Source organism: Variovorax sp. GW823-FHT02B07, from assembly GCF_058797695.1.
Genome location: NZ_JBXAJX010000010.1, coordinates 54,091 through 146,308 on the forward strand (window position 1 = coordinate 54,091; position 92,218 = coordinate 146,308).

Annotated in this window: 90 protein-coding genes and 1 tRNA gene (1 of these 91 cut by a window edge); 32 read left to right on the forward strand and 59 right to left on the reverse strand. The window is 68.7% G+C overall.

Annotation, left to right across the window (positions count from 1 at the left end):
• Positions 1–586: the start of an NAD(P)-binding domain-containing protein gene (locus AC1RGU_RS29310; RefSeq protein ID WP_492699753.1), read on the reverse strand. The gene continues 1,229 nt to the left of window position 1, outside the view; 586 of the gene's 1,815 nt are visible here — the first part of the coding sequence; its start codon is at positions 584–586; its stop codon lies off the left edge, out of view.
• Positions 587–812: 226 nt separating this feature from the next.
• Here AC1RGU_RS29310 and AC1RGU_RS29315 point away from each other — a divergent pair, with 226 nt between their 5' ends.
• Both AC1RGU_RS29315 and AC1RGU_RS29320 read left to right on the forward strand, forming a co-directional pair.
• Positions 813–1,457 carry a TetR/AcrR family transcriptional regulator gene (locus tag AC1RGU_RS29315; RefSeq protein WP_492699755.1) on the forward strand — a complete coding sequence of 215 codons (645 nt, stop codon included), beginning with the start codon at positions 813–815 and terminating at the stop codon, positions 1,455–1,457.
• Positions 1,454–2,668, forward strand: a complete 1,215-nt coding sequence (locus AC1RGU_RS29320) for a glycosyltransferase (protein ID WP_492699757.1) — start codon at positions 1,454–1,456, stop codon at positions 2,666–2,668. Before AC1RGU_RS29315 ends, AC1RGU_RS29320 begins: the two co-directional genes overlap by 4 nt.
• Here the strand turns inward: AC1RGU_RS29320 and AC1RGU_RS29325 are convergent.
• A complete protein-coding gene (locus AC1RGU_RS29325) occupies positions 2,665–4,617 on the reverse strand; it encodes a sigma-54-dependent Fis family transcriptional regulator (RefSeq protein ID WP_492699759.1) in 1,953 nt (650 codons plus the stop codon). The genes AC1RGU_RS29320 and AC1RGU_RS29325 overlap by 4 nt on opposite strands.
• 231 nt (positions 4,618–4,848) lie before the next feature.
• Here AC1RGU_RS29325 and AC1RGU_RS29330 point away from each other — a divergent pair, with 231 nt between their 5' ends.
• The gene (locus AC1RGU_RS29330) at positions 4,849–5,934 is read left to right on the forward strand and encodes a Shedu immune nuclease family protein (protein ID WP_492699761.1); all 1,086 of its coding nucleotides are present in this window, start codon (positions 4,849–4,851) and stop codon (positions 5,932–5,934) included.
• 86 nt (positions 5,935–6,020) lie between these two features.
• Here the strand turns inward: AC1RGU_RS29330 and AC1RGU_RS29335 are convergent, their stop codons facing one another.
• The 9 genes from AC1RGU_RS29335 to AC1RGU_RS29375 all read right to left on the reverse strand — a co-directional run bounded on the left by AC1RGU_RS29335 (position 6,021) and on the right by AC1RGU_RS29375 (position 15,047).
• The gene (locus tag AC1RGU_RS29335) at positions 6,021–6,722 is read right to left on the reverse strand and encodes an ABC transporter ATP-binding protein (RefSeq protein ID WP_492699763.1); all 702 of its coding nucleotides are present in this window, start codon (positions 6,720–6,722) and stop codon (positions 6,021–6,023) included.
• Positions 6,722–7,474: an ABC transporter ATP-binding protein gene (locus AC1RGU_RS29340; protein ID WP_095948469.1), complete on the reverse strand. Its 753-nt coding sequence runs from the start codon at positions 7,472–7,474 to the stop codon at positions 6,722–6,724. The genes AC1RGU_RS29335 and AC1RGU_RS29340 overlap by 1 nt, the downstream gene beginning before the upstream one ends.
• Entirely contained in the window at positions 7,471–8,454 is a 984-nt protein-coding gene (locus AC1RGU_RS29345; RefSeq protein ID WP_159274281.1) for a branched-chain amino acid ABC transporter permease, read from the reverse strand. Before AC1RGU_RS29345 ends, AC1RGU_RS29340 begins: the two co-directional genes overlap by 4 nt.
• On the reverse strand, positions 8,451–9,323 hold the full coding sequence (locus AC1RGU_RS29350) for a branched-chain amino acid ABC transporter permease (RefSeq protein WP_062470301.1): 873 nt from the start codon (positions 9,321–9,323) through the stop codon (positions 8,451–8,453). The genes AC1RGU_RS29345 and AC1RGU_RS29350 overlap by 4 nt, the downstream gene beginning before the upstream one ends.
• 105 nt (positions 9,324–9,428) lie before the next feature.
• On the reverse strand, positions 9,429–10,604 hold the full coding sequence (locus AC1RGU_RS29355; protein WP_062470303.1) for an ABC transporter substrate-binding protein: 1,176 nt from the start codon (positions 10,602–10,604) through the stop codon (positions 9,429–9,431).
• The gene (locus tag AC1RGU_RS29360; protein ID WP_492699766.1) at positions 10,601–11,425 is read right to left on the reverse strand and encodes an alpha/beta fold hydrolase; all 825 of its coding nucleotides are present in this window, start codon (positions 11,423–11,425) and stop codon (positions 10,601–10,603) included. The genes AC1RGU_RS29355 and AC1RGU_RS29360 overlap by 4 nt, the downstream gene beginning before the upstream one ends.
• Complete coding sequence (locus tag AC1RGU_RS29365; protein WP_492699768.1) at positions 11,422–12,975, reverse strand: benzoate-CoA ligase family protein; 1,554 nt, start codon at positions 12,973–12,975, stop codon at positions 11,422–11,424. The genes AC1RGU_RS29360 and AC1RGU_RS29365 overlap by 4 nt, the downstream gene beginning before the upstream one ends.
• 30 nt (positions 12,976–13,005) lie before the next feature.
• Positions 13,006–14,556: a 3,4-dehydroadipyl-CoA semialdehyde dehydrogenase gene (locus tag AC1RGU_RS29370; RefSeq protein ID WP_492699770.1), complete on the reverse strand. Its 1,551-nt coding sequence runs from the start codon at positions 14,554–14,556 to the stop codon at positions 13,006–13,008.
• Positions 14,553–15,047: a 4-hydroxylaminobenzoate lyase gene (locus tag AC1RGU_RS29375; RefSeq protein WP_062470313.1), complete on the reverse strand. Its 495-nt coding sequence runs from the start codon at positions 15,045–15,047 to the stop codon at positions 14,553–14,555. The genes AC1RGU_RS29370 and AC1RGU_RS29375 overlap by 4 nt, the downstream gene beginning before the upstream one ends.
• A gap of 168 nt (positions 15,048–15,215) precedes the next feature.
• Between AC1RGU_RS29375 and AC1RGU_RS29380 the strand changes: the two genes are divergently transcribed.
• From AC1RGU_RS29380 to AC1RGU_RS29400, 5 genes are all read left to right on the forward strand, one after another.
• A complete protein-coding gene (locus AC1RGU_RS29380; protein WP_492699772.1) occupies positions 15,216–16,160 on the forward strand; it encodes a helix-turn-helix transcriptional regulator in 945 nt (314 codons plus the stop codon).
• 337 nt (positions 16,161–16,497) lie between these two features.
• Positions 16,498–18,171, forward strand: coding sequence for a 2,3-epoxybenzoyl-CoA dihydrolase (gene boxC, locus AC1RGU_RS29385; RefSeq protein ID WP_492699774.1), 1,674 nt, complete (start codon positions 16,498–16,500; stop codon positions 18,169–18,171).
• 34 nt (positions 18,172–18,205) lie between these two features.
• The gene (boxB, locus tag AC1RGU_RS29390) at positions 18,206–19,633 is read left to right on the forward strand and encodes a benzoyl-CoA 2,3-epoxidase subunit BoxB (protein WP_062470322.1); all 1,428 of its coding nucleotides are present in this window, start codon (positions 18,206–18,208) and stop codon (positions 19,631–19,633) included.
• A 50-nt stretch (positions 19,634–19,683) separates the two neighbouring features.
• Complete coding sequence (gene boxA, locus AC1RGU_RS29395) at positions 19,684–20,964, forward strand: benzoyl-CoA 2,3-epoxidase subunit BoxA (protein ID WP_492699776.1); 1,281 nt, start codon at positions 19,684–19,686, stop codon at positions 20,962–20,964.
• Positions 20,965–20,974: 10 nt separating this feature from the next.
• Positions 20,975–21,421, forward strand: coding sequence for a MaoC family dehydratase (locus tag AC1RGU_RS29400; RefSeq protein WP_062470325.1), 447 nt, complete (start codon positions 20,975–20,977; stop codon positions 21,419–21,421).
• 105 nt (positions 21,422–21,526) lie between these two features.
• Here AC1RGU_RS29400 and AC1RGU_RS29405 read toward each other — a convergent pair whose 3' ends face one another.
• Together AC1RGU_RS29405 and AC1RGU_RS29410 are read right to left on the reverse strand one after the other, a co-directional pair.
• Complete coding sequence (locus tag AC1RGU_RS29405; RefSeq protein ID WP_095743081.1) at positions 21,527–22,003, reverse strand: adhesin; 477 nt, start codon at positions 22,001–22,003, stop codon at positions 21,527–21,529.
• Positions 22,004–22,211: 208 nt separating this feature from the next.
• A complete protein-coding gene (locus AC1RGU_RS29410) occupies positions 22,212–23,180 on the reverse strand; it encodes a reverse transcriptase family protein (protein WP_492699778.1) in 969 nt (322 codons plus the stop codon).
• A 677-nt stretch (positions 23,181–23,857) separates the two neighbouring features.
• Between AC1RGU_RS29410 and AC1RGU_RS29415 the strand changes: the two genes are divergently transcribed.
• The 3 genes from AC1RGU_RS29415 (at position 23,858) to AC1RGU_RS29425 (ending at position 25,350) form a co-directional block, all read left to right on the forward strand.
• Positions 23,858–24,319: an Rrf2 family transcriptional regulator gene (locus AC1RGU_RS29415; protein WP_492699780.1), complete on the forward strand. Its 462-nt coding sequence runs from the start codon at positions 23,858–23,860 to the stop codon at positions 24,317–24,319.
• Positions 24,309–25,211, forward strand: a complete 903-nt coding sequence (locus tag AC1RGU_RS29420; protein WP_492699782.1) for an NAD(P)/FAD-dependent oxidoreductase — start codon at positions 24,309–24,311, stop codon at positions 25,209–25,211. The genes AC1RGU_RS29415 and AC1RGU_RS29420 overlap by 11 nt, the downstream gene beginning before the upstream one ends.
• 63 nt (positions 25,212–25,274) lie before the next feature.
• A tRNA-Gly gene (locus AC1RGU_RS29425) sits at positions 25,275–25,350 on the forward strand.
• Positions 25,351–25,404: 54 nt separating this feature from the next.
• Here the strand turns inward: AC1RGU_RS29425 and fahA are convergent.
• Genes fahA through AC1RGU_RS29460 form a run of 7 tightly spaced genes read right to left on the reverse strand, consistent with a single transcriptional unit; the run spans position 25,405 to position 31,636 of the window.
• Positions 25,405–26,727, reverse strand: coding sequence for a fumarylacetoacetase (gene fahA / locus AC1RGU_RS29430; protein ID WP_492699784.1), 1,323 nt, complete (start codon positions 26,725–26,727; stop codon positions 25,405–25,407).
• Positions 26,728–26,729: 2 nt separating this feature from the next.
• Complete coding sequence (locus AC1RGU_RS29435) at positions 26,730–27,536, reverse strand: cyclase family protein (protein WP_492699786.1); 807 nt, start codon at positions 27,534–27,536, stop codon at positions 26,730–26,732.
• 49 nt (positions 27,537–27,585) lie between these two features.
• Positions 27,586–28,380 (reverse strand): ABC transporter permease, encoded by a 795-nt coding sequence (locus AC1RGU_RS29440; protein ID WP_492699788.1) that lies wholly within the window; start codon positions 28,378–28,380, stop codon positions 27,586–27,588.
• Positions 28,377–29,147: an ABC transporter permease gene (locus tag AC1RGU_RS29445; RefSeq protein ID WP_070061386.1), complete on the reverse strand. Its 771-nt coding sequence runs from the start codon at positions 29,145–29,147 to the stop codon at positions 28,377–28,379. The genes AC1RGU_RS29440 and AC1RGU_RS29445 overlap by 4 nt, the downstream gene beginning before the upstream one ends.
• On the reverse strand, positions 29,140–29,925 hold the full coding sequence (locus tag AC1RGU_RS29450) for an ABC transporter ATP-binding protein (RefSeq protein WP_139703481.1): 786 nt from the start codon (positions 29,923–29,925) through the stop codon (positions 29,140–29,142). The genes AC1RGU_RS29445 and AC1RGU_RS29450 overlap by 8 nt, the downstream gene beginning before the upstream one ends.
• Entirely contained in the window at positions 29,922–30,869 is a 948-nt protein-coding gene (locus AC1RGU_RS29455; RefSeq protein WP_070061384.1) for an ABC transporter substrate-binding protein, read from the reverse strand. Before AC1RGU_RS29455 ends, AC1RGU_RS29450 begins: the two co-directional genes overlap by 4 nt.
• A complete protein-coding gene (locus AC1RGU_RS29460) occupies positions 30,866–31,636 on the reverse strand; it encodes a TetR/AcrR family transcriptional regulator (protein WP_492699791.1) in 771 nt (256 codons plus the stop codon). Before AC1RGU_RS29460 ends, AC1RGU_RS29455 begins: the two co-directional genes overlap by 4 nt.
• Before the next feature lie 100 nt (positions 31,637–31,736).
• On the opposite strand from AC1RGU_RS29460, the gene AC1RGU_RS29465 reads away from it, so the two are divergent.
• Together AC1RGU_RS29465 and AC1RGU_RS29470 are read left to right on the forward strand one after the other, a co-directional pair.
• The gene (locus AC1RGU_RS29465; RefSeq protein ID WP_492699793.1) at positions 31,737–33,731 is read left to right on the forward strand and encodes an acetoacetate--CoA ligase; all 1,995 of its coding nucleotides are present in this window, start codon (positions 31,737–31,739) and stop codon (positions 33,729–33,731) included.
• A 31-nt stretch (positions 33,732–33,762) separates the two neighbouring features.
• Positions 33,763–34,206, forward strand: coding sequence for a YbaY family lipoprotein (locus AC1RGU_RS29470; RefSeq protein WP_159279012.1), 444 nt, complete (start codon positions 33,763–33,765; stop codon positions 34,204–34,206).
• A gap of 43 nt (positions 34,207–34,249) precedes the next feature.
• On the opposite strand, the gene AC1RGU_RS29475 is transcribed toward AC1RGU_RS29470, so the two are convergent.
• Positions 34,250–36,214, reverse strand: a complete 1,965-nt coding sequence (locus AC1RGU_RS29475; RefSeq protein WP_492699795.1) for an adenylate/guanylate cyclase domain-containing protein — start codon at positions 36,212–36,214, stop codon at positions 34,250–34,252.
• Positions 36,215–36,440: 226 nt separating this feature from the next.
• Positions 36,441–37,154 carry a 2OG-Fe(II) oxygenase gene (locus AC1RGU_RS29480; protein ID WP_492699797.1) on the reverse strand — a complete coding sequence of 238 codons (714 nt, stop codon included), beginning with the start codon at positions 37,152–37,154 and terminating at the stop codon, positions 36,441–36,443.
• A 114-nt stretch (positions 37,155–37,268) separates the two neighbouring features.
• Here AC1RGU_RS29480 and AC1RGU_RS29485 point away from each other — a divergent pair, with 114 nt between their 5' ends.
• Positions 37,269–37,775 carry a GFA family protein gene (locus AC1RGU_RS29485; protein WP_492699799.1) on the forward strand — a complete coding sequence of 169 codons (507 nt, stop codon included), beginning with the start codon at positions 37,269–37,271 and terminating at the stop codon, positions 37,773–37,775.
• A gap of 35 nt (positions 37,776–37,810) precedes the next feature.
• Here the strand turns inward: AC1RGU_RS29485 and AC1RGU_RS29490 are convergent, their stop codons facing one another.
• The 4 genes from AC1RGU_RS29490 to AC1RGU_RS29505 form a co-directional block, all read right to left on the reverse strand.
• Positions 37,811–38,743 (reverse strand): AraC family transcriptional regulator, encoded by a 933-nt coding sequence (locus tag AC1RGU_RS29490; RefSeq protein ID WP_095747386.1) that lies wholly within the window; start codon positions 38,741–38,743, stop codon positions 37,811–37,813.
• A 95-nt stretch (positions 38,744–38,838) separates the two neighbouring features.
• Positions 38,839–39,567 (reverse strand): nucleotidyl transferase AbiEii/AbiGii toxin family protein, encoded by a 729-nt coding sequence (locus AC1RGU_RS29495; RefSeq protein WP_492699801.1) that lies wholly within the window; start codon positions 39,565–39,567, stop codon positions 38,839–38,841.
• Positions 39,560–40,054, reverse strand: a complete 495-nt coding sequence (locus AC1RGU_RS29500) for a helix-turn-helix domain-containing protein (protein WP_492699803.1) — start codon at positions 40,052–40,054, stop codon at positions 39,560–39,562. Before AC1RGU_RS29500 ends, AC1RGU_RS29495 begins: the two co-directional genes overlap by 8 nt.
• Before the next feature lie 63 nt (positions 40,055–40,117).
• The gene (locus AC1RGU_RS29505; protein ID WP_492699805.1) at positions 40,118–41,020 is read right to left on the reverse strand and encodes a LysR substrate-binding domain-containing protein; all 903 of its coding nucleotides are present in this window, start codon (positions 41,018–41,020) and stop codon (positions 40,118–40,120) included.
• Positions 41,021–41,204: 184 nt separating this feature from the next.
• Here AC1RGU_RS29505 and AC1RGU_RS29510 point away from each other — a divergent pair, with 184 nt between their 5' ends.
• From AC1RGU_RS29510 to AC1RGU_RS29520, 3 genes are read left to right on the forward strand one after another with little or no spacing between them, the layout of a single operon-like run.
• Entirely contained in the window at positions 41,205–42,404 is a 1,200-nt protein-coding gene (locus tag AC1RGU_RS29510; RefSeq protein WP_062470370.1) for an acyl-CoA dehydrogenase, read from the forward strand.
• Positions 42,405–42,412: 8 nt separating this feature from the next.
• Positions 42,413–43,651, forward strand: coding sequence for a CaiB/BaiF CoA transferase family protein (locus AC1RGU_RS29515; RefSeq protein WP_492699807.1), 1,239 nt, complete (start codon positions 42,413–42,415; stop codon positions 43,649–43,651).
• 13 nt (positions 43,652–43,664) lie between these two features.
• Entirely contained in the window at positions 43,665–44,120 is a 456-nt protein-coding gene (locus AC1RGU_RS29520) for a VOC family protein (RefSeq protein WP_492699809.1), read from the forward strand.
• Here the strand turns inward: AC1RGU_RS29520 and AC1RGU_RS29525 are convergent.
• Together AC1RGU_RS29525 and AC1RGU_RS29530 are read right to left on the reverse strand one after the other, a co-directional pair.
• Positions 44,117–44,575: a CopD family protein gene (locus AC1RGU_RS29525; RefSeq protein WP_369645803.1), complete on the reverse strand. Its 459-nt coding sequence runs from the start codon at positions 44,573–44,575 to the stop codon at positions 44,117–44,119. The two genes, AC1RGU_RS29520 and AC1RGU_RS29525, sit on opposite strands and share 4 nt — an antisense overlap.
• Positions 44,576–44,631: 56 nt before the next feature.
• On the reverse strand, positions 44,632–45,609 hold the full coding sequence (locus AC1RGU_RS29530; RefSeq protein ID WP_492699811.1) for a LysR family transcriptional regulator: 978 nt from the start codon (positions 45,607–45,609) through the stop codon (positions 44,632–44,634).
• 123 nt (positions 45,610–45,732) lie between these two features.
• Between AC1RGU_RS29530 and AC1RGU_RS29535 the strand changes: the two genes are divergently transcribed.
• The 6 genes from AC1RGU_RS29535 (at position 45,733) to AC1RGU_RS29560 (ending at position 52,343) form a co-directional block, all read left to right on the forward strand.
• Positions 45,733–47,082, forward strand: coding sequence for a DUF3100 domain-containing protein (locus AC1RGU_RS29535; protein ID WP_492699813.1), 1,350 nt, complete (start codon positions 45,733–45,735; stop codon positions 47,080–47,082).
• 25 nt (positions 47,083–47,107) lie between these two features.
• Positions 47,108–48,277, forward strand: a complete 1,170-nt coding sequence (locus tag AC1RGU_RS29540; protein WP_492699815.1) for a M20 aminoacylase family protein — start codon at positions 47,108–47,110, stop codon at positions 48,275–48,277.
• Between the two features lie 4 nt (positions 48,278–48,281).
• Entirely contained in the window at positions 48,282–49,667 is a 1,386-nt protein-coding gene (locus AC1RGU_RS29545; protein WP_492699871.1) for an L-serine ammonia-lyase, read from the forward strand.
• A gap of 115 nt (positions 49,668–49,782) precedes the next feature.
• Positions 49,783–50,892 carry a serine hydrolase domain-containing protein gene (locus AC1RGU_RS29550; RefSeq protein ID WP_492699817.1) on the forward strand — a complete coding sequence of 370 codons (1,110 nt, stop codon included), beginning with the start codon at positions 49,783–49,785 and terminating at the stop codon, positions 50,890–50,892.
• Between the two features lie 25 nt (positions 50,893–50,917).
• The gene (locus AC1RGU_RS29555) at positions 50,918–51,748 is read left to right on the forward strand and encodes an isocitrate lyase/PEP mutase family protein (protein ID WP_369645807.1); all 831 of its coding nucleotides are present in this window, start codon (positions 50,918–50,920) and stop codon (positions 51,746–51,748) included.
• A 10-nt stretch (positions 51,749–51,758) separates the two neighbouring features.
• On the forward strand, positions 51,759–52,343 hold the full coding sequence (locus AC1RGU_RS29560; RefSeq protein WP_492699819.1) for a uracil-DNA glycosylase family protein: 585 nt from the start codon (positions 51,759–51,761) through the stop codon (positions 52,341–52,343).
• Here the strand turns inward: AC1RGU_RS29560 and AC1RGU_RS29565 are convergent.
• Positions 52,324–53,982, reverse strand: coding sequence for a hypothetical protein (locus tag AC1RGU_RS29565; protein WP_492699821.1), 1,659 nt, complete (start codon positions 53,980–53,982; stop codon positions 52,324–52,326). The genes AC1RGU_RS29560 and AC1RGU_RS29565 overlap by 20 nt on opposite strands.
• A 64-nt stretch (positions 53,983–54,046) precedes the next feature.
• The gene (locus tag AC1RGU_RS29570; RefSeq protein ID WP_492699823.1) at positions 54,047–54,241 is read right to left on the reverse strand and encodes a YjiS-like domain-containing protein; all 195 of its coding nucleotides are present in this window, start codon (positions 54,239–54,241) and stop codon (positions 54,047–54,049) included.
• Between the two features lie 90 nt (positions 54,242–54,331).
• Between AC1RGU_RS29570 and AC1RGU_RS29575 the strand changes: the two genes are divergently transcribed.
• On the forward strand, positions 54,332–55,222 hold the full coding sequence (locus AC1RGU_RS29575) for a LysR family transcriptional regulator (protein ID WP_492699825.1): 891 nt from the start codon (positions 54,332–54,334) through the stop codon (positions 55,220–55,222).
• 6 nt (positions 55,223–55,228) lie between these two features.
• Here the strand turns inward: AC1RGU_RS29575 and AC1RGU_RS29580 are convergent, their stop codons facing one another.
• From AC1RGU_RS29580 to AC1RGU_RS29640, 13 genes are all read right to left on the reverse strand, one after another.
• Positions 55,229–55,882 carry an ANTAR domain-containing response regulator gene (locus AC1RGU_RS29580; RefSeq protein WP_095948498.1) on the reverse strand — a complete coding sequence of 218 codons (654 nt, stop codon included), beginning with the start codon at positions 55,880–55,882 and terminating at the stop codon, positions 55,229–55,231.
• Positions 55,883–56,062: 180 nt separating this feature from the next.
• Positions 56,063–57,217 carry a transporter substrate-binding domain-containing protein gene (locus AC1RGU_RS29585; protein ID WP_062470403.1) on the reverse strand — a complete coding sequence of 385 codons (1,155 nt, stop codon included), beginning with the start codon at positions 57,215–57,217 and terminating at the stop codon, positions 56,063–56,065.
• Between the two features lie 66 nt (positions 57,218–57,283).
• Positions 57,284–58,927 carry a nitric oxide reductase activation protein NorD gene (locus AC1RGU_RS29590; RefSeq protein WP_492699827.1) on the reverse strand — a complete coding sequence of 548 codons (1,644 nt, stop codon included), beginning with the start codon at positions 58,925–58,927 and terminating at the stop codon, positions 57,284–57,286.
• Positions 58,924–59,742: a CbbQ/NirQ/NorQ/GpvN family protein gene (locus AC1RGU_RS29595; protein WP_492699829.1), complete on the reverse strand. Its 819-nt coding sequence runs from the start codon at positions 59,740–59,742 to the stop codon at positions 58,924–58,926. Before AC1RGU_RS29595 ends, AC1RGU_RS29590 begins: the two co-directional genes overlap by 4 nt.
• Positions 59,739–60,749 (reverse strand): alpha/beta fold hydrolase, encoded by a 1,011-nt coding sequence (locus AC1RGU_RS29600; RefSeq protein ID WP_492699831.1) that lies wholly within the window; start codon positions 60,747–60,749, stop codon positions 59,739–59,741. Before AC1RGU_RS29600 ends, AC1RGU_RS29595 begins: the two co-directional genes overlap by 4 nt.
• A gap of 11 nt (positions 60,750–60,760) precedes the next feature.
• Complete coding sequence (locus AC1RGU_RS29605; RefSeq protein WP_492699833.1) at positions 60,761–61,798, reverse strand: aliphatic amidase; 1,038 nt, start codon at positions 61,796–61,798, stop codon at positions 60,761–60,763.
• Positions 61,799–61,840: 42 nt separating this feature from the next.
• Complete coding sequence (gene urtE, locus AC1RGU_RS29610; RefSeq protein ID WP_492699835.1) at positions 61,841–62,530, reverse strand: urea ABC transporter ATP-binding subunit UrtE; 690 nt, start codon at positions 62,528–62,530, stop codon at positions 61,841–61,843.
• Positions 62,531–62,548: 18 nt separating this feature from the next.
• Complete coding sequence (gene urtD / locus AC1RGU_RS29615) at positions 62,549–63,331, reverse strand: urea ABC transporter ATP-binding protein UrtD (protein WP_492699873.1); 783 nt, start codon at positions 63,329–63,331, stop codon at positions 62,549–62,551.
• Between the two features lie 14 nt (positions 63,332–63,345).
• Entirely contained in the window at positions 63,346–64,401 is a 1,056-nt protein-coding gene (gene urtC, locus AC1RGU_RS29620) for an urea ABC transporter permease subunit UrtC (RefSeq protein ID WP_492699837.1), read from the reverse strand.
• A gap of 3 nt (positions 64,402–64,404) precedes the next feature.
• Positions 64,405–65,307 (reverse strand): urea ABC transporter permease subunit UrtB, encoded by a 903-nt coding sequence (gene urtB, locus AC1RGU_RS29625; protein WP_354346163.1) that lies wholly within the window; start codon positions 65,305–65,307, stop codon positions 64,405–64,407.
• 5 nt (positions 65,308–65,312) lie between these two features.
• Positions 65,313–66,506, reverse strand: a complete 1,194-nt coding sequence (urtA, locus tag AC1RGU_RS29630; RefSeq protein WP_492699839.1) for an urea ABC transporter substrate-binding protein — start codon at positions 66,504–66,506, stop codon at positions 65,313–65,315.
• 401 nt (positions 66,507–66,907) lie between these two features.
• Positions 66,908–67,402, reverse strand: a complete 495-nt coding sequence (locus tag AC1RGU_RS29635; RefSeq protein ID WP_307696772.1) for a hypothetical protein — start codon at positions 67,400–67,402, stop codon at positions 66,908–66,910.
• Complete coding sequence (locus tag AC1RGU_RS29640) at positions 67,403–68,359, reverse strand: LysR family transcriptional regulator (RefSeq protein ID WP_492699841.1); 957 nt, start codon at positions 68,357–68,359, stop codon at positions 67,403–67,405.
• 95 nt (positions 68,360–68,454) lie between these two features.
• On the opposite strand from AC1RGU_RS29640, the gene AC1RGU_RS29645 reads away from it, so the two are divergent.
• Positions 68,455–69,444, forward strand: coding sequence for an NAD-dependent epimerase/dehydratase family protein (locus tag AC1RGU_RS29645; RefSeq protein ID WP_492699843.1), 990 nt, complete (start codon positions 68,455–68,457; stop codon positions 69,442–69,444).
• Between the two features lie 16 nt (positions 69,445–69,460).
• Here the strand turns inward: AC1RGU_RS29645 and AC1RGU_RS29650 are convergent, their stop codons facing one another.
• The 5 genes from AC1RGU_RS29650 to AC1RGU_RS29670 form a co-directional block, all read right to left on the reverse strand.
• Positions 69,461–70,405, reverse strand: a complete 945-nt coding sequence (locus AC1RGU_RS29650) for a glutaminase (protein WP_492699845.1) — start codon at positions 70,403–70,405, stop codon at positions 69,461–69,463.
• The gene (locus AC1RGU_RS29655; protein ID WP_062470449.1) at positions 70,402–71,310 is read right to left on the reverse strand and encodes a DMT family transporter; all 909 of its coding nucleotides are present in this window, start codon (positions 71,308–71,310) and stop codon (positions 70,402–70,404) included. The genes AC1RGU_RS29650 and AC1RGU_RS29655 overlap by 4 nt, the downstream gene beginning before the upstream one ends.
• A 93-nt stretch (positions 71,311–71,403) precedes the next feature.
• Positions 71,404–71,907: a BON domain-containing protein gene (locus AC1RGU_RS29660; protein ID WP_492699847.1), complete on the reverse strand. Its 504-nt coding sequence runs from the start codon at positions 71,905–71,907 to the stop codon at positions 71,404–71,406.
• The gene (locus AC1RGU_RS29665; protein ID WP_062470454.1) at positions 71,904–72,413 is read right to left on the reverse strand and encodes a flavin reductase family protein; all 510 of its coding nucleotides are present in this window, start codon (positions 72,411–72,413) and stop codon (positions 71,904–71,906) included. Before AC1RGU_RS29665 ends, AC1RGU_RS29660 begins: the two co-directional genes overlap by 4 nt.
• A gap of 50 nt (positions 72,414–72,463) precedes the next feature.
• Positions 72,464–73,378 (reverse strand): LysR family transcriptional regulator, encoded by a 915-nt coding sequence (locus tag AC1RGU_RS29670; RefSeq protein WP_492699850.1) that lies wholly within the window; start codon positions 73,376–73,378, stop codon positions 72,464–72,466.
• 122 nt (positions 73,379–73,500) lie between these two features.
• Here AC1RGU_RS29670 and AC1RGU_RS29675 point away from each other — a divergent pair, with 122 nt between their 5' ends.
• The gene (locus AC1RGU_RS29675; RefSeq protein WP_492699852.1) at positions 73,501–75,504 is read left to right on the forward strand and encodes an alkyl/aryl-sulfatase; all 2,004 of its coding nucleotides are present in this window, start codon (positions 73,501–73,503) and stop codon (positions 75,502–75,504) included.
• A gap of 6 nt (positions 75,505–75,510) precedes the next feature.
• Here the strand turns inward: AC1RGU_RS29675 and AC1RGU_RS29680 are convergent, their stop codons facing one another.
• Complete coding sequence (locus AC1RGU_RS29680; protein WP_492699854.1) at positions 75,511–76,740, reverse strand: nucleoside recognition domain-containing protein; 1,230 nt, start codon at positions 76,738–76,740, stop codon at positions 75,511–75,513.
• 96 nt (positions 76,741–76,836) lie between these two features.
• Between AC1RGU_RS29680 and AC1RGU_RS29685 the strand changes: the two genes are divergently transcribed.
• From AC1RGU_RS29685 to AC1RGU_RS29695, 3 genes are all read left to right on the forward strand, one after another.
• Positions 76,837–78,429 carry a phospholipase D family protein gene (locus tag AC1RGU_RS29685; protein WP_492699856.1) on the forward strand — a complete coding sequence of 531 codons (1,593 nt, stop codon included), beginning with the start codon at positions 76,837–76,839 and terminating at the stop codon, positions 78,427–78,429.
• 85 nt (positions 78,430–78,514) lie between these two features.
• Entirely contained in the window at positions 78,515–79,684 is a 1,170-nt protein-coding gene (locus AC1RGU_RS29690) for an ABC transporter substrate-binding protein (RefSeq protein ID WP_070061347.1), read from the forward strand.
• 101 nt (positions 79,685–79,785) lie between these two features.
• Positions 79,786–80,136: a hypothetical protein gene (locus AC1RGU_RS29695; protein WP_159278961.1), complete on the forward strand. Its 351-nt coding sequence runs from the start codon at positions 79,786–79,788 to the stop codon at positions 80,134–80,136.
• A 4-nt stretch (positions 80,137–80,140) separates the two neighbouring features.
• Here the strand turns inward: AC1RGU_RS29695 and AC1RGU_RS29700 are convergent, their stop codons facing one another.
• The 8 genes from AC1RGU_RS29700 to AC1RGU_RS29735 form a co-directional block, all read right to left on the reverse strand.
• Positions 80,141–80,869: an ABC transporter ATP-binding protein gene (locus AC1RGU_RS29700; RefSeq protein ID WP_492699858.1), complete on the reverse strand. Its 729-nt coding sequence runs from the start codon at positions 80,867–80,869 to the stop codon at positions 80,141–80,143.
• Positions 80,862–81,629 (reverse strand): ABC transporter ATP-binding protein, encoded by a 768-nt coding sequence (locus AC1RGU_RS29705; protein WP_492699860.1) that lies wholly within the window; start codon positions 81,627–81,629, stop codon positions 80,862–80,864. The genes AC1RGU_RS29700 and AC1RGU_RS29705 overlap by 8 nt, the downstream gene beginning before the upstream one ends.
• Positions 81,626–82,588 (reverse strand): branched-chain amino acid ABC transporter permease, encoded by a 963-nt coding sequence (locus tag AC1RGU_RS29710; protein ID WP_307582673.1) that lies wholly within the window; start codon positions 82,586–82,588, stop codon positions 81,626–81,628. The genes AC1RGU_RS29705 and AC1RGU_RS29710 overlap by 4 nt, the downstream gene beginning before the upstream one ends.
• Entirely contained in the window at positions 82,585–83,445 is an 861-nt protein-coding gene (locus AC1RGU_RS29715; RefSeq protein ID WP_062470478.1) for a branched-chain amino acid ABC transporter permease, read from the reverse strand. Before AC1RGU_RS29715 ends, AC1RGU_RS29710 begins: the two co-directional genes overlap by 4 nt.
• A gap of 36 nt (positions 83,446–83,481) precedes the next feature.
• A complete protein-coding gene (locus AC1RGU_RS29720; protein ID WP_062470481.1) occupies positions 83,482–84,684 on the reverse strand; it encodes an ABC transporter substrate-binding protein in 1,203 nt (400 codons plus the stop codon).
• A gap of 97 nt (positions 84,685–84,781) precedes the next feature.
• Positions 84,782–85,105: a 2Fe-2S iron-sulfur cluster-binding protein gene (locus tag AC1RGU_RS29725; protein ID WP_062470484.1), complete on the reverse strand. Its 324-nt coding sequence runs from the start codon at positions 85,103–85,105 to the stop codon at positions 84,782–84,784.
• 8 nt (positions 85,106–85,113) lie between these two features.
• A complete protein-coding gene (locus AC1RGU_RS29730) occupies positions 85,114–86,559 on the reverse strand; it encodes a glutamine synthetase family protein (protein WP_492699863.1) in 1,446 nt (481 codons plus the stop codon).
• A gap of 9 nt (positions 86,560–86,568) precedes the next feature.
• A complete protein-coding gene (locus tag AC1RGU_RS29735; RefSeq protein ID WP_492699865.1) occupies positions 86,569–87,906 on the reverse strand; it encodes an aromatic ring-hydroxylating dioxygenase subunit alpha in 1,338 nt (445 codons plus the stop codon).
• A 297-nt stretch (positions 87,907–88,203) separates the two neighbouring features.
• On the opposite strand from AC1RGU_RS29735, the gene AC1RGU_RS29740 reads away from it, so the two are divergent.
• The gene (locus tag AC1RGU_RS29740) at positions 88,204–88,938 is read left to right on the forward strand and encodes a GntR family transcriptional regulator (protein ID WP_062470492.1); all 735 of its coding nucleotides are present in this window, start codon (positions 88,204–88,206) and stop codon (positions 88,936–88,938) included.
• A gap of 16 nt (positions 88,939–88,954) precedes the next feature.
• Here AC1RGU_RS29740 and AC1RGU_RS29745 read toward each other — a convergent pair whose 3' ends face one another.
• On the reverse strand, positions 88,955–89,761 hold the full coding sequence (locus AC1RGU_RS29745; protein WP_492699867.1) for a metallophosphoesterase: 807 nt from the start codon (positions 89,759–89,761) through the stop codon (positions 88,955–88,957).
• 129 nt (positions 89,762–89,890) lie between these two features.
• Here AC1RGU_RS29745 and AC1RGU_RS29750 point away from each other — a divergent pair, with 129 nt between their 5' ends.
• Positions 89,891–90,064, forward strand: a complete 174-nt coding sequence (locus tag AC1RGU_RS29750) for a hypothetical protein (RefSeq protein WP_167394953.1) — start codon at positions 89,891–89,893, stop codon at positions 90,062–90,064.
• 55 nt (positions 90,065–90,119) lie between these two features.
• On the opposite strand, the gene AC1RGU_RS29755 is transcribed toward AC1RGU_RS29750, so the two are convergent.
• Positions 90,120–91,091 (reverse strand): LysR family transcriptional regulator, encoded by a 972-nt coding sequence (locus tag AC1RGU_RS29755; RefSeq protein WP_159278951.1) that lies wholly within the window; start codon positions 91,089–91,091, stop codon positions 90,120–90,122.
• A gap of 123 nt (positions 91,092–91,214) precedes the next feature.
• Between AC1RGU_RS29755 and AC1RGU_RS29760 the strand changes: the two genes are divergently transcribed.
• A complete protein-coding gene (locus tag AC1RGU_RS29760) occupies positions 91,215–91,757 on the forward strand; it encodes a hypothetical protein (RefSeq protein ID WP_492699869.1) in 543 nt (180 codons plus the stop codon).
• Positions 91,758–92,218: the final 461 nt, after the last annotated feature.

Here is a 92,218-nt window from a genome sequence, read left to right on the forward strand (position 1 = left end):
TCGTCGGCACGCCCAGCCGCCGCAGCCGCGCGCCCAGCGCGATGCCGCCCTGGCCGCCGCCGATGATCACCACCTCGGGCTGCTCGGTGTAGCCCAGCGCGGCCTCTTCGTCGCGGCGCTTCTCGAGCCAGTTCTTGCGGCCCTTGTGCACGCCGTGCTCCGCGCCCTTGATGCGGTTGTCGCCGGTCTTTTCCTCGAAGCCCTTCAGCTCGGTCATGGTGGTGAGCAGCGTCCAGGCCTTGCCACCGCCGTCATGTGAACGCAAGCGCAGGTGGCCGCGCCCGCGCGCCACGCGCGTCTCGAAGCCGAACCACGCATCGACCACGCCGTCGGCCTCGGTCGCCTCGCCTTCGAGCGCGAAGGCCGTGGGCTGCGTGTCGGCCAGGCGCGCCTGCAGCATCGCGCGGATGGCGCCCGCGCCTTCCTGCGTGCGGAGGTTCCAGGTGAAGGCGACAAGGTCGCGCCAGTAACTGTCGGCCTCGAACAGCGAGACGGCCGCATCGATGTCGCCGCGTGCGAGCGCGGCGGCGAAGTCGGCCAGCCATTGGGCGGCGGCCCGGGTGGGGCCGGTGGTCGGGTCTGTCATTGCATGTCTCCGTTGTGTCGTTGAACGAATCGAATCGCGGCGCGGCAAGGCGCACGCGGGGGTCGTGGCGCAGCTTTCGTGCCGTGCGGAGGGCGACGAAGAATCAAGGGGTTTGCGGCGGTTTTGTCGCAGGCGCCTGTCGCGGTCTCACCGAGACTGAGACGATGCATGAGAATTTGAACGACGTCTAAAATTGGACGACGTTCAAATTCAAGGGCCTCGAACCGTGACCGAACCAGAACCGCCAGGCCGCCGCGAGCGCCGCCGCACCCAGACGCTCGACCACGTCGCCGCCACCGCCATGCGCCTGTTCGAAGCCCAGGGCTACGACGCGACGACCATGGAGCAGATCGCGCAGCAGTCCGACGTGGCCAAGGGCACGCTCTACAACCACTTCCCGACCAAGGAAGCGATCCTGGCGCACTGGGTGCACCTCGAGCTCGTGGTCGATGCGCAGCGCCTGCACGAGGCCATCGACCCGAAGGCGGGCTTCACCGAGCAGCTCACCGGCCTGCTCGATGCCTCGGCCGAATGGTCCGAGCGCTACCGGGCCTACCTGCTCGACTACTTCCGCTTTCGCTTTCTCAACATCGAGAGCGAACTCGGCGGCGGCGACCGCGGCACGCCGCGCGACCTGTCGGGGCTGTTCGAGGCGCTCATCGCCGCCGCCCAGCAGGCCGGCACGCTGCGCACCGACGTCTCGGCCGCGCACCTCGCGAGCCTGCTGCACCACCTGTACTTCGGCGCGCTGATGCGCTGGCTCACGCTGCCCGGCCTCGTGCTGCGCGATGAGTTCGCGGTGATCGTCGACCTCTTCGTCGGCGGCGCGCGCACGGCCCTTAAACCCTCTGCAAGGAGGCGCGCCCCATGAAACTCGCCGTGCTCACCTACGGCACCGAAGGCGACGCGCGCCCGCTCGCTGCGCTGTGCCGCGCGCTGGACGACGCGGGCCATGCGTCGGTGCTGCTGGCGGACGCCACCACGCTCGGCGCGGCCGAACGGCTCGGCGTGCGCTCGCAGGCGCTGGCCGGCGACATCCGGCAGGCGCTCGGCGGCGTCATCGCGCAGGGCGACAAGCCGGCCGCCGCCGCGAAGGCGCTCGCGGACATCGCCAATGCCAACGCCACGCCCTGGCTGCGCCAGACCGTGGAGGCCGCGCAGGGCTGCGACGCGATCGTCTGCGCGGGGCTCGCGGCCTTCGTGGGCCTGTCGGCGGCCGAGGCGCTGGGCGTGCCGGCCATCGGCGCGGGCATGTTCCCGCTCACGCCGACGGCCGCATTCGCTTCGCCCTTTCTGCCGCCCGCCCGCGTGCCGCGCTTTTTGAACCGCGCGAGCCACCACCTCGTCAACGGGCTGCTCTGGCGCGCCTTCCGCCCGGCCGTGAACGCCGCGCGCGCCGCGGTCTGCGGCCTGCCGCCGCGCCGCCGCCTGTGGACCACGCACCCGGTGCTCTACGGCTACTCGCCGAGCCTGCTGCCGCGCCCCGCCGACTGGCCCGCCAACGCCGCCGTGTGCGGGCAGTGGCTCGCGCCCGTGCCCGACTGGCAGCCGCCGGTGGCGCTGAGCGACTTCCTCGCGGCCGGCGAGGCGCCCGTCTACATCGGCTTCGGCAGCATGACGGGCTTCGACAAGGCGCGGCTGCTCGCCGCCCTCGTCGACGGCATGGCCGGCCGGCGCGCGGTGCTGCATCCCGGGTGGAGCGGCCTTGAGGTGCAGCAGTTGCCGCCGAACTTCCACGTCATCGGCGACACCCCGCACGACTGGCTGTTTCCGCGGATGGCGCTGGTGGTGCACCACGGCGGCTCAGGCACCAGCCACTCGGCCGCGCGCGCGGGCGTGCCCTCGGTGGTCGTGCCGTTCGCGGGCGACCAGGCGTTCTGGGCGCATCACCTCGCGCAGGCGGGCGTGGCGCCGCCTGCGGTGGCGGGAGGCCGGTTCAGCGCCGACGACCTGGCGCGCGGCATCGCGTTCGCGCACGACCCGCAGGTGCGCGCGCGGGCCCGGGCGCTGGGCGAACGCATGCGCGCGGAAGACGGCCTGGGCACGGCCGTGCGCGCCATCGCGCAGATCCTGAGGCGTTAGCCGCGCTGCGGCGCCACGATGCCGAAGCGCTTCATGTGGCGGTACGCGGTGGCGCGGCTGATGCCGAGCGCCTGCGCGGCCCGCGCCACATGCCAGCGGTGGCGCTGCAGCGCGTCGAGCAGGCGCGTGGCGTCGGCGGCGCTGTCGTCAGCGTCGACTATGGAAGGCATGGCGTCGCGGTGGTCGAGCGACGGACGATGCGGCGCCAGGCGCAGCTCCTCGGGCGTGATGCTCGCGCCCGTGCAGAGCGCCAGCGCCAGCCGCAGCACATTGCGCAACTCGCGCAGGTTGCCCGGCCAGTCGTGCGCCATCAGCCGCAGCATCGCGGCCTCCGACAGCCGCGCGGTCGAGCCCATTGCGGCAGCTTCCTCATGGAACATTGCCTCGATCAGGTAGCGCCGGTCGCGCCGCGCGCGCAGCGGCGGCAGCTTCAGCACCGCGCCGCACAGGCGGTAGTACAGGTCCTCGCGAAAACGCCCGGCCGCGACCAGCGCCGACAGGTCGCGGTGCGTGGCCGCCACCACCGCAAGGTCCACGCGCTGCGGCGACTCGGCCCCCAGCGGCAGCACCTCGCCTTCGGACAGCACGCGCAGCAGCCGCGTCTGCAGCGTCATCGGCATGTCGCCGATCTCGTCGAGAAACAGCGTGCCGCGGTCGGCCTGTGCGATCAGCCCCTTCATGCCCTTGGCGCGGCCGCCCGTGAAGCTGCCGGGCGTGTAGCCGAAGAGCTCGCTCTCGATCAGCGAATCGGGAATGGCCGCGCAGTTCACCGCCACGAAGGGCAGCGCCGCGCGCCGGCTCGCGCCATGCAGCGCGCGCGCCAGCACCTCCTTGCCGCTGCCGGTCTCGCCCTCGACCAGCACATGGATGCCGCGGTCCACCAGCCGGCGCGCCTGCGCGATCAGTTGCTGCATGGCGGGGTCGTCGTCGCCCGCGATGCGTTCGAGCGGCGGCAGGCGGTCCGAAGGCTGGGGCGCCGGCGATGAGGGCGCGGTGACCGGCGAGCGCCGCAGGCGCGGCGCGATCAGCGAGGCGTGGTACTCGCCGCCGCCGGGCAGCAGCACCGTGTGCGCAAAGGGCAGGGCCGACGCGCCGCCGTTGCCCAGGCGCCAGATCGCGTCCATCGGCAGGTGCAGCAGCTCCGACACCGCGCCGCCCAGCAGTGGTGGCTGGCGCCCCAGGAAGACCTCGCGCGCGCCCCCGTTGGCGCCCACCACCGTGCCGCCTTCGTCGAAGGCCAGCATCACTTCGCCCGCCACGTCGACCAGCCCGAAGGCACTGCCCAGCCGCAGGATCCAGTGGCCGCGAAAGTGCCGCAGGAAGTCGGCGTCCTCGATCATCCGCGCGTAGATCGACACCAGGTGCCGCACCAGGTGCTGGCTCTCGCGCGCCTCGGGCGAGCGCAGCGCCGACACGTCGAGGATCGCCGTGAGCTTGCCGCTGTGGTCGAACAGCGGCGCCGTCGTGCAGGTGAGCGCGATGTGCGTGGCGTCGAAGTGCTCGGTCTGGTGGCAGGTCATCGGCTGGCGTTCGATGAGGCAGGTGCCCACGCCGCAGGTGCCGGCGTGCGCCTCGTTCCAGTCCGCGCCCAGGTACAGGCCGGCGCGGCGCAGCTGGTCGTCCCAGGCCGGGTTGCCGATGTAGTCGACCGTGATGCCCTCGGCGTCGGTCAGCAGCACCATGTAGCCCAGCTCGGCCACGCGGCGGTAGATGTCTTCCATGCCCGCGCGCGCGGCGCGCAGGAAGTGTTCGAGCTGCTGCTGGTGCACGCGCACCTCCTGCGCCGGCAGGATGCGCGCCGGCGTCGGCCGCGACGGATCGAGCCCGTGGTCGCGCACGCAGCGCGCCCACGACTTGTGCACCAGGCTCGCCGCCGGATCGGCCCGCAGCGCCGTGCCGGTGGCGATCGAATAGACGTTGTCGATGTGGCGCGATTGCAGGGACGTCATGCGCAGCCTCGTGCGTGGAGTGGGCGCGGCACTGGGAGGGGCTGCGCAGCCGGACATGATTCGGCTGTCGCGCTGTCGCAGGACAGAGGTGAAACCCGGTGGGCCGACTTGATCTGTCCGCTTATCGCCTGCTCAAGAAGAAATTTTCTCAACTTAAGACAGCACGTCGTCGCCAAGACATGGCTTGCTACAAACTGTAGAAAAGTAACCCACTAATTCGCGAGGTGCAGGATGAAGCTGTCGGACTTCATATTTCAGTTCCCTATTGGCATCGCTCACACGTGGCAAGGCCTTTGTCGCGTCCGCACGTTCTTTGGTCCTCAAAGTGGCGTCACCGCGCTTCTGACGGATATCGATGAGTTTGCTGTGGGGTCGTCGATAACGAACTCCGTTGAACACATTCACCAAGCACTGCTGCTGCGCGGAATGATTCCGCCCGACGCGCGTGTCGTTGAGCACTACGAGAGGCCCGATAGCGACGGGGGATCGTTCTCGCGGGTCAGCTTTGGACCCACGGGCGATCCGTCGTGGACGCGGATGTCCATGCAAGACGCGCTGTCGACTCTTTCTTGTGATTCAAGCGAGTTCAAAAGCTCGACAGCGATGAACCTGCGGTTGGTCGCGGAAATCGAACGTCTGCGAAATGCGATCGATCCCTTTGCTGATGCGCCATGGTTGGAAGAACCCGAGATCGTCAACCGACGGGAAACCATAGAAAGCGGAATGATCTCCAAAGCCATGCTTTCTCAGCTTGTCAATGCGGGCGCAACGGAACGACAGCTTCAGGAGTTGTTTAAGCAAGACCCTTCCTTCTTCGGGGAGGTCTACGGAGATCCCCATGAGGAGTACATCGTCCTTGCCGAGTATCCGCTGGCCGATGGATTCATTGATTTCGTTGTCTTCACGGGGCGCTCACGGATGGAGGTCGTGCTGATAGAGATCAAAGGAGCGGATTTCTTTCTGGTAAACGATGACAGCTATGCCGAGTTCTCGCACAAGGTCAACCAAGCGGCGGGCCAGATACGACGTCGGATCGGGGCCATCTACAGAGACATGTCGACGTTCCGGCGCTACGCCCACAAAGTACGGCACGCGGTCGAGTCAGGCGCTGCTCGTCACGGTGCCTTCATGGGACCGCATCCGAAGTTGTTGGTCGACCCCGAAAAGGACATCGAGATTCGCTCGGTGGTTATCGGCGGCCGGACACGCGACGACTTCTCCGAGAGCAAGAAACGGCACGATTTCGAGCACGGCATGTCGCCGCCCATACGCATCGAGTCATGGGACACATGGATTCGGAAACTTCAGCGTCAGTGAAGTCCCTCCATCACAGGCCGCTTGAAACCTGCCTGTAGACAGTTGGAAGCGGCGGACCGTAGCGTTGCGCATGGCCCTGTGGACCTTCAAACGCCCAGCAATTCTTCCAGCACCTGCGGCTGCCCCAGCAACTCCGCCGACGCCCTATGCCGCACGATCTGCCCCTTCTCCATCACCACCGCCAGGTCGGTGTGCGCGAGCACCTTGCGGTAGTCGCGGTCGACGATCAGCGTGGCGATGCCCGTCGCACGGATTTCGCTGATCACGCGCCAGATCTCGGCCACGATCAGCGGGGCGAGGCCTTCGGTGGCTTCGTCGAGGATCAAGAGGCGCGGGTTGGTCATGAGCGCGCGGCCGATGGAGAGCATCTGCTGCTCGCCGCCCGACAGCTGCTGGCCGCCGTGCGTGAGCCGTTCCGACAGGCGCGGGAAGGTGGCCATCACGCGGTCGAAGGTCCAGGCGCGCTGGCCGTCGATGCCGGCGCGTTCGCTCATCACGAGGTTCTCGCGCACCGACAGGTTCGGGAAGATGCCGCGCCCTTCGGGCACATAGCCGATGCCCAGGCGCGCCATCTTCTCGGGCGGCAGGCCGGTGACGGTGCGGCCGTCGACCTGCACTTCGCCTGAAGCGGGCCGCACGTAGCCCATGATGGTGCGGATCAGCGTGGTCTTGCCCATGCCGTTGCGCCCGAGCAGGCCGACCGAGGTCGCCGCCGGAATGCCGGCGTGCACGCCGCGCAGGATGTGGCTGTTGCCGTAGTAGGTGTTGAGGTCGCGAACGATCAGCATCAGTGTTGCTCCTCGCCGAGGTACGCGGTGCGGACCTCGGGGTTCTCGCGGATCGACTTCGGGTCGCCGGTCGCGATGACGGTGCCGTTCACCATCACCGTGATGCGGTCGGCGATGCGGAACACGGCGTCCATGTCGTGCTCCACCAGCAGGATGGCGTGCGTGGCTTTCAGCCGCGCGAGCAGCGTGAGCATGCGGTCGGTCTCTTCCGCGCCCATGCCGGCGAGCGGTTCGTCCAGCAGCAGCACGCGCGGGTGGGTGGCCAGGCACATCGCCACTTCGAGCTGGCGTTGCGCGCCGTGGCTCAGCGTGCCGGCGACGCGCCGGGCTTCGGCCGTGAGGCCGGCGGCTTCGAGCGCGGCGTCGGCCGAGGCGTTGCTGGTGGCGCAGCGCTGCGACGACTGCCAGATCGCCCAGGGCTTCGCCGTGGCGGCCTGCGCGGCGAGGCGGCAGTTCTCGTGCACCGTGAACTCCGGGAAGATGGTGGTGCGCTGGTAGCTGCGGCCCACGCCGTCGCGGGCGCGGCGCGACTGCGCGCGCGCGGTGATGTCCACGCCGTCGAGTGCGATGCGGCCTTCGGAGGCCTCGATCTCGCCCGAGAGCATGTTGATGAGCGTCGACTTGCCGGCGCCGTTGGTGCCGATCACCGCATGCACCTCGCCGATGTGCAGGTCGAGCGTGACGGCGTTGACGGCCGTGAGGCCACCGAAGCGGCGCGTGAGCTTGTCCACGGACAGCAGTGCGGTGGTCATGCGCCTCCCTTCGGCGACAGGCGCTGCACCAGGCCGATCAGGCCCTTGGGCAGCAGCGCCACGAACACGATGATGGCAATGCCCAGCGTGAGCTGCCAGTGGTCGGCCAGCGGGCCCATCACGGCGTGGGTGGAGAAGATTTCCTTCAGCAGCGTGAAGGCCACGGCGCCGATCACCGCGCCGCGCAGGTGGCCGAGGCCGCCCAGGATCACCATCAGCAGCACCTCGCCGGAGTTGTGCCAGGCCATCAGCTCGGGGTTGACCACGCCGTCGCGCGAGGCCAGCAGAAAGCCCGCGAGCCCGGCCAGCGCGCCCGCGAGCACGAAGGCCGCGAGCTTGTAGCCGTACACCGCGAAGCCCGCCGCGCGCATGCGCTGCTCGTTCACGCGGATGCCCGCGAGCGCCGCGCCGAAGCGCGAGCGGCGGATGAGCGCCAGCAGGCCGTAGGTGAACACCAGCGCCGCCAGCACCACGTAGAACAGCACCGTGCGGTTCTCCATGTCGAGCGCGCCGAGGGCCGGGCGCACGTACAGGTAGATGCCGTCGCTGCCGCCGCCGACCTTGGTGTCGTGGAACACGAAGAAGGCCATCTGCGCAAAGGCCAGCGTGACCATGATGAAGTACACGCCGCGCGTGCGCAGGCTCAGCGCACCGACGAACAGCGCATACAGCGCCGCCGCGCCCATCGACAGCACGAGCAGCACTGCGAAGTTGCCGCCCTCGTTGCCCGAGGCCAGCACGGTGACGTACGCACCGATGCCGTAGAAGGCCGCATGGCCCAGGCTCACGAGCCCGGTCATGCCCACCAGCAGTTCCAGGCTGAGCGCGAAGATCGACAGGATCATCACCTTGACGATGAAGTCCGACGCGTAGTTGCCCAGCAGCGGGCCGGCCACGCCGAGCGCGATGGCGCACAGCACGGGCACGACGAAGGCACCACGCCGCGGCGACGAAGGTGCGGATGCAACCACCGGGCTCATGGCCGCCTCCCCATCAAGCCTTCGGGCTTCCAGATCAGCACGATGGCCATCAGAAGGTAGATGCCGATGCCCGCCAGGTCGGCGAAGAACACCTTGCCGAAGGTGTCGACGAAGCCCACCAGCAGCGAGGCCACGAGCGCCCCGGTGATCGAGCCGATGCCGCCGATCACCACCAGCACGAAGCAGATGATGAGCACGCTCGCGCCCATGTTCGGGTACACCGAGGACATCGGCGCGGCGATCATGCCGGCCAGCGCCGCCAGCGCCACGCCGGCCGCGAACACGATGCGGTACAGCCGCTTCACGTCGATGCCCAGGCCGCGCACCATGTCGCGGTTGCTGGCGCCGGCGCGGATCATCATGCCCAGGCGCGTGCGGTTCACCACGTAGTACAGGCCCACGGCCAGCACGATGCAGGCGGCCGAGGCAAACAGGCGATACCAGGGGTAGCTCATGACGTTGCCCAGCGCGAAGCTGCCGTCGAGCCACGCGGGCACCTTCACGCCGTGCACGTCGTTGCCCACGAAGATGGAGCGCAGCTCCTCGAACACCAGGATGAGCCCGTAGGTCATGAGCACCTGCTGCAGGTGGTCGCGCTGGTAGAGGTAGCTGAAGAAGGCCCACTCCAGCACGTAGCCGAAGATCGCGGCCAGCACCACGCCGGCCACCAGCATCAGCAGGAACTGGTCGCCGAACAGCGGCGCCAGCGAGAACGCCATGTAGGCGCCGATCATGTAGAAGCTCCCGTGGGCGAGGTTGATGACGCCCATGATCCCGAAGATCAGCGTCAGCCCCGAGGCCACGAGAAAGAGCAGCAGGCCGTACTGAACGGAGTTCAGGCACTGCACGAGAAAGGTTCCGAAATCCACCGTGAGATCCCAGTTGGTTGTGGTTGCCGCAAGGCGGCTCGCAGCCCCGTGAAATGGATCGGGGCCGCGAGGGAACGAGAGAGAACCGAAGGCCCGTGGCCCTGCTTACATCCGGCAGCCGCGAGCCGGATCGGAGAGACCCTTGATCGCGGTGCTCACCAGCTTGTTTTCCTTGCCTTCCACCTTGCGCAGGTAGATGTCCTGCACCGGGTTGTGCGACTTGCTCACCGTGAAGGTGCCGCGCGGGCTGTCGATCTTCGCCTTCTCGATCGCGCCCGTGAACTCGGCCTTCTTCGAGATGTCGCCCTTGGTGGCATTCAGGCCCACGCCCAGCATCTGCGCGGCGTCGTAGCCCTGCACCGCGTACACGTCGGGCTGCAGCTTGAAGGACTTGGCGTACGCCACGCGGAAGGCGTTGTCGCGCGGCGTGTTCAGGCCGTCGGCGTAGTGCAGCGTGGTGAGCATGCCTTGCGCCGATTCGCCCTGCGCGTCGAGCGTGCCGTCGGTCAGGAAGCCGGGGCCGTACAGCGGGATGGTCTTGTTCAGGCCGGCGGCCTGGTAGTCCTTGACGAACTTCACCGCGCCGCCGCCCGCGAAGAAGGCGTACACCGCATCGGGCTTGGCCGCCGCGATCTCGGTCAGCAGGGCCTGGAACTCCACGTTGGGGAAGGGCAGGGTGAGCTGCTTGTCGACCTTGCCGCCGTTCTTCTCGAAGCCTTCCTTGAAGCCGTTGACCGACTCTTCGCCGGCCGCGTACTTCCAGGTGATGGTCATGACCTTCTTCTTGCCCTGCTGTTTGGCCGCTACCTCGCCCATGGCGTAGGCCGGCTGCCAGTTGCTGAACGAGCTGCGGAAGATGTTGGGCGCGCACATCGGGCCCGTCACCGCGTCGGCGCCGGCGTTCGGCACGATGAGCACAGTGCCGCTTTCCTTGGCGGCCTTGGCCATGGCCATCGCCACGCCGGAGTGCACGGTACCCACGATCACGTCGACGTTGTCGCGCTTGATGAGCTTGTTGACGTTGTCGGTGGCCTTGGCGGGGTCGGACTCGTCGTCGACCTTGAAGTATTCGATCTCGCGGCCCGCGAGCTTGCCGCCTTGCTGTTCCACGTAGAGCTTGAAGCCGTTTTCAATGGCCACGCCCAGGGCGGTGTAGGTACCGCTGTAGGGCAGCATGAGGCCGACCTTGAGCTTTGCCGTGCCCTGTGCGCCGGCCGCGGAGGCCAGGGCGGCGAGGGCGATGGCCGTGAGCGCCAGGCGCGCGGTGCGAAGGTTCGTCATGGTGTCTGTCTCCTGTTGTTGGTGATGAAAGAAGCGGTCGCGACGATGACACGATCCGGCTGATCGCGATGCGGGGAATGCCCGCATTCAGGGATTTCGAGCAGCTCGCAAATCCCACCGACGCGCGGTGCGATGTCGCGGATCTGCGCGAGCGTGCCGTACGCGTCGTCGATGCCCTGCACCGCGAGCACGGGGCAGCGGATGGTGGCCAGTTCGGCCTCGATGTTCCAGTCGCGAAAGGGCGGGTGCAGCCAGATGCGGTTCCAGCCCCAGAAGGCCGAGTCGGCGCTGTCGTGGTAGCGGCCGAGCTTGCCGGGCAGGTCGGTCGTTCGGTAGGCGTCGCGTGCGATCTCGATGTTCGCGACGGTCTTGTCCTCCACGAAGATGTGCGGCGCGAGCACCACGAGGCCTGTGACCTTGTCGGAAAAGCGAGATGCGTACAGCAGCGAGATCGAGCCGCCGTCGCTGTGGCCGAAGAGCCAGGGCTTCTCGTTGCCGAGCTTCAGCGCGGCGAACAGCGAGGGCAGCACCTCGTGCGCCTGGCGGTGCATGAAGTCGACGTCCCAGATCTCGTCCTCGGCGCGCGGCGTGGAGCGGCCGTAGCCGGGGCGCGAGAACACGAGCCCGCGCGCGCCGGCGGCTTCGCAGACCTGGGCGGGAAAGTCCTTCCACATCGCGACGGAGCCCAGGCCCTCGTGCAGGAACACGATGAGCGGGGTGTCGGCGCCGCGCTCGGGGGCGATCCACCGGCACTCGATGCGCACGGTGCGCCCGCGCCAGTCGATGGTGGCGAAGTCGGTGGCAACCGTCGGCGTGCTCATGCCTGCTTCTCGCGTTCGCGCAGCCGGAAGCGCTGGATCTTGCCGGTCGCGGTCTTCGGCAGCTCGGCCACGAACTCCAGGAAGCGCGGGTACTTGTAGGGCGCCAGGCGCTCCTTCACGAAGGCCTTGAGCTCGTCCTCGGTGGCGGCGGCGCCGTCTTTCAGCACCACGAAGGCCTTGGTCTTCGTGAGCCCGTCGGCGTCGTCCTTGCCGATGACGGCGGCCTCGAGCACGGCGGGGTGCTGCATCAGCGTGGCCTCGACCTCGAAGGGCGAGACGTAGATGCCGCTGACCTTGAGCATGTCGTCGCTGCGCCCGGCGTAGGTGAAGTAGCCGTCGGCGTCGCGCGTGTACTTGTCGCCGCTCTTGGTCCAGCCGCCCTGGAAGGTGTCGCGCGATTTCTCGCGGTTGCACCAGTACATGAGCGCCGAGCTCGGGCCGCGGATGTACAGGTCGCCCACCTCGCCGTCGGGCACGGGGCGGCCGTCCTCGCCACGCAGCTCGACCTCGTAGCCGTCCACCGGCTTGCCCGTGGTGCCGTAGCGCACGTCGCCGGGGCGGTTGGAGATGAAGATGTGCAGCATCTCGGTCGAGCCGATGCCGTCGATGATCTCGCAGCCGAAGTGCGCCTTGAAGCGCTGCGCGATCTCACCGGGCAGCGCTTCGCCGGCCGACGAGCACATGCGCAGCGCCACGGCCTCGCGCGCGGGCAGCTTCGGCGAGGCGAGCATGCCCGCGAAGCCCGTGGGCGCGCCGAAGAACACGGTGGGCTTGTGCTCGGTCCAGCGGCGGAAGGTAGCGTCGGGCGTGGGGCGCTCGGCCATCAGCACGACGGTGGCGCCCACCGACAGCGGGAAGGTCAGCGCATTGCCCAGGCCGTACGCGAAGTACATCTTGGCGGCGGAGAAGCACACGTCGCCTTCGGTGAGGCCGAGCACGGGCTTGCCGTAGAGCTCGGCGGTCCACCACAGGTTGGCGTGCGTGTGCACCGTGCCCTTGGGCTTGCCGGTGGAGCCGGAGGAGTAGAGCCAGAAGCCCGGGTCGTCCGACGCGGTGGGCGCGGGGGCGGGCAGGGGCTCGGCGGCGGCGAGCGCGGCCTCGAACTCTTGCGCACCTTCGGGCAACGGGCCCGTCGGTTGCGACACGAACAGCGTCTGCACTTCATGGCCGCCGCGCGCCATCGCATCTTGCAAGGTCGGCAGCAGTGCGCCCGACACCAGCACCGCCTGTGCGCGGCTGTGGTCGAGCATGTAGGCGTAGTCGTCGGGCGTGAGCAGCGTGTTCACGGCCACGGGCACGATGCCCGCGTAGAGGCAGCCGAGAAAGCTCACGGGCCAGTCGTTGCCGTCGAGCATGAGCAGCAGCACGCGCTCTTCGCGGCGCAGGCCTGCGGCTTTCAGCGCGGCGGCCAGGCGCCGCGCGCGGTCTTCGAGCTGGCCGTAGCCCAGCGTGCCGCGGTCGTCGATGTAGGCGGTGCGTGCGGCGCGGCCGCGGTTGAGGGCGAACAGGTGTTCGGCAAAGTTGAATCGTGCGGGCAGGCTGCTGTTCATCGTGTGTCTCCTTGGGGCCTGTGCGTGGTTCTAGAGGCCGAGGGCGGCGAGCACGCCGGGGCTCGCCTGCACCGCGCTCCTGCGGTGATAGAAATCGAGCGCGCGCAGGCCGCCCAGCTCGGCGCCGCCGCCCGCGCGGCCGGGGCCGCCGTGCAGCGACATCGGCATCACGTTGCCGTGGCCGGTGTGGGCCTGCGCCACCTCGGGCGTGATGACGTGCACGCGGCCATGGCTCGGTGCGACCGACAGCGCGGCCTGGGCGAGCGCTGCATCGTCGCTGCCGTACAGCGAGGTCACGAGCGAACCCTGGCCACGGTGCGCGAGCGCGATGCCGTGTGCCAGGTCGTTGTAGGGCAGCAGCGTGGCGACGGGGCCGAACACTTCCACGTCGTGCACGCGCTGCGCCGCATCGGCGTCGCGCGCGCCCAGCAGCACGGGGCCGATGCAGGCGGCCACGGCGGGGTCGGCGTCGATGAGGGGCTTGTTGCTGCTGTCGTGCAGCACGGTGGTCTGCGCGGCCAGCGCGTCGAGGCCGTCGCGCACCGCATTCAACTGTGCGCGGCTCACGAGCGAGCCCATGCGCACGCTCTCGTTGCGCGGGTTGCCGACCGTGACGCCCGCGAGCTTGGCGCCGATGGCTTCGGCGGCGGCGTCGTACACCTCGGCCGGCACCAGGATGCGGCGGATGGCGGTGCACTTCTGGCCCGACTTGACCGTCATCTCGCGCACCACTTCGCGCACGAGCAGGTTGAAGGCCTCGCTGCCGGGGGCGGCGCCGGGCAGCAGCAGGGCGCTGTTGAGGCTGTCGGCCTCGATGTTCACGCGCACCGAGCGCTCGGCCACGGCCGGGTGCGAACGGATCACGGCGGCCGTCTCGGCCGAGCCGGTGAACGAGACCACGTCGAAGGGCTGCAGCTGGTCCATCAGCCCGGCCGAGCTGCCGCAGATGACCGACAGCGCGCCGGCCGGCAGCACGCCCGCATCGACCACGTCTTTCACCATGCGCTGCGTGAGCCAGGCGGTGGCCGTGGCGGGCTTCACGATCACGGGCACGCCCGACAGCAGCGCGGGCGCTGCCTTTTCCCACAGGCCCCACGAGGGGAAGTTGAAGGCGTTGATGAACAGCGCCACGCCGTGCGTCGGCACCTGCAGGTGCTGCGACTGGAACACGGGCTCCTTGCCGAGCTTCACGGCCTCGCCGTCGCGCAGCGCGCGCACGTCGCCGAGCGCATCGCCCCACTTGGCGTACTGGCCGAGCGTGAAGATCGCGCCGTCGATGTCGACGGCCGAGTCGTTCTTCACCGTGCCGCAGTTCGCGGTGGCGATCTCGTAGTACGCGTCGCGGTTCGCCTGCAGCACCTTCACGAGGGCGGCGAGCAGGCCGGCGCGCTGGCGGTAGGTGAGGGCGCGCAGCGCGCGGCCGCCCTGTTCGCGGGCGAAGCTGAAAGCTTCGGGCAGGTCGAGGCCGGTGGCGTCGACGCGCGCGAGTTCGATGCCGAGCACCGGGTCGAACAGGGGCGTGCCGGCGCCCGTGCCGCTTTGCCAGCGGCCGGCGACGTGGTTGGCGAGAAGGTCGGTCATGGGGTGAACTTGATCTGCCCTTCGGGCAGCAAATAAAGGACGAGTGCGCGGCCCTGGGCCACGGTCGGGCGGTGTGCGGTGCCGGGTCCGTAGACGCACCAGCCCGCGGGCCGTCCGTCGAAGGTGGCGGCGGGGGTGTCGTCCAGCGGCATGATCAGGTCGATCTCGCCGTTGGGGTGCGTGTGGTGCGGGCCGGCGAGGTCCTGCATGTCGACCACGTCGACCGAGAAGCGGTGCAGCGCGTCCTCGGCCTTGAAGACGCGGCCGTACTTGATGCCGCCGCCTTCGCGATCGCACAGCCAGCCTTCGGCGACGCCGCCGATGCAGGCCTGGCGCAGTTGCGCAAAACGGGCGCTGCCGGCGCCGTGGGTGGCGTTGAGCCACTGGTCGAGCGTGGCGTCCAGCGGCTGGCCGGCGATCTCGGCGGTCAGGTCGGCGATCAGCTGGTGAAATGCCGCCTTGCCGGTGGCGGGCGTGGGGGTGTCGGACATCGTGGGCCTCGAACGGATGAACTATCGTCTTCTTGCAGGAAGTCTGCGTGTGCAGTATCTTGCGTGTGATCGAACAATAAGCAGCGAGACAACAGGTGTCAAGCAATATAGTGCATCTATGGTGTTTACCCTGAGCGCGCACAATCCCGGCGAAGAACGAGGAATGGCATGAACGAGCATGTAGACGCGGTGCTGGCCACCGCGCCCGAGGGCGGCACCGGCAACCACGGCGCCGCCGTGGCCGGGGAGGCCAAGAACCCATTGCTGGTGGCACTGGGCGACCGCGTGCGCAACCTGCGCGCGCAGCGCGGCCTCACGCGCAAGGCGGTGGCCCTGTCGGCCGACGTGTCGGAGCGCCACCTGGCGAACCTGGAGTACGGCATCGGCAACGCATCGATCCTGGTGCTGCAGCAGGTGGCCGGGGCGCTGCACTGCTCGCTGGCCGAGCTGGTGGGCGACGTGACGACCAGCTCGCCCGAGTGGCTGCTGATCCGCGAACTGCTGGAGCACCGCAGCGAGGCCGACCTGCGCCGCGTGCGCGTGGCGCTCGGCGAGATGCTGGGCACGGCTTCGGTCGACCCGGCGCGGCACCGGCGCATCGCGCTCGTGGGGCTGCGCGGCGCAGGCAAGTCGACGCTGGGCCAGATGCTGGCCGAAGACCTCGAAATTCCGTTCATCGAGCTGAGCCGCGAGATCGAGAAGCTCGCGGGCTGCAGCGTGCGCGAAATCCACGACCTGTACGGCACCAACGCCTACCGCCGCTACGAGCGCCGCGCGCTGGAAGAGGCGGTGCAGATCTACAGCGAAGTGGTCATCGCCACGCCCGGCGGCATCGTGTCCGACCCGGCCACGTTCAACGAGCTGCTCGCCCACTGCACCACCGTGTGGCTGCAGGCCGCGCCCGAGGAGCACATGGGCCGCGTGGCCGCCCAGGGCGACACCCGCCCGATGGCCGCCAGCAAGGAGGCCATGGAAGACCTGCGGCGCATCCTGAATGGGCGCGCTGCCTTCTATTCGAAGGCCGATCTGTCGGTCGATACCAGTGGGAAGACGTTGCCGCAGAGCTTCCAGGCGCTGCGCAGCGTTGCCCGGCAGTCGATGGGGCTGGCCTGAGTTTCTTGCTGCTGGCGTTGGGGCGTTCGCTGTTCAGGGCGACGCTCCCGCCGACGGGGTACCTTGCTCCGCGAATGTCCCCCGGGGCTTCGCCCCTCCTCCTTGATTTCGCTGCGCAAGGCACCCCATCGGCGTGAGCGTCTTCAGGGCAGTTGTTGATCGGCCGTGAACCGACCGCACGCCCCCTGATCCCTCATCTGCCTGAAATCTGAAAAAAAGCACAACAGGCATTGACTTGCCTGGTTGCATGCAGCATGATGCATGTCATCGGAACAAGGAAGTGCATTATTATTCCTGTTCACGGTTTTCTGAACACAGCCCCACAGGAGACTTCCGCATGACCGACACCACGCTCCAGGCGCCCCAGCGCGTCGACTACCGCATCGAACCCGCCCAGTACCGCCACTGGTCGCTGAGCTTCGACGGCGCCATTGCGCGCCTCACGCTCGACATCGCGGAAGACGGCGGCATTCGCCCCGGCTACAAGCTCAAGCTCAACAGCTACGACCTGGGCGTGGACATCGAGCTGAACGACGCGCTCAACCGCATCCGCTTCGAGCACCCCGAAGTGCGCAGCGTGATCGTCACCAGCGGCAAGGACCGCATCTTCTGTTCCGGCGCCAACATCTTCATGCTGGGCGTTTCGAGCCACGCCTGGAAGGTGAACTTCTGCAAGTTCACCAACGAGACGCGCAACGGCATCGAAGACACCTCGAAGCACTCGGGCCTGAAGTTCCTCGCGGCCGTGAACGGCGCCTGCGCCGGCGGCGGCTACGAGCTGGCGCTGGCCTGCGACGAAATTCTGCTGGTGGACGACCGCTCCTCGTCGGTCTCGCTGCCCGAAGTGCCGCTGCTCGGCGTGCTGCCCGGCACCGGCGGCCTGACCCGCGTGACCGACAAGCGCCACGTGCGCCACGACCTCGCCGACATCTTCTGCACCAGCGTCGAAGGCGTGCGCGGCCAGCGCGCGGTCGACTGGCGCCTGGTCGATGCCGTGGCCAAGCCCGCGCAGTTCCCGGCCGCCGTGCAGGAACGCGCCACGCAACTCGCCGCCGGCAGCGACCGCCCCGCCGGCGCCAAGGGCGTGGCCCTGACCCGCGTCGAACGCACCGACAGCGCCGACGGCATCGCGTATGCCAACGTCAACGTGCAGATCGACCGCAGCAAGCGCACCGCGACGATCACCGTGAAGGCACCCACCGGCGCGCAGCCGGCCGACATCGCCGCCATCGAAGCCGCGGGCGCCGCCTGGTGGCCGCTGGCTGTGTGCCGCGAACTCGACGACGCCATCCTCAACCTGCGCACGAACGAACTCGACGTCGGCACCTGGCTGCTCAAGACCGAAGGCGATGCCGCCGCCGTGCTCGCATCGGATGCCGTGATGTTCGCCAACAAGGACCACTGGCTGGTGCGCGAAACCATCGGCGCGCTGCGCCGCACGCTGGCGCGCCTCGATGTGTCGTCGCGCAGCCTGTTCGCGCTGGTCGAGGCCGGCTCGTGCTTCGCCGGCACGCTGGCCGAGCTGGCCTTCGCGGCCGACCGCACCTACATGCTCGCGCTGCCCGACGACGCTGCGCGCGCGCCGAAGCTCACGCTCAACGAATTCAACTTCGGCTTCTTCCCGATGGTGAACGACCAGAGCCGCCTGCAGCGCCGCTTCTATGAAGAGACCGCACCGCTCGAAGCCGCGCGCGCCGCCGCCGGCCAGGCGCTCGACGCCGACGAAGCCGTGAAGCTCGGCCTCGTCACCGCCGCGCCCGACGACATCGACTGGGACGACGAGATCCGCATCGCCATCGAAGAGCGCGCCGCCATGTCGCCCGACGCACTCACCGGCCTCGAAGCCAACCTGCGCTTCGCCAGCAAGGAGAACATGGCCACCCGCATCTTCGGCCGCCTCACGGCCTGGCAGAACTGGATCTTCAACCGCCCCAACGCCGTCGGCGAAAAGGGCGCGCTGAAGGTCTACGGCACCGGCCAGAAAGCCGGCTTCGACCTGAACCGCGTTTGAGCACAGAGCAGTCCGCACAACCCAAGGAACAACGATGAGCACGATCAACTACAGCGAGAAGATCCCCAACAACGTCAACCTCGGCGAAGACCGCACGCTGCAGCGCGCGCTCGAAGGCTGGCAGCCCAACTTCATCAACTGGTGGGACGACGTGGGCCCCGAGGGCTCCACCAACCACGAGGTGTACCTGCGCACCGCCGTGAGCGTCGACCCGCAGGGCTGGGCGCAGTTCGGCCACGTGAAGATGCGCGACTACCGCTGGGGCATCTTCCTGAACCCGGGCGACGCCAACCGCGAAGTGCACTTCGGCGACCACAAGGGCGAGAAGGTCTGGCAGGACGTGCCCGGCGAACACCGCGCCAACCTGCGCCGCATCATCGTCACGCAGGGCGACACCGAGCCCGCGTCGGTCGAGCAGCAGCGCCACCTGGGCCTCACGGCGCCGTCGATGTACGACCTGCGCAACCTGTTCCAGATCAACGTCGAAGAAGGCCGCCACCTGTGGGCCATGGTCTACCTGCTGCAGAAGCACTTCGGCCGCGACGGCCGCGAAGAGGCCGACGCGCTGCTGCAGCGCACCTCGGGCGACGCCAACAACCCGCGCATCCTGGGCGCCTTCAACGAGAAGACGCCCGACTGGCTCGCGTTCTTCATGTTCACCTACTTCACCGACCGCGACGGCAAGTTCCAGCTGGCCGCATTGGCCGAGAGTGCGTTCGACCCGCTGGCGCGCACCACGAAGTTCATGCTGACCGAAGAGGCGCACCACATGTTCGTGGGCGAGAGCGGCGTGTCGCGCGTCATCGCGCGCACCGCGCAGGTGATGAACGAGCTCAAGACCGACGACGCGCAGAAGATCCGCGCCGCCGGCTGCATCGACCTGGGCACCATCCAGCGCTACCTGAACTTCCACTACTCGGTGACCATCGACCTGTTCGGCGCCGACCAGTCGAGCAACGCCGCCATCTTCTACAGCTCGGGCCTGAAGGGCCGCTACGAAGAAGGCAAGCGCGACGACGATCACGTGCTCAAGGGCCAGACCTACAAGGTGCTCGAGGTGAAGGACGGCCAGCTCGTCGAGAAGGACGTGCCTATGCTCAACGCCCTGAACGAAGTGCTGCGCGACGACTTCATCAAGGACTCGGTGGCCGGCGTCGGCCGCTGGAACAAGGTGCTAGAGAAGGCCGGCATTCCCACCCGCCTGGTCGTGCCGCACAAGGCCTTCAACCGCCAGATCGGCGCACTCGCCGGCATCAAGATGTCGCCCGAGGGCCGCGTGGTGAACGACATCGAATGGGCCGCCAAGCGCGACGAATGGCTGCCGAGTTCCGAAGACTTCGCTTTCGTGGCATCGTTGATGGGCCGCGTGATCGAGCCGGGCAAGTTCGCAGGCTGGATCTCGCCGCCGGTGATGGGTATCAACCGCCAGCCCGTCGATTTCGAGTACGTGCGTTTCGGCTGAGCACCTGGATATGAAGCCCTCGTCCCCACGGCGAGGGCATGGAGAACAACATGGACATGGTCGTTGAAGCCGGGGTCATCAAGCAGCACCTGATCGACCCCGAGATCTGCATCCGCTGCAACACCTGCGAGGCGACCTGCCCCGTGAACGCGATCACGCACGACGACAACAACTATGTCGTGCGTGCGGACGTCTGCAATGGCTGCATGGCCTGCATCTCGCCGTGCCCCACGGGCTCGATCGACAACTGGCGCACCATGCCGCTGGTGCGTGCGTACACCATCGAAGAGCAGCTCACGTGGGAAGAACTGCCCGCCGAGTTGTCGCCTGAAGAACTCGAAGCCGCGGGCGTGTCCGGCGCAGCCGCTTCGGCCGCGGAAGTGCCCGCACAGACGCAGGCCCAGGCGGCCGCCGAAGCCACCGAGCCTGTCTTCAACTCCGCGCAGTACGGCGCCAGCGTGCCGCCCTGGTCGGCCGCGCACGCCTACACCAACCTCTTTCCGCCGAAGACGCCGACCACCGCTACCGTGGTGGGCAACTTCAACTGCACCGAGGCCGGCTTCGACAGCGAGACCCACCACATCGTGCTCGACTTCGGCGTGGTGCCGTTCCCGGTGCTCGAAGGCCAGTCGATCGGCATCGTGCCGCCGGGCGTCGACGCCATCGGCAAGCGCCACCATGCGCGCCAGTACTCGGTGGCCAGCCCGCGCAACGGCGAGCGGCCCGGCTACAACAACGTCTCGCTCACCGTGAAGCGCGTCACCGAGGACCACGAGGGTGACCCGGTGCGCGGCGTGTGCTCCAACTACGTGTGCGACCTCAAGGTGGGCGACACCGTGCAGGTGGTGGGGCCCTTCGGCGCCTCGTTCCTGATGCCGAATCACCCCAAGTCGCACATCGTGATGATCTGCACCGGCACCGGCAGCGCCCCCATGCGCGCCATGACCGAATGGCGCAGGCGCCTGCGCAAGAGCGGCAAGTTCGAAGGCGGCAAGCTCATGCTGTTCTTCGGCGCGCGCACGCAGCAGGAGCTGCCGTACTTCGGCCCGCTGCAATCGCTGCCGAAAGACTTCATCGACATCAACTTCGCGTTCTCGCGCACGCCGGGCCAACCCAAGCGCTACGTGCAGGACCTGATGCGCGAACGCGCCGCCGACCTGGCCGCGCTGCTCAAGGACGGCGCCAGCCATTTCTACGTGTGCGGCCTCAAGAGCATGGAAGAGGGCGTGGTGCTCGCACTGCGCGACGTGGCGAAGGAAGCGGGGCTCGACTGGGACACCGTCGGCGCGCAACTCAAGCGCGAAGGCCGCCTGCACCTCGAAACGTACTAAGCTGCGGCGGATGCAGTTCGCCGACTTCCACGCAGGCCAGGTCATCGAGGCCGGGCCTTATGTGCTCACCGAAGCCGAACTCGTGCAGTTCGCGCGGGCCTACGACCCGCAGTGGTTTCACACCGACGCCGAGGCGGCGGCAGGCAGCCCCTTCGGCGGGCTCATCGCGAGCGGCTGGCACACCTGCTCCATCGCGATGCGGCTGGTGGTCGAGGCGGCGCTGGCCGGTTCCGAATCGTTCGCGTCGCCCGGGCTCGAGCACGTGCGCTGGCCGAACCCCGTGCGACCCGGCGATGCGCTGCGGCTCGTGGCCGACGTGATCGAGGTGCGCCGTTCCGAGAAGCGCCCCACGCTCGGCATCCTGCGCTGGCGCTGGCGGCTGTTCAACCAGCGCGCGCTCGTGGTGCTCGACACCGAAGTCACCAGCCTCTTCAAGCTGCCCGCACCCGACCTCTGAACGACACAAGCCCGCAACGCGCTAGCGCTGCGGGCTTGATTTCTTCTTGCGGAGCGATGCGCTGCAGCCGCCGCGTCCGGCCGCTGCAGCGATGCGGGGTGCGACTTACTTCTTGTGCAGGTCGACCGCGCCCGAGCCCTGCGCCTTGCCGCTCGCCTTGGCACCGGCCGTGGCCGGTTTCACGGCGCCGCCCACGGCGCCAGCGGCACCGGTCGCGCTGTTCACGGTGCTGCCTACGGTGTTGGTCACACCGCCGACGGCTTGCGTCGCGCCGCCCACGGCGCCCGTGGCACCGCCGACCGCACCCGTGGCCGTGCCGAGCACGCCACCGACGGCATTGCCCACGCCGCCGGTCGCGCCGGAGGTGGAGGTGTCCGCGTTGGCATCGGCCGACGCACCGGTCTGCGTGCGTGCGCCTGCTGCGCCGCCTTGTGGCGTCGCGCTGGTGCTGCCCGAGGCCTTCACATCGGCGTTGACCCCCACGCCGACCCCGACGCCTTGCGCCTGGGCCGTCCCGCCGAGGGCCAGCAGGCCCGCCAGCATGGCGCCGATGAAGATGCGGTTGGTTGCATGTGTAGTCATGAGTGACAGTTCCTTTCGTTGCTGAGTCACGGTTTGCAGAACCGACCGGGGTTCGATCGATTCGGGGGCAACCATGACGGGCCGGCAGGTTGTCGCCATGTGCGGCGCGTTCGCTCGACGCTGTGGGAATCGACCGTCGGCGGAATGGGGGGCTCGTGCGTTAGGGCCCCGTTTGCTTGGACTCGCCTGAGGGTGCTCTCCGACGCGATCAGTTGAAGGAGAGCGCCGATACTGAATTTGCACGCTGCGAATCTCTGCGAAGCACACGCTGTAACTCTGCTTTGCGCGCGCGCAATCTCCGCAATCGCGAGAGGAAGCGGTCGTCGATTTGCGAGTTGGCGACTGCCTTGCCGATGAGGCCATTGATTTCGCGCAATCTCGCCGCCGGCTCTTGCTCATCTAGCGTGTGCACGGCTTTCCAGAAATCGAACTCGCGCTTCGCTTGGACTGTCATGCGATTTCCGACAATCAGTACGCCAGTCACCAGCTTTCGCTGATGAGCGGTGTAAGCGCGGTCGCCGTGGTACTTGAAGCCATGACGGTGAACGATCTTCTTCGCGTCCCATAGAAAGCGGGGAGTCGCGTTGGTACCTGACCACGTCAAGTCATCCACGTAGTAACTGTCCCTGACGCCGTTTTCGAGTGAGTGTTGATGCAGCTCATCGAACATCGGCTTTGCCGAGAAGAACGCCAACAGCTGACTCGCACTGCTACCGATCGGAAGATGTCCATTCGACATGCAGAGCTTGGCTAGAAGGCCGGCGACATCAGGACTGCACTCAAGGACATCGTGGAAAAAGCGAAAAACATGAGCGGAAGTGACCGATGCATAAAACTTGCGGATATCAAGCTTGACCAATGGCACTGAGCCCACGTGCACTTGCGCGTTCGTGATGTAGGAACGATGCTTGCGACCGGAATGCAGGTAGTCCGGCTTTTCGATGCAGTCGAGCATCTCGAACACTCTTCTATGGAGCCTGGCCAGCGGTGGCCTCGGCAGCTCCACCGCCCTTTTCTTTCCGGCGTAAGTGACTTCAAAGGACCGGTAGTTCTCTTTCCGATTGGCCAACGCTTGAAGACTGGGAACCTTGGAAAGGAGAACGGACGCCAGTTTTCGCTTGCTCTTCATCTTGTAGAGCGGACTCTGGTTCAGCGGGTGGCTTCGAGTGGCGGACAAGTCGCCCTCATTGGTGGCGGGTGAAGAGCGGCGTGCTCATGTCTATCGGCCGCAGCGAATGTTGGTACCAGCCGCATGCGTTGAATAACTGGTCCAGAGGACATCCATCAGCTTGTCCCAGATTTCCAGAAGCAGGTAGATGAGCCTCGCAAGCCACACCACACTTCGAGCAATCCTGGCACCCGCTGGTTTCCTGGATGCCTGCTGGCGACTTGGGCGTCTTCGTTTCTTCTTAGTCATTTCATGACTCCTTCTTCGACCCGACCTCACAACATGTGAAGCCTCTCATCAGGGTTGAAGAAAATGGGAGAGCGCCAGCAGTTTTACCTCTGGGCCATAAATTTCGGCGCCAAGCTCATCGGAAGCCGAAGCTGCCGGGACGAACAGAATTTCCGTGGCCTGATCGTCATTGCGGACGACGGACCTCACAAAGACCGCATGCCCTGGCAGATGCTAGAAATCTTTCGATCTCCACGAACTACGTTCCCGCAGTTCCACCTTTGACGAGTGCACCCACATAGCCCAAGCGAGGGGAAATCTACGCTTGATGCCAGTCGAATACAAGGGAGGATTTTTCCGATTTTCACTGGGGAAGGCGAGGTGTAAAGACCTCGCGGCAGCAGCGGGTTAGATCGTCTTTGAGTGCTCTTTTCAAAACATGCAACTCATAATGTTGCATGAAACGAGACAGCAAGCTTTCCGGCGTGCTCCACGTGCTGCTGCACATGGCCGAGCTGGACGCCCCCATCACCTCCGAGGCGCTCGCCGCGGCGATGCAGACCAACCCCGTGGTCGTGCGACGGCTCATGGCGGGGCTGCGGCAGGCCGGCTTCGTCAGCTCGGCCAAGGGGCATGGCGGCGGCTGGGTGCTGTCGTGTTCGTTGAATTCGGTGACGCTGGGTGACATCCACAACGCCGTCGGCGCGCCTGCGCTGCTGGCCATGGGCAACCGCACCGAGAGCCCGGGCTGCATCGTCGAGCAGGCGGTGAACGCGGCGCTCGACGGGGCGTGCCAGGAGGCCGAGGCGCTGCTGCTGCGGCGGCTCAACGGGATCACGCTGGCCGATCTCGCCAGGGACTTTCATCGCCGCATGACGGGTGGCGGCTTCACCGCGAAGGACATCGCACATGCGCCATGACGCACTCATCGTGGGCGGCAGCTTTGCCGGCCTCTCCGCCGCCATGCAACTGGCGCGCGCACGCAGGAAGGTCTGCGTGGTCGACGCGGGCGCGCCGCGCAACCGCTTCGCCGCCGCCTCGCACGGCTTCTTCGGGCAGGACGGCATGCCGCCGCTGCAGATGATTGCCGATGCGCGCGACAAGCTGCTTGCCTATCCGTCGGTCACCTTCGTCGAAGGCACGGTGACTGCGGCGACGGCCGATGGCGCGGAGGGCTTCACGGTTTTATTGAACGGCGGGGAACAGCTGTCGACGCGCAAGCTGCTGCTGGCCTTCGGCGTGCAGGACGGCCTGCCGGACATTGCGGGCCTCGGCGAGCGCTGGGGAAAGAGTGTGCTGCACTGTCCCTATTGCCACGGCTACGAGTTCGGCGACCGTCCGCTGGGCGTGCTCTTTCACAGCGCGCACCCGCCGGACCACGCGTTGCTGATCGCCGAGTGGGGCCCGACCACGCTCTTCCTGAATGGCGACGCAGGGCCGGATGTCGAGGCACGCGCCCGGCTGCAGTCGCGCGGCGTGGCCGTGGAGTCCGGGCGCATCGCCGGCCTCGAAGGGCAGGGGACGGACCTGGCGGCCGTGCGCCTGGACAACGGCTGGCGCGTGCCGATCGAGGCGCTGTTCGTGGCGCCGCACACGCGGCCGACCAGTCCGCTGGCCGCGCAGCTGGGCTGCGCGTTCGACGACGGCCCCACGGGCCCGGTGCTGCGCGTCGATGCGATGAAGACGACCACGGTGCCCGGCGTGTACGCGGCGGGCGATGTGGCGATGGCTTTTTCCAACGCCACGCTGGCCTCGGCCGACGGGCTGTTCGCCGGGGTGTCGATGCACCGCGCGCTGGTGTTCGGGGCCTGATTTCAAATTTTTTCGGGGGAAGATGGCAAACCGCCTCAAACCACCCTATAATCTGAGGCTCACGCGGGAATAGCTCAGTTGGTAGAGCGCAACCTTGCCAAGGTTGAGGTCGAGAGTTCGAGACTCTTTTCCCGCTCCAAATCGCATGAAAAGGCCACCTCACCAGGTGGCCTTTTTCATTGGCGCGTCGCTTTCAACCTCGCGCCGGCAGCACGGTCCCCCGGCTCTCGCCGAAACCGATGCGCGCATGGCCGGGCTTCTCGCACCAGCCGCGCAGCAGCACCGCATCCCCGTCTTCCAGGAAACCGCGCGTCTCGCCGTTGGCCAGCGTCACCGGGGTTTGGGCCGCGCGCGTCAGCTCGATGATCGCGCCGGCCTCGCCCTCGCCGGGGCCCGAGATGGTGCCGCTGCCGAACAGGTCGCCCGGGTTCAGGCTGCAGCCGCCCACCGTGTGGTGCGCCACCATCTGCGCAATGCTCCAGTACTGGTGCTTGAAGCTCGTGGCCGACAGGCGCGATGGCCCGGTCTTCTGCGCGTGCGCCTTTTCGCTTTCGAGCCAGACCTCGAGCCGGATGTCGAGCGCGCCGCCTTCGCGGTTCGCGCTGCTCTCCAGGTAGGCCAGCGGTTGCGGCTCGTTCACGGGCCGCGTCCACGCCTGGCGGTAGGGCGCCAGCGCTTCCATCGTCACGATCCACGGCGAGATCGTGGTGGCGAAGTTCTTTGCAAGGAAGGGCCCGAGCGGCGCCATTTCCCAGAACTGGATGTCGCGCGCCGACCAGTCGTTGAGCAGGCAGAGACCGAAGATGTGGTCTTCCGCGCGCGCGAGTGGAATCGCCTCGCCCTGCGCATTGCCCTGGCCGATCCACACGCCCAGCTCCAGCTCGTAGTCGAGCCGCGCGCAGGCCTGGTAGGTCGGCGCCTTCGCGCCGGGCGCCATGGCCTGGCCCATCGGCCGGTGAAAGCGCTGGCCGCTCACGCCGATGGTCGACACGCGCCCGTGGTACGCGGTCGGCACCCAGCGGAAGTTGGGCGTGACGTCGCCGTCGGGGTTCATCAGGCGGCTGATGTTCAGCGCGTGGTCGATCGAGGTGTAGAAGTCGGTGTAGTCGCCGATGCGCGCGGGCACGGTGTATTCGACCTCGGCCTGCGGCACGAGGCAGCCGCGCAGGTCGTCCACCGTCGCGGCCGGCGCGTCGCTGTGCAGCAGCGCGAAGACCGCATGACGCAACGCCTGCCAGGCGGGCGGGCCGAGCGCGAAGAAATCGTTCAGCGCGGGCAGGGCGGCGGCGCGCGCCGCATCGAGCGCCAGGCCGTCGACGTGCGAGCCCGCGGCCAGCGCCGCGAGGTCGAGCACCTGGTCGCCGATGGCCACGCCGCCGCGAAACGGCTCGGGGCTGCCGGTGCGGCGGAACATCGCATACGGCAGGTTCTGGACCGGAAAGTCGCTGCCCGCCACGTTGGCCGAGGCGACCCAGCTGCGGGCGCCGGCGTCGTGCGTGTGGTTGAGTTCGATCATGTTCACACCGACGCCATCAGCGCGTCGTCGAAGATCGCCACCGCGCGCGTCCAGCCCGCCGACGCGCCGCGGATCTTGTGCGGGAAGCAGCTGATGAAGAAGCCCGTGGGCGGCAGCGCCTCGAGGTTGTGCAGCTTCTCGATGTGGCAGTAGCCGATGTCGCGCCCGGCCTTGTGGCCTTCCCAGATCAGCGAGGCGTCGTGCGTCTCGCCGTACTTCTTGGCGGTGTGCACGAAGGGCGCGTCCCAGCTCCACGCGTCGGTGCCCGTGAGGCGTACGCCGCGTTCCAGCAGGTACATGGTGGCTTCGTAGCCCATGCCCGCGCCGGCCGACACGTAGTCGGGGTTGCCGTAGCGCGAGCCGGCGCGCGTGTTGACCACCACGATCTCCAGCGGGCTCAGCGTGTGGTTGATGCGCTTGAGCTCGGCCTCGACGTCGGCGGCCGTCACCACATAGCCGTCGGCGAAGTGGCGAAAGTCGAGCTTCACGCCGGGCTGGAAGCACCATTCGAGCGGCACGTCGTGGATGGCGATGGCGGGCTTCTTCTCGCCCAGCGCCTTGTCCATCGTCGAGTGAAAGTGATACGGCGCGTCGAGGTGCGTGCCGTTGTGCGTGGACAGCTGCACCAGCTCCACGGCCCAGCCTTCGCCGTCGGGCAGGTCTTCTTTCTTCAGGCCCGGAAAGAAGGGCTCGATCTGCTCGAAGGTGTTGTCGTGCGTGAAGTACTGGATCTTCGGCGCGAAGGCCGGCGGATCGGACAGCACGTCGTTTTCGAGAAAGATCGACAGGTCGACGAACTTGCGTGGCATGGCGAGGCTCCTTGTGGGGTGTAGGTTTTGAAGGAATCGATCGAATCGGTCAGGGCTGCTGCCAGCGCAACAGGCGCTTCTCGGCCAAGGCCAGCAGCGCGTTGCTCACGAAGCCGATGAGCCCGAGCAGCACGATGCCGGCGAACAGGTCGCTGGCGCGGAAGGCACGCGCCGCCAGCAGGATGGCCTGGCCCAGGCCGCTTTGCGAGGCGATCATTTCGCCCACCACCGCGACGATCAGCGCGATGGTTAGCGCCAGCCGCATGCCGGCCAGGATGTCGGGCATGGCGTTGGGCAGGCCCATCTTCCAGATGTACGCGGTGCGAGACATCTGCAGGCAGCGCGCCACCTCCGACAGGCGCGGCTCCACCGCCGCGAAGCCGTGCACCGTGGCCAGCAGCACCGGCCACATCGCGCCGAAGGCGACCACGAAGAGCACCATCCCGGGGTTCAGCCCGAAGATCGAAATGGCCAGCGGCAGCAGCGCCGAGGCGGGCAGCGGGCGGATGAACTCCAGCGTCGGCTGCACCCACGCGCGCACGGAGGGCGACACGCCGATGGCCGCGCCCAGCAGCACGCCGAAGAGCGAGGCCAGCAGCCAGCCTTCGACCATGCGGCCGACCGTGGCCTGCGTGAAGGCCAGCAGTTCGCCGTTGCCATCGTTGCCCGCAGAGAGATTGAGCCCTTCGAGCAGGCTCGCGAACGTGGCCTGCGGCGTCGGCAAAAACACGCGGCTGACCCAGCCCGCGTTGCTCGCAACCCACCACAGCGCGACCAGCGCGAGCAGCACGCCCACCGAGCCCAGCCACCCCAGGCCCAGTCGGCCGTTGCGGTTGTTGTTCATGGCTGCACCCCCATGCGTCGCGCGACCCAGGCTTGCAGGCGCACCATGCCCGCGTTGACCGCGAAGCCCACCACGCCGATCCAGCCCAGCCACGCGAGCATCAGCGCGGGGTCGAAGCTCTGCTGCGCGATCATCATGGCGTAGCCCATGCCGTGCGGATTGGCGGCGATCTCGACCGTCACCGCCACCACCAGCGCCACCGCCACGCCCAGGCGCAGCGCGACGAACAGGCGAGGCACGATGGCCGGCAGCACGATCTTGAAGGCGCGTTCGCGCGCCGACAGCCCGAGCACGCGGCTCACCTCGAGCAGCCGGGGCTCGATCTGCTGCACCGCCGACTGCACCAGCACCAGCAGCGGCCAGAAGGTGGCGAAGGCGACGATGGCCACTTCCATGCGCACGCCGAAACCGAAGCCCAGCATCGCGAGCGGGATCAGCGCGACCGACGGCACGGGGCGCAGCACCTCGATGGACACGGCGCCCAGCTGCGCCGCGCGGCGCGAGAGCCCGAGCACCAGCCCGAATGCAATGCCGAGCACCGCACCCAACAGCAGGCCGAGTGCCGCCGTACCCAGCGTGAAGCCCGTGGCCTGCCAGAGCGAGCCGTCCATCGCGGCGCCGACGAAGGCCTTGGCCGCTGCGCTCGGCGGTGCGAGCGCATCGCTGCCCAAGGCCGCTGCGCGCCGCGCGTACCACTCGAAGGCGCCGACCAGCAGCGCGGGAAACACCCACGGCCGCAACCAGCGAAAGAGACGGCCTTCAGTCATGGCCCTGCTCGATGAAGGCGAACAGCTCACGCCGCAACTGCAGGTATTCCGGATGCTCCTTGGTCGTGAGCTGGTCGCGCGGACGCGGGATCTTCACGTCGATCATCCGCGCCAGGCTCGGCCGTCCCGGCCCGGGGTTGGCCTGCAGCGCGATCACGCGGTCGCCGAGGTAGATGGCTTCTTCCAGGTCGTGCGTGACGAACAGCACCGTGAGCCCGTCGTCGCGCACCAGCCGCGCGAGCTCGTCCTGCAGGCTCTGGCGCGTGAGTGCATCGAGCGCGCCGAAGGGCTCGTCCATCATCATCAGCTCGGGCTTCTGCGCGAGGCAGCGGGCAATCTGCGCGCGCTGCTGCATGCCGCCCGACAGCTGCACCGGAAACTTGTGCGCGTGCTTGGCGAGCCCGACCTTGCCGAGCACGTCGGCAATGCGCGGCGCGCGCTCGGCCGCGGGCACGCCGGCCGCTTCGAGCGCCAGGCTCACGTTGCCCTCGACCGTGCGCCACGGCAGCAGCGCGCGGCCGTAGTCCTGGAACACGAAGGCCACTTCGCGCGAGGGCGCCGTCATCGGAACGCCCTTGCGCCGCACCTCGCCGGCACTGGCCGTGACGAGGCCGCTGGCCGCGCGCAGCAGCGTGGTCTTGCCGCAGCCGCTCGGGCCGACGATGCACACGAACTCGCCGCGCGCCACGTCGAACGAGGTGGGCGACAGGATCTCGCGCCCGCCGAGGCGGATGGTGACGCCGTCGAAGCGCAAAAAGGAATCGGCGGCCGCGCTCACTTGGCGATCAGCTTCGCAACGTCGATGTTCGTCTTGAGCATGTCCTGCTCCTTCATGAGCCCGGTCCAGTAGCCCAGCTGCTTGTCGGTGACGACCGGGCCGGGCGGCGAGACCTGCACCTTGGCCAGCACCTCGGGCGGCAGCTTGATGTACTTGCCGATGGCCGTGCGGACCTTCGCGTCATTCTTCGGCTGCTGGATGAAGGCGCCGGCCTCGACCAGCGCCTCGCGGAAGGCGCGCGCCGTGGCGGGGTTCTTCGCCACCCACTCGCGCTTGGCCGCGTGCACGATGGTCTGGTTGTTCTCGGGCAGGAAGGTCGAGTAGTACGAGGCCACGTAGCCCGCGCCGCTCTCGGTGATGCGGCTCATGAACGGGTCGGCCGACACCACCGCGTCGACCGAGCCGCCGCGCAGCAGGTCGGCATGCTGGGGGAACGCGGCCTCGATGAAATTGACCTTGCGGTAGTCGACGCCGCTGTCCTTCAGCCACGCGCGGAAGGTCACGTGCAGGAAGGCACCGAGCCCCGGTACGCCGATCTTCTTGCCCACGCAGTCCTGCGCGCTCTTGATGCCCGAGCCCGCGCGCGCCACCAGGCCGAAGCCCGTGATCGTCTTCGAGGTGAGGCCGCCGCCGGCCACCAGCACGAGGTCGAGTCCGCCGTCCACCGCCTGCAGGAACACCGAGGGCGTGGGCCCGCCGATCTGCAGCGAGTCGGACTGCAGCGCGGCCGGGATGGTGGAGTTCAGCGGAATGAACTTCAGCTCCACGTCGAGGCTGCGCTTCTTGAAGTAGCCCTCTTCGGCCGCCACGAAGACCGAGGCGAAGTCGGTCACCGCCGTGTAGCCGAACACGATCTTCGGGTGGGCCTGCTGGGCGCGCGAAGGCAACGAGGCGGTGGCCGATGCGGCCGCGAGCGCCGACAGCAGGGTGCGTCTATTCATCATGGCTGGGGTCTCCTGGGGATGGTCTTTTTCGTGCGTGAGGACTTGGCGGCGGGGGCCTTCGACGTGGCCTTCGGTTTCGGCAGCGCGGCGCGCAGGCCGCCGGCGATGAAGTTCACGAGCATCGGCGCCACGGCCGGGTCGGCGCGTGTGTTCTCGCCGCGTGAGAGTCGTTCGATGCGGCTGTCGGTCAGGTGGTGCAGCAGCGCGCCCAGCGCGAACTGGTAGCCCCATGCGACCTGGCTGCGCGTGGCGTGCGGCAGCGCCACGTGCAGTGCGTCGATGTAGGCCTCGGCCAGCGGATCGAAGTAGCCGCGCAGCACGCGGTCGGCTTCTTCGGTGGCGTGGTACAGCTCGCGTGCCACCAGCAGTGCGTAGTACTCGCCTTCGGTGCTCGCGCGCAGCGCCAGCACGGGCGCGGTGAAGGCTTCGATGATGCGCGGCAGCGTGCGCGCGTCGTCGGGGTCGATGGTCACGGCCGCCAGGCGCGCGAGCCGCTCCTCGATGCTGTGGCTCCAGTGTTCGAAGATCGCGTGGAACAGCTCGTGCTTCGGGCCGAAGTAGTAGCCCACCAGCGCGAGCGGCACGCCGGCTTCTTCGGCGATCTGGCGGATCGTCACGGCGTGGTAGCCGTGCTGCGCGAAGAGCTTCTCGGCCGCCAGCAGGATCGCCTGTCGACGGTCGGGCCGCGCGGCCTCGGGCGCGACGGTCGGAGCGCGTGATACAGGCGAGGCACTGCGTTTTCGGGCCGGCGGTGTGCGAGCGTTCATGGGGGCGTATTGAACGGCTGTACAAAAATGTTGAACACACGTACAAACCCTGAGGTCAACCCTCATTGAGCACGGCCGTTCGCGGCGCTACGCTCGTGGCATGCCCGCTCCCAACATCCCCCAGATCCGCCTTTATCAGAACTGGCTGCGCGACACGCGCGGCCTGGCCTTCGACAGCTACGACGCGCTGTGGCGCTGGTCCGTCACCGACCTGGACGCCTTCTGGCAGAGCATCTGGGACTACGCCGGCCTGCGCTCGCCCACGCCGCACACCGCGGTGCTCGCCGAACGCCGCATGCCCGGCGCGCGCTGGTTCCCCGGCGCGCAGGTCAACTACACGCGCGAGGTGCTGCGCCACGCCGATGCGGCCCATGCGGCAGGCCTGCCCGCCATCGTGAGCGACAACGAACGCGGCGAGGTGCGCGAGCTGTCCTGGCCCGAGCTGCGCCGGCAGGTGGCCTCGGTGGCGCTCACGCTGAAGTCGCTCGGCGTGCGCCGCGGCGACCGCGTGGCCGCCTACATGCCGAACGTGCCCGAGACCATGGTGGCGTTCCTCGCGTGCTCCAGCATCGGCGCGGTGTGGAGCGTGTGCGCGCCCGACATGGGCACGGCCGCCGTGGCCGACCGCTTCCGCCAGATCGAACCCACGCTGCTGATCGCGGTCGACGGCGTGCACTACGGCGGCAAGCCGCTCGATCGCAGCACCGTGCTGCAGGAGCTGCGCGGCCAGCTGCCGAGCGTGCAGAAGCTGCTGCTCGTGCAGTCGCCCTTTGCTGCGAACGCGGTGGTGCACGACGTCGAATGGCAGCAGGCCATCGCGCGCGACGATGCCGAAGTCGCTGCCTTCGAGCCCGAGTGGCTGCCCTTCGACCACCCGATCTGGATCGTCTATTCAAGCGGCACCACGGGCCTGCCCAAGCCCATCGTGCACGGGCAGGGCGGCATCCTGCTGACCATGCACGCCTGCGGCCTGCACAACGACGTGGGCGCGAGCTACGGCGCCAACAACCTCGGCGAGCGCTACCACTGGTACAGCTCCACGGGCTGGGTGATGTGGAACTCGCAGCTCTCGGGCCTGGCCTTCGGCGCCACCATCTGCATCTACGACGGCAACCCGGCGGGCAGCAAGGAGAAGCCCGACTGGGGCGTGCTGTGGCGCTTCGTGGCGAAGCACCGCGTCACCTTCTTCGGCGCGGGCGCGGCCTACTTCACCAACTGCATGAAGGCGGGGCTCGTCGCGAAAGACTGCGGCGACCTGTCGCGCGTGCGCGCCCTGGGCAGCACCGGCTCGCCGCTGCCCGACGAGGTGCAGCGCTGGGGCTCGCAGCAGATCCTCGACGCGGGCTCGAAGGCGGTGTGGTGGTGCAACATCTCGGGCGGCACCGACTTCTGCGGCGCCTTCGTCGGCGGCAATCGCGAGCTGCCCGAAGTGCCGGGCCAGATGCAGTGCCGCGAACTCGGCCACGCGGTCGAAGCCTGGAACGAGCAGGGCCAGCCGGTCATCGGCGAGGTCGGCGAGCTGGTGTGCACGCAGCCCATTCCGTCGATGCCGCTGTACTTCTGGGGCGACGAAGGCAACGCGCGCTATGTGTCGAGCTACTTCGACACCTACCCGGGCGTGTGGCGCCACGGCGACTGGATCAAGGTCGGCAGCGACGGCGGCTGCATCATCTACGGCCGCAGCGACGCCACCATCAACCGCCAAGGCCTGCGCATGGGCACCAGCGAAATCTACAGCGCGGTCGAAGGCCTGCCCGAGGTGCTCGACTCGATGGTGGTCGATCTCGAATACCTGGGCCGCGACAGCTACATGCCGCTGTTCGTGGTGCTGCGCCCCGGCGTGGCGCTCGACGACGCCATGCGCACGCGCATCAACAGTGCGATCAAGACATCGCTGTCGCCGCGCTTCGTGCCCAACGACATCTTCCAGGTGGCCGAGATTCCGCGCACGCTGTCGGGCAAGAAGCAGGAGCTGCCGATCAAGAAGCTGCTGCTGGGCCAGCCCATCGAGAAGGTCGTGAACCGCGAGGCGATGGCAAACCCCGGCAGCCTGGACTGGTATGTGGCTTTCGCCGCACAGCGGGCCTCCGCATAATGGGGCGATGAAAAGACGCACCAGCCTCCTCATGCTCTCCGCCGTTGCCGGCGCCTCCGTCCTGAGCGCCTGCGCGGGCGGCTCGCCCGGCACGCCGGCCCAGCCCGCCGCCGCGCCGCTGCGCGTGACGGGCACCGTGGCCTACCGCGAGCGCATCGCACTCGACCCCGCGGCCGAAGTGCGCGTGCAACTGCTCGACGTGTCGCGCATGGACGCGCCCTCGGTCGTGCTCGCCGAGCAGCGCATTCCCGCCAACGGCAAGCAGCCGCCCTTCGCCTTCGAGCTCAGCGTCGATGCCGCGCGCATCGACCCGCGCATGCGCTACGCCGTCGCGGCGCGCATCACGCGCGGCGAGCAGCTGCTGTTCATCAACGACACGCAGTATTCGGTGCTCACGCAGGGCAACGGCACGACCGCCAACCTGATGCTGGTGCGCGTGGCCACGCCACCTGCGCCGCCGCGCCCTTCGCGCTGATCGACCCACCCGCGCGAGGTTCGCGCGGGTCAGGCCGGACAGATCAGGTCAGCAATTCGTGGAGCACCATGCGCGTCTGCCGGCCGCGCAGCTCCACCAGCTCTTCGATGCGCCGTGTGGCCAGCCGGCCGTTCAGCGCCGCGTAGGTGACCTCCGAGATCAGCATGCGCGTGCCCAGCTGGCGGTTCGCGCCTTCGATGCGGCTCGCCACATTCACCACGTCGCCGAACGCCGTGTACGACAGTCGGTCGTTCGAGCCCAGCACCCCCGCCACCACCACGCCCGTGTGAATGCCGATGTGCGTGCGGAACTCGGGCAGGCCCTGTTCGGCCCACTGCCGGTTGAGCTGGTGCATCTCGGCGTGCAGCTCGAGCGCGGCGCGGCAGGCCTTGTACTCGGCGTCTTCCAGGTCGGCCGGCGCGCCCCACAGCACCATGATGCCGTCGCCGATGAACTTGTCGATCACGCCGCCGTGGCGCGCGAACACCGCGGCCGCGAGGTTGAAGTAGTCGGTCAGCTGGCGCACCAGCACGTCGGCCGCGATCGATTCGGAAATCGACGTGAAGCCTTCCACGTCGGTGAACATCACCGTCACCTGGCGCGGCGAGCCGTTGGGCGCGAGCGCGTGGCCCTGCGCCACCAGCTGGTTGATCACGTCCACCGGCACGAACTTGCTGAAGGCCTTGAGGCTGCGCGCCGAGTCGTCGAGCGCCTGGTCCAGGTGCTGGATCTCGAGCACGCGGCTCGGCTCGCGCGGCAGGTCGTCGAGCTCGAGGCGGCCGATGCGGTGCGCGATGCGCGAGAGGTTCTCGACCGGTGCCGTCACCAGCTTCGACAGCTTCAGCGACATGTACAGCGCCAGCCCCAGGAACACCAGCGCCAGCAGCAGCGACCACGCCACCGCGCGGCGCAGGCCGCCCAGCAGCACGTCTTCGGGCACCCAGCTGACCAGCTGCCAGCCGGTGGCGGGAATGCGCGAGGCCTGCACCAGGTAGCGCCGCCCTTCGTGGCTGAAGGCGAAGGCCTTGTCGCTGCCGCTGCCGGCGATGCCGTCGGTCACCATCTGTGCGTTCAGTGCACCGAGCGCGCCCGTGGGCGCTTCCAGCGTGTGCAGCACGCCCGGCATGTCGCTGCGTGCGAGCACCTTGTGGTCGGCGCTCAGCAGCGCGCTGTTGCCGTTGCCGTTGCGGCTGAACAGGCGCACGAACTCCGACAGCCGGCCCAGCGACACGTCGCCCGCCACCACCATCGCCTGTGGGCTGCCTTCGGCCTGGCGACGCTGGCTGGGCAGCGCGTAGGTCACGCCCAGTTCCTGCGCGGCGGCGAACACATAGGGGACGGTCCAGACCGGCCCCTGCGTCTTGCGCGCCTGCAAGAACCAGCTGCGCTGCGTCGGGTTGTAGTTGCTGCGGTAGGCCTCCACGCGCTGCGTGGCAAAGCGCTGCTGCACGTCGGCCTCGGAGCCCAGCGGCAGCTTGTACTGCCAGGTCTCGGTGGTGAAGCCGTCGCCGCGCGCGATGTGCCGGATCGCCGGCACGGGGTAGCGCAGCGCCATCAGCATCTTGCCCTCGACGTTCGCCACGTACACGCTGTCGAGTTCGGGCGATTGCTGCAGCAGCGTCCACAGGAGCTCGGCCGTGCGGTCCACGTTCTCGCCCGCGGGCGTGAGGCTGGGCGAGCTGCCGATCGCGCCGACCGCCGACTCGGCCTTGGCCAGGAAGGCCAGCACCTTGTCTTCGGTGCGGTCGTGGTTCGACTTGTGCGCCGAGGTGCCGATCGTCGTCACCAGTCGCTGCGAACCCCAGTAGCCCAGCGTGACCAGCAGCAGCGACTGCGCGAGCGCCACGGCACTGACGATGGACCCGACATCGACCCGGAAGCGACGGGGGCGCCGGGGCGGTGGGATTTCAGCGGAAGAGGGTGACGGAGACGGTGGCAACGGCGTGGTGACGTGCGCGAAAGACGGGCGACCCGCCGCATCCGGAGGCCCGGACGATTCCTTGTACATACAGCTCCCTGACGACAACTCGGAACGGACCCCGGCTCCTCCTCACGAGGTCGTGGTCCGGCGTCCGGAGGGTGTTGCGGGGCCGATCGTGTGCGCCGGCCATCCTGGCAATCCCCCGGATGCGCGCGGGATTTTCGCCTGTATTTGGTACATGTGTGCAACTTTGCACGCTTGGTGCGATGTTGCTGCGCCCGAGGGCTTGATTGCGAACGGACGTTCGTTCTATTCAGCGCGCGTCATGAAAGATCAGGCCCAGCGTGTGGCGCTGTCCGCTGCGCACGCGGCTCACGCCGTGGCGCATCGTCACGCGGTAGCTGCCGCGCGTGCCCGCCACGGGCCGCTGGTTCACCGCGAAGATCACCGCCTCGCCCTGCGCGAGCGACACCACCTCGGCGCGCGACTGCATGCGCGGGCGCTGCTCGGTCAGCACGAACTCGCCGCCCGTGAAATCTTCACCGGGCTGGCTCAACAGCACCGTGAGCTGCAGTGGAAATTGCAGGTCGCCGTACAGGTCCTGGTGCAGGCAGTTGTAGTCGCCCTCGCCGTAGCGCAGCAGCAGCGGGGTGGGGCGCAGCTGTCCCGCTGCGTGGCAGCGCGCGAGGTAGGCCGCGTGGTCCGGCGGGTAGTCGGCCGGCTGGCCCATCGCAGTGGCCCAGGCATTGGCCAGCGGCGCAAGGCGTTCGTACAGCGCGCTGCGAAACGCCACGAGCCTGGACGGCAGCGGGTTCGCGAAGTACTGGTACTCGCCCTGGCCGAAGCCGTGGCGCTGCATGACCACACGGCTGCGAAAGCGCGCGCCCTCGTCGTACATGGCCGTGAGCGCGCCGCATTCCGCAGGCGTGAACAACGCCCCGGTGACGGCACAGCCGCGCGCGGCGAGGTCGGCATCGATGCGGGGCCAGTCGAGGGCGTGGATGCGGGCGGTGACGGAAGAACTCATGCGGGCAGTGTCGCGCGGTGGCCGGATGCGGGCTCGCCGTTTTCGGACGCGGGTTTCGGTGGGGCCGGGCCCGGCTTGAGCGATCATCCTGACGACCAAGCCCGAAAGCATTCCATGAGCACCCAGAACCACACCCCTCAAGACACCGCCAGCGACTGGCAACTCCCCTGGACCGGCGGCTGCCGCTGCGGACAGGTGCGCCTGCGCATCACCGCACCGCCGCTGCTGGCCATGGCCTGCCACTGCACCGGCTGCCAGCGCATGAGCGCCAGTGCGTTCTCGCTGTCATTGGCGATCCCCGCGCCGGGCTTCGAAGTGGTGTCGGGCGAGCCCGTCATCGGCGGCCTGCACGGCGAGGAGTCGCACCACTTCTTCTGCCCGCACTGCAAGAGCTGGATGTTCACGCGCACCGAGGGCATGGACTATTTCGTCAACCTGCGCGCCACCATGCTCGACCGGCACGAATGGGTCGCGCCCTTTGCGGAAACCTGGACCGACGAAAAATTGCCGTGGGCCACGACGCCCGCGAAGCACAGCTTCGGCACCTTGCCTGCGATGGACGCCTTTCCGGCGATGATCGAAGCCTATGCGCGGGAAGGCGCCCGGCCCGCGAAGGGCTGATCGCGCCGCGCTGGCCAGTTGCCGTCCCGCGCCTTTCAGAGCGGCGCGATCGGAATGCAGATGTCGCATTCGAACGCGCTCGTCTTCTCGTCGAAGGCCATGTCGGGCGCGTAGTACTCGAACGCGGGCCGGCTGTCGAACTGGAAGCCGCTCGCGGGCAGCCAGTCGCGCATGAGGCGCGTCCATGCGTCGTTGATCTCCTCGGGCAGGCCCTGGAACCGCAGCGCGGCATAGCGTCCGCCCGGCAGCACCGTTTTCTGGAAGCCGCCATCGGGCACGAAATCGTCGGGCACTTCCACGCAGGCGTCGTAGCGCGAGTGCTCGGGCGCGGTGATGCTCGGGTCGTCGTGGCTGATGCCATAGCGCGCATGCGACCACAGCTTGTGCGCGCCGATCCAGGGCGCGGCCTTCTCGGCCCAGAACGCGCCCACCGGCGCGCCGAACGGACCGGTGTAGCGCAGGTAGGCGATGGTGACGGGAGAGCGGGTGATCAGTTGGACATTCACGGGTGGCTCCTGATGATGCGCGGCGTCGCGCGGTGGAGATCCATTCTTCGTGAAGCCGTGCAAGGCGATCTGATCAGGATTGCTATGGCGGGAGGGGTCGTCGCAGGGCAAAGACCAGTCGTGCGATGCACGCCACGCGCTGGGCGCGCTGCCGAAATGCGCACGGAACGCGCGGGTGAACGCCTCGCCCGAACCAAAGCCCACCGACACCGCTGCTTCGAGCACCGACAGGCGCGGCTGCGTCGCGAGCCGCAATGCGCCCACCTCCACGCGGCGGCGCCGGATGTAGTCGCCCAGCGTCTCGCCGGCCCACGCCGCGAAGAGGCGATGGAAGTGGTACGCCGAGAAATGCGCCACGTCGGCCAGCGCCGCGAGATCGAGCGCCTCGTCCAGGTGGTCGTCGATGTGCGTCAGCACCTTGTGCATGCGCCATTCGTACTCGGAGCGGCTGTCGCGCGGCATGGCGCGCATTCTCAACCTTGGCGGGCTTGCGCGAGCAACCAGTCACTGAACAACTTCAGCAGCGGCCGCTGGTCGTACATCGCAGCGGGTGTCTCTCAAGTGCCGGGGTTGCGCTTCGCGCGCGGCGTTCGCGGCAGCAGGGCCTTGATGTGCTTGCGCAGCAAGGCCGGCGCGATCGCGGTCATCTGCAGCATGTGCATGCACCGCTCCATGCGTCCGGGCCGCTCCAGCAGCGCATCGGCCGCCTTCGCAAGATCGGCATCGATGCTGTCCCCGTAGGCGAGCCGCGCCTTGCATGCCGCGCGCTGCAGCAGGGGCTTGCCGGGCTGCATCATGGCCAGGTCGATCAGGTCGCGGCTGAACACGCTGTCGTCGGCCCAGCGGTCGGAGTTGGCGAGCAGCTTGCTCGCCGCCATGTCCAGCGGCGTGAGGGTGGCGATGCCGTCGATGCGGTCTGCGGCGCCGGGGGCTTCGAGTGCGATGCGTGCCTCGAGCACGATCTCGAACTTGATGTCCGTCTCGTCCACGCGAACGGCACTCCGGATGCCGTATTGATCGGCGCGCACCTCGCGGACCTGCTGCAAGGTCGCGCCTTCCCGGGCCAGCGCGCGCAGCCCCTCGCTGCTGGTGGCGAGCTGGCGCAGGCAGCGGTAGCCCGCCACATCGGACACGAGGAAGTCGATGTCCACCGACTCGCGGTATTCGCCATGGCGCAGCGCGATGGCGGTGCCGCCGCCAAACAGGCAATGGTTGTCCGCCAGCAGGGGCGCATTCAGCGCCGCGAGCACCTCGGCCACCTGGCGATGGTGTGCGCGCTCAAACATCCAGTGGCTTCCGGCCCAACAGGCGGGCCAGTTCGGCCAGCAGCCGGCGTTCGTTGTCCTCGAGCGCGGACGGATCGGCGTGGCGCCAGTTGCGTTCGTAGGTGCCCCAGGCCTCGTCGGGCGTGAGTTCCGCGTCCGCGGGCAATTGCCAGGCGAGGCGGCGCAACTGCGCGAAGTCGCCCACCCGGACGGTCTGCGTCGGCGTGCGCGAAGGCGCCGGCGTCGCCATCTCTTTGGCGGTGCCTGCGACCGGTGCCGTCACTTCGACATCCAGACCCAATGCCGCCAGGGCGTTCATGTAGGCCCCCATCGTGACGGAGGGCTCGCCGCGTTCGATGCGATGCAGCGTCATGCGCGACATGCCCGCCGCCTCGGCGGCCGTGGTGGCGCTGATCCTGAGCGACTTCCGACGGGCATGGATATGCCGGCCGAACGCTTCAAGGCGTCGGCTGGCTCTGTCTAAGGTCGGCGGGGCGGTGGATGGCATATGTGTATCTCATATTAGGCAAAACTAATGAAATGTCTAGTACGAGATACATTTTTGGCTGCTTCAACCTTCGCGCGCCTGCCCCAGCAGCCAATCACTGAACAGCTTCAGCAACGGCCGCTGATCCGCCCGCTCCGGCGTCACCAGGTAATAGCTGCGCTCCGCCGACAGCGCCCGCGGGCAGGCCACCACCAGCTCGCCGCGCGCCAGCTCGTCGGCCACCAGCATGGTCGGCATCAGCGCCACGCCCAGGCCGTGCGAGGCGGCGGCGGCGAGGATCGAGAACAGCTCGTAGCGCGGGCCGCCACGCGCGGTGGGCGCGTCGACCTGCTGCGCGTCGAACCACTGGCGCCAGCCGTCGGGGCGTGTGCTCTGCTGCAGCAGCGGCATCCGCGCGATGGCTTCGGGCGACACGGCCTTGCCGTCGGGCAAGAGAGAAGGGCTGCACACGGGCACCACGTCTTCATGCATGAGCAGCAGCGCGCGCGTGCCGGCCCAGTTCTCGACCTGCGCGGGCGTGCCGGCGTACAGCGCGGCGTCGAACTCCGCGTCGGCAAAGAGGAAGGGGCGGGTGCGCGTCTCGATGTGCACCACCACGTCGGGCTGCAGCGCCGCAAAACCGCGCAGGCGCGGCACCAGCCAGCGCGTGGCGAAGGTGGGCACCGCCGCCAGCGACAGCGACCCGCCTTCGCCCTGGTGCGCCATGGCGTCGAGCGTGTCGCGCTCCATGGCCTCCAGGCGGCGGGCGATCTGGCGCGCGTAGGCGGCGCCGCTGGCCGTGAGCGCCACGCCGTGCCGCGTGCGGCGAAACAGCGCCACGCCCAGGAAGGCCTCGAGCGCCCCGACCTGGCGCGACACCGCGCTCTGCGTGAGCGCCAGTTCCTGCGCGGCGCGCGTGTAGCTCTCGTGGCGCGCGGCGGCGTCGAAGCACACGAGGGTCTGCAGGGGTGGGATCTTGCGGCGCATGTATGCCGGGAGTGTATGACTGGCGTCCTGGTTTCACCAGTAAATCAACAAGATGTATCTCTCAAGATGTGCGTCAGGCGCATATCTGGGTGAGGATTCATCGTTTGCGCCGGGCCTCCTGCGTGGCTACGATCGACCGCATTCCCCTTCTTTTGTTTCTTCTTCCTTTTCCGGAGACATCCACATGGCCGCCAAAGCGCAATTCCACTGGGACGACCCCCTTCTTCTCGACCAGCAGCTGACCGACGAAGAACGCATGATCCGCGACGCGGCCAACGCCTACTGCCAGGAGCGCTTGGCGCCCCGCGTCATCGAGGGCTTCCGCACCGGCGAAACCGACCCCGCCATCTTTCGCGAAATGGGCGCGCTCGGCCTGCTCGGCCCGACGATCCCCGAGCAGTACGGCGGCCCCGGCCTGAACTACGTGGCCTACGGCCTGATCGCCCGCGAAGTCGAGCGCGTCGACTCGGGCTACCGCTCGATGGCCAGCGTGCAAAGCTCGCTGGTGATGGTGCCGATCTTCGAATTCGGCACCGAAGCACAGAAGCAGAAGTTCCTGCCCAAGCTCGCCACCGGCGAATGGATCGGCTGCTTCGGCCTGACCGAACCCGACCACGGCTCCGACCCCGGCAGCATGGCCACGCGCGCCAAGAAGGTGCCGGGCGGCTACTCGCTGAGCGGCTCGAAGATGTGGATCAGCAACTCGCCCATCGCCGACGTGTTCGTCGTGTGGGCCAAGGAAGTCAGCGAAAGCGGCACCGTCGGCCCGATCCGCGGCTTCGTGCTCGAAAAGGGCATGAAGGGCCTGACCGCTCCCGCCATCCACGGCAAGGTCGGCCTGCGCGCCAGCATCACCGGTGAAATCGTCATGGACGGCGTGTTCTGCCCCGAAGAAAACGCGTTCCCCGAAGTGCAAGGCCTCAAGGGCCCGTTCACCTGCCTGAACAGCGCCCGCTACGGCATCTCGTGGGGTGCCATCGGCGCCGCCGAAGACTGCTGGCACCGCGCCCGCCAGTACACGCTGGACCGCAAGCAGTTCGGCCGCCCGCTCGCCGCCAACCAGCTCATTCAAAAGAAGCTGGCCGACATGCAGACCGAGATCACGCTGGGCCTGCAAGGCAGCCTGCGCCTGGGCCGCATGAAGGACGAAGGCATCGCCGCGGTCGAGATCACCTCGATCATGAAGCGCAACAACTGCGGCAAGTCGCTGGACATCGCCCGCATGGCGCGCGACATGATGGGCGGCAACGGCATCAGCGACGAGTTCGGCGTGGCCCGCCATCTGGTGAACCTGGAAGTCGTGAACACCTACGAAGGCACGCACGACATTCACGCGCTGATCCTGGGCCGCGCCATCACCGGCATCGCTGCTTTCGCCAACTGAACGAACGCATGAGCACCAAGCCCGCAGCACTCGACGGCATCAAGGTCCTCGATCTGTCCCGCGTGCTCGCGGGCCCGTGGTGCACGCAGATCCTCGCGGACCTGGGCGCCGACGTCGTCAAGATCGAACGCCCCGGCGTCGGCGACGACACGCGCACCTGGGGCCCGCCCTTCGTGAAGGACGCGAACGGCCACGACACCGACCAGGCCAGCTACTTCACGTCCTGCAACCGCAACAAGCGTTCGGTCACCATCGACATGGCCACGCCCGAAGGGCAGGCGCTGCTGCAGCAGATGGCGGCGCAGGCCGACATCGTGGTCGAGAACTTCAAGACCGGCGGCCTCAAGCAGTACGGCCTCGACCAGGAAAGCCTGCGCGCGGCCAACCCGCGCCTCATCTACTGCAGCGTGACCGGCTTCGGCCATGACGGCCCCTACGCCGAGCGCGCGGGCTACGACCTGATGATCCAGGCCATGACCGGCATGATGAGCATCACCGGCCGCCCCGACGGCGAACCCGGCGGCGGTCCGTTGCGCGTGGGCGTGGCGCTCACCGACCTGTTCACCGGCGTGTACGCCAGCACCGCCATCCTCGCGGCGCTGCAAGTGCGCGACCGCACCGGCGAAGGCCAGCACATCGACATGGCGCTGCTCGACGTGGGCATGGCCATCCTCGCCAACCAGGCGAGCGCTTTTCTCAACACCGGCAAGGCGCCGGGCCGCCAGGGCAACACGCACCCGAGCCTCGCGCCTTATCAAGACTTTCCGACGCAGGACGGCGCGATGCTGCTGGCCATCGGCAACAACGGCCAGTTCGCGCGCTTCTGCGAAGCCGCCGGCCATGCCGGGTGGGCCGCCGACGAACGCTTTGCGACCAACACGCTGCGCGTGAAACACCGCGGCGTGCTGATCCCGATGATGGAAGAACTCACGCGCACTCGCACCACTGCCGACTGGGTCGCGCTGCTCGAAGACAAGGCCGTGCCCTGCGGCCCCATCAACGACATCGCGCAGGCCTTCGACGACGCGCAGGTCAAGTCGCGCGGCCTGGCCGTCACGCTGCCGCGCGACGCGGGCGACGGCATCGCCAGCATCACCGGCGTGGCGAGCCCGCTGCGCCTCACGGCCACGCCGCCCGTGCTGCGCCGCGCACCGCCCGCGCTCGGACAGCACACGCAGGAGGTGCTGGCCGAGATGGGCGTCGACGCCACGCGCTTCGAGGCATTGCGCGCCGCCGGGGTGGTCTGACACACTGGTGGGCATGACGCGCCCGCCCGTTCCGTCCCCTGATGCTTCGGTCGACGCAGCCCCGTTCGCGGTGCTGCGCATCGACCACGTCGTGCTGCGTGTGCGCGACGCCGCGCGGTCCATGGCCTTCTATTGCGACGTGCTCGGCTGCACGCTCGAGAAGCGCCGCGACGACCTCGGCCTCGTGCACCTGCGCGCCGGCAGCAGCCTCATCGACCTCGTCACGCACGACGGCAAGCTGGGCCGCCAGGGCGGCGCACTGGCCGGGCGCGAGGGGCGCAACGTCGATCACCTGTGCCTGCGCATCGAGCCCTTCGACGAGGCCGCGATCCGCGCGCGCATGGCGCGGCACGGCGTGCCGGTGCAGGGCGAGGTGCAGAACAACTTCGGGGCCGAGGGCAGCGGCCCCTCGATCTACCTCGAAGATCCCGATGGCAACGGCGTCGAGCTGAAGGGCCCGGCGGCCTAGCCGCCGCGCCCCATCACCGCCACCGCGAACACCACCACGCCCAGCGCGAGGTTCAGCGTCACCAGCTGGCGCACAGTGTTCAGCCGCGCGGCCGCCACGGGCCAGGCGTTGTCGTCCACCGCGCGGCGCAGCGCGCGGAACACCGAGGCGCGGATGTAGACGTACACCGCCGCCATCACGAGCGCGATGCCCATCATGGCCTCGACGCGCCAGTGCACGGCGCGAAAGCCGCCGGTCGCGAGGATCATCGCGAAGCCGCTCACGAACAGCAGCGTGACCGACGCGTCCACCCCGATGAAGAAACGCCGCAGCGTCGCGGCCATCATGCGCAGGCGCAGCGGTGGCTCCAGCGTGGCGACGGCGGCGGGGCGCACGGCGAAGTGCATGACCGCCATGCCGCCGACCCAGAAGGCGGCGCACAGCAGGTGAATGAAGAGGGGAGCGAGGTAGGACATGGGCTCCGATCAGAACACCGAACCGTGCGCGCACGCAACGCAAGCCCCCATGGCCTTCAACCCGTCGCGCCGCGCCCGCGCGTGACCGCGCGGGGCTTGCCGATGCCCGTCCCCGCGATCGAATCGGCATAGCGCTTCATGTCCGCCACCACCTGGCGCAGCAGCGTCGCCGCGGCCGGCGGCAGCAGGCGGCCGTGGCGCGACACGATGTGCGAGCGCCCCTGCGACAGCAGCGGGTTCTTCATCGGCAGCTCGACCAGCGACGGGTGGTCGGCATTGGGCGTGAGCGAGATGCGCGTGCCCAGCGTGTAGCCCAGGCCCGCCGACACGAAGTGGCCCAGCGCGCTGAACGAGGTGGTGGTCAGCAGCGCGGGCAGCCGCACGCCCTCGCTGATCTCGGCCGCCTCGATGTGCTGGCGCACACCGAAGTTGCGGTGCAGCGTGGCGCCGGGGTAGGGCAGCAGGTCGGCCAGCTTCAGCGGGCGCTCCAGCTGCGCGAGCGGGTGCGAGCCCAGCACCATGGCCTGGATCGGCTGCGCGTGCGACTGGTGCGAGGTGAGCCGCTCGTCCTTCGGCGGCTGGAACAGCATGCCGATGTGGGCGCGTTCCTCGATCACGCGGCGCACGATCTCGTCGGTGCTGGCCACGTCCAGGTTCACCGTGATCTTCGGGTGGCTGGCCATGAAGATGCGCAGGCTGTGCCGCATGAGCCAGTCGACATAGCCTTCGCCGGCCACGATGTCGATGTGGCCGCTCTCGATCTTGCGGATGCTGTCCATCTGCGCCAGCAGGTGCTGCTTCTGCCCCTGCTGCCTGCGCACGTAGCCGGCCAGCAGCTGGCCCGCGTCGGTGGGCACCACGCCGCGTCCGTGGCGCTCCAGCAGCGGCAGGCCGCACTCGGTCTCCAGGATGCCGATGGCGCGGCTCACGGCCGACGGGTCCATGTCGAGCACGTCGGCCGCGCCGCGCACCGAGCCGCTGTCGAGCACCTGCATGAAGTAGCGCACCCGGCGGGTGTCGAGCTTGTCGTCCATGGCGGTCGTCTCCGAGTGTTGCATTCAATGCAACGAATATCCTTATTTGCGGTCATTGATGCAAGAGGCTCGCCGCCCGAAACTCGCCGGCACCCCTCGAAAACGCCCCATCCCGCCCCACCCATGACCTCCGCCGCCTCCACGATTGCAGCCGTCGCGCCGTCCACCGCCGCCGGCAAACTCAAGCTCCTCGTCGTCACCCTGGTCCTCGTGGCCGTGGCTGAACTCATCGGCCCGACGCAGTTCAGCGTCGGCCCCGGCAAGGTGGTGCTGCTGCCGATGCTGTGGGCGCTGCTCATGGCCGCCGCCTGGGGCATCGCGCACCGGCGCGTGCCGGGCGTGGTGCGCGTGGCCACGGCGCAGCAGTCGCTGGCCGGCGGCCTGCTCAACGCGGGCCTGCTGCTGTTCGTGGTGAAGCTGGGCCTCACGGTCGGCGCCGCGCTGCCGCAGGTCAAGCAGGCCGGCTGGGCGCTGCTGTTCCAGGAGTTCGGCCATGCGCTGGGCACCCTGGCGCTGGGCCTGCCGCTGGCGCTGCTGCTGGGCATCAAGCGCGAGGCCGTGGGCGCCACCTTCTCGGTGGGCCGCGAGGGCAACCTCGTGATCATCGGAGAGAAGTACGGCATGGCCTCGCCCGAAGGCCGTGGCGTGCTGGCCGAGTACATCACCGGCACCGTGCTGGGCGCGCTGTTCATCGCGGTGCTGGCGGGCTTCATCGCCAGCCTGCACATCTTCGATCCGCGCTCGCTGGCCATGGGCGCCGGCGTGGGCTCGGGCAGCCTGATGGCGGCGGCGCTGGGCGCCATCGCCGCGCAGAGCCCGCCCGAGATGCTGCCGCAGCTCACGGCGATTGCCGCCGCATCGAACCTGCTGACCACCGTGGCCGGCTTCTACTTCACGCTGTTCCTGTCGCTGCCGTTGTGCTCGTGGCTCTACGGCAAGCTGGAGCCGGTGCTGGGCCGCTTCTCGAAGCATGGCGCGCAACAGGGCGTGGCCGTGGACGCAGGCGCGAACGTCTCGAGCGCCGACGTGGCCCACGCCGCGCCGACCTCGCTGCGCGACACGCTGCTGGCCTGGCTGGTGGTGGGCGGCGGCGTGCTCATCGGCAATGCCGTGACCTACAAGGTGCCGGTGCTGGTGTCGCTCGAAGGCGTGCTCGCCGTGGTGGCGATTGCCGGCGCCGTCGAAGCCATCAAGCGCTTCGTGCCGCGCCTGCCGATGGTGCTGGTGCTCTCGGTGGTGGCCACCGTGGTCGGCATCCCGGGCCTGTTCCCCTTCTCCGACGCGCTGATCGCGATCACCGCCAAGCTCAACTTCCTGGCCTTCACCACGCCGGTGCTGGCGCTGGCCGGCTTCTCGGTCGCCAAGGACCTGCCCGTGTTCCGCCGCCTCGGCTGGCGCATCGTGGTGGTGTCGCTCACCGCGACGGCCGGCACCTTCCTCGGCGCCACGTTCATCGCCGAGTTCTTCCACTGATTTCATCCCACGAGAGATACACGCCATGTACCGCGACCCCGAGATTGCCGAAGACACCCGTGCCCGCATGCTCAGCTGGCGCCGCGACATCCACGCCAACCCCGAGACCGCCTTCGAAGAGCACCGCACCGCCAACGTGGTGGCCAACGCGCTGATGCTCATGGGCCTGCCTGTGCACCGCGGCCTGGCCGGCACCGGCGTGGTCGGCACGCTGAAGAACGGCGACGGCCCCAGCATCGCGCTGCGCGCCGACCTCGACGCGCTCAACATGCAGGAGCTGGGCACGCAGGCGCATGCCTCGAAGTGCGCCGGCAAGATGCACGCCTGCGGCCACGACGGCCACACGGCCATGCTGCTGGGCGCGGCCGAGCACCTGTCGCGCCACAAGCCCTTCAAAGGCACGGTGCACTTCGTGTTCCAGCCCGCCGAGGAAAACGAAGGCGGCGGCCGCGTGATGGTGGAAGAGGGCCTGTTCGAGCAGTTCCCGGCCGACGCCGTCTACGGCATGCACAACTTTCCGAGCCTGCCGCGCGGCCGCTTCGCGATCCGCAAGGGCACCATGACGGCCTTTCTCGACACCTTCGAGATCGTCATCACCGGCAAGGGCGCCCACGGCGCCATGCCCGAGACCGGCATCGACTCGGTGGTGGTCTCGGCCCAGCTCATCAACGCGTTGCAGACCATCGTGAGCCGGCGCACCGGCGCCACCGACGCGGCCGTGGTCAGCGTCACGCAGATCCACGGCGGCGACACCTGGAACGTCATTCCCGAGACCGTGGTGCTGCGCGGCACCGTGCGCACGCTCGACGCCGCCATCCAGGACAAGACCCAGGCGGCGATGCAGCAGATCTGCGACGGCGTGGCCGCCACGCACGGCGCCAAGGTGGCGCTGGAGTACCGACGCGGCTACCCCGGCGTGGTCAACACGCCGGCCGAGACCGACGCGGCCATCGCGGCGGCGGCCAGCCTGGTCGACCTCGAGCAGGTGCACACCGACATCCCGCCGGCCATGGGCTCGGAAGACTTCGCCTTCATGCTGCAAAAGCGCCCCGGCGCCTACATCGGCATCGGCGCGGGCGAGGGCCCGAACGACCCGAACGTGCACAACCCGTACTACGACTTCAACGACAACATCCTGCCGCTCGGTGCGGCCTACTGGGTGGCGCTGGTCAAACAGCAGCTTCCGGTCGCATGATGCGCTGATGCTCTCCGCCTTCGACATCTTCAAGATCGGCATCGGGCCGTCCAGTTCGCACACCGTCGGGCCGATGCGTGCCGCGCTGCTGTTTGCGCAATCGCTCGAACGGCGCGGCCTGCTCGCGCAGGTGGCGCGCCTGCACGTCGACCTGTTCGGCTCGCTCGGCGCCACCGGCCACGGCCACGCGACCGACCAGGGCGTGATCCTCGGGCTCTTCGGCGACGCCCCCGACACCGTGCGGCCCGAGACCGTGCAGCCGCGCCTCGACGCGCTGCGCCGCACCGGCCAGCTCGCGCTGCTGGGCACCACGCCCATCGCCTTCGATCGCGTGCGCGACATCGCCTTTCGCGGCGAAGAGTCGCTGCCCGAGCATCCGAACGCGATGCGCTTTACCGCCTTCGCGGCCGACGGCGCGGTGCTCGCCGAAGGCACCTACTTCTCGGTCGGCGGCGGCTTCGTCGTCGAGGGCGGGCAGGCGGTGGCGCAAACGGCAGCCGCTGCAGCGGCCGTGCCGCATCCCTTCACCACCGGCGACGAACTCATGGCGCAGTGCCGCGCGCACAGCATTTCCGTGGCCACACTGGTGCTGCGCAACGAATGCGTGTGGCGGCCCGAGGCCGACGTGCGCGCGGGCCTGCTGCGCATCTGGGGCGTGATGCAGCAGTGCGTGCAGCGCGGCTTCGGCATCGACAACCCGCTGGCCGCGCAGGCGCTGCCCGGCCCGCTGCGCATGCGCCGCCGCGCGCCCGAGCTGCATCGCGAGCTGCTGGCGCAGGCCGGCGCCGCCGATCCGCTCGCGGCCATGGACTGGGTCAACGCCTTCGCGATGGCGGTGAACGAGGAGAACGCGGCCGGGGGCCGCGTCGTCACCGCGCCCACCAACGGCGCGGCCGGCGTGGTGCCCGCCGTGATGCACTACTACCAGCGCTTCGTGCCGCAGGCCAGCGACGAAGGCATCGTCGACTTCCTGCTCACCGCCGCGGCCATCGGCATGCTCTACAAGACCAACGCCTCCATCTCGGGCGCCGAGGTCGGCTGCCAGGGCGAAGTGGGCGTGGCCTGCTCGATGGCGGCCGGCGCGCTCGCCGCCGTGCTCGGCGCCACGCCCGCGCAGGTCGAGAATGCGGCCGAGATCGGCATGGAGCACAACCTGGGCCTGACCTGCGACCCGGTCGGCGGCATGGTGCAGATCCCCTGCGTGGAACGCAACGCGATGGGCGCCGTGAAGGCCATCAACGCCTCGCGCATGGCGCTGCGCGGCGACGGCAGCCACTACGTCTCGCTCGACGCCGTGATCCGCACCATGAAGCAGACCGGCGAGGACATGAAGGCGACCTACAAGGAGACCTCGCTGGGGGGACTTGCGGTGAACGTGGTGGAGTGCTGAGGCAGCAAGGCTGGCGTCGCTGCGTCAGAATGCGAAGCTCGTCGCGCCGGGCCCCGCAGCCCCCAGGTTCCCACGTCGTTTCCAAGGCGCACGACTTTCAGGAGTCGAGATGCCCATGGCCGGTCTTCCGCGCAGTCTCTTGCCCGGCGTGTTGCGCACCGCGCTGTCTGCCGTGCTGCTGCTGTGCGCCGCGCACGCCGTGCCCGCGGCCGGCGTGTTCCCCGCCACGCAGTGGGCCACCCCGAGCGCGGCTGAACCGAGCCACTGGTCCGAAGCGAAGCTCAAGGTGGCCGATGCGTTTGCCGCATCGATCAAGTCCGACGCCTACCTCGTGATCGACAAGGGCGTGCTCGTGCATGCCTACGGCGACATCGACAAGCCGATGAACCTGGCCTCGGTGCGCAAGAGCGTGCAGAGCGTGCTCTACGGCATTCACGTCGGCCGCGGCGAGATCGACCTGGACCAGACGCTGGGCCAGCTCGGCATCGGCGACAAGGACGGGCTCAGCGACACCGAACGCACGGCCACCGTGCGGCAGCTGCTGCAGCTGCGCTCGGGTGTCTACCATCCGGCCGCCTACGAGACCGCCCAGGCCAAGGCCGAGCGACCGGCCCGGGGCAGCCATGCGCCGGGCGAGTTCTGGTACTACAACAACTGGGACGCCAACGTGCTGGGCACCATCTTCGAACGCCGCACCGGACGCAGCGTCTTCGAGGCGCTGAGGACCGACCTGGCCGAACCGCTGCAGTTCCAGGATTTCCGCTACCCGCAGGACACCGAGTCCCGGCTCGAACGCAGCTCCGAGCACCCGGCCCAGGTGATGCATCTGTCGGCGCGCGACCTGGCCCGCATCGGCCTGCTGATGGCGCGCGACGGCATGTGGCACGACAAGCGCATCGTCCCGGCCGGCTGGGTGACCGAAAGCACCACCTCGTACACGACCGTCGGACCCGGCTGGAGCGGCTATGGCTATCTGTGGTGGGTGCCGCTCAAGGGCTTCCCGTTCTGGCAGCGCGGGCCTAACCAGTTGCTCCTGGCCGTGGGTGCCGGCGGCCAGTTCATGATGGTCGATCGCAAGCGCGACCTCGTCGTGGTGCACCGTGTCGACAACAGCAAGGGCTGGTTCCAACGCAGCGAGGTCCGCACCGACCAGTTCGCCGTGCTCGCGGCACACATCCTCGCGGCTGCACCGGTGCCCGCACCTGTGGCCGCAACCCCTCCCTGAACCCCAAAGGAAAGATGAGGCTCTCATGACCCGCTCCATCGCGCAGAAGCGCGCAGACTTTCGCGCGCTTCACACCCAAGGCTGCTTCGTTATTCCCAACCCCTGGGACACCGGCAGCGCGCGCTACCTCGAAGGCCTGGGCTACCAGGCGCTGGCCACCACCAGCTCGGGCTTCGCGTGGTCGCAGGGCCATGCCGACGGCGCCCTGTCGCGCGACCAGATCCTCGCCCACCTGCGTGAACTCGTGGCCGCCACCGACCTGCCGGTGAACGCCGACTTCGAGAACGGTTTCGCCGCCGACGCGCAGGGCGTGGCCGAGAGCGTGCGCCTCGCGGTCGAGACCGGCGTGGCGGGCCTGTCGATCGAGGATTCGACGGGCAACCCCGACGACCCGCTGTTCCCCATCGACGTCGCGGTCGAGCGCCTGCGCGCCGCGCGCCGGGCCATCGACGCGGCGGGCGGCGACACGCTGCTCGTGGGCCGCGCCGAGAACTTCTTTGCCAACCGCCCCGACCTGGACGACGCCATCGCGCGCCTGCGCGCGTACGCCGAGGCCGGCGCCGACTGCCTCTACGCGCCCGGCATCAAGACGCGCGAGCAGATCGCCGCCGTGGTGGCCGCCGTCGCGCCCAAGCCGGTCAACCTGCTGGTCGGCGCGACCAGCGAGCTCACGATGGCGGACATCGCCGCGCTCGGCGTGCGCCGCGTGAGCGTGGGCGGCGGCATGGCGCGCGCGGCCTGGGGCGGTTTCATCCGCGCCGCGCGCACGCTGGCCGAAGAGGGCCGCTTCGACGGCTTTGCCGATGCCACGCCGGGCACCGAGCTGAACGCCTTCTTCCGTCCGTTCGCCGACTAGCCTCAGCATCGTGGATGCGCTGCTCGCCGACATCCGCGCCTGCCGCGCGTGCGAGGCGCACCTGCCGCTCGGGCCGCGCCCGATCGTGCAGGCCAGCGCGAGCGCGCGGCTGCTGATCGTCGGCCAGGCGCCCAGCCTCACGGTGCACCAGACCGGCGTGCCGTGGAACGACCAGAGCGGCGACCAGCTGCGCCGCTGGCTCGGCATCGACCGCGAGGTGTTCTACGACGCGACGCGCATCGCGATCGTGCCCATGGGCTACTGCTACCCAGGACGCGGCAAGAGCGGCGACCTGCCGCCGCGCAAGGAATGCGCGCCGCTGTGGCACGACCGCCTGCTGGCGCAGATGCCGCACATCGCGCTGACCTTGCTCATCGGCCAGTACGCGCAGCGCCACTTCCTCGGAAAGACCGCGCGCGGCGGCGTGACGGAAACCGTCGAGGCCTTTGCGGACTACGCACCGCGCTTCGTCCCGCTGCCGCATCCGTCGCCGCGCAACACCGCGTGGTTCCAGCACCACCCGTGGTTCGAGAACGACGTGTTGCCGGTGCTGCGCGAGCGCGTGCAGCAGGCGCTCAGCGCGCCTTCTTTTTAGGGGCCGACGGCCTCCTTGGCGGCTTCGCCTCCAGCACCAGCTCCGCCGGCAGCGCATCGTTCCACGACTCGGTGAAGTAGGCGCGGTCGCTCGGCACCAGCTGCGGCAGCACCTCGCGCAGCAGGCCCAGCGAGTGCTCGGCCGCCTTCAGGTCGCCCGCATGCGCCGCGTACCACGCGTGTTCGAACAGCAGGCTGCCCTGCTGCAGGCCGGGGTAGCGGCGTCGCCCGGCCTGGTGGTCGGCCAGCCGCGCCTGCGCCACGTCGACCCAGCGCGCGGGCCAGTTCGCGGTGTCGAAGGCGTCGGCGAGCGGGCCCGCGAGCTTCGACACCGCACCCGGGTCGAGCGGCTTCTGCGCGCGGAACTGCGCGAGCGTGGGTTGCGCGTCGGGCCGGCAGTGGCCGCGCGCGATGCGCATCAGGTAGATCGCGTTCCACGCCGAACGGCCCTGGCCGTCGGTGTGGCCGCACAGCCATTCGCTGAAGGCGATCCACTGCACCGCGCGGCGCGTGGTGTCGGCCCGGTGGCCGTCGTGCGCGAGCGCCGGCAGGTCGCCCAGGCCCACGCGGTCGAACAGCCACGCGGCCATGCCCATGTTGGCTGCCACGTGCTGCGCGGCGTCGAAGGAGTGCGACTCGAAGGCCGCGGCCAGCGCTTCGCCGAAGCGCTGCAGCGACTCTTCGGCCAGCGCCGCCGCGGCCGGGCGGTCGTCGGCCGCCAGCGCGAGGGCGCGCGAGCGGCAGGCCAGCGCCCACAGGTTGCACCACTCGAAGCGCACGTCGGGGTGGTGGCGCAGCACCAGCGCGCGCGCCGGGTCTTGCGCCATGCCGCCCAGCAGCGACTGGGCCAGCGGCAGGTCGCGCGCCGTGTAGGCGCACCAGGCCGAGACGATGCACTCCATCGCGCCCAGGTAGTCGTTGCCCGCCACGTGGTGCGCGAGCCGCTGTTTCTTGAGCGCCTGCAGCCGCCGACGCGCCTGTTCGTTGTCGCCGAGCCGGCGCCACAGCATGGCCTCGTTGAGCGTGACCAGCGCGCGCTGGAAGTCGCTGGCGGCCAGCGTGCCGGCCAGGCGGATGGCTTCGAGCGCGCTGCCGCCGGTTCCGCCCGCCACCGGCGACATCAGCCGGCCCTGCCGCGCGGCCTGCTGCGAGGCGACCAGCTGCTTCCAGAAGGCGGCGTCCTGCAGGTGCACGGCGTCGGGCGGCGTGATCGTGCCGACGGCCTGCGCCTTGCGCGCGCGCAGGCCGAGGAATGACGCCACCTCGGCGGCGGTCGCCGGGCGGTTGTCCACGAGCAGGCGCAGGCGCCTGGCTTGCGCAGCCGGCAGCCAGAACGGGCCCTGGCTGCGCCGCTCGGCGTTGAGAAAGCGCGGCTCGCGCTGCAGGTCTTCGCCCCAGCCGACCTCCAGGCCCCAGGCCTTGAAGTCGCGGAACGCGCGGCTCACGACCATGCGCAGCGTGCTGGCGTCGGACACCTCGCCGCGCAGGTCGGCCAGCCGCACGACACCGCCGCCGTGCGCGTGGGCGTGCTGCATGCGCACCAGCAGCCACAGCGACTGGAAGGCCGCGCGCCGTCCGTCGACGGACTGCGGCGAGGTGAGTTCGATGGAAAGAAGGGCAGGGGAGGCGATGGAGGGCACGCCCCGGATTGAACCTCAAATCGCCCGCGGCTTCCTGAAGAAACCGCAGGCGGGGTCCAGCGGGTCAGTAGCGGTTGCGGTCGACCAGTTCGGGCACTTCGCTGCGGCCGATGCCCAGGTCGCGCAGGTCGTGGTCGCTCATGCCGGCCAGCAGCAGCACGTCGTCGCGGGCGCGGCGGCGTGTCACGGCGCGGCGGCGCCAGTCGTGCAGGGCGTGCAGCAGGCGTTGATGAAAAGACGGTGGCTTCGTCGCGGTCACGGTGGGCTCCTGGTAGGGGAGCGCTCATCTTCCGGCGGCGCGTGCTATTGTGGAAGTTGAGATTTCTGACACCTTCAATCAGTATTCCTGATGCGACAGCTCAACCTCGACCAACTGCGCACCCTCATCGCCATCGCCGACCTGGGCACCTTCTCTGCGGCGGCGCAGGCGCTGCACCTGGCGCAGCCCACCGTGAGCCTGCACATCAGCGAGCTCGAATCGCGCCTGGGCGCGCAACTGGTGGTGCGCGGCAACCGCCGCGTCACGCCCACCGCGGCCGGCGCGGCGCTGGTGGAGCGCGGGCGCAAGCTGCTGCGCGACACCGACGAGGCGGTGGAGGCCGTCAAGCGCCAGGCCGAGGGCCGCACGGGCCGCGTGCGGCTGGGCACCTCCACCGGGGTGGTGGTCGACCTGCTGCCGCAGGTGCTCGAGGCGCTGGGCGTGGGCCATGCGGGCATCGACGTCGAGGTGAGCATCCTCGGCTCGGCCGAGGCGATGGCGCGGCTGGCGGCGGGCACGCTCGACATCGGCCTGGTGGCGATGCCGCAGCCGCCGCAGCGCGACCTGGTGGTCACGCCGTGGCGCACGCAGCCCATGATGGCCTTCGTGCCGCCGCGCTGGAAGGCGCCCAGGCGCGCCACGCCGGCCTGGCTGGCGACGCAGCCGCTGATCTTCAACGACGCGACCACGCACATGTACCGGCTGTCGATGGAGTGGTTTGCCGCGGCCGGCTTTGCGCCGCGCGCGCGCATCGAGCTCAACTACGACGCGGCGATCCGCAGCCTGGTGGCGGCGGGCTACGGTGCGGCGCTGCTGCCGCTGCAGCAGACCACCGACGCGGCGCTCAACGAGCGCATGCAGATCGTGCCGGTCACGCCGAAGCTCACGCGCCGCCTGGGCATTGCGCACCGCCCGCACGCCACGCTCGACGGCGCCACGCAGAGCGTACTGAAGGTGCTGACGGCGTTCCGCCAGCTCTGAGGGCCGTCAGCCCGGCCCGGGCTTGGGGCCGCGCGTGCCCAGCGAGAGGATCTCGTTGGCGTTGACGATGGCCGCGGCGATGTCTTCCATGGTGGTGCGCTTGCTCATGGCCTGTTCGCGGATCAGGTCGTGGGCCTGGCCTTCGGACACGTCGTGCGTCTTCATGAGGATGCTCTTGGCCTCGGCCAGCTGGCGCACGCCGAGCAGCTTGGCCTCGGTCTTGCGCAGGCGCCGCGCGAGCGAGCGGCTTTCCTTGTGCGCCTCGCGCGCGACCACCAGCGCCGACAGCAGGCCGAACGAGCGCACCGGCGACGGCAGCACGGCCTTGGCGCGGATCTCGAGCACGGCCTCGACGATGGTCGGGTTCTCGTAGGTCACGACGGCGATGACGGCGGGGGCGTCCTCGCTCTGGGTCCATTCGAAGCGCAGGTTGATGAAGTCGGGCTGCACGGCCATGAAGGCCACGTCGATGCCCTCGGGCAGGTGCTGCACGGGCGGCCAGAAGGCCTGCACCTGGCAGCCGATGCGCTGCAGTTGCTGGGTGAGCTGCCGGCCGTCTGCGTCGTCGGGGTGGATCACCGCGATCTTCAGCAGCCGCAACTCCTTGAGCTGCGGTGGCGTCACCCGCAGGGTGTGTCGTTTGGGGGCTGTGCTGTCCACGGTCAGGGCTTTCTCTCGGCGCTGCTGTCCGGGGTGCGTGCGCAGGCCACCGGGTACTTCCCTCCGCGAATGTCCCCCGGCTTCGCCTCCTCCTTGATTTCGCTGCGGGAAGCACCCGGTGCCCTGCGCACGGGGACGCGCTGCCGGGGCTCGCCGATGAACGACCGCTGCGGGTTCATCCTAGAGCTCCAGCGCATCGAGCCGCGCCGTCCAGTCGCCCAGCGAGTGCGTGACGAGGTACGGGTCCGGGTACACCGGGCGCGTCGCCTGGCGCACGATGGTGAACTGCCCGTGCGCGTCGACGCGGCCGATGCGCGGGTACAGGCAGGTGTGGTGGTTGGTCGGGTCGATCTTCACGCGGCCCTGCGGCGCATCGAACTCGCTGCCCAGGATGTGCGGCAGGATCTCCGCGATGCCGTCCGTGCCCGCCTGCCGGAAGGCGTTGGCGAAGATGTGCATCTGGAAGTACGAGGCCTCCCAGCACAGGTTGGGCACGCAGCCGTCGCCGAAGCGCGCGCGCAGCCGCGCCAGGCAGCGCTGGTTGGCGGGCGAATCGATCGACTGGAAATACGGCGCCGCCGTGAAATGGCCCGTGGCCACGCCGGGGCCCATCTGCGAAATCTCGGCCTCCGAGGTGGTGAGGCTCGAGATGGGCATCGTCTTCGGGTCGAAGCCGGCCTCGGCGTAGGCGCGGTACAGGCTCGCGGTGGAATCGCCCACCACCGTCGAGAAGATGAAGTCGGGCCGCTTGTCGCGGATGTCGTCCATGATCGCGCGGTAGTCCTTCTCGGTGGCGTCGAGCGCTACGTAGCGCTCGCCGAGCTTTTCGCTGCCGGGGCGCTGCATCACCAGCTCGCCCATGATGCGGTTCGACTCGTAGGGGTAGATGTAGTCGGAGCCGATCAGGTACACGCGCGCGCCGAAGTTCGTGGTCATGAACTCGGCCAGCTGCACGCTGTTCTGGTTGGGCGCCGCGCCGGTGTAGATCACGTTGCCCGAGTACTCGAAGCCTTCGTACAGCGTGGGGTAGAACAGCAGCTTGTTCCACTTCTCGATCACCGGGATCACGGCCTTGCGGCTGCTCGACATGTAGCAGCCGAAGAGCACGTTCACGCGGTCCTGCACGATCAGCCGCTCGGCCAGCTGGGCGTAGCGCACGGGGTTCGATTGCGGGTCGTAGCGCACGGCCACGAGTTCGCGGCCGTCGACGCCGCCGGCCGCGTTGATCTCCTCGATGGCCAGCAGCGCGCCCTGCAGCTGCGACAGGCCGATGGTCGAGGTGACGCCGGTCTCGGAATACAGAATGCCGACGCGAAGAGGGTCCCTGTCAGCCACTGGGGTGTCTCCTGGATGTGTGGGCCCTCATTGTGTGCTCCTCCTTGGCTTTCTTCATTCGGTCGGTCAATGGGCGGCGGCCAGCCGCGTGCTCATGCGGGCCAGCCGCGCGGGCAGGCTGCGCGCGTCGTCGGCGATGCAATAGTTGCGCCAGCCGAAGATGCGCCGCACGTACGCGTCGGCCGCGCCGTCCACCGCGATGCAGGCGCTGCGCACGCCGGCGTCGCGCGCCTCGGCCACGGCCTGGCGGGCGTCTTCGATCAGGTATTTCGGGTCGTGCACGTCGATGTCCGAGGGCGCACCGTCGGTCACCAGCAGGATCGCGCGCGGCCCGGCCGGCTCGGCCTGCAGGTGCGAGGCCGCATGGCGCAGCGCGGCGCCCATGCGCGTCGAGTAGCGCCCGCGCACCGCGCCGATCATGGCGCGCGAGGGCGCGGCCAGCGGCTGGCCGAACTCGAGCAGGCGGTAGTAGTACACCTCGGCGCGCGTGTTCGACGAGAAGCCGTGGATGGCGAGCCGGTCGATGCCGCGCGCGTTCGAGGCGGCGAGCAGCAGCGCGGCCTGCTTCTCCAGGTCGAGCAGCGAAACGGCGCCATCGCCGTGGCCCGCGTCGTTGGCCGACTCGGAGAGGTCGAGCAGCACCAGCACGCTCGACGGGCGCGGCCCCTTGCCGGGGCGCATGAACAGCCGCGCATCGGGCCGCAGGCGCAGGCGGCGATCGACCAGCACCTCGATGGCCGCGTTGAGGTCGATGTCGTCGCCTTCCCACTGCCGGCGCAGGCGGTGCGTGCGGTCGAGGTGGCGTGCGCGGGGCAGGGCGAGCGGCACGATGCGCTCGCCGCCAGCCGCTCCCGAAGTGCCCGCCGCGCCCAGGCCCTGCCACGCGGGCAGCTTCTCGATCACCGTGCACCAGTCGGGGCGCAGGCGCTCCTGCGTGCGGTCCCATTCGGGGTAGGTGTAGCGGCCGAGCTCCATGTCGGCGATGCCTTCGGGTGGCGCGTCGTTGCCTTCGTTCGGTGCATCGGAAGGTGGCGGTGGCCGCGCGCCGGTCTGCTGCAGCGCGATGGCTTCGTCGGGCGGCGTCTCGGCCTCGCCGAAGTCCCACAGGTAGCTGTTGTCGTCGCGCCAGGGCGCGGGCACGGCGTAGTCCTGCGGCTCGAAGCGCACGCGCATCTGGCCGAGGTCGTTGGCGAGGATCGAGGCGACGGCGCGGAAGGCGTCGTAGTCTTCCAGCCCCGCGCGCGAGGCGGTCTCGTCGAACAGGCGGCGTGCCTTGTTCACCCAGTGGTTGTCGTCCTGCGCCTCGGCGAGCAGCAGCACGCGGTCCATGCGCGCGACCAGCGCGGCAAAGCGCAGGTCGAGCGGATCGGGCGCGGGCGGCAGCGCGGCGGTGAACCACCCGTGCAGGCCGGGAAAGTCGCGGCACAGCAGCCGCTCGACGCGCGCATCTTCAAGGGCCGAGACCACCGCGATGCCCATCGGCTTGAGCGCGCGCGCCGGCCGCGCGGGCGTCGAGTGGCGCAGGTGCGCGACCGCATGCGCCACCATCGCGCGGTGCAGGCGCACGGCCTCGTCGCCCTCGGGCAGCAGCAGCCGGCGGCCCACGAGCACAGTGCGCACCGCACGCGCGCCGGTCAGCGGCTGCACGTCCACATCGACGCCGGCCAGCCCGCGCGCCAGCAGCGAGAGGGCGCCGAACCCGTCGTTCATCCGAACTGCGCCTCGACAAAGCCCTGCAGCGCGCTCGCCATGTCGGGGTCGTCGGTGAGGGCGCGCGTCATCGTCATGTCGCAGCTGTCGCGCGGCGACACGCCGTCGCGGACCAGCACGCCCGCGTAGATCAGCATGCGCGTCGACACGCCCTCGTCGAGCCCGCGGTGCTTGAGCTCGCGCGAGCAGTGCGCAATGGCCACCAGCTTCGCGGCGAGCCCGAGCTCGACGCCGGCCTCGTGCGCGACGATCTCCGCTTCGAGCGCGCCGTCGGGGTAGTCGAACTCCAGCGCCGCGAAGCGCTGGCGTGTCGACGGCTTCATGTCCTTGGCGCTGCTCTGGTAGCCGGGGTTGTACGACACCACGAGCTGGAAGTCGGGGTGCGCGTGCACCAGCTCGCCCTTCTTGTCCAGCGGCAGGATGCGGCGCGCGTCGGTCAGCGGGTGGATCACCACGGTGGTGTCCTGCCGCGCCTCCACCACCTCGTCGAGGTAGCAGATGCCGCCGTGGCGCACCGCGAGCGTCAGCGGCCCGTCGTGCCAGGCCGTGCCGTTCGCGTCGAGCAGGTAGCGGCCCACGAGGTCCGACGCCGTCATGTCCTCGTTGCACGCCAGCGTGACCAGCGGCCGCCCGAGCGACCACGCCATGTGCTCCACGAAGCGCGTCTTGCCGCAGCCCGTCGGCCCCTTGAGGATCAGCGGCATGCGGTGGCGGTACGCGTGCCGGTACAGCGCCACCTCGTGGCCCGCGGGCCGGTAGAAGGGCTCGGTCTCGATGCGGTAGGCGGCGAGCGGGTCGTGCACGGGAGCATTCATGGCGTGGCGAGCAGTTCCTGCAGGGCGTTGTCGATGAAGCGGGTGTCGACCGGGCTGCTGCCGCCGCCCGCGAAGTGGCCCCACACGCCGGGGATCGGGCGGCACTCGGCGTTCGGCATGTGCGACACCTCCCATTCGTTGTCGGCCACGGGAAAGTACAGGTCGCGCTCGGCCGGCATCACGAGCGCGCGCGCCTGGATGGCGCCCAGTGCCTTCTTGAAGTCGCCCTTGAACACCGGGTTGTCGCTGATGTCGCCGTGTTGCCACGACCACAGCATCGCCAGCAGGTTGTTGGCGTCCTTCTGCAAAAAGAAGCCTTCCCAGTAGCCGACCAGGAAGTCCTCGAGCGAGCTGAAGCCCAGCTCGCGCCACAGCTGCTGCATGTAGAAGGGCTGCGACAGGCCCCAGCCCGCGTACACGCGGCCCACCGCGCGCAGCCCGCGCGTCGGCGGCGTGGTGTACCAGCCGCCGTTCCACGCGGCGTCGGCCGTGAGCGCGGCCTTCACGCCTTCGAGGAACACGATGTTGTGCGGCGCCGTCTTCGCCGAGCCGCAGAAGGGCGCGATGCGCTTCACCATCTCGGGGTAGAGGCACCCCCACTGGTTGGTCTGCTGCGCGCCCATCGACCAGCCCACCACCAGCGCGAGCTGTTCGATGCCGAACCGCTCGGTCACCAGCCGGTGCTGCAGCGTCACGTTGTCGTAGAGCGTGACGTCCGGAAAGCGCGCCAGGTTGTAGGGCTCGGGCGTGTTGCTCGGCGAGGACGACAGCCCGTTGCCCAGCATGTTGGGCACGATGATGAAGTACTTCGCCGGGTCCAGCGCCATGCCGGGGCCGATGAGCCATTCGTTGTCGGTGTGCTGGCCCGAGTACCAGGTCGGGTAGACGATGGCGTTGCTCTTCTGTGCGTTGAGCGTGCCGTAGGTCTTGTAGGCGAGCTTCGCGCCGCGCAGGGTGGCCCCCCGCTGCAGCGCGACATCGCCGAGTTCGAAGATGTCGTGGTCCATGGGGCGGCGCTTCAGCGGTGCTTGGCCGGTTCGTTCGGAATGCCCTCGATCGGGCACTCGGGCGTGCCGACCGTGGTGCGCGTGAACGACTCCACCCTCTCGCGCGTGCCCTCGGGGTCGTTGATCCACTGCGTGTAGAAGTTGTAGGGGCAGGCCGCTACGCCCTTGTCGCCGTCGCCCGAGTTGATGGTGCCGGTGTAGCCGCGGTGCACCAGCTTGAACAGATGGTTCTGCGACTGGCCGTTCTTGCGCGCGTCGCGGATCAGGCCCATCGACAGCTCGGCGTAGTTGATGCCCATCTCTTCCTCGCCGCATTCGCCGAGCGTGCGGCCGTCGAAGCCGATGAGCGCCGAGTGGCCGAAGTACGAGTACACGCCGTCGAAGCCGGCCGCGTTGGCCACCGCCACGTAGGTGTTGTTCATGAACGCCATGGCCTTGGAGACCATGATCTGCTGCTCCTTGGCCGGGTACATGTAGCCCTGGCAGCGGATGATGAGCTCGGCGCCGCGCATCGCGCAGTCGCGCCAGATCTCCGGGTAGTTGCCGTCGTCGCAGATGATGAGGCTCATCTTCATGCCCTTGGGGCCTTCGCTCACGTAGGTGCAGTCGCCCGGGTACCAGCCCTCGATGGGCACCCACGGCATGATCTTGCGGTACTTCTGGACGATCTCGCCCCGGTTGTTCATGAGAATCAGCGTGTTGTAGGGCGCCTTGTTCGGGTGCTCCTCGTGGCGCTCGCCGGTGAGCGAGAAAACGCCCCACACGTTGGCGCGGCGGCATGCGTCCGCGAAGATCGCGGTCTCCTCGCCGGGGATGGCCGACGCGGTGTCGTACATCTCCTTGGCGTCGTACATGATCCCGTGCGTGGAGTACTCGGGAAAGATCACCAGGTCCATGCCCGGCAGGCCTTTCTTCATGCCGACCAGCATCTCGCCGATCTTGCGTGCGTTGTCCAGCACCTCGGCCTTGGTGTGCAGGCGGGGCATCTTGTAGTTGACGACCGCGACGCCGACGCAATCGTTGCTGCTCGAAATATCACCATGTCTCATGACGCTGCTCCTGAAGGGGTGGTTGAAGAAAAAGAGGAAGGGCTACACGGTCAGGAAAGACCTGACCTTGTCCTGGTCGAGCGTGGCGCGCGCTTCGTCGTGCACGATGCGGCCCCGGTCGATGACGAGAAAGCGGTCGGCCAGGTCGAGCGCGAAGCTCAGCACCTGCTCCGACACCACGACGGCGAAGCCGCGTTCGGCGCGCAGCACGTTCAGCGTCTGCGCGATCTCCTTGATGATCGAAGGCTGGATGCCCTCGGTGGGTTCGTCGAGGATCAGCACCTTCGGTTCCGAGATGAGCGCGCGCGCAATCGCCAGCATCTGCTGCTGGCCGCCCGAGAGGTTGCCGGCCTTGCGCTGCTTCATGTCCCGGAGCACGGGGAAGAAGGTGTAGAGGTACTCGGGCACCGTGCGGTGGCCCGACCTCGCGGCGCCCGACAGGATGTTCTGCTCCACCGTGAGGAACGGAAACACCATGCGCCCCTGCGGCACGAAGGCCAGGCCTTGCGCCACGCGCTGGTAGCTGGGCAGCTTCGTGATGTCGGCATCGCCCAGGCGAATGCTTCCGCCGCGCGCAGGCAGCAGGCCGATGAGCGACTTCAGTAGCGTGGTCTTGCCCATGCCGTTGCGGCCCATGATGGCGACCGCTTCGTCGGGCGCGACGCGCAGCGACACATCGCGGATGACGTGCGATTCGCCATACGCCACGTTGAGATCGGAGACTTCAAGCATCTGGGTTTCTCCTTCTTCTCAATGACCGAGGTACACGTCGATCACGCGCGGGTCGGCCTGCACCTCGGCGGCCGTGCCTTCGCTCAGCAACTTGCCCTGGTGCAGCACCGTGACGCGGTGCGCGATGCGCTTGACGAAGTCCATGTCGTGCTCGATCACGACCACTGACTTGCCCGCCGAGATGCGGCGCAGCAGGTCGCCGGTCTGGTCGCGCTCGCGCGGGCTCATGCCAGCCACGGGCTCGTCGAGCAGCAGCAGCTCGGGCTCCTGCATGAGCAGCATCCCGATCTCGAGCCACTGCTTCTGCCCGTGGCTGAGCTGCCCGGCGCGGTCGCCCAGGCGATCGGCCAGGAAGACCTGCTCGGCCATCGCGTCGATGCGCGCGCGCACGGCGAGCGTGCGGCGGAAGGTGAGCGACTGCAGCAGGCCGTGCATGCGCGGCAGCGAGATCTCGAAGTTCTCCAGCACCGTGAGGTCTTCGTAGACCGAGGGCGTCTGGAACTTGCGGCCCACACCGGCGCGCACGATCTCGTACTCGTTCAGGCGGCCGAGGTCCTGGCCGTTGAACAGCACGCGGCCCGCGCTGGGCTTGGTCTTGCCGCACACCATGTCCAGCAGCGTGGTCTTGCCGGCGCCGTTCGGGCCGATGATCACGCGCAGCTCGTTGCGCTCGACCGAGAGGCTGAGCCCGTCCACGGCCTTGAAGCCGTCGAAGGACACGGTGAGGTCCTCGATGCGCAGGATCTGCTCGCTCGACGGCGGCACCGCCGAGGCGGCCTGCGGCAGCCCGCCGTTGGGCATCGTCATCGTGGCGTTCATGGCGCCACCTCCGCGGCGGCACGCCGGCGCACGAGCTTCTCGCCCAGGCCCGCGAGCCCGTTCGGCATCGCCCACACCACGAGGATGAACACCGCGCCCAGCACGTACAGCCAGCCTTCGGGAAAGGTCTCCGACAGGTACGACTTGAGAAAGCCGATGAGCAGCGCGCCGATCACCGCGCCCGGAATCGACAGCCGCCCGCCGACCGCCGCGTAGATCACCATCTCGACCGAGGCCACGACGCCGATCACGCCCGGCGCGATGAGCCCCACCTGCAGGCTGTAGAACGCACCGCCGATGGCCGACAGCACGGCGGCCACCGCGAACACGAAGGCCTTCATGTGCGCCGTGTTGTAGCCGCTGAAGCGCACGCGGTCTTCCTTGTCGCGGATGGCGATCAGCAGCTTGCCGAAGCGGCTGCGCACGATGGCGAGCGACACCATCATCACGAGCGCAATGGCCGCCACCTCGACGAAGTACATCGTGCGCTTGGCTTCATCGCCGGCGATGTCCCAGCCCAGCAGCGTGCGGAAATCGGTGATGCCGTTGGCGCCGCCGGTGTCGCCCTGCTGGCCGACCACCACCACCGTGAGCGTGAGCGCCAGCGACAGCGTGACGATCGCGAAGTACACGCCGCTCACGCGCCGCTTGAAGATCGCGTACGAGAACACGTAGGCCAGCACGGCGGGCACGACGAGGATGCCCACCACCGTCCAGCCCAGCGAGTGGAAGGGCTGCCACCACGCGGGCAGCTGCTCGACGCTGCTCCACACCATGAAGTCCGGCAGCTCGGGCGCGGAGGCTTCGAGCTTGAGGAACATGGCCATCATGTAGCCGCCCAGCCCGAAGAACATGCCCTGGCCCAGGCTCAGCACGCCGCCGTAGCCCCAGGTGAGCACCACGCCCACCGCGACGAACGCGAAGGCCAGGTACTTGCTCACAAGGTTCAGGCGGAACGGGTCGAGCGTGAGCGGCAGCACCACCGCCAGCAGCACCAGCACCGCGAGCAGGGCGCCGATGTCGCGCTTGCGTTGAGGAGAAAGACCGTGCATGCCTCAGCTCCTCGCGCGCGTGGCGAACAGGCCGTTGGGCCGGAAGTACAGCACCGCGATCACCAGCAGCAGGATCGTGGCCTTGGCCATCGAGCCGCTCATGAGGTACTCGAGCCAGGTCTGCGACTGCGCGATGGCAAAGCCCGAGAGCGCGGTGCCGATGAGGCTCTGCACGCCGCCGAACACCACCACGATGAACGAGTCGACGATGTACAGCTGGCCCGTGCCGGGGTTGGTCGAGCCGATCATGGTGAACACCGCGCCCGCGATGCCCGCCAGGCCCGAGCCCAGCGCGAAGGTCATCGCGTCGACGCGGTGCGTGTCGATGCCCACCGCACCGGCAATGGCGCGGTTCTGCGTCACCGCGCGCACCTTCAGCCCCCAGGGCGTGCGGTACAGCAGCAGGTACACGCCGACCGCCACCAGGGCCGTGAGCCCGACGATGAAGATGCGGTTCAGCGGCAGCTGGATGCCCGCCGTCGGCTCCCACGCCCCCGCCAGCCACGAGGCCAGCGGCACGCTCACTTCCTGCGCGCCGAAGATGGAGCGGTAGGCCTGCTGCAGCATGAGGCTCAGGCCCCAGGTGGCCAGCAGGGTGTCCAGCGGGCGGTCGTAGAAGAAGCGGATGAAGCCCCGCTCCAGCACATAGCCGAACGCGAAGGTCACGGCGAACGCGAACGGAATCGCGGCGAACAGGTACAGGTCCATGAAGCCCGGCGCGTAGTGCGCGAAGAAGCGCGCCGCCAGGTAGGTCATGTAGGCGCCCAGCGCCATCAGCTCGCCGTGCGCCATGTTGATGACGCCCATCAGGCCGAACACGATGGCCAGCCCGATGGCCATGAGCAGCAGGATGGTGAACAGGCTCACGCCGTTGAACACCTGCATCACCGCGATGTCGAAGTTCATCGCGTTCAGACCTTCGGGAAGGGGTTGGGCTCGACCAGCTGCGGCGATTCCCACACGATGTCGAACTGTCCGTCGGGCCGCGCGCGGCCCACGCGCACCTTCTTCCACACGTGGTGGTTGGTGGCGTGGATGCGCACCGTGCCTTCGGGCGCCTCGATCTCCACGCCCGCGGCGGCGGCCGTGACCTTGTCCACGTCGAAGGACTTGGCCTTTTCCACCGCCAGCTTCCACAGGTAGACGCTGTTGTAGGCCACCTCCATCGGGTCGCCGATCACGCGGTCCTGGCCGTACTTGGCCTTGAAGGCCTTCACGAACTTCTCGTTGGCCGGCGATTTGATGCTCTGGAAGTAGCCCATGCAGGCGTAGTAGCCGGCGGCGTTGTCGCGGCCGATGCCGTCGATCTCGTTCTCGGACACCACGGTCGAGAGCAGCACCTGCTTGGCACCGTCCAGGCCCGCCGCGCGCAGCTGCTTGTAGAAGGCCACGTTGGAGCCGCCCACCACCGTGCTGTAGATGCAGTCGGGCTTGGCGGCCTTGATCTTGTTGATGATCGACGAGAACTCGGTGTGGCCCAGCGGTGCGTACTCCTCGCCGAGCACCTTGCCGCCGGCCTTCGCGATGGCGGGCTTGGCGATCTTGTTGCAGGTGCGCGGGTAGATGTAGTCGGAGCCGACGAGGAAGAAGTTCTTGCCCTTCTCGCGCGCCATCCATTCCACGGCCGCGATCACCGACTGCGTGGCTTCCTGCGAGGGGTAGAACACGCGCTTGTCCTGCTCCTGGCCCTCGTAGTAGGTCGGGTAGAACAGCAGGCCCTTGGCCTGGTTGAGCACCGGCAGCAGCGCCTTGCGCGAGGCCGAGGTGTAGCAGCCGATGATGGCCGCCACCTTGTCGCGCTCCAGCAGCTTGCGCGCCTTCTCGGCGAACACCGAGTTCTCGCTCGCGCCGTCTTCGACCACGGCCTCGATCTTCTTGCCCAGCACGCCGCCGGCGGCGTTGATCTCCTCGATGGCCAGCTTCTCGGCGTCGACCAGCGAAGCCTCGGCGATGGCGATGGTGCCCGAGAGCGAGTGCAGCAGGCCGAGCTTCACGGTGGCGCCGTCCTGCGCGCGGGCCAGGCCGGCCACGCCGCCGGCGGCGCCCAGCACGATCATCGAGCCGCCGGTCTTCACGATCTGGCGGCGGTTGAAAGCGTTCGTCATGTCAAATTCCTTTGCTTTGGTTTTGTGCGAGTCATCAGGAACATCCGACCTTCGGAAGCCGTGCGTTGGGTGTCTCCTCCCGCCGCGCGGCCCCTGCAAACGAGCGCTGTGCTGCCAGTGCTTTTTCTTCGGGCAAGGCTGCGCCACCGGATGACGCGCATCCGTTTGAAAAAGGCGTTGTTGCGACCGAAAAAACAAAAAAGCCCGAACCGGTGGTGAAACCGATTCGGGCTTAATTGCCCGACACCTCGCTGGCAGCACTGGCAGCGGGCGTCGTATGACTGGGAACGATTGCTCGTTGGGGCGGATTCTTCTCAACTCACCCCGGCGTGAACATACGCTCTTTCGCTAATTGGCGAAAGGGCGGCGCGTGTGCTATTCGCGCGCAGCGCCCGGGTGCATCAGCTGCGCGGGCGTGCGTAGTCCGACTCGATCCACGCGGTCGCGCTCGAGGTCGTGAGCCGGAACGCGGGCGACACGTTCACGCTCGCCAGTTCCGAGTCGTCGGCATCGTCGTAGGCCGTGAGCGTGGCCGAGGGGTTGTCTTCGTCGGGCACGATCGACAGCGCCACGCGGATGCGCTGCTCGTTGCGCGCAGTGACCGTCACGCTCTTGTTGAGCGTGGCGTGCAGCTGCTGCTCGTGGCGGCGGATCACCTCGGCGGCGGTCTTCACCAGCGTGTGGAAGGCGGGGGTGTCCAGCGGCTTGGGGTTCTTCTTGTCGCGGCCCATGGTCCAGGGGCCGACGAGCGCGGGCTCGGGGTCGCCGTGGCGGGTCATCTCGACGGCCCAGCCGTCGTCTTCCTCGTTCTTGATGATGCGGGCGGTCCAGAGGTCGTCGCGCCAGAGGCGGGGTTCCTGCAGGGGGAGGTGGTCGGGGGAATCGGTCGTCGTCATTCAGGGAGAAGCTTTGGGTCTTGCGCGGGGCATTGTCGCCCGGGGCGCGGGGGCCGCCGCCGTGCCAACGTACTGTTGCAAGCCCTCGACCAGCGCATCGAAGGCCACGCGGCAGCGCGGGCTGTGGCGCAGGTCTTCGTGCATCGTGACCCAGGTGTCGAGCTTGAGCGAGAGCGCGCGCGGCAGCAGGCGCACCAGCGCGGTGTCGCGTCGTGCCAGGCCGACCTGGCACACGCCGATGCCCGCACCTGCACGGATGAGGGCCAGCTGCGCGAGGTCGCTGTCGGTGCGCAGCGCAAAGGCATCGCGCGTGAAGCCCGTGACCGACTTGAACGACTTGATCGCCTCGCGCACGAAGGCCGAAGGCTGGTCGTAGCCGATGAGCGCGTGCGCCGCCAGGTCGTCGGGCGTGCGCGGCGTGCCGTGGCGCGCGAGGTAGCTGGTGTGCGCGTGAAAGCCCAGCTCGATGTTCCCGATGCGGCGCGCCACCAGCTGCGCCTGCCGGGGCCGCACCATGCGCACGGCGATGTCGGCCTCGCGCCGCAGCAGGTCCTGCACGCGGTTGGTCGACACCAGCTCGACCTTCAGCGCCGGGTGCGCCTCGCGCAGCCGCGCCACGACGGGCGGCAGCACCTCCACCGCGACCACCTCGCTGACCGACACCCGCACCACGCCGCGCACGCCGTCGCCCTGGCTGCTGGCCGCGCGCTGCAGCGAGGCGGCGGTGCTTTCCATGGCCTCGGCGTGCGTGCGCAGCGCCAGCGCCACCTCGGTGGGCAGCAGGCCCACCTGCGAGCGGGTGAAGAGCACCACGCCGAGCGCTTCTTCGAGCGCCGCCACATGGCGCCCGACGGTGGGCTGCGTGATGCCGAGTGCGCGCGCCGCACCCGAGAGCGAACCCTCGCGCAGCACGCCGAGGAAGGAGCGGTACAGCTCCCAGCTGATGTTCCAGGTCATACGGAAATGTATGGCCGGTGGTGCATGTTCGGCAATTCCATTTGAACCCCGCCTTGCCCAGAATTCGTCCATCGATCACTGTTCAGGAGCATTTCATGGCACGCAACGACAACACGGTTCTGGTGCTCGGCGCCACGGGCGGCATCGGCGGCGAGGTGGCCCGCCAGCTGTGCGATGCGGGCTGGGAGGTGCGAGCCCTGAAGCGCGGCGCGGTCGAAGGAAAGCGCGAGGGCATCACCTGGCTGGCCGGCGACGCGATGGACGCGCAGGCCGTGCGGCGGGCCGCGAAGGGCTGTTCGGTCATCGTGCATGCGGTCAACCCGCCGGGCTACCGCGGCTGGTCGGAGCTGGTGCTGCCGATGCTCGACAGCACCCTGGCCGCCGCGAAGGCCGAGGGCGCGACCGTCGTGCTGCCCGGCACGGTCTACAACTTCGGCCCCGATGCCTTCCCGCTGCTGGCCGAAGACTCGCCGCAGCGCCCGCTCACCGCCAAGGGCGCGATCCGCGTCGAGATGGAAAGGCGCCTCGAAGACGCCAGTCGCGAGGGCGCGCGCGTGCTGATCGTGCGCGCCGGCGACTTCTTCGGCCCGAGGGCCGGCAACAACTGGTTCTCGCAGGGGCTGGTGAAGGCGGGGCAGCCGGTCAGGGCCGTCAGCCGCCCCGGCGACCCCGGTGTCGGCCACCAGTGGTCGTACCTGCCGGACGTGGCCCGCACCATGGTCGAGCTGCTGGCACGGCGCGACCGGCTCGCGCCCTTTGCGCGCTTTCACATGGCCGGCCACTGGGACGCCGACGGCACGCGCATGAGCGACGCGATCCGCAAGGTGGTGGCCCGGCGCACGGGCGCCCAGGTGCGCGTGTCGGCCTTTCCCTGGTGGCTGCTGGCGCTGGCCTCGCCCTTCGTCGTCACTTTTCGCGAACTGCGCGAGATGCGTTACCTGTGGCGCACGCCCGTGGGCATGGACAACGCGAAGCTGGTGGCCTTCCTGGGCCGCGAGCCGCACACGCCGCTCGAGGAAGCCGTGGAGGCTGCGCTCGACGGCATGGGCTGCCTGCCCGTGGCGCCGGTGGCCGTCGCGGCGTGAATGCAGTGAACGCGCGTCAGAACACCGACAGGCCGGTGCGCGCCACGAACAGCTCCAGCGCCTTCATGCCCAGCAGCGAGTTGCCGGTCGCATCGAGCGCCGGCGACCACACGCACAGCGTGAGCTGGTCGGGCACCACCGCGACGATGCCGCCGCCCACGCCGCTCTTGCAGGGCAGGCCGATCGAAAAGGCCACGTCGCCGGCCGCGTCGTAGGTGCCGCAGGTGAGCATGAGCGAATTGATGCGGCGCGTCTGCCGCTCGCCCGTGACCTCGGGCTCGCCGGGGATCGGGTGCGCGCCGTCGCGGCACAGGAAGGCGGCGGCGCGCGCGAGCTGGCGGCAGCTCATGCGCAGCGCGCACTGGTGGAAATAGGTGTCGAGCACCTCGGCCACGTCGTTGTCGATCTTGCCGAAGCTCTTCATGAAGTTGGCCAGCGCGACGTTGCGAAAGCCCGTGTCGGCCTCCGACTGCGCCACCTCGCCGTCGAAGTCGATGCGCTCGCCGCACAGGCTGCTCATGAGCGCGAGGATGTCGGCCTTGGCGCTGCCGCCCTTGGCCTTGGCCTGGCTCACGAGCCGGTCGGCCACCGCGATGGCGCCGGCATTGATGAAGGGGTTGCGCGGCTTGCCCTGCTCGTTCTCCAGCTGCACCAGCGAGTTGAAGGGGTTGCCCGAGGGCTCGCGCCCGATGCGCTCCCACAGCGCGTCGCCCATGCGCTGCATGGCGAGCGTGAGCGTGAAGAGCTTGGACACGCTTTGAATGGAGAAGGGCGTCTCGAAGTCGCCCGCGCCGGCTTCCTCGCCGTCGCAGGTGCGCAGCGCGATGCCGAACTGCCGCGCATCGACGCGCGCCAGCGCCGGGATGTAGCTGGCCACGGTGCCGCCCTGGCCGAGCTGCAGGCGCAGGGTGGCGACGATCTCGTCGAGGACGGGCTGGAACCGGTGGAGTGTCTTGCTCATGCCGGGCGTTGTACCGCAGGCCGCCGGTTCACCAGCACGATGCCCAGCGCCACGCCGATCAGCGCCACCACCAGCTGCAGCGTGAGCGGCTCCTTCAGCAGCGCCACGCCGAAGATCAGCGCGAACAGCGGCGTGAGAAAGGTGAAGGACGACATCTGCGTGGCCGGGTAGTGCCGCAGCAGCCACATCCAGGTGAGGTAGCTGGCGAAGGCGCCGACCACCGTCTGCAGGCCGATGGAGGTCCAGGCCCAGGCGGAGTACGAGAAGCCCCAGGTCTCGCCCAGCGCGAGCGACAGCAGGGGGCACACGGCGGCGGTCACGGCCACTTGGTAGAACAGCGTTTTTTCGGCGCTGGCCGTGGCCAGGCGCGTGGTGCGCAGCGTGAGCGTGGTCAGGCCCCAGAGCATGCCGGCCGCCAGCGCCATGCCGTCGCCGATGAGCTGCGACGAACTCATGTGGCCGAAGCCTTCGCTGAAGGCCAGCACCACGCCCGCGAAGGCGATGAACAGGCCCAGCCACTGGAAGCCGCGCAGCCGCTCGGCCGGCACCCAGCGCGGCAGCAGCAGCGACACCCAGAAGGGCGCGGTGTAGAGGAACACCGTGAGCCGCGAGGCGCTGGTGTGCTGCAGGCCCAGGTAGATGCCAGCGAACTCGCCCGCGAACAGCAGGCCGGCCAGCAGCCCGGGCCACAGCGTGCCGTCGCGCTCGAACAGCGGCACGCGTCGCACCGCGCACCACAGCCACAGCAGCGCCACCGCGCCGACCATGCGCACCGTGGCCTGCCACAGCGGCGGCACTTCGGTCACGGTGGTCTTGATGAGGATCTGCTGCAGGCCCCAGAACGCGCAGCAGACGATGAGCAGGCCGATGGCCAGGGAGTCGAGGTGGGTCTTGCGCTGGATCATTCGCGGTCAATCGGTGGCGGCACAGGCGGCGGAAGGGCCGCGGAATTCATCCGATGATCGTATCGCGTCGGCGCCAAAGCCGTGCGGCGCCGCTCAGTTTCCGGCCGGCGGGTAGGGCGGCTTGCCGCGCGTGCCCGCCATCAGGTCGGGCACCACGGTCTCGACGTCGGGCACGGTGCGCGCCGCGCGTTCGAGCTTCCGCGCCAGGGCCGCGTCGGGCACGCAGCCCTGCAGGTAGACCCAGCGGCGCTGCACCGTGACCCACACGCTGCTGCGGCGCACGCCCGGCACCGCGAGCAGCGCGGCGCGCACCTTGGGCGCGAGCGGCTTGTCGTAGCGGTAGGCGTTGCTGTCGGTGCACTTGCCGGCGAGCCAGCAGCTGGTGCCGCGCTCCAGCCGCGAGTGGGTCTGCGCGCGGCGTTCCTCGGCGGTGTAGTAGGGGCCTTGCGGCATGGGGCAGGCCGGCAGGCCCGCGGCGACCTGGAAGAAGGGGTCGTCGAACCAGTTCTGCCGCAGCGGCGATGGCTCAGTGGTGCCCTGCGCCGTGGCGATCCGCGCGGCGAGCAGCAGGACGGCCAGCAGCGCGGGGTGCTTCACAACGGGTGCTCGGTGTAGAAGCGCCCGCCGTGGAACAGCAGCGGCGAGGCGTCGGGGTCGTGCGTGCAGCGCTCCACCTCGCCCACGAAGATCACGTGGTCGCCTTCGTCGTAGCGGCTGCGGTTGAAGCACTCGAAGCTCGCCGCCGCGCCCTGCAGCACCGGCGCGCCGCCCAGGCCCTCGGTGTAGGCCACGTCGGCCCAGCGGTCGATGTTCTTGGTGGCGAAGCGCTCCGCCAGCGTCTTCTGATTGGCGGCCAGGATGTTGACCGCGTAGTGCGAGCCGGCGCGCAGCGCGGACATCGACGCGGCCGCGCGCGCCAGGCTCCACAGCACCAGCGGCGGCGCGAGCGACACCGAGTTGAACGAGTTGGCCGTGAGGCCGACCAGGCTGCCGTCGGCCGCGCGTGCGGTGACGATGGTCACGCCGGTGGCGAACATGCCGAGTGCCTTGCGGAATTCGCCGGGCGAGAAGGTGGGGGGCTGGGCCCGGCGGGAGGTGGTCACGGGAGAACGGACGGCAAGGCGGTGAGCGGCAAAGGAGGGGTCATTTTGGCTCAGGCTCTGGCGGGCTGCTGAACCGGCCCGAGCAACTCGGTCACAAGCCGGGTATAGACCGTGGCGGCGGCCGAGGGCGTGCGGCCCGCCAGCGTCACCAGGCTGTAGTGGGTGCGCATGCGCGACAGACCCGCCACCGGCAGCGGCGCGAGCGCGGCGGTCTCGGGCGCGAGGCCGGGCGCGTGGGGCGCGAGGATCACCGCGTGGGCCGTGAGCGCGAGGTGCCGCAGCGTGTCGGCGTCGTCGCAGGTCACGTTGAACACGCCGCGGTCGGTGCGGCGGATCTGCCGGTCGAAATGCGCGGCCACCTCGGCCGGCAGGTTGGGGCCGGCCACCGGGTAGTCCATGAGCTGCTCGAGCGTGACCGGTGCCGGCTGTTTGAGCAGCGGATGCCGGGGCCGCACGAAGAAGGACACCGGCACGTTGGGCAGCCGCGCCAGCTTCAGGCCGGGCTGCTTCTTCAGGTCGCGGGTGTCGGCGATGAACAGGTCGATCTGGCGCCGGTGCAGGCGCTCGCTCAGGGTGGGGGTGTCGGCCACCTCCATGCGCATCAGCAACTGCGGGTGGCGCTGCGTCATGAGCGAGAGCGCCGCGCGCCCCAGCAGCCCGGCCGCGAACGGGCCCAGGCCGACGTTGAGGCTGCCGAGCGTGAGGCCTTCGAGCTGCTGCACCTCGCGCTGGATCTGCCGCGCGTCGGCGACCAGCTCGCGGGCCCGCGCCAGCACCAGCTCGCCGGCCTGCGTGAAGCGCACGGTGCCATAGGCGCGGTCGACCAGGCGCGCCTTCAGCGCCTGCTCCAGCGCGTCGATGCTGCGCGAGAGCGCGGGTTGCGACAGGTGCACGGCCTGTGCGGCACGCCCGAAGCTGCCTTGCTCGGCGAGGGCGATCAGGTGCTGGAGATGGCGCAGCTGCATTTTGCGTTTCAGTTCAAAAGCAAGCACACATTTTGCATTTGCCAAGGGGTTGGGCGCTTCCGAAAATCGGCCGCTGCCTTCCCGTGCTTTCGTCGTCCGACAGACCCAACCCCGAGACATCGATGACCCGCATTGCTCCTGCCGCTTCTTTCGCGCCCCGCCGTTTCTCCCTGGCCCTCGTCGCCTGGGCCTGCGCCTTCACCGCCACCGCGCAGCCGGTGGCGGTCGCGCCCAAGGCGGCCGAGCCCGTCACGCTGAAGGCCAACGCCGACATGGCGAAGGCGCTGCCTTTTGCGAACAGGCAGGACTTCGAGGACGCGATGCGCGGCTTCATCGGCACCGTGCCCGACGCGCTGGTGAGTGGCAGCGGCCCGCGCCCGGTCTGGAACATGAAGCCCTACGACTTCCTGAAGGCGAACGAGGCGGCCGACACGGTCAACCCGAGCCTGTGGCGGCAGGCGCAGCTCAATGCGATTCACGGCCTGTTCAAGGTGACCGACCGCGTCTACCAGGTGCGCGGCTTCGACCTGGCGAACGTCACCATCGTCGAAGGCGACACCTCGCTGATCGTGATCGACCCGCTGCTGGCCGCCGAGACCGCGCGCGCCGCGCTGGAGCTGTACTACCAGCACCGCCCGAAGAAGCCGGTCGGCACGGTGATCTACACGCACGGCCACGCCGACCACTTCGGCGGCGTGAAGGGCGTGGTCAGCGAGGCCGACGTGGCCGCGGGCAAGGTGCAGGTGATCGCGCCTTCGGGCTTCATGGAATCGGCGGTGGCCGAGAACATCCTGGCGGGCAACGCGATGAACCGGCGCTCGCAGTACCAGTTCGGCACGCTGCTGCCGCCGGGCGCGCGCGGCCAGGTCGACACGGGCCTGGGCAAGGCGCTGGCGCGCGGCAGCGTGACGCTGATCGCGCCCACCTCGACCATCGAGAAGACCACCGAAGAACGCACCATCGACGGCGTGCAGATCGTGTTCCAGCTGGTGCCGGGCTCGGAGGCGCCGTCCGAGATGCTCATGTACCTGCCGCAGTTCCGCGTGCTCAACATGGCCGAGGACGTGACGCACAACATGCACAACCTGTACACGATCCGCGGCGCCGAGGTGCGCGACGGCAACCTGTGGGCCAAGTACATCGACGAGGCCCGCGTGGCCTTCGGCGACAGGACCGACGTGCTCATCGCGCAGCACCACTGGCCCACCACGGGGCGCGAACGCATCGTCGACCTGCTGAAGAAGCAGCGCGACATGTACAAGTTCATCAACGACCAGTCGCTGCGCCTGCTGAACCACGGCTACACGGCGTCCGAGATCGCCGAGACGCTGCGCATGCCCGCGAGCCTGGAGCAGGAGTGGTCCACGCGCGGCTACTACGGCACGCTGCGCCACAACGCGAAGGCGGTCTACCAGAAGTACCTGGGCTGGTACGACGCGAACCCGGCCAACCTGAACCCGCTGCCGCCGGTGGCGCAGGCGAAGAAGACGGTCGAGTACATGGGCGGCGCCGACGCGGTGGTGGCGCGCGCGCGTGAAGATTTCAAGAAGGGCGAATACCGCTGGGTGGCCAGCGCGATGAGCCAGGTGGTGTACGCCGACCCGGCCAACCGCGCGGCACGCGAACTCGGCGCCGATGCGCTCGAACAGCTGGGCTACCAGTCGGAGGCGGGCACCTGGCGCAGCGCCTACCTGGTGGGCGCGATGGAGCTGCGCAACGGCGTGCCGAAGATCCCGGGCGGCAGCAGCGCGAACGGCGACACGCTCAAGGCCGTGAGCAACGAGCTCTTCTTCGACTTCCTCGGCGTGCGGCTCGATGCGGCCAAGGCCGAGGGCAAGACGATGGTGGTCAACTGGAACTTCACCGATTCGAACCAGAAGTTCGTGCTGACCCTGGAGAACTCGGCGCTCACGCATGTGAAGAACCAGCAGGCTGCCGGCGCGGATGCCACGGTCACATTGAGCCGGGCGACGCTCGACGCGATCACGCTGAAGCAGACGACCTTTCCGGAAGCGGTGCAGTCGGGGCTCGTGAAGATCGACGGCAACCGGGCGAAGCTGGGCGAGCTGTTCGGGATGCTCGACAACTTCGACCTGATGTTCCCGGTGGTCGAACCCCGCAAGTAAGCGGGCTCAGCCGAAGAACCAGTAGCAGACCGCAATCGCAGCCACCACCCCCGCCAGCTCCGCCAGCAAGGCACAGACCACGGTGTGCCGGGCGCGCTGGATGCCCACGGCGCCGAAGTACACCGCCAGCACGTAGAAGGTGGTTTCGGTGCTGCCCTGGATGGTGGCGGCCACCAGCGCGGGGAAGCTGTCGACGCCCTGGGTCTTCATGGTCTCGATGAGCATGGCGCGGGCCGCGCTGCCCGAGAAGGGCTTGACGAGTGCCGTCGGCATGGCGTCGACGAAGCGCGCGTCCCAGCCGCCCGCCTGCACCAGCCAGCGCAGGCCGTCGAGCGCGAAGTCGAGCGCGCCCGAGGCGCGCAGCACGCCCACCGCGCACAGCATCGCGACGAGGTAGGGCAGCAGGTGCTTCGCGATGTCGAAGCCTTCCTTCGCGCCTTCGACAAAGGCCTCGTAGACCTTGACGCGCCGGATCGCGCCGGCCGCCAGGAACACGATGATCACGCCGAACAGCGTGAGGTTGCCCAGCAGCGACGACAGCGAGGCGATGGCCGCCGCCGACAGCGTGCCCAAAAGCGCCATGAAGCCGCCCAGCAGCAGCGCGCCGGGCACCAGGTAGGCCAGCACCACCGGGTCCCACAGCCGCAGGCGCTGCACCACCGCCACCGACAGCAGGCCCACCAGCGTCGAGGCGCTCGTGGCCAGCAGGATCGGCAGGAACACCAGCGTCGGGTCGCTCGCGCCCTGCTGCGCCCGGTACATGAAGATGGTGACGGGAAGCAAGGTCAGTGACGAGGCGTTGAGCACCAGGAACAGGATCTGCGCATTGGTGGCGGTCACGGGGTCGGGGTTCAGGCGCTGCAGCTCGCGCATGGCCTTCAGGCCGATGGGGGTGGCGGCGTTGTCCAGCCCCAGCGCGTTGGCCGCGAAGTTCATCGTGATGAGCCCGAGTGCGGGGTGCCCGGCCGGCACGCCCGGCATCAGCCGCCGGAACAGCGGCCCGAGCAGGCGCGCGAGCCAGCCGACGAGGCCGGCGGTTTCCGCGATGCGCAGGAAGCCCAGCCACAGCGTGAGCGTGCCGAACAGCAGCACCATCACCTCGACGGCCAGCCGCGCCATCGCGAACAGGCTTTCGACCAGCGCCGCGAACACGGTCGGGTCGCCGCCGACGAGCCACCGTCCCAGCGCTGCGAGCGCCGCCATCCCGAAGAACCCCAGCCACAACCCATTGAGCACGCGTTTTTTCCTTCTTTTCGTTGGCTGCCGTGTGTGCCGTTGATCATAGGGCGGCATGCCGCCCCGGCCGGGCTCTGCGGCGCTACAGTGCGACCCATGGCCGCCGCCCTGTTTCGCCTTCGTCGCTTTGTCGCCCTGGTGTCGAGCGGGCTGGCCCTCGCCTGGCTCGCGGGCTGCGCCAGCCTGCCGCCGCCGCAGCCGCACCCGGTGCTCACGAACGCGATCACCGACGTGGCCGACACCGACCTGGGCCGGCTGGCCGCCCAGGACGCGCCGCAGGGCGGGGCGGCGGGGCTGTCGGGCTTCCGGCTGCTGCCCGAGGCGGCGTTCGCGTTCGATGCGCGCATCTCGCTGGCGCGGCATGCGCAGAAGTCGCTCGACGTGCAGTACTACCTGATCAGCAACGACGACGTCGGCCTGCTGTTCCTCAAGGAACTGCGCGAGGCCGCCGCGCGCGGCGTGCGCGTGCGGCTGCTGGTGGACGACCTGTACACGGCGGGCGAGGACGAGGTGTTCAGCAGCCTCTCGGCCTTCCCGAACATCGAGGTGCGGCTGTTCAACCCGCTGCCTTCGCGCGCCGGCTCGCTGGCCGCGCGGCTGCTGTTCTCGCTGGGCGACTTCGGGCGCATCAACCACCGCATGCACAACAAGCTGCTGGTGGCCGACAACAGCTTCGCCGTCTCGGGCGGGCGCAACATCGCCAACGAGTACTTCATGCGCAGCACGGCGGCGAACTTCATCGACATGGACGTGCTGTCCAGCGGGCCGATCGTGCGCCGCATGTCCGAAGGCTTCGACCGCTACTGGAACAGCGAGCACGCCTGGCCCATCGAGCGCATCGCGCCGCGGCGCCTGCCGATGGAAGAAGCCCAGCGGCGCTTCGACACCCTGGCGCGCGCGGCCGTGCCCGACGTGCCCATGCGCCAGCGCGACATCCTGAACAAGTCGCCGCTCGGCGAGCAGCTCACCACCGGCCGCATCGACCGCTACTGGGCCCCGGCCACGCTGTTCGTGGACGACCCCGACAAGATCACGCGCAAGGCCGAGGCGGCCTACGGCGGCAGCGTGACCGAGGGCGCGCTCGGCGTGATCCAGGCGGCGAAGCACGAAGTGAAGATCGGCTCGCCGTACTTCATTCCGGGCGCGCGCGGCATGGCGATGATGAAGGCGACCATCGAGCGCGGCGGGCGCATCACGGTGGTCACCAATTCGCTGGGCGCCACCGACGAACCGCTGGCCTATGCGGGCTACGAGCGCTACCGCGCCGACATGCTGAAGATCGGCGTCACCATCTACGAGATCGCGCCCACGCTCACCGGGCGCTCGGGGCGCTTCGGCGACTTCGGCAAGTCGATCAGCCGGTTGCACGCCAAGCTGGCCATCGTGGACGACGAGCGCTTCTTCGTCGGCTCGATGAACCTCGACCACCGCTCGGCCGCCGTCAACACCGAGATGGGGCTGGTGATCGACAGCCCGCGGCTGGTGCAGGACTACGACAAGCTCATGAACGGCGAGCGCGTCAACCTGGGCTACCGGCTGCGGCTCGCGCCGGGCGGTCGGCGCGTGCAGTGGCTCGAATACGACGACGCCGGCGGCGACATCGTGCACGAGGACGAACCGGGGGAATTCCTCTGGCTGCGCTTCAAGAACTGGTTGCTTTTACCCATCGTGGGCGAGGAGCTGCTCTAGGGTTTGTCATGACCGATCCAGTGAGGTGCGTTACATTTCTGTTTGAAATGTGAACTTTTGTCACCGACTATTGGAGGCTTTGATCATGACCGTCCCCGTGCCGCGCGAGTCGACCGCGCCGCTTTCCACCAGCCGCCGCCGTGCCCTTTCCGGGCTGGCCGCCACGACGGCCGCCGCGGCCGGCGTCGGGCTGGGATTTCCGGCGTTCGCGCAGAACCGTGCGATCCGCATCGGGACGACCTTCGACAACAGCAGCGTCGAAAAAGCCAACGGCCAGGGGCTGTACCAGGGCTCCAGCGCGTTCTTCAACGCGCTGAACAAGGCCGGCGGCATCCACGGCAGCAAGGTCGAGCTCGTGATGGCCGACGACACCTTCAAGCCCGAGGTGGCCAAGGCCAACGCACTGGCCTTCGAAAAGGACAGCTCGGTGCTCGCGTTGGTGCACCCGCTGGGCACGCGCCAGACCGCCGAGGTGATGGACGCGGTGCCCGGCATGGCCGTGGTGGGCCCGATCACCGGCACCATCGCGCTGCGCAAGAAGACCTCGCCCAACACCTTCTGGGTGCGCGCCAACTACGACCAGGAGGTCGACAAGCTGGTGAGCACGGCCGCCGTGCTGGGCCAGACCCGCATCGGCCTCGTGCATTCGAACGACCCGCTGGGCCAGTCGGTGCTGGCGGCGTTCAAGAACGCGCTGGCCAAGGCCAAGCTGGAGCCGGCGGTGATCGCCACCACGCCCAACACCACGAGCATGGAAGTGGGTCCGGCCGCCGAGGCCATCGCCAAGGCCAAGCCGCAGGTGGTGGTGGTCGGCCTGGCGGGCACGGCGCCGGTGTTCCTGAAGGCGCTGCGCGGCGCGGGCAACAGCAGCTCGGCCTACGGCCTGTCGATCACGGCCAGCGCGCTGTCGGCCATGGGCGACCTGGCACGCGGCCTGGGCTTCGTGATCGTGGTGCCGTCGCCGTACTCGACCAAGTTCGAGATCGTGCGCCGCTACCAGGCCGACATGGTGGCCAACGGCACCAAGGATTTTTCGCTCACCAGCCTGGAGGGCTACATGAACGCCGCCGTGCTGGCCGAGGGCCTGCGCCGCGCCGGCCCCGCGCCGACGCGCGCCGCCGTGCTCGGCGGCATGGCGAGCATCGAGAACTTCGACCTGGGCGGCGTGAAGATCAACTACGGCCGCTCCAACCGCGAAGGCGGCCAGTTCGTGGACGTGGCCGTGATCGGCAGCCGCGGGCAGATGCTGAGCTGATGCGGTCGAGGCGTACCGCGCGCTGCGGCGCACGGTAGCGCCTGCCGGTACGCCGGCACACGCACGGCCCTGTCGCGGGCCGGCGTGCTTACAGTGCGGCCATGACCCTCGAACTCATCCTGGGCCTCGGCCTGCTGGCCCTGGTGCTGCTGGACCTGGCCCTGTTCTTCCTCGTGCGCTGGGCCGTACTGCGCGAGCACCTCGGCCCGCTGGTGGCCAGCCTCGTCTACGGCCTGTGCCTGGCCGTGCTGCCGTACTTCGTGTGGTGGGGCCTGGGCACCCACGTGCTGTTCGGCAAGGACACGACCTTCCTGGCGCCCGTGGTGGACGTCGGCCTGGCCTTCATCCTCTACACCTGCGTGTGGCTGTCGTGGGGCGTGAGCCTCATCGCCGGCGGGCTGGCGTCGTGGCGTTTCTTTGTCGGTGCCCGGCGGATCGGCCTGCTGGCCTGACGGCTCAGCCGGCCGGCGCTTCGGCGATGCCCACGCCCAGCAAACCTTCGAGCAAGTCCTTGTCGGACGCCAGCGCCGCGCTCGGGCCGGCGTGCACGACGGTGCCGCGCTCCAGCACGATCGCCTGGTGCGTCATGTCCAGGGCCAGCACCGGGTGCTGCTCCACCACGATCGAGGCCAGGCCTTCCGATTCGCACAGGCGCCGGATCGCCGCGGCCAGCTCTTCCACGATGATCGGCGCGAGGCCTTCCATCGGCTCATCGAGCAGCAGCAGCTTCGGGCTGGTCATGAGCGCGCGGCCGATGGCCAGCATCTGCTGCTCGCCGCCCGAGAGCTGGTTGCCGTAGTTGCCGCGCCGCTCGCGCAGGCGCGGAAAGAATTCATAAACCCGTCGCAAGGTCCAGCTGCCGGGGCGGGCGATCACCGTGAGGTTTTCTTCCACCGTGAGCGAGGGGAACACCTCGCGCTCCTGCGGCACCCAGCCCAGCCCCGCGCGCACGCGCTGGTGCGCGGGCCAGCGCGTGATGTCGGCACCCTGCCAGCGGATCGCGCCTTGCATCACGCGGGTGTTGCCCATCAGCGTTTCGAGCAGCGTGGTCTTGCCCACGCCGTTGCGCCCGAGGATGGCCAGGCTTTCGCCGGGCCGCAGCGAGAAGTCGAGGCGGTCGAGGACCACGGCGTTGCCGTAGCCGGCGGTGACGCGGTCGAAGGCGAGGGCGGCGGTTTCAGCCATGGTGGTGCGAGCTTCCCAGGTAGACCTCGCGCACGCGCGGGTCGGCGCCGATCTCGGCGGGCGTGCCTTCGGTGAGGATGCGTCCGCCCACCAGCACCGAGATGCGGCGCGCAAAGCGGAACACGAGCTTCATGTCGTGCTCGATGAAGAGCACGCTGATGTCGGCCGGCAGCGCCGCGATGGCTTCGAAGAGTTCGCCGCTCTCGTCCTCCGGCACGCCGGCGGCGGGCTCGTCGAGCAGCAGGATGCGGGGCTTGGCGGCGAGTGCCAGCGCGATCTCGAGCAGCCGCTGCTTGCCGTAGGCCAGCTCGGCCACGGGCACGTCGGCCAGGGCGTCGAGCTTCAGCGTGGCCAGCAGCGCATGCGCTTCGTCGAACACGGCGGTGCAGCCCTTGAGCGGCCGCCACCAGGTGGCGCCCAGGCCTTCGCGCTCGCTGATGGCCAGCACCACCGACAAGAGCGGCGTGAGGCTGGGAAACAGCGTGTTGATCTGGAAGGTGCGCGCCAGCCCCATGCGGGCGCGCTTGTCGCCGGGCAGGCGCGTGATGTCGCGCTCGCCCAGGCGGATCGATCCGCTGGTGGGCTTGAACACGCCCGTGAGCAGGTTGATGAGTGTGGTCTTGCCGGCGCCGTTGGGGCCGATCAGCGCCTGCCGCGCACCGGGCTCGAGCGACAGGTTGACGTCGCTCACGGCCTGGAAGGCGCCGAAGCGGATGCCCAGGTTCTGCGTGCGCAGGGCGTGCGTGGTGTTCGTACTCATCGCGCCTTCCCCGTGCGCACCACGCGCGAGAGCGCGCCCATGATCCCGCCGCGCCCGAGCATGACGGCCGCGATCAGGAAGATGCCGAGCCAGAACATCCAGTACTGCGGGTTCATGTCGGCGAACCAGTCGTGCACCAGCATGTAGACGATGGCGCCGATGAGCCCGCCGTACAGCCGCCCGGTGCCGCCGAGCACGAGGATGATGAGCACTTCGGCCGAGCGGTTGAAGCTGATCGATTCGATGCCCACGAACTGCGTGGTCTGCGCCAGCAGCGCGCCCGCCACGCCGGCCACGGCGGCCGACATCGCGTAGGCCATGCGCAGGCGCGCTTCCACCGGCGAGCCGATGGCCGTCATGCGCTTGCGGCTGTCGTGGATGCCGCGCAGCGCCAGTCCGAAGGGCGAGCGCAGCACCAGCCGCACCAGCAGGAACATCGCGAGCACCACGCCGAAGGCATAGCCGAACGCGGTCTTGCCGTAGAGGTCGAAGTCGAACAGGCCCAGCACCGGCGCGATCACCACGCCCTGCAGGCCGTCGGTGCCGCCCGTGATGCCCGAGAGCCGGTTGGCCAGCTCGAACAGCAGCACGCACACGCCGATGGTGATCATCAGCCGCGTGAGGTCGGCGCCGCGCACCACCAGGTAGCTCAGCACGTAGCCCAGCAGGCCGCACACGGCGAGCGCGAACACCAGGCCGCTGAAGGGCTCGCTCCAGCCGTACTTGGCGAGCAGGCCGGCCGCGTAGGCGCCCGCGCCGAAGAAGGCGGCGTGGCCCACGGTGAGGATGCCCGCGTAGCCCAGCGCCATGTCCAGCGACACGGCGAAGAGCCCGAAGATCATGATCTGGCTCATCAGCGTGAGCTTGTCGGGCAAGAGGAAGAAGCTCGACGCGAGCGCGAGCCAGAAGGCGATTTCGGCCACGCGCAGTTGCGCGGGGGACAGGCTCAGCGGCTTCATGCGAGCCCCTTCTTGGCGACGATGCCGTTCGGGCGCACCAGCAGCATGACGATCATGAACACGTAGATGAGAAAGGCGCCCGTTTCAGGCAGGTAGTACTTGCCCGCCACGTCGACGATGCCGACCAGCAGCGCCGCGATGAACGGCCCGGTGACGGTGCCCGCACCGCCCACGCACACCACCATCAAAAAGTAGACGAGGTACTTGAGCGGGAACGACGGCTCCAGCCCCAGCATGCCCAGGCTCAGCGCGCCGCCCAGGCCCGCCAGGCCGCAGCCCAGCGAGAAGGTCAGGAAGAACAGGCGCTGCACGTGGATGCCCGTGCCGCCGGCCACGCGCTGGTTGTCGACCGCGGCGCGCACCATCGCGCCGTAGCGCGTCTTGCCCAGGCCCAGCAGCAGCGCGACCAGCACGGCCACGCCGCAGCCGATCAGGAACAGGCGGTAGCGGCCCACTTCGAGGCCCAGCAGCGACACCTGGCCCTCGAGCGCCTTCGGCAGCGTGAAGGGCTGCATCGTCGGGCCGAAGAAGTAGGTGAACGCGGCGATCGAGACGAACACCACGCCGATCGACAGCAGCACCTGGTCCAGCGGGTGCGCGCGGTACAGCCGCCGGTAGAACACGAACTCCAGCACCGCGCCCACCACCGCCGCCGCCACGAAGGCCGCCGCCAGCGAGAGCCCGAAGCCCAGGCCCCACTGGTTCATGAGCACGCTGGCCGCGTAGCCGCCCACCATCGCGAAACTGCCGTGCGCGAGGTTGACGAAATTCATGAGTCCCATCGTGATGGACAGGCCCACGCCGATGAGAAACAGGAGCATGCCGTAGGCCACTCCATCGAAGATCACGATGCCCATGAATTTCCTGCTTGCTGCGTGCTGGCTGGCGTTGGCTTACTTGGGAGCGGCTTCCTTGGCCGGGTCCTTGACGCGCTCGAACTTGTCGAACTCCACGTTCACCAGCTGGCCGTTGGCGCGCTCGGTCTTGCGGATGTAGACGGTCTGCACGATGTCGCGCGTGGCCGCGTCGATCTCGATCGGGCCGCGCGGGCTCTCGAAGCTCAGGCCCTTGAGCGCGTCCATGAACTTGTCGCCGGCGGTGTCGCCCTTGGTCTTGGCCAGCGCCAGGTCGATGGCGGCCATGGTGTCGTAGGCGGTCACGGCGAAGTAGCTGGGGCGCAGCTTGGTGCCGTTGTCGGCGGCGAAATCCTTCACGAACTTCTGGTTCTTCGGCGAGTTGTGCGCGAACGAGTAGTGGTGGCTGGTCACGAGGCCCAGCGCCACGTCGCCGGTGGCGTCCAGGTAGCTGTCGTCGGTGGCTTCGCCGGTGGCGAAGAGCTTGATGCCGGCCTGCTCCATGCCGCGCTCCTTCCACACCTTGAGGAAGGCCGGCGGCATCACGCCCGAGGGGAAGAAGAAGAACACGGCCTGGGGCTTGGCGTCCTTGATGCGCTGCACGTAGGCCGAGAAGTCGGGGTTGTTCATCGGCGTGCGCACCTCGCCCGAGACCTTGCCGCCGCCGGCGGTGAAGGCCTTCTTGAACGCGGTCTCGGCATCGACACCCGAGGCGTAGTCGGCGACCACGGTGTAGGCGTCCTTCACGCCCTGCTTGAGCATGTAGCGCGCCATCGGGTCGGTGACCTGTTGCACGGTGAACGACAGGCGCGCCACGTAGGGCGAGCTGGTGGTGATGGCCGAGGATGCCGCGTTCATCACCAGCGTGGGGATCTTGGCCTGCGTGGCGATGGCGCCCACGGCGTAGGCGTTGGGGCTGAAGTCCAGGCCGGTGAGCACGTTCACCTTGTCGCGCACGATGAGCTCCTGCGCGATGCGCTTGGCGGCGTCGGGCGCCGGGCCGGCGGTGTCTTTCTTGATGATCTCGACGGTACGACCGCCCACCTTGCCGCCGTGCTCCTTCAGGTACAGCGCGATGCCGGCATCGAACTGGCGGCCGTAGTCGGCGTAGGGGCCGGAGTAGGTCGCGATGAGGCCGATGCGCAGCGGCTCGGTGGTCTGTGCCTGGGCCGCACCCGCCATGCCGAGGCCGGCGAGCAGCAGGGTCGAGAGGAGGGTTCGCTTGGTCATCGTCGTCGTCATGAAAAAACGCCTTTCAGAGGGAGTGGAATGCGCCGCACGGGCGCCGCTGGCTTGTAACCGGATGTTTGGCAGCGGGCGATGATGCCCGACGCGCTGGTCAGACCTGTGTATCGGGCACACGCACCGTGAGGCCATCGAGGGCGGCGCTCACGCTGAGCTGGCAACTCAGGCGCGAACCGGGCCGGCGCTCGGACGCGACGGCATCGAGCAGCGCGCTTTCCATGTCGTCGGGCGGCGGCAGCAGTTCGAGGAACGCGTCGTCGACGTAGACGTGGCAGGTCGCGCACGAGCAGCAGCCGCCGCACTCGGCGTCGATGCCGCGCACGTTGCCGCGGATGGCGGTCTCCATCACGCTGGCGCCGACCTTGGCGTCGACCTCGCGCGTGGTGCCGTCCTTGAGGATGTAGTGGATCGTGGGCATTGAAGGGTTCAGAACATGTCGAAGTACTCGCGGTGTTCCCACTCGCTGACTTCGAGGTTGAAGCGGGCGATTTCCGCTTCCTTGATGTGGCACAGGTAGTCGACGAAGGTCTTGCCCATCTGCGTGTTGAGCATCTCGTCGCGGCGCAGGCAGGCGAGGGCGTCGCCGAGCGATCGCGGCAGTTGCTCGGCCGGTGTTTCGTACGGCGCATCGGCCGAGGGGCCGGGGTCGGTCTGGTGGCGGATGCCGTCCAGCCCCGAGAACAGCTGCGACGCGAGGTACAGGTACGGGTTGGCCGTCGGCTCGCCCACGCGGTTCTCGATGCGCGAGGCGTTCTGGCCCGGGCCGCCGAGCACGCGCAGCATCGCGCCGCGGTTGTCGCGGGCCCAGATCGCGCGGTCGGGCGCGAGCGAGAAGGGGCGGTAGCGGCGGTAGCCGTTGATCGTCGGGCTGGCCAGTGCCGCGGCGCCGCAGGCGTGCGCCTTCAGGCCGCCGAGGTAGTGCATGCCGATCTCGCTGAGGTCGCGTCCGCCGGGTTCGGGCATGAAGGCGTTGACGCCGTCGCTCTTGCGGCGCAGCGATTGGTGCAGGTGCCAGCCGCTGGACATCACGTTCGGGATCTTCGGGCGGCACATGAAGGTGGCGTGCAGGCCGGCGCGCTGGCAGATCTGCTTGATGGCGCTGCGCAGCAGCACCATGGTGTCGGCGGGCGTCACGCCGGCCGTGGGGCCGAAGGTGAGCTCGAACTGGCTTGGGCCGAACTCGATCTCCAGCGAGCGCAGCGGCAGGCCGAGCGCCACGAGCTGCGAGCGCAGCAGCTCCATGAGGCCGTCGACGCGGTCGTAGCGCAGCTCGGTCAGGTACTGGTGGCCATGCGACAGCAGCGACACGCGCGGCGGCTCGCCAGGCTGGCCCGAGTCGGCCAGGCCCATGCGCGCGTCTTCGAGCTTGAAGACGTGGAACTCGACCTCGAGGCCGGCGATGAAGTCCAGCCCGAGTTCGTCGAGCTGCGCCACCGCGCGCTGCAGGATCTGCCGCGTGGCGAAGGGGCAGGGCCGGCCGTCGGCCATGTAGGCGTCGCACAGGATCCAGCCGGTGCGCGGTGCCCAGGGCAGCACCTTGAAGGTGGCGGGGTCGGCCACGATGGTGAAGTCGGCGCCGCCCTGCAGGCCCTCGATGGCGAAGCCGCCGCCTTGGGTGAACACGGGGAACACGGTCTTGTGCGAGGTGTCCTTGGCCAGCAGGGTGGAGGTGAGGTTCACGCCCTCCCACAGGGCCGAGCGCGCCTCGCCCGCGACCAGGGTCTTGCCGCGCAGCAGGCCGTGCTGGTCGGGCCAGGCGAAGCGGACGGTGTCCACCTCGCCGCTGTCGATGCGGCGCACGAGTTCGCGCGCCTGCGCATGCTGGTCGGCCGACCAGAGACCGAAGCGGTCGACGAAGGTGTGGCTGTTCATGGCGCGTGCTCAGGCCGTGGCGGCCAGGCGTGCGGACGCCCAGTCGGACTTCAGGCGGCGCGCGCGGTCGGCGTCCTGCCAGTAGGCCTCGGTGGCGGCTTCATCGACCACCTTGCCGATGCCGTCGATCGACGGCGGGCCGGTCATGGCGCTGGCCTGCGCGGCGTCGATGAGCATCGGCGCGGTTTCGCCGGCGAGCGTGGCCTCGATGGCCTTCACCAGCACGCGGCGGTAGGCAATGATGCCCTTGTCGGTGCTGCCCAGGTGCTCGCGCGTGCGGTCCTGGATGGCGCCCTGCGACTCCACCGCCCACTGGTCGTGCACGTTGATGTCGTCGCCCATGCCGGTGTAGGTCTCGGTCAGCTGCTCTTCGATGCTGTAGCCGTAGTTGTTGCGCTTGTTCTTGCGCGAGGTGTAGTCGGGCAGCTCGTACAGCTTCAGGCGCTGGTCGCGCATCTGCTGTTTGTCGACCGGGCCGGTGAAGCTGGTGAACACGGCGTACCAGTAGCAGTGCGTGTCGTCGACGGGCACGTGCCACTGCGAAATGGTCATCTCGGCGCTCATCGGGATCACGAAGGCCTGCGGGAACACCACGTTGGTCACGCGCACGTGGGTGGTGTCTTCCGACAGCTTGCGCAGCGCCTTCAGGCGGAAGCCGTAGTCGGTGGGTTCCACGCTGATGTCGGGGCGGTCGTACTCGCGCAGCACCTTGGTGATGGGCATGTCGGAGTCGGCCGAGGCGCCGCGGAACTGCTTGCCGTAGCTTTCCGATGTGTCCTCGTCCTCGAAGAAGCGGTGCAGGTACGAGGCGTGCGCGGGGTCGATGCCCACCTCGAGCGCCTGCAGCCAGTTGCATTCGAAGAGGCCCTTGAACGCGAAGGTGTGGCTGTCGGGCGCGACGAAGCAATCGAAGTCGGGGAAGGCCGGGGGCTCGCCCTCGCCGATGTAAGCGAAGACGATGCCGGCCTTCTCGATCACCGGATAGGCCGACTGCTTGATGCGGCTGCACAGCTTGCTGGTGGCGGGCTCGGCCGGGGTCTCCAGGCAGTTGCCCTTGGCGTCGAACAGCCAGCCGTGGAAGGCGCAGCGGATGCCGCCGTTTTCCAGCCGGCCGAAGGCCAGGTCGGCGCCGCGGTGCGGGCAGTCGCGGTCGAGCATGCCGAGCTGGCCGCTCTCGTCGCGGAACAGCACGAAGTCCTGGCCCATGAGCTTCACGGGCTTGACCGGGCGCGGGCCCGCCAGTTCGTCGGCCAGGGCCACCGGCTGCCAGTAGCGGCGCAGCAGCTTGCCGGCGGGCGCGCCGGGTCCGACGCGGGTGATGAAATCGTTTTGCTCGGCGCTGATCATCGTGCGGGCTCCATCGAGAGGTCTTTGTCAGAAGGCCTGCAGGCATTGCATGCAGTTGTATGCATTGTCTTGGTGATTTTTGACAAAGGTCAAACTTTCATCGGCCGATTCGCCCTGTTTTGGGGCTCGAAGCGGCCATATATAGGGTTAACTCTGAGGTGATTGTGTGTTTTTGACACACTTCTGTTTGCAGTGCATGCAACAAACGCGCCCGTTTGGCTATGCTGCGTGCAGTGGCGGGCGGGTCTCCTAGAATCCGCCCATTCATCCCTCTCCTTGTTGCCCTGGCGCCTCCCGATGGACTCCCAACAATCCCGCGTGCTCGTGCAACTGCGCGACCTGATCCTCAAGGGCGAATTCGTGCCCGGAGAGCGGCTGGCCGAGATCCCGCTGGCCGAGAAGCTCGGGGCCTCGCGCACGCCGGTGCGCCTGGCGCTGGCCAGCCTCGAGCACGAAGGCCTCATCGAGCAGTCGCCCAGTGGCGGTTATCAGATGCGCCGCTTCACCTCGCAGGAGGTGGCCGACGCCATCCGCGTGCGCGGCGTGATCGAAGGCTTTGCCGCCCGCCTGCTGGCGGAAGACGGCGTGTCGCGCCAGCTGCTGCGCGACCTGAAGGACTGCCTGGAAGACGGTGACCGCGCCGTCAACAAGCCCAGCATGGAGATCGACGACTACGCGGCGTACGTCGAGATGAACGACCGCTTCCACCGGCTGATCCTCGAAGGCTGCGGCAACCTTGCGCTCAAGCGCGTGATGGACATGCTCGGCGGCCAGCCCTTTGCCGCGCCCAGCGCGATGCTGCCCATGCAGTCGTCGATGGAGGAGGGCCAGCAGTGGATGCGCCAGGCGCACCGCACGCACCACGCGATGGTGCAGGCCATCGAGCGCGGCCAGGGCTCGCGCGCCCAGGCGCTTGGCGAGGAGCACGTCGAGATCGCGCGCATGAACCTCGACTACGCGCTGGAGCGGCCCGAACTCGCGGCCGAACTCATGCCGGGCATCCGGCTCGTGGCCAAGGGGCGCACCGCCTGAGCGGCGAAACGGCCGGTCAGCGGATCTCGATCAGCAGCTGGGGCTGGTAGCCCTCTTGCTCGCCGTTGCTGCGGTAGCCCAGCGGATTGGCGACCACGCGGCAGCCGTCCTTCACATAGTCGAACGGGCAATGCAGGTGGCCGTGCAGCCACAGCTGCGCGTGCGGCAGCAACTCGTCGAGCGAATTGCAGAAACCCGCGGTCCCGGGCGTGAGCCCATAGCGGGGATCGGCGCTCGCCAAGCTGGGCGCGAAATGGGTGATGGCCACCGTCGTGCCGTCATACGGCTGGGCCAGCGCATCACGCAACCAGGCCTGGCAGGTGAGCGCTTGCTCTCTCATTTCGGCAGCCATGAAGGGCTTGCCGTCGCGTGTGCCGGCCATTTTCTCGAGGTAGAAATCGGCCGCGCGCATCGCCTTGCCGCGCTTCTTGAGCGCCTCGGCGAGGCCGTCGCGGGGCTCGACCAGCGCGTCGAAATCGGCCCACAGCGTGGTGCCGATGAAGCGGATGCCTTCGATGACCAGCGTCTCGCGCTCCAGCCAGAGGATGCCCAGCTCGTCGCACAGCGCCCGCAGGCGCGCATGCGTCGCGTCGAAATCGAGGTTGTCGTACTCGTGGTTGCCCGGCACGTAGACCACCGGCGTCGGCCAGCCCTTGCGCGGCGAGAAGCGGCCCAGGCCGAAATCGGTGTCCGTCAGGCGGGAGCCTTCCTGGTAGGAGCCGATGTCGCCCCCGAGCACGAGCAGGTCGGCGCCCGGGATGGGGTCGGCATGAAAGTTGGGGTGGGATTCCAGGTGGAGGTCGGAGAGCAGTTGCAGCTTCATCGTCGGGTCAGTCTAGGTGAATCGCACTATGCGTGAGATGCATAACCTGGGGCTTGCTTTACTAGGGATTACCCTTAATCTACATCCATCGTTAATCAACCCCGTCGCAGCCACAAGCCGCGCACCGTCATGTTCAGTCTTCTTGCCCAAGTGGCCCGTTTCTTCCGTTCGTCGCCGAGCCAGACCCCCGCCAGCCACGCTGCCGCGCTGATGGAAAGCGCCGACAGCCGTGCCGGTCGCGGTGCGCACCACGCGCAGGAGCTGCGTGCGGCGGCTTCCGCCTGGCTCAGCGTCGTCAGGTAATTCGCCGACGCGCGCCGCCCCGCCCCGTGCGGCGCACCCGGGATCCAGGGGCAGGTCACGCCTGCCCGTGGACCGAGTCCGCAAACGCCGCGGCCGCCGAGCGCAACAGCGCCGTGCGCAGCCACTCGTGCGAATGCCCATGCTGGGCGCGCCGGTGCCAGATGGCATCCACGTGCACCGGCGGCTGGTCGAAGGGCAGGTCCCGCACCACCAGCTGATTCTCGATGCCTGTCACGCTCACGAAGTGACGCGGCAGCACCGCCAGCAGGTCCGAATTCGCGACCACGCGCCCGGCGGTGAAGAACTGGTTCACCGTCACCGCGATCCGCCGCTCGCGCCCCATGGCGCCCAGCGTCTGGTCGATGAAGCCGTACGGCCGCCCCGAAAAGCTCACCAGCAGGTGCCGCGCCGTGCAGTAGCTGTCGAGCGTCAGCGGTGCGCTGGCCAGCGGATGGCCGCGTCGCATCACGCAGACATATTGGCCCAGGTAGAGCCGCTGGGTCTCGAACGGCACCCCCACCCCTGATTGCCCGCGCGCCGCCAGGCTCGCGATCACGGCAGGAAAGTAGCCGATCGCCATGTCGACTTCTTCGTGCTCCAGCATGCGGCGAGGGTCGCGCGTGGTCAGCGGCAGCACGCGCAGCGAGATGGCCGGGGCTTCTTCTTCCGCAATCTTCACCAGCCCCGGCATGAGTTCGGCGGCCGTGGCGTCGGCCATGGCCAGCAGGAAGGTCGTGTCGGCGGTGCCGGCATCGAACTCGCCGGGCGCCAGCGTGTGCTGCAGCTGGCGCAAGGCGTCGCGCACCGTCGGCCAAAGGGCTTGCGCGCGCGGCGTGGGTTCCACGCCCGCACCGGAACGCCGCACCAGCTCGTCGCCCAGCAGCTCGCGCAGGCGGCGCAGCGAGTTGCTCACGGCCGGCTGGGTGATCGCAAGGTTGCGGGCGGCGCGCGTGAGGTTGCGCTCTGCCATCACTTCGTCGAAGACGCGCAGCAGGTTGAGATCGAATGTGCGGAAATTGACGTCCATCAGCGATATGAATGATAAACATCAGAAAGATAAAGTGGCGGAACACTGGGGTAATCCCTAATATCAGGGCATCGGCCTTGTTCGCCACCACTGATTACCACTTATCCCCAGGAGGGATGCATCATGACCAGCTTTGTCCACGTTGACCAACCCACCGAACATCCCGGCGTCCGTCGCGCCGAAGTTCTCTTCGGCCAGATCCAGGCCGCCCGTGCCGGCGCCCATGGCGCCCGTCCGCTGATCGCCCTGTTCGTGCTGGCCCTCGCGGCCGCCGTGCTCGTGGTCGCCGACAAGATCGTCTCCAGCTGGGACGAAGGCGCGCTGCTTGCCGCATGGACCGTGTTCTGCGTCGCCGCCATCGCCTTGTTCGCACTCTTCGTCGGCTCGGTCCGCAAGAGCAGCCTGGCCACCCTGTGGCGCGAAGCTGCAGAGCGCCGTGCACAAGCGCGTGCAGACGCCCGCTTCCTGGCGACCGCTCAAAGCGACCCGCGCATCATGCAAGAGCTGCAAGCCGCCGTGTGGCGCCAGCAGTCGGACGACGTCGTGTCGGTTCAGGCTGTCGCCAAGGTCGACGCCCTGGCCCGCATGAACCGCCGTTCGCAAGAGGTGCGCATGCCCACGCTGTACGAAGCGATGCGCCGCATGAACAGCTCGCGTTACTACTAAGCAAGGCTGGGCCGGGCACCGAAGTGCTCGGTTGTAGCTGAGTTGGTTCAAATGCCCGTCGAACGTATGTTCGACGGGCATTTTTCATTGGGGGCTGAGCCGATGCAGGTTGGCGAATGTCTCTGCTGTCATGGAGGCGCTGCAGGAGTTGCTCGATGGCACCCTCGTTAGCGGAGCGTACGCCGCTCTATATAAGGGGCGGATGGAGTCGCTACTGGGGAGCGCAGTGAGATCAAGCGGTGCCTGAAGACGCGGCAAGCTGTGGAGCGGTCTCACTGCAAGATTCTTTTCATCTCGTGTTGGCTTCGGCACCCAAAATGACATACACTGGCAGGCTTCGCTGCTGAATACCTCTGGTGTTTGAAGCGACTGGTGCTCTCAGGGGCGCTGGTTGTGGGTGGTGAAGAAAGTCTTCGAAAGTTGACGCGGTTTGAAAAAACAGTGCATAATCGAAGGCTTCG

What these genes read in the sequence shown, in the direction of transcription:
- AC1RGU_RS29550 (WP_492699817.1), top strand. Translation starts at nt 49,783, where the DNA reads ATGGCCGGTCTTCCGCGCAGTCTCTTGCCCGGCGTGTTGCGCACCGCG.
- AC1RGU_RS29495 (WP_492699801.1), bottom strand. Translation starts at nt 39,567, where the DNA reads ATGTTTGAGCGCGCACACCATCGCCAGGTGGCCGAGGTGCTCGCGGCG.
- AC1RGU_RS29510 (WP_062470370.1), top strand. Translation starts at nt 41,205, where the DNA reads ATGGCCGCCAAAGCGCAATTCCACTGGGACGACCCCCTTCTTCTCGAC.
- AC1RGU_RS29605 (WP_492699833.1), bottom strand. Translation starts at nt 61,798, where the DNA reads ATGAGACATGGTGATATTTCGAGCAGCAACGATTGCGTCGGCGTCGCG.
- AC1RGU_RS29750 (WP_167394953.1), top strand. Translation starts at nt 89,891, where the DNA reads ATGTTCAGTCTTCTTGCCCAAGTGGCCCGTTTCTTCCGTTCGTCGCCG.
- AC1RGU_RS29440 (WP_492699788.1), bottom strand. Translation starts at nt 28,380, where the DNA reads ATGAACAACAACCGCAACGGCCGACTGGGCCTGGGGTGGCTGGGCTCG.
- AC1RGU_RS29640 (WP_492699841.1), bottom strand. Translation starts at nt 68,359, where the DNA reads ATGACCTGGAACATCAGCTGGGAGCTGTACCGCTCCTTCCTCGGCGTG.
- AC1RGU_RS29405 (WP_095743081.1), bottom strand. Translation starts at nt 22,003, where the DNA reads ATGACTACACATGCAACCAACCGCATCTTCATCGGCGCCATGCTGGCG.
- AC1RGU_RS29520 (WP_492699809.1), top strand. Translation starts at nt 43,665, where the DNA reads ATGACGCGCCCGCCCGTTCCGTCCCCTGATGCTTCGGTCGACGCAGCC.
- AC1RGU_RS29455 (WP_070061384.1), bottom strand. Translation starts at nt 30,869, where the DNA reads ATGATGAATAGACGCACCCTGCTGTCGGCGCTCGCGGCCGCATCGGCC.
- AC1RGU_RS29650 (WP_492699845.1), bottom strand. Translation starts at nt 70,405, where the DNA reads ATGAGCAAGACACTCCACCGGTTCCAGCCCGTCCTCGACGAGATCGTC.
- AC1RGU_RS29335 (WP_492699763.1), bottom strand. Translation starts at nt 6,722, where the DNA reads ATGCTGATCGTTCGCGACCTCAACACCTACTACGGCAACAGCCACATC.
- AC1RGU_RS29475 (WP_492699795.1), bottom strand. Translation starts at nt 36,214, where the DNA reads ATGTACAAGGAATCGTCCGGGCCTCCGGATGCGGCGGGTCGCCCGTCT.
- AC1RGU_RS29500 (WP_492699803.1), bottom strand. Translation starts at nt 40,054, where the DNA reads ATGCCATCCACCGCCCCGCCGACCTTAGACAGAGCCAGCCGACGCCTT.
- AC1RGU_RS29420 (WP_492699782.1), top strand. Translation starts at nt 24,309, where the DNA reads ATGCGCCATGACGCACTCATCGTGGGCGGCAGCTTTGCCGGCCTCTCC.
- AC1RGU_RS29435 (WP_492699786.1), bottom strand. Translation starts at nt 27,536, where the DNA reads ATGCCACGCAAGTTCGTCGACCTGTCGATCTTTCTCGAAAACGACGTG.
- AC1RGU_RS29755 (WP_159278951.1), bottom strand. Translation starts at nt 91,091, where the DNA reads ATGGACGTCAATTTCCGCACATTCGATCTCAACCTGCTGCGCGTCTTC.
- AC1RGU_RS29375 (WP_062470313.1), bottom strand. Translation starts at nt 15,047, where the DNA reads ATGTCCGACACCCCCACGCCCGCCACCGGCAAGGCGGCATTTCACCAG.
- AC1RGU_RS29705 (WP_492699860.1), bottom strand. Translation starts at nt 81,629, where the DNA reads ATGAGTACGAACACCACGCACGCCCTGCGCACGCAGAACCTGGGCATC.
- AC1RGU_RS29645 (WP_492699843.1), top strand. Translation starts at nt 68,455, where the DNA reads ATGGCACGCAACGACAACACGGTTCTGGTGCTCGGCGCCACGGGCGGC.
- urtE (WP_492699835.1), bottom strand. Translation starts at nt 62,530, where the DNA reads ATGCTTGAAGTCTCCGATCTCAACGTGGCGTATGGCGAATCGCACGTC.
- AC1RGU_RS29505 (WP_492699805.1), bottom strand. Translation starts at nt 41,020, where the DNA reads ATGCGCCGCAAGATCCCACCCCTGCAGACCCTCGTGTGCTTCGACGCC.
- AC1RGU_RS29635 (WP_307696772.1), bottom strand. Translation starts at nt 67,402, where the DNA reads ATGACGACGACCGATTCCCCCGACCACCTCCCCCTGCAGGAACCCCGC.
- AC1RGU_RS29365 (WP_492699768.1), bottom strand. Translation starts at nt 12,975, where the DNA reads ATGAACAGCAGCCTGCCCGCACGATTCAACTTTGCCGAACACCTGTTC.
- AC1RGU_RS29460 (WP_492699791.1), bottom strand. Translation starts at nt 31,636, where the DNA reads ATGAACGCTCGCACACCGCCGGCCCGAAAACGCAGTGCCTCGCCTGTA.
- AC1RGU_RS29355 (WP_062470303.1), bottom strand. Translation starts at nt 10,604, where the DNA reads ATGACGAACCTTCGCACCGCGCGCCTGGCGCTCACGGCCATCGCCCTC.
- urtD (WP_492699873.1), bottom strand. Translation starts at nt 63,331, where the DNA reads ATGCCCAACGGCGGGCTGCCGCAGGCCGCCTCGGCGGTGCCGCCGTCG.
- AC1RGU_RS29595 (WP_492699829.1), bottom strand. Translation starts at nt 59,742, where the DNA reads ATGAATGCTCCCGTGCACGACCCGCTCGCCGCCTACCGCATCGAGACC.
- AC1RGU_RS29670 (WP_492699850.1), bottom strand. Translation starts at nt 73,378, where the DNA reads ATGCAGCTGCGCCATCTCCAGCACCTGATCGCCCTCGCCGAGCAAGGC.
- AC1RGU_RS29465 (WP_492699793.1), top strand. Translation starts at nt 31,737, where the DNA reads ATGCCCGCTCCCAACATCCCCCAGATCCGCCTTTATCAGAACTGGCTG.
- AC1RGU_RS29325 (WP_492699759.1), bottom strand. Translation starts at nt 4,617, where the DNA reads ATGACGTCCCTGCAATCGCGCCACATCGACAACGTCTATTCGATCGCC.
- AC1RGU_RS29575 (WP_492699825.1), top strand. Translation starts at nt 54,332, where the DNA reads ATGCGACAGCTCAACCTCGACCAACTGCGCACCCTCATCGCCATCGCC.
- AC1RGU_RS29745 (WP_492699867.1), bottom strand. Translation starts at nt 89,761, where the DNA reads ATGAAGCTGCAACTGCTCTCCGACCTCCACCTGGAATCCCACCCCAAC.
- AC1RGU_RS29675 (WP_492699852.1), top strand. Translation starts at nt 73,501, where the DNA reads ATGACCCGCATTGCTCCTGCCGCTTCTTTCGCGCCCCGCCGTTTCTCC.
- urtB (WP_354346163.1), bottom strand. Translation starts at nt 65,307, where the DNA reads ATGAACTTCGACATCGCGGTGATGCAGGTGTTCAACGGCGTGAGCCTG.
- AC1RGU_RS29345 (WP_159274281.1), bottom strand. Translation starts at nt 8,454, where the DNA reads ATGAGCCCGGTGGTTGCATCCGCACCTTCGTCGCCGCGGCGTGGTGCC.
- AC1RGU_RS29470 (WP_159279012.1), top strand. Translation starts at nt 33,763, where the DNA reads ATGCTCTCCGCCGTTGCCGGCGCCTCCGTCCTGAGCGCCTGCGCGGGC.
- AC1RGU_RS29720 (WP_062470481.1), bottom strand. Translation starts at nt 84,684, where the DNA reads ATGACGACGACGATGACCAAGCGAACCCTCCTCTCGACCCTGCTGCTC.
- AC1RGU_RS29715 (WP_062470478.1), bottom strand. Translation starts at nt 83,445, where the DNA reads ATGGGCATCGTGATCTTCGATGGAGTGGCCTACGGCATGCTCCTGTTT.
- AC1RGU_RS29740 (WP_062470492.1), top strand. Translation starts at nt 88,204, where the DNA reads ATGGACTCCCAACAATCCCGCGTGCTCGTGCAACTGCGCGACCTGATC.
- AC1RGU_RS29525 (WP_369645803.1), bottom strand. Translation starts at nt 44,575, where the DNA reads ATGTCCTACCTCGCTCCCCTCTTCATTCACCTGCTGTGCGCCGCCTTC.
- AC1RGU_RS29445 (WP_070061386.1), bottom strand. Translation starts at nt 29,147, where the DNA reads ATGACTGAAGGCCGTCTCTTTCGCTGGTTGCGGCCGTGGGTGTTTCCC.
- AC1RGU_RS29600 (WP_492699831.1), bottom strand. Translation starts at nt 60,749, where the DNA reads ATGGACCACGACATCTTCGAACTCGGCGATGTCGCGCTGCAGCGGGGG.
- boxB (WP_062470322.1), top strand. Translation starts at nt 18,206, where the DNA reads ATGAGCACGATCAACTACAGCGAGAAGATCCCCAACAACGTCAACCTC.
- AC1RGU_RS29380 (WP_492699772.1), top strand. Translation starts at nt 15,216, where the DNA reads ATGAACGAGCATGTAGACGCGGTGCTGGCCACCGCGCCCGAGGGCGGC.
- AC1RGU_RS29710 (WP_307582673.1), bottom strand. Translation starts at nt 82,588, where the DNA reads ATGAAGCCGCTGAGCCTGTCCCCCGCGCAACTGCGCGTGGCCGAAATC.
- AC1RGU_RS29480 (WP_492699797.1), bottom strand. Translation starts at nt 37,154, where the DNA reads ATGAGTTCTTCCGTCACCGCCCGCATCCACGCCCTCGACTGGCCCCGC.
- AC1RGU_RS29360 (WP_492699766.1), bottom strand. Translation starts at nt 11,425, where the DNA reads ATGAGCACGCCGACGGTTGCCACCGACTTCGCCACCATCGACTGGCGC.
- AC1RGU_RS29370 (WP_492699770.1), bottom strand. Translation starts at nt 14,556, where the DNA reads ATGACCGACCTTCTCGCCAACCACGTCGCCGGCCGCTGGCAAAGCGGC.
- AC1RGU_RS29685 (WP_492699856.1), top strand. Translation starts at nt 76,837, where the DNA reads ATGGCCGCCGCCCTGTTTCGCCTTCGTCGCTTTGTCGCCCTGGTGTCG.
- AC1RGU_RS29485 (WP_492699799.1), top strand. Translation starts at nt 37,269, where the DNA reads ATGAGCACCCAGAACCACACCCCTCAAGACACCGCCAGCGACTGGCAA.
- urtC (WP_492699837.1), bottom strand. Translation starts at nt 64,401, where the DNA reads ATGCACGGTCTTTCTCCTCAACGCAAGCGCGACATCGGCGCCCTGCTC.
- AC1RGU_RS29700 (WP_492699858.1), bottom strand. Translation starts at nt 80,869, where the DNA reads ATGGCTGAAACCGCCGCCCTCGCCTTCGACCGCGTCACCGCCGGCTAC.
- AC1RGU_RS29695 (WP_159278961.1), top strand. Translation starts at nt 79,786, where the DNA reads ATGACCCTCGAACTCATCCTGGGCCTCGGCCTGCTGGCCCTGGTGCTG.
- AC1RGU_RS29490 (WP_095747386.1), bottom strand. Translation starts at nt 38,743, where the DNA reads ATGCCGCGCGACAGCCGCTCCGAGTACGAATGGCGCATGCACAAGGTG.
- AC1RGU_RS29330 (WP_492699761.1), top strand. Translation starts at nt 4,849, where the DNA reads ATGAAGCTGTCGGACTTCATATTTCAGTTCCCTATTGGCATCGCTCAC.
- AC1RGU_RS29555 (WP_369645807.1), top strand. Translation starts at nt 50,918, where the DNA reads ATGACCCGCTCCATCGCGCAGAAGCGCGCAGACTTTCGCGCGCTTCAC.
- boxA (WP_492699776.1), top strand. Translation starts at nt 19,684, where the DNA reads ATGGACATGGTCGTTGAAGCCGGGGTCATCAAGCAGCACCTGATCGAC.
- urtA (WP_492699839.1), bottom strand. Translation starts at nt 66,506, where the DNA reads ATGACGAACGCTTTCAACCGCCGCCAGATCGTGAAGACCGGCGGCTCG.
- AC1RGU_RS29725 (WP_062470484.1), bottom strand. Translation starts at nt 85,105, where the DNA reads ATGCCCACGATCCACTACATCCTCAAGGACGGCACCACGCGCGAGGTC.
- AC1RGU_RS29760 (WP_492699869.1), top strand. Translation starts at nt 91,215, where the DNA reads ATGACCAGCTTTGTCCACGTTGACCAACCCACCGAACATCCCGGCGTC.
- AC1RGU_RS29515 (WP_492699807.1), top strand. Translation starts at nt 42,413, where the DNA reads ATGAGCACCAAGCCCGCAGCACTCGACGGCATCAAGGTCCTCGATCTG.
- AC1RGU_RS29590 (WP_492699827.1), bottom strand. Translation starts at nt 58,927, where the DNA reads ATGAACGACGGGTTCGGCGCCCTCTCGCTGCTGGCGCGCGGGCTGGCC.
- AC1RGU_RS29540 (WP_492699815.1), top strand. Translation starts at nt 47,108, where the DNA reads ATGTACCGCGACCCCGAGATTGCCGAAGACACCCGTGCCCGCATGCTC.
- AC1RGU_RS29530 (WP_492699811.1), bottom strand. Translation starts at nt 45,609, where the DNA reads ATGGACGACAAGCTCGACACCCGCCGGGTGCGCTACTTCATGCAGGTG.
- AC1RGU_RS29730 (WP_492699863.1), bottom strand. Translation starts at nt 86,559, where the DNA reads ATGAACAGCCACACCTTCGTCGACCGCTTCGGTCTCTGGTCGGCCGAC.
- AC1RGU_RS29400 (WP_062470325.1), top strand. Translation starts at nt 20,975, where the DNA reads ATGCAGTTCGCCGACTTCCACGCAGGCCAGGTCATCGAGGCCGGGCCT.
- AC1RGU_RS29340 (WP_095948469.1), bottom strand. Translation starts at nt 7,474, where the DNA reads ATGACCACCGCACTGCTGTCCGTGGACAAGCTCACGCGCCGCTTCGGT.
- boxC (WP_492699774.1), top strand. Translation starts at nt 16,498, where the DNA reads ATGACCGACACCACGCTCCAGGCGCCCCAGCGCGTCGACTACCGCATC.
- fahA (WP_492699784.1), bottom strand. Translation starts at nt 26,727, where the DNA reads ATGATCGAACTCAACCACACGCACGACGCCGGCGCCCGCAGCTGGGTC.
- AC1RGU_RS29535 (WP_492699813.1), top strand. Translation starts at nt 45,733, where the DNA reads ATGACCTCCGCCGCCTCCACGATTGCAGCCGTCGCGCCGTCCACCGCC.
- AC1RGU_RS29415 (WP_492699780.1), top strand. Translation starts at nt 23,858, where the DNA reads ATGAAACGAGACAGCAAGCTTTCCGGCGTGCTCCACGTGCTGCTGCAC.
- AC1RGU_RS29735 (WP_492699865.1), bottom strand. Translation starts at nt 87,906, where the DNA reads ATGATCAGCGCCGAGCAAAACGATTTCATCACCCGCGTCGGACCCGGC.
- AC1RGU_RS29320 (WP_492699757.1), top strand. Translation starts at nt 1,454, where the DNA reads ATGAAACTCGCCGTGCTCACCTACGGCACCGAAGGCGACGCGCGCCCG.
- AC1RGU_RS29690 (WP_070061347.1), top strand. Translation starts at nt 78,515, where the DNA reads ATGACCGTCCCCGTGCCGCGCGAGTCGACCGCGCCGCTTTCCACCAGC.
- AC1RGU_RS29655 (WP_062470449.1), bottom strand. Translation starts at nt 71,310, where the DNA reads ATGATCCAGCGCAAGACCCACCTCGACTCCCTGGCCATCGGCCTGCTC.